The sequence below is a fragment of the Falsiroseomonas sp. E2-1-a20 genome, assembly GCF_051433195.1.
Classification (GTDB): domain Bacteria; phylum Pseudomonadota; class Alphaproteobacteria; order Acetobacterales; family Acetobacteraceae; genus Falsiroseomonas.
This window is the reverse complement of record NZ_JBHMFT010000005.1, coordinates 1-109,692: the sequence shown is the minus strand read 5'-3', so window position 1 is coordinate 109,692 and position 109,692 is coordinate 1. Positions and strand designations below refer to the sequence as shown.

The 109,692-nt window shown below is 67.3% G+C and carries 109 protein-coding genes, 1 tRNA gene and 1 pseudogene (1 of these 111 only partly in view); 61 read left to right on the top strand and 50 right to left on the bottom strand.

Annotation, left to right across the window (positions count from 1 at the left end; translation table 11 throughout):
- Nucleotides 1-337 carry the 3' portion of a DUF2889 domain-containing protein gene (locus tag ACFHPP_RS08540; protein WP_437162839.1) on the top strand. The gene continues 242 nt to the left of window position 1, outside the view, so the window shows 337 of its 579 coding nt (coding positions 243-579); its start codon lies beyond the left edge, outside the window; its stop codon occupies nucleotides 335-337.
- Between the two features lies 1 nt (nucleotide 338).
- Here ACFHPP_RS08540 and ACFHPP_RS08535 read toward each other — a convergent pair whose 3' ends face one another.
- Nucleotides 339-620, bottom strand: coding sequence for a BolA family protein (locus ACFHPP_RS08535; RefSeq protein WP_437162838.1), 282 nt, complete (start codon nucleotides 618-620; stop codon nucleotides 339-341).
- Between the two features lie 143 nt (nucleotides 621-763).
- On the opposite strand from ACFHPP_RS08535, the gene ACFHPP_RS08530 reads away from it, so the two are divergent.
- From ACFHPP_RS08530 to ACFHPP_RS08515, 4 genes are read left to right on the top strand one after another with little or no spacing between them, the layout of a single operon-like run.
- Nucleotides 764-1,342 carry a J domain-containing protein gene (locus tag ACFHPP_RS08530; RefSeq protein WP_437162837.1) on the top strand — a complete coding sequence of 193 codons (579 nt, stop codon included), beginning with the start codon at nucleotides 764-766 and terminating at the stop codon, nucleotides 1,340-1,342.
- A gap of 55 nt (nucleotides 1,343-1,397) precedes the next feature.
- The gene (cobS, locus tag ACFHPP_RS08525; protein ID WP_430669694.1) at nucleotides 1,398-2,408 is read left to right on the top strand and encodes a cobaltochelatase subunit CobS; all 1,011 of its coding nucleotides are present in this window, start codon (nucleotides 1,398-1,400) and stop codon (nucleotides 2,406-2,408) included.
- 7 nt (nucleotides 2,409-2,415) lie between these two features.
- Nucleotides 2,416-4,284: a cobaltochelatase subunit CobT gene (gene cobT, locus ACFHPP_RS08520; RefSeq protein WP_437162836.1), complete on the top strand. Its 1,869-nt coding sequence runs from the start codon at nucleotides 2,416-2,418 to the stop codon at nucleotides 4,282-4,284.
- 38 nt (nucleotides 4,285-4,322) lie between these two features.
- Nucleotides 4,323-5,225 carry an esterase-like activity of phytase family protein gene (locus tag ACFHPP_RS08515; protein WP_437162835.1) on the top strand — a complete coding sequence of 301 codons (903 nt, stop codon included), beginning with the start codon at nucleotides 4,323-4,325 and terminating at the stop codon, nucleotides 5,223-5,225.
- Here the strand turns inward: ACFHPP_RS08515 and ACFHPP_RS08510 are convergent, their stop codons facing one another.
- From ACFHPP_RS08510 to ACFHPP_RS08495, 4 genes are all read right to left on the bottom strand, one after another.
- The gene (locus ACFHPP_RS08510) at nucleotides 5,226-6,032 is read right to left on the bottom strand and encodes a sensor histidine kinase (RefSeq protein ID WP_437162834.1); all 807 of its coding nucleotides are present in this window, start codon (nucleotides 6,030-6,032) and stop codon (nucleotides 5,226-5,228) included.
- Between the two features lie 59 nt (nucleotides 6,033-6,091).
- A complete protein-coding gene (gene rpmB, locus ACFHPP_RS08505; protein ID WP_430669628.1) occupies nucleotides 6,092-6,388 on the bottom strand; it encodes a 50S ribosomal protein L28 in 297 nt (98 codons plus the stop codon).
- A gap of 136 nt (nucleotides 6,389-6,524) precedes the next feature.
- The gene (locus ACFHPP_RS08500) at nucleotides 6,525-6,794 is read right to left on the bottom strand and encodes a hypothetical protein (RefSeq protein ID WP_437162833.1); all 270 of its coding nucleotides are present in this window, start codon (nucleotides 6,792-6,794) and stop codon (nucleotides 6,525-6,527) included.
- 11 nt (nucleotides 6,795-6,805) lie between these two features.
- Nucleotides 6,806-8,683 carry an ABCB family ABC transporter ATP-binding protein/permease gene (locus ACFHPP_RS08495; protein ID WP_437162832.1) on the bottom strand — a complete coding sequence of 626 codons (1,878 nt, stop codon included), beginning with the start codon at nucleotides 8,681-8,683 and terminating at the stop codon, nucleotides 6,806-6,808.
- Nucleotides 8,684-8,820: 137 nt separating this feature from the next.
- Here ACFHPP_RS08495 and ACFHPP_RS08490 point away from each other — a divergent pair, with 137 nt between their 5' ends.
- The gene (locus ACFHPP_RS08490; protein WP_437162831.1) at nucleotides 8,821-9,699 is read left to right on the top strand and encodes a DUF4743 domain-containing protein; all 879 of its coding nucleotides are present in this window, start codon (nucleotides 8,821-8,823) and stop codon (nucleotides 9,697-9,699) included.
- Here ACFHPP_RS08490 and ACFHPP_RS08485 read toward each other — a convergent pair.
- Nucleotides 9,687-10,124 carry an Rrf2 family transcriptional regulator gene (locus ACFHPP_RS08485; protein ID WP_437162830.1) on the bottom strand — a complete coding sequence of 146 codons (438 nt, stop codon included), beginning with the start codon at nucleotides 10,122-10,124 and terminating at the stop codon, nucleotides 9,687-9,689. The two genes, ACFHPP_RS08490 and ACFHPP_RS08485, sit on opposite strands and share 13 nt — an antisense overlap.
- A gap of 86 nt (nucleotides 10,125-10,210) precedes the next feature.
- Here ACFHPP_RS08485 and ACFHPP_RS08480 point away from each other — a divergent pair, with 86 nt between their 5' ends.
- A complete protein-coding gene (locus ACFHPP_RS08480; protein ID WP_437162829.1) occupies nucleotides 10,211-10,687 on the top strand; it encodes an MmcB family DNA repair protein in 477 nt (158 codons plus the stop codon).
- A gap of 104 nt (nucleotides 10,688-10,791) precedes the next feature.
- Here the strand turns inward: ACFHPP_RS08480 and rfaE1 are convergent, their stop codons facing one another.
- Both rfaE1 and ACFHPP_RS08470 read right to left on the bottom strand, forming a co-directional pair.
- Nucleotides 10,792-12,282, bottom strand: a complete 1,491-nt coding sequence (rfaE1, locus tag ACFHPP_RS08475; RefSeq protein ID WP_437162998.1) for a D-glycero-beta-D-manno-heptose-7-phosphate kinase — start codon at nucleotides 12,280-12,282, stop codon at nucleotides 10,792-10,794.
- Nucleotides 12,283-12,375: 93 nt separating this feature from the next.
- Nucleotides 12,376-13,104 carry a metallophosphoesterase gene (locus tag ACFHPP_RS08470; protein ID WP_437162997.1) on the bottom strand — a complete coding sequence of 243 codons (729 nt, stop codon included), beginning with the start codon at nucleotides 13,102-13,104 and terminating at the stop codon, nucleotides 12,376-12,378.
- A gap of 62 nt (nucleotides 13,105-13,166) precedes the next feature.
- On the opposite strand from ACFHPP_RS08470, the gene ACFHPP_RS08465 reads away from it, so the two are divergent.
- From ACFHPP_RS08465 to ACFHPP_RS08425, 9 genes are all read left to right on the top strand, one after another.
- Nucleotides 13,167-14,318 carry a hypothetical protein gene (locus tag ACFHPP_RS08465; RefSeq protein WP_437162828.1) on the top strand — a complete coding sequence of 384 codons (1,152 nt, stop codon included), beginning with the start codon at nucleotides 13,167-13,169 and terminating at the stop codon, nucleotides 14,316-14,318.
- On the top strand, nucleotides 14,315-15,472 hold the full coding sequence (locus ACFHPP_RS08460) for a hypothetical protein (RefSeq protein ID WP_437162827.1): 1,158 nt from the start codon (nucleotides 14,315-14,317) through the stop codon (nucleotides 15,470-15,472). The genes ACFHPP_RS08465 and ACFHPP_RS08460 overlap by 4 nt, the downstream gene beginning before the upstream one ends.
- A 40-nt stretch (nucleotides 15,473-15,512) precedes the next feature.
- Nucleotides 15,513-16,838: a family 1 glycosylhydrolase gene (locus tag ACFHPP_RS08455; protein ID WP_437162826.1), complete on the top strand. Its 1,326-nt coding sequence runs from the start codon at nucleotides 15,513-15,515 to the stop codon at nucleotides 16,836-16,838.
- Nucleotides 16,839-16,847: 9 nt separating this feature from the next.
- Entirely contained in the window at nucleotides 16,848-17,483 is a 636-nt protein-coding gene (locus ACFHPP_RS08450) for a histidine phosphatase family protein (protein ID WP_437162825.1), read from the top strand.
- 94 nt (nucleotides 17,484-17,577) lie between these two features.
- The gene (locus ACFHPP_RS08445) at nucleotides 17,578-18,264 is read left to right on the top strand and encodes a lipid-binding SYLF domain-containing protein (protein ID WP_437162824.1); all 687 of its coding nucleotides are present in this window, start codon (nucleotides 17,578-17,580) and stop codon (nucleotides 18,262-18,264) included.
- Nucleotides 18,265-18,380: 116 nt separating this feature from the next.
- Nucleotides 18,381-19,337 (top strand): glycosyltransferase family 2 protein, encoded by a 957-nt coding sequence (locus tag ACFHPP_RS08440; RefSeq protein ID WP_437162823.1) that lies wholly within the window; start codon nucleotides 18,381-18,383, stop codon nucleotides 19,335-19,337.
- A gap of 71 nt (nucleotides 19,338-19,408) precedes the next feature.
- Nucleotides 19,409-19,756, top strand: a complete 348-nt coding sequence (locus tag ACFHPP_RS08435; RefSeq protein ID WP_437162822.1) for an Hpt domain-containing protein — start codon at nucleotides 19,409-19,411, stop codon at nucleotides 19,754-19,756.
- 6 nt (nucleotides 19,757-19,762) lie between these two features.
- The gene (locus ACFHPP_RS08430; protein WP_437162821.1) at nucleotides 19,763-21,259 is read left to right on the top strand and encodes a sigma 54-interacting transcriptional regulator; all 1,497 of its coding nucleotides are present in this window, start codon (nucleotides 19,763-19,765) and stop codon (nucleotides 21,257-21,259) included.
- 110 nt (nucleotides 21,260-21,369) lie between these two features.
- The gene (locus ACFHPP_RS08425; protein WP_437162820.1) at nucleotides 21,370-21,747 is read left to right on the top strand and encodes a hypothetical protein; all 378 of its coding nucleotides are present in this window, start codon (nucleotides 21,370-21,372) and stop codon (nucleotides 21,745-21,747) included.
- 9 nt (nucleotides 21,748-21,756) lie between these two features.
- Here ACFHPP_RS08425 and ACFHPP_RS08420 read toward each other — a convergent pair whose 3' ends face one another.
- The 3 genes from ACFHPP_RS08420 to ACFHPP_RS08410 all read right to left on the bottom strand — a co-directional run bounded on the left by ACFHPP_RS08420 (nucleotide 21,757) and on the right by ACFHPP_RS08410 (nucleotide 24,312).
- On the bottom strand, nucleotides 21,757-22,275 hold the full coding sequence (locus tag ACFHPP_RS08420; RefSeq protein ID WP_437162819.1) for an N-acetyltransferase family protein: 519 nt from the start codon (nucleotides 22,273-22,275) through the stop codon (nucleotides 21,757-21,759).
- A gap of 73 nt (nucleotides 22,276-22,348) precedes the next feature.
- Entirely contained in the window at nucleotides 22,349-23,545 is a 1,197-nt protein-coding gene (locus ACFHPP_RS08415; protein ID WP_437162818.1) for an amidase, read from the bottom strand.
- A gap of 71 nt (nucleotides 23,546-23,616) precedes the next feature.
- Nucleotides 23,617-24,312, bottom strand: a complete 696-nt coding sequence (locus ACFHPP_RS08410) for a GNAT family N-acetyltransferase (protein ID WP_437162817.1) — start codon at nucleotides 24,310-24,312, stop codon at nucleotides 23,617-23,619.
- 115 nt (nucleotides 24,313-24,427) lie between these two features.
- Here ACFHPP_RS08410 and ACFHPP_RS08405 point away from each other — a divergent pair, with 115 nt between their 5' ends.
- The 5 genes from ACFHPP_RS08405 to ACFHPP_RS08385 all read left to right on the top strand — a co-directional run bounded on the left by ACFHPP_RS08405 (nucleotide 24,428) and on the right by ACFHPP_RS08385 (nucleotide 29,287).
- Nucleotides 24,428-25,240: a ferredoxin--NADP reductase gene (locus ACFHPP_RS08405; protein ID WP_437162996.1), complete on the top strand. Its 813-nt coding sequence runs from the start codon at nucleotides 24,428-24,430 to the stop codon at nucleotides 25,238-25,240.
- Between the two features lie 107 nt (nucleotides 25,241-25,347).
- Complete coding sequence (locus tag ACFHPP_RS08400) at nucleotides 25,348-26,472, top strand: TRAP transporter substrate-binding protein (RefSeq protein ID WP_437162816.1); 1,125 nt, start codon at nucleotides 25,348-25,350, stop codon at nucleotides 26,470-26,472.
- Between the two features lie 84 nt (nucleotides 26,473-26,556).
- Nucleotides 26,557-27,153, top strand: coding sequence for a TRAP transporter small permease subunit (locus ACFHPP_RS08395; protein ID WP_437162815.1), 597 nt, complete (start codon nucleotides 26,557-26,559; stop codon nucleotides 27,151-27,153).
- Nucleotides 27,150-28,562, top strand: a complete 1,413-nt coding sequence (locus tag ACFHPP_RS08390) for a TRAP transporter large permease (protein ID WP_437162814.1) — start codon at nucleotides 27,150-27,152, stop codon at nucleotides 28,560-28,562. Before ACFHPP_RS08395 ends, ACFHPP_RS08390 begins: the two co-directional genes overlap by 4 nt.
- An 11-nt stretch (nucleotides 28,563-28,573) precedes the next feature.
- Nucleotides 28,574-29,287 carry a hypothetical protein gene (locus tag ACFHPP_RS08385; protein WP_437162813.1) on the top strand — a complete coding sequence of 238 codons (714 nt, stop codon included), beginning with the start codon at nucleotides 28,574-28,576 and terminating at the stop codon, nucleotides 29,285-29,287.
- 6 nt (nucleotides 29,288-29,293) lie between these two features.
- Here the strand turns inward: ACFHPP_RS08385 and ACFHPP_RS08380 are convergent, their stop codons facing one another.
- On the bottom strand, nucleotides 29,294-29,662 hold the full coding sequence (locus ACFHPP_RS08380) for a hypothetical protein (RefSeq protein WP_437162812.1): 369 nt from the start codon (nucleotides 29,660-29,662) through the stop codon (nucleotides 29,294-29,296).
- A 39-nt stretch (nucleotides 29,663-29,701) separates the two neighbouring features.
- Here ACFHPP_RS08380 and ACFHPP_RS08375 point away from each other — a divergent pair, with 39 nt between their 5' ends.
- The 5 genes from ACFHPP_RS08375 (at nucleotide 29,702) to ACFHPP_RS08355 (ending at nucleotide 36,559) form a co-directional block, all read left to right on the top strand.
- The gene (locus tag ACFHPP_RS08375) at nucleotides 29,702-30,640 is read left to right on the top strand and encodes an ArsR/SmtB family transcription factor (RefSeq protein WP_437162811.1); all 939 of its coding nucleotides are present in this window, start codon (nucleotides 29,702-29,704) and stop codon (nucleotides 30,638-30,640) included.
- 14 nt (nucleotides 30,641-30,654) lie between these two features.
- Nucleotides 30,655-34,155 carry a methionine synthase gene (gene metH, locus ACFHPP_RS08370; protein WP_437162810.1) on the top strand — a complete coding sequence of 1,167 codons (3,501 nt, stop codon included), beginning with the start codon at nucleotides 30,655-30,657 and terminating at the stop codon, nucleotides 34,153-34,155.
- 138 nt (nucleotides 34,156-34,293) lie between these two features.
- Nucleotides 34,294-35,181: a cation diffusion facilitator family transporter gene (locus ACFHPP_RS08365; protein WP_437162809.1), complete on the top strand. Its 888-nt coding sequence runs from the start codon at nucleotides 34,294-34,296 to the stop codon at nucleotides 35,179-35,181.
- 518 nt (nucleotides 35,182-35,699) lie between these two features.
- Nucleotides 35,700-36,005 (top strand): energy transducer TonB, encoded by a 306-nt coding sequence (locus tag ACFHPP_RS08360; RefSeq protein ID WP_437162808.1) that lies wholly within the window; start codon nucleotides 35,700-35,702, stop codon nucleotides 36,003-36,005.
- On the top strand, nucleotides 35,999-36,559 hold the full coding sequence (locus ACFHPP_RS08355; protein WP_437162807.1) for a cob(I)yrinic acid a,c-diamide adenosyltransferase: 561 nt from the start codon (nucleotides 35,999-36,001) through the stop codon (nucleotides 36,557-36,559). The genes ACFHPP_RS08360 and ACFHPP_RS08355 overlap by 7 nt, the downstream gene beginning before the upstream one ends.
- 7 nt (nucleotides 36,560-36,566) lie before the next feature.
- On the opposite strand, the gene ACFHPP_RS08350 is transcribed toward ACFHPP_RS08355, so the two are convergent.
- Nucleotides 36,567-37,193, bottom strand: a complete 627-nt coding sequence (locus tag ACFHPP_RS08350; protein ID WP_437162806.1) for a glutathione S-transferase family protein — start codon at nucleotides 37,191-37,193, stop codon at nucleotides 36,567-36,569.
- Nucleotides 37,194-37,287: 94 nt separating this feature from the next.
- Here ACFHPP_RS08350 and ACFHPP_RS08345 point away from each other — a divergent pair, with 94 nt between their 5' ends.
- Both ACFHPP_RS08345 and ACFHPP_RS08340 read left to right on the top strand, forming a co-directional pair.
- A complete protein-coding gene (locus tag ACFHPP_RS08345; protein ID WP_437162805.1) occupies nucleotides 37,288-37,773 on the top strand; it encodes a disulfide bond formation protein B in 486 nt (161 codons plus the stop codon).
- The gene (locus ACFHPP_RS08340; RefSeq protein WP_437162804.1) at nucleotides 37,773-38,330 is read left to right on the top strand and encodes a demethoxyubiquinone hydroxylase family protein; all 558 of its coding nucleotides are present in this window, start codon (nucleotides 37,773-37,775) and stop codon (nucleotides 38,328-38,330) included. Before ACFHPP_RS08345 ends, ACFHPP_RS08340 begins: the two co-directional genes overlap by 1 nt.
- A 7-nt stretch (nucleotides 38,331-38,337) precedes the next feature.
- Here ACFHPP_RS08340 and ACFHPP_RS08335 read toward each other — a convergent pair whose 3' ends face one another.
- Complete coding sequence (locus ACFHPP_RS08335; RefSeq protein WP_430669660.1) at nucleotides 38,338-38,913, bottom strand: HNH endonuclease; 576 nt, start codon at nucleotides 38,911-38,913, stop codon at nucleotides 38,338-38,340.
- Between the two features lie 151 nt (nucleotides 38,914-39,064).
- Nucleotides 39,065-39,727 carry an alpha/beta hydrolase gene (locus ACFHPP_RS08330; protein WP_437162803.1) on the bottom strand — a complete coding sequence of 221 codons (663 nt, stop codon included), beginning with the start codon at nucleotides 39,725-39,727 and terminating at the stop codon, nucleotides 39,065-39,067.
- 42 nt (nucleotides 39,728-39,769) lie between these two features.
- Between ACFHPP_RS08330 and gluQRS the strand changes: the two genes are divergently transcribed.
- Nucleotides 39,770-40,627 carry a tRNA glutamyl-Q(34) synthetase GluQRS gene (gene gluQRS, locus ACFHPP_RS08325; RefSeq protein ID WP_437162802.1) on the top strand — a complete coding sequence of 286 codons (858 nt, stop codon included), beginning with the start codon at nucleotides 39,770-39,772 and terminating at the stop codon, nucleotides 40,625-40,627.
- Between the two features lie 4 nt (nucleotides 40,628-40,631).
- Here gluQRS and ACFHPP_RS08320 read toward each other — a convergent pair whose 3' ends face one another.
- The 16 genes from ACFHPP_RS08320 to ACFHPP_RS08245 form a co-directional block, all read right to left on the bottom strand.
- Nucleotides 40,632-41,351, bottom strand: coding sequence for an ABC transporter ATP-binding protein (locus tag ACFHPP_RS08320; RefSeq protein ID WP_437162801.1), 720 nt, complete (start codon nucleotides 41,349-41,351; stop codon nucleotides 40,632-40,634).
- On the bottom strand, nucleotides 41,351-42,193 hold the full coding sequence (locus ACFHPP_RS08315) for an ABC transporter ATP-binding protein (RefSeq protein WP_437162800.1): 843 nt from the start codon (nucleotides 42,191-42,193) through the stop codon (nucleotides 41,351-41,353). The genes ACFHPP_RS08320 and ACFHPP_RS08315 overlap by 1 nt, the downstream gene beginning before the upstream one ends.
- Entirely contained in the window at nucleotides 42,190-43,497 is a 1,308-nt protein-coding gene (livM, locus tag ACFHPP_RS08310) for a high-affinity branched-chain amino acid ABC transporter permease LivM (RefSeq protein ID WP_437162799.1), read from the bottom strand. The genes ACFHPP_RS08315 and livM overlap by 4 nt, the downstream gene beginning before the upstream one ends.
- Complete coding sequence (locus tag ACFHPP_RS08305; RefSeq protein WP_437162798.1) at nucleotides 43,494-44,408, bottom strand: branched-chain amino acid ABC transporter permease; 915 nt, start codon at nucleotides 44,406-44,408, stop codon at nucleotides 43,494-43,496. The genes livM and ACFHPP_RS08305 overlap by 4 nt, the downstream gene beginning before the upstream one ends.
- A 117-nt stretch (nucleotides 44,409-44,525) precedes the next feature.
- Nucleotides 44,526-44,601 (bottom strand) — tRNA-Phe (locus tag ACFHPP_RS08300).
- A 78-nt stretch (nucleotides 44,602-44,679) separates the two neighbouring features.
- Complete coding sequence (locus tag ACFHPP_RS08295) at nucleotides 44,680-44,865, bottom strand: DNA gyrase inhibitor YacG (RefSeq protein ID WP_437162797.1); 186 nt, start codon at nucleotides 44,863-44,865, stop codon at nucleotides 44,680-44,682.
- A complete protein-coding gene (locus tag ACFHPP_RS08290) occupies nucleotides 44,862-46,028 on the bottom strand; it encodes a ribonuclease E/G (RefSeq protein ID WP_437162796.1) in 1,167 nt (388 codons plus the stop codon). The genes ACFHPP_RS08295 and ACFHPP_RS08290 overlap by 4 nt, the downstream gene beginning before the upstream one ends.
- On the bottom strand, nucleotides 46,025-46,603 hold the full coding sequence (locus tag ACFHPP_RS08285; protein ID WP_437162995.1) for a Maf family protein: 579 nt from the start codon (nucleotides 46,601-46,603) through the stop codon (nucleotides 46,025-46,027). The genes ACFHPP_RS08290 and ACFHPP_RS08285 overlap by 4 nt, the downstream gene beginning before the upstream one ends.
- A 35-nt stretch (nucleotides 46,604-46,638) precedes the next feature.
- On the bottom strand, nucleotides 46,639-46,857 hold the full coding sequence (infA, locus tag ACFHPP_RS08280) for a translation initiation factor IF-1 (RefSeq protein ID WP_217379027.1): 219 nt from the start codon (nucleotides 46,855-46,857) through the stop codon (nucleotides 46,639-46,641).
- Nucleotides 46,858-46,975: 118 nt separating this feature from the next.
- The gene (gene hisD / locus ACFHPP_RS08275; RefSeq protein WP_437162795.1) at nucleotides 46,976-48,283 is read right to left on the bottom strand and encodes a histidinol dehydrogenase; all 1,308 of its coding nucleotides are present in this window, start codon (nucleotides 48,281-48,283) and stop codon (nucleotides 46,976-46,978) included.
- Nucleotides 48,280-48,993: an ATP phosphoribosyltransferase gene (hisG, locus tag ACFHPP_RS08270; RefSeq protein ID WP_437162794.1), complete on the bottom strand. Its 714-nt coding sequence runs from the start codon at nucleotides 48,991-48,993 to the stop codon at nucleotides 48,280-48,282. The genes hisD and hisG overlap by 4 nt, the downstream gene beginning before the upstream one ends.
- A 132-nt stretch (nucleotides 48,994-49,125) precedes the next feature.
- Entirely contained in the window at nucleotides 49,126-49,926 is an 801-nt protein-coding gene (locus ACFHPP_RS08265; protein WP_437162793.1) for an NAD kinase, read from the bottom strand.
- 128 nt (nucleotides 49,927-50,054) lie between these two features.
- Nucleotides 50,055-50,444: a hypothetical protein gene (locus ACFHPP_RS08260; protein WP_437162792.1), complete on the bottom strand. Its 390-nt coding sequence runs from the start codon at nucleotides 50,442-50,444 to the stop codon at nucleotides 50,055-50,057.
- A complete protein-coding gene (gene moaA / locus ACFHPP_RS08255) occupies nucleotides 50,444-51,436 on the bottom strand; it encodes a GTP 3',8-cyclase MoaA (RefSeq protein ID WP_437162791.1) in 993 nt (330 codons plus the stop codon). The genes ACFHPP_RS08260 and moaA overlap by 1 nt, the downstream gene beginning before the upstream one ends.
- Before the next feature lie 103 nt (nucleotides 51,437-51,539).
- Nucleotides 51,540-52,295 (bottom strand): sulfite exporter TauE/SafE family protein, encoded by a 756-nt coding sequence (locus ACFHPP_RS08250; RefSeq protein WP_437162790.1) that lies wholly within the window; start codon nucleotides 52,293-52,295, stop codon nucleotides 51,540-51,542.
- Entirely contained in the window at nucleotides 52,292-52,471 is a 180-nt protein-coding gene (locus ACFHPP_RS08245) for a DUF3553 domain-containing protein (protein ID WP_437162789.1), read from the bottom strand. The genes ACFHPP_RS08250 and ACFHPP_RS08245 overlap by 4 nt, the downstream gene beginning before the upstream one ends.
- 158 nt (nucleotides 52,472-52,629) lie before the next feature.
- Between ACFHPP_RS08245 and ACFHPP_RS08240 the strand changes: the two genes are divergently transcribed.
- The 6 genes from ACFHPP_RS08240 (at nucleotide 52,630) to ACFHPP_RS08215 (ending at nucleotide 58,710) form a co-directional block, all read left to right on the top strand.
- On the top strand, nucleotides 52,630-53,244 hold the full coding sequence (locus tag ACFHPP_RS08240; RefSeq protein WP_437162788.1) for a histidine phosphotransferase family protein: 615 nt from the start codon (nucleotides 52,630-52,632) through the stop codon (nucleotides 53,242-53,244).
- 91 nt (nucleotides 53,245-53,335) lie between these two features.
- Nucleotides 53,336-55,933, top strand: coding sequence for a hybrid sensor histidine kinase/response regulator (locus ACFHPP_RS08235; protein ID WP_437162787.1), 2,598 nt, complete (start codon nucleotides 53,336-53,338; stop codon nucleotides 55,931-55,933).
- A 14-nt stretch (nucleotides 55,934-55,947) separates the two neighbouring features.
- A complete protein-coding gene (locus tag ACFHPP_RS08230) occupies nucleotides 55,948-56,412 on the top strand; it encodes a chemotaxis protein CheW (protein ID WP_437162786.1) in 465 nt (154 codons plus the stop codon).
- Nucleotides 56,409-56,816, top strand: a complete 408-nt coding sequence (locus tag ACFHPP_RS08225) for a response regulator (RefSeq protein ID WP_437162785.1) — start codon at nucleotides 56,409-56,411, stop codon at nucleotides 56,814-56,816. Before ACFHPP_RS08230 ends, ACFHPP_RS08225 begins: the two co-directional genes overlap by 4 nt.
- On the top strand, nucleotides 56,813-57,889 hold the full coding sequence (locus ACFHPP_RS08220) for a protein-glutamate methylesterase/protein-glutamine glutaminase (RefSeq protein ID WP_437162784.1): 1,077 nt from the start codon (nucleotides 56,813-56,815) through the stop codon (nucleotides 57,887-57,889). The genes ACFHPP_RS08225 and ACFHPP_RS08220 overlap by 4 nt, the downstream gene beginning before the upstream one ends.
- Nucleotides 57,886-58,710: a CheR family methyltransferase gene (locus ACFHPP_RS08215; protein ID WP_437162783.1), complete on the top strand. Its 825-nt coding sequence runs from the start codon at nucleotides 57,886-57,888 to the stop codon at nucleotides 58,708-58,710. The genes ACFHPP_RS08220 and ACFHPP_RS08215 overlap by 4 nt, the downstream gene beginning before the upstream one ends.
- Nucleotides 58,711-58,810: 100 nt before the next feature.
- Here ACFHPP_RS08215 and ctrA read toward each other — a convergent pair whose 3' ends face one another.
- A complete protein-coding gene (gene ctrA, locus ACFHPP_RS08210; protein WP_437162782.1) occupies nucleotides 58,811-59,545 on the bottom strand; it encodes a response regulator transcription factor CtrA in 735 nt (244 codons plus the stop codon).
- A 175-nt stretch (nucleotides 59,546-59,720) separates the two neighbouring features.
- On the opposite strand from ctrA, the gene ACFHPP_RS08205 reads away from it, so the two are divergent.
- Nucleotides 59,721-61,010: a FliI/YscN family ATPase gene (locus ACFHPP_RS08205; RefSeq protein WP_437162781.1), complete on the top strand. Its 1,290-nt coding sequence runs from the start codon at nucleotides 59,721-59,723 to the stop codon at nucleotides 61,008-61,010.
- Nucleotides 60,997-61,407 (top strand): hypothetical protein, encoded by a 411-nt coding sequence (locus ACFHPP_RS08200; protein WP_437162780.1) that lies wholly within the window; start codon nucleotides 60,997-60,999, stop codon nucleotides 61,405-61,407. The genes ACFHPP_RS08205 and ACFHPP_RS08200 overlap by 14 nt, the downstream gene beginning before the upstream one ends.
- Here the strand turns inward: ACFHPP_RS08200 and hppD are convergent.
- Nucleotides 61,388-62,494: a 4-hydroxyphenylpyruvate dioxygenase gene (hppD, locus tag ACFHPP_RS08195; RefSeq protein ID WP_437162779.1), complete on the bottom strand. Its 1,107-nt coding sequence runs from the start codon at nucleotides 62,492-62,494 to the stop codon at nucleotides 61,388-61,390. The two genes, ACFHPP_RS08200 and hppD, sit on opposite strands and share 20 nt — an antisense overlap.
- Nucleotides 62,495-62,616: 122 nt before the next feature.
- On the opposite strand from hppD, the gene ACFHPP_RS08190 reads away from it, so the two are divergent.
- The gene (locus tag ACFHPP_RS08190) at nucleotides 62,617-63,090 is read left to right on the top strand and encodes an Lrp/AsnC family transcriptional regulator (protein ID WP_437162778.1); all 474 of its coding nucleotides are present in this window, start codon (nucleotides 62,617-62,619) and stop codon (nucleotides 63,088-63,090) included.
- Here ACFHPP_RS08190 and ACFHPP_RS08185 read toward each other — a convergent pair.
- Nucleotides 63,053-64,312, bottom strand: a complete 1,260-nt coding sequence (locus ACFHPP_RS08185) for a TIGR03862 family flavoprotein (protein WP_437162777.1) — start codon at nucleotides 64,310-64,312, stop codon at nucleotides 63,053-63,055. The genes ACFHPP_RS08190 and ACFHPP_RS08185 overlap by 38 nt on opposite strands.
- Nucleotides 64,313-64,472: 160 nt before the next feature.
- Between ACFHPP_RS08185 and ACFHPP_RS08180 the strand changes: the two genes are divergently transcribed.
- Nucleotides 64,473-66,857, top strand: coding sequence for a xanthine dehydrogenase family protein molybdopterin-binding subunit (locus ACFHPP_RS08180; RefSeq protein WP_437162776.1), 2,385 nt, complete (start codon nucleotides 64,473-64,475; stop codon nucleotides 66,855-66,857).
- Nucleotides 66,858-66,861: 4 nt separating this feature from the next.
- Here the strand turns inward: ACFHPP_RS08180 and ACFHPP_RS08175 are convergent, their stop codons facing one another.
- Genes ACFHPP_RS08175 through ACFHPP_RS08165 form a run of 3 tightly spaced genes read right to left on the bottom strand, consistent with a single transcriptional unit; the run spans nucleotide 66,862 to nucleotide 73,306 of the window.
- Entirely contained in the window at nucleotides 66,862-69,831 is a 2,970-nt protein-coding gene (locus tag ACFHPP_RS08175) for an ATP-binding cassette domain-containing protein (RefSeq protein WP_437162775.1), read from the bottom strand.
- A gap of 2 nt (nucleotides 69,832-69,833) precedes the next feature.
- Nucleotides 69,834-71,963 carry an NHLP family bacteriocin export ABC transporter peptidase/permease/ATPase subunit gene (locus tag ACFHPP_RS08170; protein ID WP_437162774.1) on the bottom strand — a complete coding sequence of 710 codons (2,130 nt, stop codon included), beginning with the start codon at nucleotides 71,961-71,963 and terminating at the stop codon, nucleotides 69,834-69,836.
- A gap of 50 nt (nucleotides 71,964-72,013) precedes the next feature.
- Entirely contained in the window at nucleotides 72,014-73,306 is a 1,293-nt protein-coding gene (locus ACFHPP_RS08165) for an NHLP bacteriocin system secretion protein (protein ID WP_437162773.1), read from the bottom strand.
- 179 nt (nucleotides 73,307-73,485) lie between these two features.
- On the opposite strand from ACFHPP_RS08165, the gene ACFHPP_RS08160 reads away from it, so the two are divergent.
- Nucleotides 73,486-74,538, top strand: a complete 1,053-nt coding sequence (locus ACFHPP_RS08160; RefSeq protein WP_437162772.1) for a calcium-binding protein — start codon at nucleotides 73,486-73,488, stop codon at nucleotides 74,536-74,538.
- Nucleotides 74,539-74,553: 15 nt separating this feature from the next.
- On the opposite strand, the gene ACFHPP_RS08155 is transcribed toward ACFHPP_RS08160, so the two are convergent.
- The 4 genes from ACFHPP_RS08155 to pdxA form a co-directional block, all read right to left on the bottom strand.
- On the bottom strand, nucleotides 74,554-75,639 hold the full coding sequence (locus tag ACFHPP_RS08155; RefSeq protein WP_437162771.1) for a dipeptidase: 1,086 nt from the start codon (nucleotides 75,637-75,639) through the stop codon (nucleotides 74,554-74,556).
- Between the two features lie 17 nt (nucleotides 75,640-75,656).
- On the bottom strand, nucleotides 75,657-75,851 hold the full coding sequence (locus ACFHPP_RS08150; RefSeq protein ID WP_437162770.1) for a hypothetical protein: 195 nt from the start codon (nucleotides 75,849-75,851) through the stop codon (nucleotides 75,657-75,659).
- Nucleotides 75,852-76,081: 230 nt separating this feature from the next.
- Entirely contained in the window at nucleotides 76,082-76,819 is a 738-nt protein-coding gene (locus ACFHPP_RS08145) for a pyridoxine 5'-phosphate synthase (protein ID WP_437162769.1), read from the bottom strand.
- A complete protein-coding gene (gene pdxA / locus ACFHPP_RS08140; protein WP_437162768.1) occupies nucleotides 76,816-77,802 on the bottom strand; it encodes a 4-hydroxythreonine-4-phosphate dehydrogenase PdxA in 987 nt (328 codons plus the stop codon). Before pdxA ends, ACFHPP_RS08145 begins: the two co-directional genes overlap by 4 nt.
- Nucleotides 77,803-77,855: 53 nt before the next feature.
- On the opposite strand from pdxA, the gene ACFHPP_RS08135 reads away from it, so the two are divergent.
- On the top strand, nucleotides 77,856-78,731 hold the full coding sequence (locus ACFHPP_RS08135) for an urease accessory protein UreH domain-containing protein (protein ID WP_437162767.1): 876 nt from the start codon (nucleotides 77,856-77,858) through the stop codon (nucleotides 78,729-78,731).
- A 79-nt stretch (nucleotides 78,732-78,810) separates the two neighbouring features.
- Nucleotides 78,811-81,051: a calcium-binding protein gene (locus tag ACFHPP_RS08130; protein WP_437162766.1), complete on the top strand. Its 2,241-nt coding sequence runs from the start codon at nucleotides 78,811-78,813 to the stop codon at nucleotides 81,049-81,051.
- Here ACFHPP_RS08130 and ACFHPP_RS08125 read toward each other — a convergent pair whose 3' ends face one another.
- On the bottom strand, nucleotides 81,052-81,840 hold the full coding sequence (locus ACFHPP_RS08125) for a DUF2189 domain-containing protein (protein ID WP_437162765.1): 789 nt from the start codon (nucleotides 81,838-81,840) through the stop codon (nucleotides 81,052-81,054).
- Nucleotides 81,841-81,994: 154 nt separating this feature from the next.
- On the opposite strand from ACFHPP_RS08125, the gene ccoN reads away from it, so the two are divergent.
- The 9 genes from ccoN to ACFHPP_RS08080 are packed head-to-tail and all read left to right on the top strand — an operon-like array spanning nucleotide 81,995 to nucleotide 89,986.
- Nucleotides 81,995-83,491: a cytochrome-c oxidase, cbb3-type subunit I gene (ccoN, locus tag ACFHPP_RS08120; protein WP_437162764.1), complete on the top strand. Its 1,497-nt coding sequence runs from the start codon at nucleotides 81,995-81,997 to the stop codon at nucleotides 83,489-83,491.
- A 10-nt stretch (nucleotides 83,492-83,501) separates the two neighbouring features.
- Nucleotides 83,502-84,230 (top strand): cytochrome-c oxidase, cbb3-type subunit II, encoded by a 729-nt coding sequence (gene ccoO / locus ACFHPP_RS08115; protein WP_437162763.1) that lies wholly within the window; start codon nucleotides 83,502-83,504, stop codon nucleotides 84,228-84,230.
- A gap of 11 nt (nucleotides 84,231-84,241) precedes the next feature.
- Nucleotides 84,242-84,409, top strand: coding sequence for a cbb3-type cytochrome oxidase subunit 3 (locus ACFHPP_RS08110; RefSeq protein ID WP_437162762.1), 168 nt, complete (start codon nucleotides 84,242-84,244; stop codon nucleotides 84,407-84,409).
- Complete coding sequence (ccoP, locus tag ACFHPP_RS08105; RefSeq protein WP_437162761.1) at nucleotides 84,384-85,292, top strand: cytochrome-c oxidase, cbb3-type subunit III; 909 nt, start codon at nucleotides 84,384-84,386, stop codon at nucleotides 85,290-85,292. Before ACFHPP_RS08110 ends, ccoP begins: the two co-directional genes overlap by 26 nt.
- A 21-nt stretch (nucleotides 85,293-85,313) precedes the next feature.
- Entirely contained in the window at nucleotides 85,314-86,801 is a 1,488-nt protein-coding gene (ccoG, locus tag ACFHPP_RS08100) for a cytochrome c oxidase accessory protein CcoG (RefSeq protein WP_437162760.1), read from the top strand.
- A complete protein-coding gene (locus ACFHPP_RS08095; RefSeq protein WP_437162759.1) occupies nucleotides 86,798-87,277 on the top strand; it encodes a FixH family protein in 480 nt (159 codons plus the stop codon). Before ccoG ends, ACFHPP_RS08095 begins: the two co-directional genes overlap by 4 nt.
- Nucleotides 87,274-89,640 (top strand): heavy metal translocating P-type ATPase, encoded by a 2,367-nt coding sequence (locus tag ACFHPP_RS08090; RefSeq protein WP_437162758.1) that lies wholly within the window; start codon nucleotides 87,274-87,276, stop codon nucleotides 89,638-89,640. Before ACFHPP_RS08095 ends, ACFHPP_RS08090 begins: the two co-directional genes overlap by 4 nt.
- On the top strand, nucleotides 89,637-89,801 hold the full coding sequence (ccoS, locus tag ACFHPP_RS08085) for a cbb3-type cytochrome oxidase assembly protein CcoS (protein ID WP_437162757.1): 165 nt from the start codon (nucleotides 89,637-89,639) through the stop codon (nucleotides 89,799-89,801). Before ACFHPP_RS08090 ends, ccoS begins: the two co-directional genes overlap by 4 nt.
- Nucleotides 89,798-89,986, top strand: coding sequence for a hypothetical protein (locus tag ACFHPP_RS08080; RefSeq protein WP_437162756.1), 189 nt, complete (start codon nucleotides 89,798-89,800; stop codon nucleotides 89,984-89,986). Before ccoS ends, ACFHPP_RS08080 begins: the two co-directional genes overlap by 4 nt.
- A 28-nt stretch (nucleotides 89,987-90,014) precedes the next feature.
- On the opposite strand, the gene ACFHPP_RS08075 is transcribed toward ACFHPP_RS08080, so the two are convergent.
- A complete protein-coding gene (locus ACFHPP_RS08075; protein ID WP_430669262.1) occupies nucleotides 90,015-90,470 on the bottom strand; it encodes an Lrp/AsnC family transcriptional regulator in 456 nt (151 codons plus the stop codon).
- Between the two features lie 111 nt (nucleotides 90,471-90,581).
- On the opposite strand from ACFHPP_RS08075, the gene ACFHPP_RS08070 reads away from it, so the two are divergent.
- The 5 genes from ACFHPP_RS08070 to ACFHPP_RS08050 all read left to right on the top strand — a co-directional run bounded on the left by ACFHPP_RS08070 (nucleotide 90,582) and on the right by ACFHPP_RS08050 (nucleotide 97,603).
- Nucleotides 90,582-93,989 carry an indolepyruvate ferredoxin oxidoreductase family protein gene (locus tag ACFHPP_RS08070; RefSeq protein WP_437162755.1) on the top strand — a complete coding sequence of 1,136 codons (3,408 nt, stop codon included), beginning with the start codon at nucleotides 90,582-90,584 and terminating at the stop codon, nucleotides 93,987-93,989.
- A gap of 19 nt (nucleotides 93,990-94,008) precedes the next feature.
- Nucleotides 94,009-95,166 carry an acyl-CoA dehydrogenase family protein gene (locus ACFHPP_RS08065; protein WP_437162754.1) on the top strand — a complete coding sequence of 386 codons (1,158 nt, stop codon included), beginning with the start codon at nucleotides 94,009-94,011 and terminating at the stop codon, nucleotides 95,164-95,166.
- A 61-nt stretch (nucleotides 95,167-95,227) separates the two neighbouring features.
- Nucleotides 95,228-95,542, top strand: a complete 315-nt coding sequence (locus ACFHPP_RS08060) for a hypothetical protein (RefSeq protein ID WP_437162753.1) — start codon at nucleotides 95,228-95,230, stop codon at nucleotides 95,540-95,542.
- Between the two features lie 85 nt (nucleotides 95,543-95,627).
- Complete coding sequence (locus ACFHPP_RS08055) at nucleotides 95,628-95,909, top strand: hypothetical protein (protein ID WP_437162752.1); 282 nt, start codon at nucleotides 95,628-95,630, stop codon at nucleotides 95,907-95,909.
- A gap of 59 nt (nucleotides 95,910-95,968) precedes the next feature.
- Nucleotides 95,969-97,603 (top strand): recombinase family protein, encoded by a 1,635-nt coding sequence (locus tag ACFHPP_RS08050; RefSeq protein ID WP_437162751.1) that lies wholly within the window; start codon nucleotides 95,969-95,971, stop codon nucleotides 97,601-97,603.
- 768 nt (nucleotides 97,604-98,371) lie between these two features.
- On the opposite strand, the gene ACFHPP_RS08045 is transcribed toward ACFHPP_RS08050, so the two are convergent.
- Nucleotides 98,372-98,677 carry a hypothetical protein gene (locus tag ACFHPP_RS08045; RefSeq protein ID WP_437162750.1) on the bottom strand — a complete coding sequence of 102 codons (306 nt, stop codon included), beginning with the start codon at nucleotides 98,675-98,677 and terminating at the stop codon, nucleotides 98,372-98,374.
- 348 nt (nucleotides 98,678-99,025) lie between these two features.
- Between ACFHPP_RS08045 and ACFHPP_RS08040 the strand changes: the two are divergent.
- Nucleotides 99,026-99,136 (top strand): annotated as a pseudogene (locus ACFHPP_RS08040) (IS5/IS1182 family transposase); the annotation flags it as partial.
- A 199-nt stretch (nucleotides 99,137-99,335) separates the two neighbouring features.
- Here the strand turns inward: ACFHPP_RS08040 and ACFHPP_RS08035 are convergent.
- Nucleotides 99,336-99,893: a hypothetical protein gene (locus tag ACFHPP_RS08035; protein ID WP_437162749.1), complete on the bottom strand. Its 558-nt coding sequence runs from the start codon at nucleotides 99,891-99,893 to the stop codon at nucleotides 99,336-99,338.
- 439 nt (nucleotides 99,894-100,332) lie between these two features.
- Between ACFHPP_RS08035 and ACFHPP_RS08030 the strand changes: the two genes are divergently transcribed.
- From ACFHPP_RS08030 to ACFHPP_RS08015, 4 genes are all read left to right on the top strand, one after another.
- Nucleotides 100,333-100,632: a hypothetical protein gene (locus ACFHPP_RS08030; protein ID WP_437162748.1), complete on the top strand. Its 300-nt coding sequence runs from the start codon at nucleotides 100,333-100,335 to the stop codon at nucleotides 100,630-100,632.
- A 114-nt stretch (nucleotides 100,633-100,746) separates the two neighbouring features.
- Nucleotides 100,747-101,397: a hypothetical protein gene (locus ACFHPP_RS08025; RefSeq protein WP_437162747.1), complete on the top strand. Its 651-nt coding sequence runs from the start codon at nucleotides 100,747-100,749 to the stop codon at nucleotides 101,395-101,397.
- 2,753 nt (nucleotides 101,398-104,150) lie between these two features.
- On the top strand, nucleotides 104,151-104,411 hold the full coding sequence (locus ACFHPP_RS08020; RefSeq protein ID WP_437162746.1) for a hypothetical protein: 261 nt from the start codon (nucleotides 104,151-104,153) through the stop codon (nucleotides 104,409-104,411).
- Nucleotides 104,411-104,854 carry a pYEATS domain-containing protein gene (locus ACFHPP_RS08015; RefSeq protein ID WP_437162745.1) on the top strand — a complete coding sequence of 148 codons (444 nt, stop codon included), beginning with the start codon at nucleotides 104,411-104,413 and terminating at the stop codon, nucleotides 104,852-104,854. Before ACFHPP_RS08020 ends, ACFHPP_RS08015 begins: the two co-directional genes overlap by 1 nt.
- A gap of 108 nt (nucleotides 104,855-104,962) precedes the next feature.
- Here the strand turns inward: ACFHPP_RS08015 and ACFHPP_RS08010 are convergent, their stop codons facing one another.
- The 5 genes from ACFHPP_RS08010 to ACFHPP_RS07990 all read right to left on the bottom strand — a co-directional run.
- Complete coding sequence (locus tag ACFHPP_RS08010; RefSeq protein ID WP_437162744.1) at nucleotides 104,963-105,322, bottom strand: hypothetical protein; 360 nt, start codon at nucleotides 105,320-105,322, stop codon at nucleotides 104,963-104,965.
- Nucleotides 105,319-105,573 carry a hypothetical protein gene (locus ACFHPP_RS08005; protein ID WP_437162743.1) on the bottom strand — a complete coding sequence of 85 codons (255 nt, stop codon included), beginning with the start codon at nucleotides 105,571-105,573 and terminating at the stop codon, nucleotides 105,319-105,321. The genes ACFHPP_RS08010 and ACFHPP_RS08005 overlap by 4 nt, the downstream gene beginning before the upstream one ends.
- A gap of 785 nt (nucleotides 105,574-106,358) precedes the next feature.
- The gene (locus ACFHPP_RS08000; protein ID WP_437162742.1) at nucleotides 106,359-107,612 is read right to left on the bottom strand and encodes a hypothetical protein; all 1,254 of its coding nucleotides are present in this window, start codon (nucleotides 107,610-107,612) and stop codon (nucleotides 106,359-106,361) included.
- Nucleotides 107,613-107,972: 360 nt separating this feature from the next.
- The gene (locus ACFHPP_RS07995) at nucleotides 107,973-109,025 is read right to left on the bottom strand and encodes a hypothetical protein (RefSeq protein ID WP_437162741.1); all 1,053 of its coding nucleotides are present in this window, start codon (nucleotides 109,023-109,025) and stop codon (nucleotides 107,973-107,975) included.
- Nucleotides 109,026-109,214: 189 nt separating this feature from the next.
- The coding region (locus ACFHPP_RS07990) for a recombinase family protein (protein WP_437162740.1) at nucleotides 109,215-109,692 on the bottom strand (478 nt) is incomplete at its 5' end.

The following is a 109,692-nucleotide window of genomic DNA, read 5'->3' as shown; positions in this document are numbered from 1 at the left end:
CCACACGCCCTACGACATCTGTCCGCAGGCGGCGCCGAATTTCGCCGCGCTGGCCGGCGTGGTGATCGGGCCAGGGTTCAACCGGGCGGTGAAGGAGCGGGTCGGCGGCGTGATGGGCTGCACGCATCTGCGGGAGGTGCTGGCGCAGATGGCGACGGTCGCCCACCAGACCATCGCGCCGGTGCGCTGGCGGCGCGCGCGTCTGGCGCGCGAAGCGGCGATCGCGGCAGGAGAGCAGGTGGCACCAGCCCCGCGCAGCCTGCCGCTCGGCACCTGCCTGGCCTATGCGCCGGACAGCCCGGTGGTGCGGCGGCACATGGCTACGGGTGGCGGCTGAATCAGCCGCGCGCCGCTTCGTCCGGCGTCAGCAGGCGCAATGACAGGGCGTGCAGGCCGGTTTCGAGTTCCTCCGCCAGCGCCTCATGCACGGCCCGGTACCGGGCGACGCGCGACCGGCCGGCGAAGGCCGGGGAGACGAGGCGCACGCTGTAATGCGTCTCCCCGCCCGGCCGGGCACCGGAATGCCCGGCATGCTGGGCGCTGTCGTCGGTGACGGAGACCTCGGCCGGCGCGAAGCGCTCGGTCAGGCGGGCGGTGATGCGGGTGGCGCGGTTCGGCATGGTGTCCCCCTGGATGTGGGGGTTGTTCCAGGCTTTGCGAGGCTCCGCCAGGGCATGGCGCGCTTGCCCCGCTGCGCCTTGCGCCGCCCGGATGTGGCGACCATAACGACCGGATGGCGCGACGAGGCGACCGCATCGGATCAATGACCGCGGAGCCGGAGGCGCCGGTGCGGCCTTGCGAGCAGCCGGGATGTGCCGAACCCGGCGCCTTCCGCGCACCGCGCGATCGCAAGACCCTGAATGAATATCGCTGGTTCTGCCTGGAGCATGTCCGCGCCTACAATCGCGCCTGGGACTACTACAAGGGCATGACGCCGGGCGAGATCGAGCGCCACCTGCGCGAGGACACCGGCTGGCAGCGGCCGACCTGGCCGCTCGGCCGGCTGGGTGGCGCGAACCCCTTCGACCCGGAGGTGCTGCGCGATCCGCTCGGCGTGCTCGGCGATACACCGCTGCACCAGCAGCGTCGTGCGAAACAGCCGCGAGCGGATGAGCCGCCGGCCGAACTGCGGGCGGCGCTGGACGTTCTGGGGCTGGGCTGGCCGATTGACTCCCTGGCCTTGCGGTCCCGCTACAAGGAACTCGCCAAGCGCTTCCATCCGGATGCCAATGGCGGCGACCGCCAGGCGGAGGAACGGTTGAAGGACATCAACCGCGCCTACAGCCTGGTCCGCCGCAAGCTGCCGGGCAAGGGATCGCCCGCAGTTGCACCTGCCGGGTAGCCCTGCCCGCCGCGCCGCCCTAGGATCACAACCGATGTCACAGCCGGATCGAGAGATGAACAAGGTGGCCAGCCTCGCCGAGATCAACCCAACTTCCGCGATCGACATGCCGGATACGCAGGTCGCCGTGCGCGATGCCTTCGGCTTCGAGTCCGACATGGTGGTGCCGGCCTTCAGCCGCCGCACCGAACATGTGCCGGAGGTGGACGACACCTACCGCTTCGACCGCGACACCACGCTGGCCATCCTGGCCGGCTTCGCCTTCAACCGGCGCGTGATGGTGCAGGGCTACCACGGCACCGGCAAGTCGACGCATATCGAGCAGGTGGCGGCGCGGCTGAACTGGCCCTGCATCCGGGTGAACCTGGACAGCCACATTTCCCGCATCGACCTGATCGGGAAGGACGCCATCGTCCTGAAGGACGGCAAGCAGATCACGGAGTTCCGTGAAGGCATCCTGCCCTGGGCGCTGCAGCACCCCTGCGCGCTGGTGTTCGACGAATACGATGCCGGCCGACCTGACGTGATGTTCGTGATCCAGCGCATCCTGGAGGTCGAGGGCAAGCTGACGTTGCTCGACCAGAACAAGGTGATCCGCCCGCACCCGATGTTCCGCCTGTTCGCCACCGCGAACACCGTGGGCCTCGGCGACACCACGGGCCTGTATCATGGCACGCAGCAGATCAACCAGGGCCAGATGGACCGCTGGAACATCGTCGCGACCCTGAACTACCTGCCGCATGCGCAGGAGACGTCGATCGTCATGGCCAAGCTCGGCTGGGACGAGAAGGACGCGAAGATGAAGCGGCAGACGGAGGCGATGGTGGCGCTGGCCGACCTGACCCGCGCCGGCTTCATCGCCGGCGACATCTCCACCGTGATGTCGCCGCGCACCGTCATCACCTGGGCCGAGAATGCACGCATCTTCGGCGACATCGGCTTCGCCTTCCGCATGACCTTCCTGAACAAGTGCGATGAGGCGGAGCGCGGCACGGTGGCGGAATACTACCAGCGCTGCTTCAACGAGGAACTGTCCACCGGCAGCCTGCTGCGCAAGGCGGGGTAGAAACAGCGTGTCGAACCCGAAGGACCAGACGCGGCAGGAGGAGTTCAAGCGCGCGACGGCCGGCGCCGTGCGCGCCATCGCGCGCCAGCCGGAAGTGCAGGTGGCCTACCAGCCCGGTCCCTCGGGCCTGGCGGGCAAGCGTGCGCGGCTGCCGCTGCCGACCCGGGCCTTGCCGCCTTCCGAGATGGCGAAGCTGCGCGGCGCGGCCGATGCCATCGCGCTGAAGCTGCGCCACCACGACGAAGGCGTGCACGCCAACCGCATTCCCGCCCGGCGTGAAGCTCGTGAAGTGTTCGACGCGCTGGAGGATGTGCGGGTCGAGGTTATCGGCAGCCAGCACATGTCGGGCGTCGCCGCCAACCTGCGAGCCCGCCTGTCCGACCAGTGCGAGTCCGAGGGCTACGACCGGATGACGCGGAAGGACCAGCTGCCGCTGGCCGCCGCACTTGGCCTGCTGGCCCGCGAGAAGCTGTCCGGCGAACCGGCACCGGCGGCGGCGCAGCGCATCCTGGAGATGTGGCGCGACACGATCGGCGAATCGGCCGAACAGGCGCTGGCCGAGATGGCCGACCGCAGCGCGGACCAGGACGCCTTTGGCCGTGCGGCCCGCAAGCTGCTGGCGGCGCTGGACCTGGCCGAGGCGGAGGTCGAGACCGAGGCCGAGCAGGACGAGGAAGAAGGCGAGGGCGGCGAGACCTCCTCGCAGCAGGACCAGTCCGGCGAGGGCGAATCCCAGGCCCAGGACACCGAGAGCATGCTCGGCGCGCAGCCCGAGACCATGCAGGGCGACGCCGCCGAGGACGAGACGCAGGAAGGCGAGGAGGACGGCACCGCGGCTGAGGGCGATGACCGGCCCGGCGGGCCGCAGCAGCGGAAGGAGGTGGCGCCGACCGACGACGCCTCCGTCTACCGCGCCTTCAACCGCAGCTTCGACGAGGTGGTGGAGGCCGACGACCTCTGCGACGCCGACGAACTGGCACGGCTGCGCCAGCAACTGGACCAGCAGCTTTCGCATCTGCAGGGCGTGGTCTCCAAGCTGGCCAACCGCCTGCAACGGCGCCTGATGGCGCAGCAGCAGCGCGCCTGGGAGTTCGACCTGGAGGAAGGGCTGCTGGACGTGGCGCGGCTGGCGCGCGTCATCGTCAACCCGATGCAGTCGCTGTCCTACAAGCGGGAGCGCGAGGCGGATTTCCGCGACACCGTGGTGACCCTGCTGATCGACAATTCGGGCTCGATGCGCGGCCGGCCGATCACGGTCGCCGCCATGTGCTGCGACATCCTGGCGCGCACGCTGGAACGCTGCGCGGTGAAGACCGAGATCCTGGGCTTCACCACGCGCGCCTGGAAGGGCGGGCAATCCCGCGAGCGTTGGGTGCAGGAAGGCAAGCCGCGCAATCCGGGGCGGCTCAACGACCTGCGGCACGTGATCTACAAATCCGCCGACGCGCCCTGGCGGCGGGCGCGGAAGAACCTCGGGCTGATGCTGCGCGAGGGGCTGCTGAAGGAGAACATCGACGGGGAGGCGCTGGAGTGGGCGTACAAGCGCCTGCTGACGCGGACCGAGCATCGGCGCATCCTGATGGTGATCTCGGATGGTGCCCCGGTTGATGACAGCACGCTGAGCGTGAACCCCGGCAATTACCTGGAACGCCACCTGCGCAAGGTGATCGGCGAGATCGAGGGTCGCGAGGCGGTGGAACTGATCGCCATCGGCATCGGCCATGACGTCACCCGCTACTACCGCCGCGCCGTCACCATCGTGGATGCCGAGGAGCTGGGCGGCACCATGATGAAGAAGCTGGCCGAGCTGTTCGACGAGGATGCGGCGATGGCCTGGCAGCGGGCGGCGTCCGAGCGCGCACCGCTGGTCGCCTGATCCGCCGCCGCGTTCTGCTGGGTGCGGCGCTCGCCGCATTGCCGGCCTGCGTCGCGGCGGAGGGTCCCGGCCTGGCGCGGGCACTCGACCTGTCCGCCTTTCCGGCGAATGGGCGGATGCGGGCGCTGGGTGGGTTCGTGCTGAACACCGGCGTCCTCGGCTTCGGCGGGTTGTCCGGGCTTCACCTGGCGCCGGACCTGACGCTGACCGCCATCAGCGACCGCACCCGCTTCGCGGAGATGCGCCTGGACCTGGCCGAGGACCTGCGGCCGCTGAGGCTTTCGCTGCTGCGTACGGGCTGGCTCGGCGATGGCACGGGCCGGCCGCTGCGGCCGGGCTACACCGGGGATGCCGAGGCGCTGGCGAGGCTGCCGGACGGCACCTGGCTGGTGGGCTTCGAGCGCTGGCATCGGATCAGGGCCTACGCCGAATTGGACGGGCCGGGCCGGCATGTGCCCGCGCCGCCGGGAATCGAGCGCTCACCGGCCAATGGATCCCTGGAATCCCTGGCGGTCCTGGCGGATGGACGCTGGCTGGTGCTGTCGGAGGGGCTGGCGTTCCGCGACGGGCGCGCGGGCTGGATCGGCGGGCCGGAGGGTTGGCTGGATCTGGGCTACCAGCCGGCCCTGGGGCATGTGCCTGTGGATGCGGCTGGCCTGCCCGATGGCGGGGCCCTGGTCCTGGAACGGAGCTTCAGCGTCTTCGGTGGCTTTGCCTCCCGCGTGGTGCTGCTTTCGGCGGCGGATCTGGCGGAGCCTGCCGCAGGCCAGGTCCTGCAGGGTGAGGAGCTGCTGCGGCTGGCCGTGCCGCTGCCCGTCGATAACTTCGAGGGAATTGCCGTGCTACGCCATGCGGGCCGGCTGCTGGTCGCACTGGTTTCGGATGACAACGAAAGCCTGTGGCAATCGACCATCCTGCTGCTGTTCGAGCTGCGACCCTGATCAGTCCGGTTGCAGCATCCTTGCGCGAGGCAGGGTAAGCCAGGCACGGGCGCCGATGCCCGGGGCGCTTTCGATGCGGATGTCCCCGCCATGCGCCACCGCCAGGGAGCGGGCCAGTGTCAGCCCGACGTCGAGGCCGCGGGTGCCGTTGGCGATGCCGATGGGACGGTCCTCGGCCGGGCTGGCGGCGGCGGTGACGAAATCCTGCGCCGGCAGCCCATCCCCTTCATCCTCTACCACGATGGCCACGTTCTCGAGCCCCAGTTCCAGGCGAACCGCCACCACGTCGCCGTCCAGGCTGTGCTGCGCGGCGCGTCGCAGCAGGGCGGCCAGGGCCCCCTCCAGGGCGCGGCTATCGGCGCGGACCCGCATGGGGCGAAGGTCGGGGTCGATCTTCCAGTGTCGCAAGCCGGGGCGAAGCTGGACCGCGACCAGGGTCACGGCCGCATCGATCACCGGCCCCAGCAGCATCGGCGCCTCGTGCAGGGTCCGCCGGGACGGTTCGCTGGCGAGGTGGGCCATGTCGTCGGAAAGGCGGAGCAGATGAAGCGCCATCTGGCCGAGCGCGTTCTCGCCGGGCCGGTCGGCCGCTGCCGAGGCCTGCGCCATCAGCATCAGCGAGGGGCCGCGAAGTTCCTGTGATGCCAGGGAAAGGCTGCGCGCACGGGTGGCGGCAACCTGCTGGGTGGTCGCCAGAAGGCGACGACAGCGGCGAAGTTCGCCGCCCGCCCAGGCTGCGACGACCGTGGGCGCGGCGACGATAACGGCGAGGGCACCAAGGCTGGCTTCGGTCCACATGGGAGGCATGGTGGCATGCCGCCCGTTGCAGGCCGGTTAACGCGGCCCCGGAGGGCCGCGTCGCAGCGTCAGGCCGCGGCCTTCTTGTCCCGCGCGCGCATCAGGCGGCGCTTCAGGACCATCGCTTCCTGCGGCAGGCGCCGGTCCGGCGTGCCGAGCAGGAAGGAGTCGAGCCCGCCATTGTGCTCGACCGTGCGGATGCCGTTCACCGACAGGCGCATCCGGACCGGCGTGCCGAGGATGTCGGAGAAGAACGACGTCTCCTGCATGTTGGGCAGGAAGCGACGGCGGGTCTTGTTGTTGGCGTGGCTGACGTTGTTACCCGTCAGCACGCCCTTGCCGGTGATACCGCAGCGGCGGGCCATGACTCATCAATCCCGAAAAGCACACGCGCGGGTCCTGGGCCGAATGGTCCAGGCAGCCGCGCGCGGAGGTGGTCCGGAGCAGGCGCGTATCGCGGATCAGGCCGCGGGCGTCAAGCCCGGCTCAGGGGTTTCCGGCTCAGGGGTTTGCGGATTGTTCATCGGCTGCCGTGCGCCGCATCTCGTCCAGTTCGCCGGCTTCGACGGAGGCCAGTGCACTGCGCAGCACGCCAGCCACGCCGCGGTCGTCCATGTTGCGGGACAGCATGCCCAGAGACCCGCCGAGCAGGGCGGAGGCGATGGAGATCGGCTGGATGCCCTGCTCGAGCATGTACTCGATGGCCTTGTCCACCACGGAACCGGCGTGGCTGAGATCTTCCGGGGCCTCGCCCTGGGGGTCGAACTGCATAGGCGGCCTCCTCAATGCTGCGGGAGATAGGCAGTCGGGGCGCCCATGGGAACCCCGTCGGGGGTCTCCGCCGCCAACTCGGCGGCCGCCTGGGCGGCGGCGGCGGCTTCCGCGGCGGCCACCGCCTCGGACTGCCGGCGCCACATGGCGGCGTAGAGGCCGTCGGCCGCGATCAGGGTGGCATGCGGCCCGCGTTCGGCGACATGGCCGTCCTGCAGCACCAGGATCTCGTCCGCATCCACCACGGTGGACAGGCGATGGGCGATGACCAGGGTGGTGCGGCCGCGCGCGGCGTCGCGCAGCGCCGCCTGGATGTCCTGTTCGGTGCGGGTGTCCAGCGCGCTGGTCGCCTCGTCCAGGATGACGATGCGCGGATTCTTCAGGAGGGTGCGGGCGATGGCGACGCGCTGCTTTTCCCCGCCCGAGAGCTTCAGGCCGCGCTCGCCCACCCTGGTGTCGTAGCCATCCGGCAGGCGCAGGACGAAGTCGTGTACCTGCGCGGCGCGGGCGGCGGCCTCCACCTGCTCCTGCGTGGCGCCGGGGCGGCCATAGGCGATGTTGTAGCGGATGGTGTCGTTGAACAGCACCGTATCCTGCGGCACGACGCCGATGGCGGCGCGCACGCTGTCCTGCTGCACCGCGCGGATGTCCTGGCCATCGATCAGCACGCGGCCGCCGGTGGCGTCGTAGAAGCGGAACAGCAGGCGGCTGATGGTGGATTTGCCGGCACCGGTGGGGCCGACGATGGCAAGCGTCCGGCCGGGCGGCACGGTGAAGCTGACACCCTTCAGGATCTCGCGGTCCGGCCGATAGCCGAAGCGGACATCCTCGAAGCGGATCTCGCCCTGGGTTGCGGACAGCGGCTGCGCGCCGGGGGCGTCGGCCACCTCCCGATCCTCCCGCATCAGGGTGAACATGGCCTCCATGTCCACCAGGCCCTGCTTGATCTCGCGATACGCAAAGCCGAGGAAATTCAGCGGCTGGAACAGCTGGATCATGTAGGTGTTGACCAGCACGAAGTCGCCGACCGTCATGCCGCCAGGGGTTCCGGCACCCTGGGAGACACGGCTGGCCGCCATCATCATCACCACCGTCAGGCCGATGGCGATGACGGTCTGCTGGCCGAAGTTCAGGCCGTTGAGGCTGACCTCGGAGCGGACATAGGCGCGTTCGTAGCGTTCCAGGCTGGCGTCGTAGCGACGCGCCTCATGCGCCTCATTGCCGAAATACTTCACCGTCTCGTAGTTCAGGATGCTGTCCACCGCACGGGTGTTGGCTTCGGTGTCGGTGTCGTTCATGGCCCTGCGGAAGCGCAGCCGCCATTCGGTGAACATCAGGGTGAAGGCGATGTAGATGCCGACCGTCACCAGCACGACGAAGGTGAAGCTGAAGTCGAACATGCCCCACAGGATCAGCGAGACCAGCAGGATCTCGAAGATCGTCGGCACGATGTTGAACAGCAGGAAGTCCAGCACGAAGGTGATGCCGCGGGAGCCGCGTTCCAGAACGCGGGACAGGCCGCCGGTCTGGCGATCAAGGTGGAAGCGCAGCGACAGGGCGTGCAGGTGGTTGAAGACCTGCAGGGCCACGCGCCGGGTGGCGCGGCCCTGCACCTTCACGAAGATGGCGTCCCGCGCCTCGTTGAAGGCGCTGCTGGTCAGGCGCAGCAGGCCATAGGCCAGCACCAGCGCGATCGGGATCGCGGCGATGGTGCCCGCCGGCCCGGCCTGCGGTGCCAGCGCGTCGACGGCGCGGGCGAAGGCGATGGGCACCAGCACATTGGCGGCCTTGGCGAAGACCAGCAGGACCAGGCTTGCGACGACGCGGAAGCGCAGGCCCGGCTCGCCTTCCGGCCAAAGGTAGGGGGCGAGGGTCAGGAGCGTTCGCATGTGACTGCGCTCGCCTGGCATCTTGTTCTGCACGGGAAGCTCCGGGGTCCTGTTGACGTGAAGGTGGGGCCTTAGGTGCCCGGCGCAAACAGCGGGCAGGGCTTTCGTGCCATGCGCCCGGCGCGCTACAGGGCGGCATGGATGCGTTCAACCCACAGGATTTGAGCCGCTTCGAGCGCCATGTCGCGGCCTGCAACAACATCTCCTCCCCCGGGCATCTGATCGGCTTCCGGATCGGAGAGGAGCAGGTCGGTTGGATCGGCCTGGAGCTGGCGCGGGCCCTGGCCTTCTACCCGCGGGACTTCCATTTCGATGCGCGGGGCGTCGCCATGGCCAGCAGGCTGCGGGCGCCCGGGTCGCGCAGCGAGGCGCTGGCCGTCGCCGTGAAGGGGCTCGCCGGTCGCGGCCACATGACGCTGCGGCAGGAGGCCTTCGATGTCCGCGCCACGCCGGATGGCCCGGTGCTGGCGCAGATGGACCGGGGAGCGATGCCGGCCTTCGGCATCATCAGCCAGGGCGTGCATGTGAACGGCATCGTGCGCCGCCCGGATGGCCTGCACCTGTGGGTGGGCTGGCGGTCGCCGCACAAGGCGGTGTCGCCGGGGCAGTTGGACAACGTGGTGGGCGGCGGCATCCCGGCGGGCCTGTCACCGGGCGAGACCCTGGTCAAGGAGGCGGCGGAGGAGGCTTCCATCCCGCCGGAGATTTCAGGCCAGGCGCGGCCGGTCGGACGCGTGTCCTATGTGATGGCATCGCCAGAGGGCCTGCGCCGGGACGTGCTGCACTGCTATGACCTGGAGCTGCCGCAGGACTTCGTGCCGCGGCCGCATGACGACGAGGTCGAGCGGTTCGAGCTGTGGCCGGCGGCGCGCCTGGTGGAGGAGGTGGCGCTGCGCGACCGGGTCAAGTTCAACGTGAACCTGGTGCTGATCGACTTCTTCCTGCGGCACGGCCTGATTGATGCCCGTGGCCCGGAGGCGGAGGCGCTCCGCGCCGGGCTCGATCAGGTGGCCTGAGCTTCCGCCGGCGCGACCAGTTGTTCCCGCAGGTTGGCGAGCGTGACCTGCGCCAGGTCGGCCTCCATGGCCGCCTCCGCCGAATCGAAGGCCTGTCGCAGCAGGGCAGGGATGGGCCCGGCGGGGCCGGTCTCGGTGCGCGTGGTGCCGCGATGGACGGGCAGCAGCGGCAGGCCCTTGCGGCGCATCGCCTGCCAGATCTGGCCCAGGGTGATGTCCTCCGGCGCCTTCGCCAGCTCCGCGCCGCCAGGACCACGGCGAATGCGGATGAGGCCCGCGCGGGCCAATTGGCCGGCGAGCCGGCGGATGACGACAGGATTGGTGCCGACGCTTTCGGCGAGGCGCCCACTCGTCAGCTGCCCACCTGGCGCGGTGGCCAGGAGAAGCAGGATATGCACGGCAACGGCGAAGCGCGTGGCGACCATAAATGCCTACACGCATGGCAACGGCTTTGGTTCCTTGAATAGCAAAGCTGCTTGACCAAGAAGTGAACGCATGGTGAACATGGGGCGTGATTGCTCCAGCGCTCTCAGCCGCCGAACGTACCCTCTCCGTCTGCCGTGCCGCGGCGCGGTTCTGCGCGCAGCGCGGCTGGGCGCCGGTGCGGGAGATGCCGCTGCCGAACGGGCGGCGGGCCGATATCCTGGCGCTGCAGCCCGATGGGGCCTTCGCGGTGGTCGAGGTCAAGTCCTGCGCGCGCGACTTCCTCAGCGACGGCAAGTGGCCTGAATATCGGGACTTCTGCGACCGGCTGTATTTCGCGGTGGATCTGGATTTCCCGGTGGCACTGCTGCCGGAGGAGGTGGGGCTCCTGGTGACGGAGGGGCCGGATGCCAGCCTGGTCCGCGACGCCCCGGCACATCCGCTTGCACCGGCCCGTCGGCGTGCCCTGCTGCAACGCTATGCGGTGGTGGCCGCTGGGCGGCTGGCGGCGTTGCAGGACCCGGCGGGGCAGGCGGAAATAAGAGCCGCGTTGCGGGTCGAGTGAGCCAGAGCATTTTCAAGTCAGGCGGATACGCCTGACGGCTCGGAAAATGCGCCAAATCAACAGCTAGGGCCGTTTCCCCTGTGCATGGCGCAGGTGAAACGGCCCTAGCTGCGGATGCGGGCGACGGTGGCCGTGGTGCTTTGCCCAGGCAGCAGGGCGGCGAGGCGGACCTGGCCGTTCCATTCGGTGACGAGGTCGGCGCCCACCACCTTGTCCACCGTGTAGTCCGCGCCCTTCACCAGCACTTCCGGGCGCAGGACACGCAAAAGTTCGAGGGGGGTATCCTCCTCGAACACCGTCACCAGGTCGACGGAGGCGAGCGAGGCGAGCACCGCGGCGCGGGCGGCGTCACCCTGGATCGGCCGCGCCTCCCCCTTCAGGCGCTTGACGCTGGAATCTGTGTTGAGGCCGACCACCAGGCGGTCGCACCAGGACCGCGCCTGTTCCAGCAGGTGGACATGGCCCGGATGCAGCAGGTCGAAGCAGCCATTCGTGAAGCCGACCCGCCAGCCCCGGCGGCGCCAGCGTTCCACCTGTTCGATCGCCTGGGCACGCGAGACCACCTTCCGCAGGGCGCCACGCTCCGGCGTCAGGGCCTCCAGCAGGTCACTCTCACGCGCCACGGCGGTGCCGATCTTGCCGACGACGATGCCGGCCGCGATGTTGGACAGGCGCGCGGCAACCGGCGTGGCGAGGCCCGCGGCGATGCCGGCGGCGACCACCGCAACCACCGTGTCCCCGGCGCCGGAGACATCGTGGACTTCGGGTGCCTCCGCCGGGAAATGGCGTACCTGGTCGGCCTCGACCAGCGTCATCCCGTCCTCGCTGCGGGTCACCAGCACCGCGCCGAAATTGTGGTCGGCCCGCAGGCGCTGCGCGGCGGCCACCAGCGCTGCCTCCGTATCCACCGGCATTCCCGTGGCCAGTTTCAGTTCGGCACGATTGGGGGTGATGAGGTCCGCGCCGGCGTAGCGGGCGTAGTCGATACCCTTCGGGTCAACGATCACGCGGCGGCCGGCGTTGCGGGCGGAGGTGATCAGCCGCTGCGCGGTATCGCCGGAGAGCACGCCCTTGTTGTAGTCGGACAGCACCATGACGGTGGTGGCGGCGACAGCGTCGGCAGCGATGCGAACCAGGCGTTCGGCCAGGCGGGGATGGATCGGACCGGCCATCTCGTGGTCGGCACGCATCAGTTGCTGCCCGGCGGCGATGAAACGGGTCTTCGTGGTGGTGGCGCGGCCACCCTGGACCAGTAGCCAGGGTTCGACATTTGGCTGGCCACCGATCAGGCCGGTCAGGTCGCTGCCCGCCTGGTCGTCCCCGACGACGGAGACGAAGGCGACGGCGGCACCCAAGGCCGTCAGGTTGCGCACCACGTTGCCGGCACCGCCCGGCATGGCCACCTCCCGCTCGACCGCGAGCACGGCAACCGGCGCTTCGGGGCTGACACGCTCGACCTGTCCATACACGTAGCGGTCCAGCATCGCGTCACCAACGACGAGGATGCTGGCGCGCTTCAGCAGGCGCACCGCCTCGGTCAGTTCCCCGACCGGGATTTCTGGCGTGGGCAGGTCGGCGGGCGCTGGGCCTTGCATCGCCATGGCGTAGCGCAACAGCGGGATCAGGCGCAAGGCGCGGGCGTGACCGGACATATCGAACGTACAATCACGTGTACGAATCGGGTGGGGTCAACCGAACAGGAATCGAATCCCGGCCCCCTCCAGCACGCCGCAGGTCAGCCTGCCGCCGTACACGGCGCCGGTGTCGAGGCCGATGCGATGCCGCAGCACCTCGGGCGCCTCGGCGGGGGTGTGGCCATGCACGACCACGGCTGGAAGCGGGCGCGGCCAGGACAGGAATGGCTCACGGATCCAGAGCAGGTCCGCCTCCACCTGGTCGGCCAGGGGTCGCCCGGGCCGGATGCCGGCATGGGCGAACAGGTAGCCGCCCGCGAGGAAGCTGGTGCGGCAGTCGCGGAGCCACGCGAGGTGGGACGAGGAGACCTTCTGCCAGCTGTCCGGGTCGCTGGCGGATGCGCCGTAGCTGTCCAGCGTGGCCGATCCGCCATTGGCAAGCCATAGCGCGACGGCATCGGCCGGCGCGCCAGGCGCCAGCGCGTCCAGCATCATGCGGTCGTGGTTGCCCATCAGGTTGATGGCGGGCAGGCCGCGCAACGGCTGTCGGAGCATGTCGAGTACCGCCGCGCTGTCGGGACCACGGTCGACATGGTCGCCAAGGTGCAGGACCAGGGGCGCGGCAACGGGGTGGGCAGCAAGGTCCTCCAGGATCTGCTCGTGCAGGGCCGCCAGGCGATCGGCGCAGCCATGCGTGTCGCCGATCGCATAGATGCGGTGCCCCGGCGGCAGCGAGGCCGGCGCCGTAGCGGGAGCCGGGCTCCTTAACGATTTGGAATGCATCACGGGCGGACCTTCGGGGAATGGGTGGCGCCGACGCCATGCCATGTTGATGGTCCCACAGGATGGTTGAAGCCCCTACCGCCCGGCAACCAGCTCCGGCCGACGCGCCGCCTTCGCTGCTGTTCATCATGCGCAGCGCGCTTCGCCAGCCTGCGGGACGCGTGGTCCTGCGGGTGCCGGTGACGGTGCCGCACCGCCGGCGCGTCGCCCGCGCCCTTCTGCAGGAGGGGGCGCTGGCGGCCGGCGGTGTGGTGCTGGAGGGGCCGGACGAGGATCTGCTGCTGATCGGTGCGGAGGCGACACGGGCGGAGCGGATGCGCGGCCTGCTCGACCGGATGCTTGGAACCACCGCGACGCTGGTTCTGTCGCTGGAACGGGATGCGGAGGCGTTGCTGGCCTATGCGGGCTCGGCGCCCGGCCTGTCCCTGACCAGGGGTGCAGGTTCCGCGCCCACATTGGCGGGGCTGGATGCGTGGCTGCGGGCGCTACCCCTGGCCGGCGTCCTACGCCGGCAGATCGGCATGGGCTTCACCCCGGCTGACGGCAGGGCGCGGCCGGCCTTCCTGCGCCTGGTGGTGGATCGCGGCGCGCTGAGCGGCAGGCTGGGCCCGCTCGGGACGGATGCGGATGTGCTGGAGCATGGTTGCCGTGTCCTCGCGGGGCGCCTGTTGCAGGCGATCGGCGATCCGGCGCAGGGGCGGGCGCTGATCGGGCCGAACCTGCCGGGTCCGTTGCATCTTGCGGTGCCGCCGGCGCCCTCGGTCGGACGTGCCGCATCCGGGCCGGGCGGCGGCGGGATGCTGGTGGCGACCCTGGGGCTGGAAGCGGCGGCCCATCCCGACCGGCTGCTGGCGCTGCGGGTAGGCCTGGCCGCACAGGGCTGGTCGCTCGAGATCGAAGGGATCGGCGCTGCGGCGCTGCGACTTCTGAAACCGGAAATGCTGCCGGCCGACTGGCTCCGTCTGACGTGGTCGCCTGCCTTGGCAACGCCCCAGGCGATGGACGCCCTGGCGCGGGTCGACCCGGCCCGGCTGATCCTGGCCGGTGTCGAGGACGAGGCGGCCCTGGCCTGGGGTCTTCGCATCGGCTTGCGACTGATGGAGGGTCGCGCGGCCGAGGCGGCTTCGGTACCGCTTCGACCGCCGACGCCAATGGGTCTGGCCGGGACGGTGGCCCGGCCGCATCCAGCCCTGCTGCCGCGGCCGGCCGCGTGAGCCGGGCCGAGGGCGAGCAGGACCGGCGTCACGGCGGCATCCGCGCGGCCGCCGATCTGGCCGGGTTGGTGCGGGAGTGTGTCGCGGCCAATGCGGTGCGGGAGGTTCTGCACCTCCGCCTTTCGAAACTTGGTCCGGCCCTTCAGCGACCGCACCACCAAAGGCTGCTGCGGGATGCGCTGGATCCGGTGCTGGCGGCAGCCCGGACGCGGGTGTTCGACCTGCCGAACGGCGATGTCGTCGCCGTCTCCGCACCCCCCGGCCTGGCCCTTGAGACAGCGCGCCTGGCGCTTCTGCAGACCCTCGACAGCGCGACCGCGGACCTGGTGCAGGCCTTGCGGCTTCCCACAGGCGCGGCGCTGCTGCTGGCGGTGACAGCGGAGAGCCTGGGCATGGACCCGGCTGCCGAACCGGCGGGCGAGGCCGCCCGTCATGCGCCGCTCGGCAGCTTCGACCTGGACACCGCCGAGCGGGCCTTGGCCCAGGCGGATCTGGAGGCGATGACGCTGGCGCAGGGCGTCTGCCGCCTGGATCCGGCCGGAGAGCCGGTGGAGCCGCTGTGGGAGGATCGGCGCATCGTCTGGCCAATCCTGGCGCAGGCGATCCTGCCGGGCATCGGCCTGGAGGATGCCGCGCCGCTCCAGCGCCGCCTGGCGCGCCTGGTGGAGTTGCGGATGCTGGCGGATATCGGCAGGCCGGCCGCGGCACTTGGGTGGCGGCCCGTCGGGCTTCCGGTGGTGCCGGCGACCCTGGCGAGCCCGGGCTTCCTTCGCTTCGACGAGGCGCTGCCGGCCGGCCGACGCCGCGACATCGTCCTCGCCTTCCGCCCCGCCGATATTCTGGCCGACCCGGCGGGCTTCGCGGAGGCGCGCGATCAGGCGCGGCGGCGCGGCTACCGGCTGGCGCTGGACGATTCGCCGGTGGAGGTTCTGGCGATGCTGCCGGCGGATCGGCTGGACCTGGATTTCGTCAGGCTGCGCTGGGTGGCGGGTTTGGCCGCGGGCGATGCGGAGGGGCTGGCCGAGCTGCTCTCGCGGCCGGATCAGGTCATCCTGACAGGTGTCGATCGTCCGGCGGCGATCGCCTGGGGGTGGGAGGCGGGAATCCGCTGCTTCCAGGGACCGTTGGTCGAGCGCCGGCACCGGATCGGCTGAGGCCCGCGTAACCGGATCGCGCCTGCCGCGTTTGCCTCGCATGAACACGGCTCCCGCCTTCCTCTTCGCCACGGGGATCGAGAACAGCATCCCACGCATCAAGGGCGGCCGTGTCCGTGTGGACGAAATGGCCCGGTGCGGCCATTACGAACGGTGGCAGGAGGATTTCGGCCTGGTGCAGGAACTGGGCCTGTCCTTCCTGCGCTACGGCCCGCCACTGCACACCACGCTGATCGGTGCGGGGCGTCATGACTGGGACTTCGCCGATGCGACGTTCGGTGACCTGTACAGGCGCGACATCGTGCCGATCGTCGACCTGTGCCATTTCGGTGTGCCGGACTGGGTAGGTGACTTCCAGAACCCGGATTTTCCGAAGCTGTTCGGCGCCTATGCCGGCGCCTTCGCGCGACGCTACCCGTGGGTGCAGCTCTATACGCCGGTCAACGAGATGTACATCTGCGCGCTGTTCTCGGCGCGCTACGGCTGGTGGAACGAGGAACTGCGGACCGACCATGGTTTCGTCACCGCCCTCAAGCACATCGTGGCGGCCAATGTCCTGGCGATGCGCGAAATCCTGGCCGTGCGCAAGGACGCGATCTTCATCCAGAGCGAAAGCACCGAATACTTCCATGCCGAGACGCCCGCCGCGATCGGGCCGGCGGAACTGCGCAACCAGGAGCGGTTCCTGTCCCTCGACCTGAACTATGGGCGGCGGGTGGACAGCGGCATGTACGAGTACCTGATGGACAACGGGATGACGCGGCAGGAATACCATTTCTTCCTGTCCCACGGCCCGCTGAAGCGTCACTGCATCATGGGCAACGACTACTACTGGACCAATGAGCACCTGGTGGAGGCGGATGGCACGACCAGGGCGTCCGGCGAGGTCTTCGGCTATGCGGTCCTGACCCACCAGTACCACCAGCGCTATGCCCTGCCGGTGATGCACACCGAGACCAACATCCGGGACGATGGCGACGGTGCGGCGGAACGCTGGCTGTGGAAGCAGTGGGCGAATGTGCTGCGGGTCCGCAACGACGGCGTGCCGGTGGTGGGGTTCACCTGGTACTCTCTGACCGACCAGGTCGACTGGGATACCGCGCTGCGGGAGGAGAACGGCCGGGTGGACGCCGTCGGGCTTTATGACCTGGACCGGCGGATCCGACCGGTCGGGCGCGCCTTCAAGCGGCTGGTCGAGCAGTGGCGGGACGTGCTGCCGGCACAGTCGCTGTGCCTCCAGGTGCCGGTGGTCATGCCGAGCGCCCACAACATCGATGGGCTGCCGGAGGCGTATTGGGCGCATCAGGCAGCGCGGCGCCCGCGAGTGCGCGGCGGCACCCTTCCGGAGACCGGTCGATCCAGCTAGACCGGGCGCGTGCAGATCACCCGTTTTTTCCTCGTCCGCCACGCGCTGGTCGAGCCTTCGGCCCGAGCCGTCGTCTATGGCAGCATGGATGTCGCGCTCTGCGACCTTGCGCTGCGGCAGGAGGCGGCAAGCTATCGCTGGCTCGCGGCGCGTCTGCCCGAAGGCGCCCGGTGGGTGGTGACACCGCTTTCGCGGACCCGCGCGACGGCCGCGGCCATCTTCGCCGCGGGCCATGCGGCGGCGCCGCTGGAGGTCGAGGCGGACTTGGCGGAACAGCATCTCGGGGAATGGCAGGGCCTCTCGCATGAGCGCTTCGCCACCATGCTCCGCCATCCTCCGCACCCGTTCTGGCCTCATGCGGCGGAGGAGAAGCCGCCAGGTGGTGAAGCGTTTGCGGACGTCGTTGCGCGCGTGACAGCTACGCTTGAGAGGCTGGTCGATGAAACGCCGGGGCGCGACATCGTCATCGTGGCGCATGGCGGCTCGATCCGCGCCGCCGTTGCCCAGGCCATGGGGCTCACACCGCATCAGGCGCTGATCTTCTCGATCAGGAACCTCTCCCTCACCCGTATCGAGCGACATGGTTCGGATTGGCGGGTGGCAGCCGTCAACGAGGAGCCCTTCACCCTTCCGGTCGCCGGCTGATCGCACGATACCGTAGCGATTGCAGCTTCCACTTGGACACCCGAGTCGCAGACCTGTAGTGTGTGGCCCGTCATAGGGTTGTGGGGGCCTTTTCATGTTCCGTGCGATGATTTTCGCCGTGCTGCTGCCAGTATTTGGCCTGCTCGGCGTCCCGGCGGCCCGGGCGCAGCAGGAAGAACAGGCGCTGGTGGACCGCGCAACGCTCGCGGTGCAGGAACTGATGTCCACGGGGGAGCGCACCGAAGACGCACTCGGCTTCCTGCGGCGCGCGCGTGCCGTGATGGTCTGCCCGCGCGTCTTCAGGGCCGGCTTCATACTGGGTGGGGAGGGCGGTTCCTGCGTTCTCGTGGGGCGTGATGGCGCCGGGTCCTGGTCCTCTCCGGCCTTCTACGGCCTGGGTTCCGGTAGCGTCGGCCTGCAGATCGGCGTGCAGGATGCGATGGTGGCCATGATGATCATGACCGATCGGGGCCTGCAGGCGGTGATGGACAGCCAGTTCAAGATCGGCGCCGACGCCTCCCTCGCGCTGGCGACCATCGGTGGCGGCATCCAGGGCAGCACCACGGCGGCTGCCGGGCCTGACATCGTGGCAATTGCCAAGTCGCGTGGCCTTTTTGCCGGAATTTCGCTCTCGGGTTCGGTGCTCAGCTACCGCCCCGAATCCGCCGGCAGCTACTACGGCCGCCAGTATTCGGCGCGGCAGATCGTCGTGGCGATGGAGGCGCACAACCCCGGTTCCGATCCGCTGCGTGCGATGCTGCTGCGCTTCGGCGCCCGCTGATCCGGCAGGGCCTGGGCGGGATGAGCCGTAGGACTCGCAGAATGCAACGCCTATTGCCGGTACGCGGCATGCAGGGGCAGGCAGCCCGGAATTGACCGGCATGCCCGTTGCAGATCGTGAGGCTATCCGTGTTCGCTCCGCCCCGGCTCAGTGTCGTGATTCCTGCCAGGAATGCCCTGCGTTGGCTGCCGGGTGCCCTTGCCTCCCTCGGGGCGTCGCAGCGGCTCGAGATCCTGGTGATCGATGACGGGTCTGAAGACGGCACGGCGAGCTACCTGCGAGCGATCGCGGCGACCGATGTGCGGATCCGCCCGCTTTCGACTTCGGGCACCGGCCCGGCCGCGGCGCGAAATGCCGGCCTGGCCGCGGCGCAGGCACCCCTGATCGCCTTCCTGGATGCGGATGATCGCTGGCGGCAGGGAAAGGCGGCAGCGCAGATGGAACTCCATCGGCTCCATCCCGAACTCGGCTTCTCCTTCACCGATTACCGCCGCTTCGCCGAAGACGGCACGGAACTGGCGACCGGCTTTGGCCGCACGAGCCAGTTCGCCCCCTGGCAGGCGATCCGTCGGGAGGCCTTCGTGATGCACGGCGACGCGCAGGCGGCCATCTACGCCGAGCCGGTGGTGGCGACTTCCACCGTCATGGCGCGCACTGCATTGCTGCGTGCCGTCGGCGGATTCAATCAGCAGTTGCACCGCGCCGAGGACTGGGATCTTTGGCTGCACCTGGCGGCCTGCGCACCGGTCGGCTGTCTTCCCAAGGCGCTGACGGACCGGCTGGTGCGCGCACTGAATCCGGAGGGGCCGGAGGCCCTGGCGCGCCGGGTCGCGCGGCGGCGGGTGGCGGAAGCCTACGCGCCATCGGTGGCGCGCGTCGACGAGGAAGCCCTGCTGGCCTGCCGGACCAGCCATCTGGCGCTGGAGGCCGACGCGGCCGCGTTGGCCGGCTGCCGGACGCAGGCGGCCTGGCTGCGGCTTTCGGCCTTCGCCCAGCAGCCGAGCCGGGAACTCGCGCGGTCCGCAGCCCAGGATCTGTTCGGGATCCGCGGGGCAACCCCGCGTGAGGGTTGAGGCGGACCGATCGCATCGCTCAGGATGCCTCCGGCGTTGACCTGCGAGCAGCGCAATGCGAGAGGTGAAACGTGAGCGCAATAGATCCCGAAATCGCTGGACAGCTGGCTTCGGACCTGCCGCGAGACGATTTCGTTCGTATCGTCCGGACTTTCGAGGATGATCTGGGCCGGTTGGCCCGGCACCTGGAGGAAGCAGTCGCCGGTGGCGACGAGGATGGCTATCGGCGTGCCGCGCACAGCCTGGCCGGCGCCTCGGCAGCCGTTGGCGCCAAGCGGCTGGAACAGGTCGCGCGCATCGCGATGGATCATCGCAGCACGGCCGACCCAAGGGCGCTGGCGGTGCAGGTCCGGCATGAGGCGGCAGCGGCGCTGTCCGAGCTTGCAGCCCTGGCAGCGAATCCGCCCGGTCACGGCTAGGCACCCATGGTCACGGCGGTCGCGAGGATCCTGATCGTCGAGGACACGCCGACGCAGGCCGAGGTGGCGCGCAGCCTGTTGCGCGACCTGGGATACGACCTGCGGATTGCCGAGACAGGAACGGCAGCCCTGGAACATGCGCGGGACTGGCGGCCGGACGTCATCCTCATGGACCTTGAGCTGCCGGATTTTTCCGGCTTCGAGGTGATGCGCCGGCTGCGGGCCGAGGGGCTGGAAGCGGCGGTGGTCGTCGTCACGGCGCATGGCAGCGTGAACCATGCGGTGGAGGCGATGCGGGAAGGCGCCGTCGACTTCATCATCAAGCCCTTCGCCAAGACCCGGCTGACGGTGACCCTGCAGAACGCCTTGGAAAAGCGCGCGCTGGCGACGGAACTGCGCGAGGTGAAGGCGCAGTTGAAACGGGACCGCTTCTTCGGCTTCCTGGGCGGCTCTCCAGCGATGCAGGCCGTCTACCGGACCATCGAGAGCGTCGCCGCCAGCAAGGCCAACGTGTTTATCACCGGCGAAAGCGGCACCGGCAAGGAACTGGCTGCCGAGGCGGTGCACCGGGCCAGCCCGCGCCGCGCAGGGCCGTTCCTGGCACTGAATTGCGGCGCGATCCCGCGCGACCTCCTGGAATCCGAGCTGTTCGGGCATGTGAAGGGCGCCTTCACCGGCGCGACCGAAAACCGGATGGGCGCCGCCAGGCTGGCCGATGGCGGGACCCTTTTCCTGGACGAGATCGGCGAATTGCCGCTTGAGATGCAGGTGAAGCTGCTGCGCTTTGTGCAGACGGGGATGCTGCAGCCGGTCGGCGCTTCGCGGCCCGAGAAGGTGGATGTGCGCATCGTGTCCGCGACAAACCGCGACCCCTGGGCCGAAGTTGAGGCCGGACGGTTCCGGGAGGATCTTTACTACAGGCTGTATGTCGTGCCGCTTGAGATGCCGCCACTGCGCGAACGGGGTGAGGACGTGCTGCTGCTGGCGCGACACTTCCTGGCTGCCTTCGCGCGCGAGGAAGGCAAGCGCCTGCGGTCCTTCGCCCGGGACGCCGAGCAGGCACTGGCAGGCTATGCTTGGCCGGGAAATGTCCGGCAGTTGCAGAACGTGCTGCGCAACGTGGTGGTCCTGCATGATGGAGAGCAGGTGCAGCAGGCCATGCTGCCGCCCACGCTGCTGCGCGGTCTCGGCGAACGGGTGGCCGCCGCCGCGCATTTGGTGCCACCGCGGGCTTCCCCTGACCCAGCCCGGCCCGACCTTCCATCCGAGCCCGATGTGATGAGCTCGGCGGCGGCTTCCGTGAACCCTGCACCCGAGCCGGTGGCCGCCATCGCGCCTCCGGCGGAGACGTTTCAGCCACTGGCCGAGGTCGAGCGCCGCCACATCCTTGCTGCACTGGATCAGACGGCCCAGGACGTTCCACGTGCCGCATCGTTGCTCGGAATCAACCCCTCGACCATTTACCGCAAGCTCCAGGCTTGGCGGGCCGAGGAAACTTCCTGAGCCCGGCCATCTTCCGCCACAATGGCGGGCCGGCGGCGTCCCCCGGGAAGCCCGCCACCACGGCACGCCTTGAACACCGCGACACGCGACGACAGGAGCCCTGGATGGAGATGATGCAGACCCTGGCGGATCACTCCATCCGCCGCGCACTCAGCTTTGCAGGGTTGGGCGTTGCAACCCTGATGCTTGCGCTGTCCTACGACCCGGTGCTGTCGTTGCGGACGGGCGGGAACCTGCTCGGCCTGGTCTGCCTGATCCTGCTGCTCGCGGCCTGGCGGGCGCCGCGGCGCAACATGCGGCGCAGCGAGCTGTGGTCGCTGATGCTCGAGCACGCTGCCGCCCTGGCGCAGAGTCTATCGGCCCCCGAGGCCCAGAAAATGATGTCTGCAACGCTGCGCGCCCGCCTGGTATGGCACGCCGACGCGGTTGGGATTGCGGCACTGGTGCTGTGGGCCGTCTCGCTGGGTCTTGGGCTGGTCCTGGACTAGGCGCCAGCGTCAGGGCGGCGCCGTGCGGTCACCGTCGCCGAGCGCACGCTGCATGAACACCACATCCACCCAGCGGCCGAACTTCAGGCCTGCCGCCTTCAGCACGCCGGCCTGCCGGAAGCCGAGCGAGACATGCAGGCCGATGGAGCCGACATTTTCGGAATCCCCGATGACCGCCAGCATCTGGCGGAACTCGCAGGCCGTTGCGCGCTCCAGGAGCACCTCGACCAGCGCCTTCCCCACGCCCTGTCCGCGCACGTCGTCGCGGACATAGATCGCGTTTTCCGCGCAGTACCGGTAGGCGGAGCGATCGCGGAACTGGTTGAAATAGGCGTAGCCGAGGACGACTCCCTCGGCCTCCGCCACCAGCCAGGACCAGCCCGCATCCTGGACGCGGGCGATGCGTGCGGCCATTTCGGCGTGTTCTGGTGGCGTTTCCTCGAAGGTGCCGGTCCCGACCCGCACATGATGGGCGTAGATGGCCGTGATGGCGGCAAGATCATCGGCGGTCGCGTCACGGATCAACATCTGGCACCCGATCCCGGCAGCGGCGAAGGCGGAGCGTTAGGCTGCTGTGAGGAAACGGGCAAGCCGGGTGGCCTCAGATCGCGAGTTGTAATTCGCCCGCCACCCTCTCGGCCAGCGCGAGCAGCGCCCGGTCGCGGCCAGGTGCCGCCACCAGTGAGAGGCCGACCGGCGCGCCGTCCACCCTGGCCGCCGGCAGAGTGACCTCGCAGAGTCCGGCGAGGCCGGCGATCGCAGTTACCCCCATTGTTCGCTCCCGCACCGCCTGCTGAGTCTCGGCGCCCGCATCGAGGAGCGGTGCCGGAACCGGAGAGGTGGGGAAGATGAGCACGGCGCCGCCGGCCAGCATGGCCCGTAGCCTGTGCTGGAACATGGTACGGAATCCTCGCGCGGTGGCGGCCTGGCCAGGGTCCGTCGCCTTGGCGGCCGCGAAGCGCTCGGCCACGCCGGGCCCGAAGGCGGGGCTGGTTGCCTCCACCCAGGAGCCAAGGCTGGCCCAGGCTTCCTCTGCCTGCGCTGCGCGGAAGTGGTGGAAGACCTGTTCAAGTCCTTCGGGCGCGACCTGCATGGACAGGGCCGGCCCCAGCACCCGTTCCGCCTTGGCGAGCGCCTCGGCCAACGCCGCGGCCGTCTGCGGCACGGCGTTGACCCAGGCCTCCTGCACCTTGACCAGCGGGCCGAGGGGCCCTTCGCCACCGCCTGGCAGCAGGACTTCCCCGACCCGACGCAGCACGGAGGCGCGGGAGGCGAACCATCCCGCGGTGTCGAAGCTCGGACCCAGCGGGCAGGCGCCCGCCAGGTTCACGGCGCCCCAGGAGGGGCGGATGCCGAAAATGCCACAGTAGCTGGCGGGGATGCGGACCGAGCCGCCGGTATCGCTGCCGAGGGCAAAATCCACCAAGCCGGCTGCGACCGCAGCGGCGGAGCCGCAGGAGGATCCTCCGGGGAACCGGTCCGGCGCGGCGGGATTGACCGGCGTGCCGTACCAGACGTTCTCGCCGGTCAGGCCATAGGCAAGCTCGACGGTCTTCGTCTTGCCGCGAAGATGCGCGCCGGCCTGGAGAAGCGAGAGGATGACGGGCGCGGTGGCGGCGGCGGGCGGGTGGGTTCGCAGCCAGTCCGGATTGCCGTAGCCGGTGGTGACGCCGGCCAGGTCGAACAGGTCCTTGACGGCGAAATCAAGGCCGGTGAGGCCCCCCCCAGTCGCTCCGGCCAGTTCCGATCGGGGGCCCGGGATGAAGGCGCCGACCTGGTCGTCGAGATCACGTGGCATGGTACAGGACTCCGTCAGCGTTCCGGAAAGGCCGTCTCGTCTGGCACCAGCAGGTTTTGTGCCAGAACGACCTAGGGAGCAGGCGCCGCATCGCTCCGGGACAGGGACTTTCGCGGCCGCTGCCCGTGGTCCCAGTTCGCATCATCCAACCACTCGGCAATCCGCTCCCGCCGCGCTGGCCATTCATCCTCCAGGATCGCGTAGAAGGCGGTGTCGCGCCGGCGACCCTTGACCACCATGTGCGCCCGCAACTCGCCCTCGAAGGTGAAGCCGAGGCGGGCTGCGGCGCGGCGGGAGGGTTGGTTCAAGGCATTGCACTTCCAGACCAGGCGGCGATAGCCGAGGTCGTCCATGGCATGGCGCATCAGCAGGAACATCGCCTCGGTCGCGGCGCGCGTGCGCTGGAGGCGAGGGGAGAACCAGATGTGGCCGAGTTCGATCGCGGCGTTGCTTGGCTGGATCTCCATCAGTGTCAGCCACCCGGACACGAGGCCGCTGGAGTGTGGGCGGACCGCCCAGGCCATCGGGTCGTGCTGCGACGCGAAGCTGGCGACATGGCGCCGCATCGCCTCCGCATCGGCGAAGGGGCCGTAGCCGAGATAGGCCCAGCCCGCCGCATCCCGATCGGCCTGCGCGGCATCCCAAAGCTCCGCCGCATGACGCACCGCGAGCGGCTCAAGCGTCACCGCCTGCCCGCGATGCGGCGTGCGGGCCGGCAGCGGACGCGGCGTGGGATCTACGATCGGGCCGAGCGGGGGCTGGCTCATGGATGGCAAGACCTTCAGGTGGCGCAATACCAGCATGGCGCAGCTTCCCGCGGCGGGCGAGGGTGGGGATCTCATTCGGATTGCGGCAGGGGCGGGGATGACGCATAGGGGGCGCATGTCCTCCCCCAGCGCCCCGCCGGCCCTCGCCGCCGCCCCGCCCGGGTTTTTCCTGGAGCGGGTCTTGTCCGTCCATCATTGGACGGACCGCCTGTTTTCCTTCACCTGCACCCGAAGCCCGCAGTTCCGCTTCACGGCGGGCCACTTCGTGATGATCGGGCTGATGGTCGACGACAAGCCGCTGGTCCGTGCCTACTCCCTGGTGAGCCCGCCCTGGGAGGAGCACCTCGAGTTCCTGTCCATCAAGGTGCAGGACGGGCCGCTGACCTCCCGCCTGCAGCATGTGGTGCCTGGAGACGGCGTGTTGATTGGCCGCAAGGCGACAGGGACGCTGCTGATCGAGAATCTGGCACCTGGCGGTACGCTATGGCTGTTCGCAACCGGCACGGGCCTTGCGCCGTTCCTCAGCCTGATCCGCGATCCGGAAACCTATGACCGCTACGAGCGAGTGGTGGTGGCGCACACCGTGCGCCAGGTTGCCGAACTGGCCTATCGGGACCTGATCGCCAAGGCACTGCCCGAACATGAACTGCTTGGTGACGTGGTGCGCGAAAAGCTGCTTTACTACCCAAGCGTGACCCGCGAGCGTTTTCCCAACCAGGGGCGGGTGACGACGCTGCTCGAATCGGGGCGGATTTGCACTGATCTCGGCCTGCCGCCGATCTCCCCGGCATCGGACCGCGCCATGCTGTGCGGCAGCGAGGCGATGAACGCGGATATGCGGGCACTGCTGGAGGCGCGGGGTTTCACCGAGGGCGCCAACAACCGTCCCGGCACCTTCGTGGTCGAGAAGGCCTTTGTCAGCAAGTAGCTTCACCACCGGGGCATTGCGTATACCCGCGAGCGTGCCTAATGAAGCGGTGGAGCAATTCGCCGAATGATCCGCAAAGCGGACACTCGGCGCGTCTGGAGGGAACGATGAGCGAAACCAAGATTCCTGGGGCAGGCCGGCGCGGCCTGTTGAAGGCTGCCGCGGTCGGTGCGACGGGCACGGCGGTGCTGGCAACGCCGGGCGTAAGCCGGGCGCAGACCGTGAACCTGCGGTTCCAGTCGACCTGGCCGCAGCGCGACATCTTCCACGAATTCGCCAACGATTTCGTCACGCGCGTCAATGCGATGGCGGGCGGACGCCTGAGGCTGGAGCTGCTTCCGGCCGGCGCCGTGGTCGGCGCCTTCCAGCTGCTGGATGCGGTTTCGGCCGGAACGCTGGACGGCGGCCATGGCGTGTCCGCCTACTGGTTCGGCAAGAACAAGGCCTTCAGCCTGTTCGGCACCCCGCCCGCCTGGTTCGGCAATGCCCATGAATATCTTGGCTGGTTCCACTACGGCGGTGGCGAGGCGCTGTACAACGAGTTGGTCCGCGACATCCTGCGGGTGAACGTCGTGGGCTTCCAGTCCGGGCCGATGCCGACGCAGCCGCTCGGCTGGTTCAAGAACCCGATCACCGACGTCGCCCAGCTGCGCGGCCTGCGCTACCGCACCGTGGGTCTGGCGACCGACCTGTTCAACGCCATGGGTGCCGCGGTGACCGCGCTGCCGGGGGGCGAGATCGTGCCGGCCCTGGAGCGTGGCGTGATCGACGGCGCGGAGTTCAACAACCCGTCCTCCGACCGCGTCCTCGGCTTCCCGGACGTGGCCAAGAACTACATGATCCAGAGCTTCCATCAGAACACCGAGACCTTCGAGATCCTGTTCAACCGGACCAGGTTCGAAGGGCTGCCGGAGGAAATCCGCGCCATCATCCGGCATGCTTCGGAAGCGGCGTCCTCCGACATGTCCTGGAAGCAGCAGGACCGGTACTCGAAGGACCTGATCGAGATGACGCAGACGCAGGGCGTGCAGGTGCGCCCGACCCCGCGTCCGATCCTGGAAGCGCAGCTGCGCGCCTGGGACCAGGTCATCACCAACCTGGAGACGGACCCGTTCTTCAAGAAGGTGACGGACAGCCAGCGCACCTGGTGCCGTCGCGTCGGCAACTTCTACCTGCGCTACCAGGCGCCGGCGGCAGTGTCCTACACGCACTTCTTCGCACGCCAGAACTGAACATCGCGGATCGAGGCTGATGGACCCGCCCGGCAGAACCGGGCGGGTCTTTGTTGAGCGGACCAGGTTCGGGAAAGACTCGAGATGCAGCCCATCCTGCTGGCGATCGACCGGTTCAGCGCCTTCATGGGCAAGCTGTTCGCCTGGCTGATCCTCGCCCTGACCCTGGCCATCTGCTACGAGGTCTTTGCGCGCTACCTGTTCAGGGCCCCGACCAGCTGGGTCTTCGACGTGTCCTACATGCTGTATGGCACCCTGTTCATGATGGCGGGCGCCTACACCCTGTCCCGCGCCGGGCATGTCCGGGCGGACTTCGCGTATCGCCTCATGGCGCCGCGCCGGCAGGCGCTGATCGACCTCAGCCTCTACATCCTGTTCTTCCTGCCGGCGATGATCGGCATGATCATCTATGGCTGGGACTTCTTCCTGTTGTCCTACAACCAGAACGAACAATCCTCGGTCAGCCCGGATGGACCGCTGGTCTGGCCGTTCAAGTTCATTGTTCCCTTCGCCGCGGCGACCGTCCTGCTGCAGGGCCTGGCCGAGATCGCCCGGTGCTGGATCTGCCTGCGCGATGGCGACTGGCCGCAGAAGCTGAACGATGTGGAGGAAATGGAAGTCCTGGCGCTCGAGGAAGCTCGGCGGAAATACGAAGCCGAGCAGAAGGGGCAGCCGGCATGAGCGATCCCGTCATCGGCATGGTGATGCTGACCAGCTTCATCTTCGTGATCCTGCTGGGCTTTCCGGTTGCCTTCACCCTGATGGCGATGGGGATCGGCTTTGGCTACCTCGCCATGGAAATGCGCGTCTTCGACCTGCTGGTGCAGCGCACCTATGCTGTGATGGCGAATGATGTCCTGATCTCCGTGCCGCTGTTCATCTTCATGGGCTACGTCATCGAGCGGGCGAACATCCTCGACCGCCTGTTCCGATCGCTGCAGATGGCATCCGGTGGCCTGCCGGGTTCCCTGGCCATCGCGACGCTTGCAACCTGTGCGCTGTTCGCCACCGCAACCGGCATCGTCGGCGCGGTGGTGACGCTGATGGGGCTGCTGGCCTTCCCGGCCATGCTGCGCGCCGGATACGATGCGCGGCTGGCGGCCGGCGTGACCTGTGCGGGTGGCTGCCTCGGCATCCTTATCCCGCCATCGATCATGCTGATCCTGTATGGCGCGACCTCCGGCACCTCCGTCGCCCGGCTGTATGCGGCCGCCTTCTTCCCCGGCCTGGGCTTGGCGCTGCTGTACATGCTGTACGTGCTGGCGGTGGCGACCGTTCGACCCGCCATGGCGCCTCGCCTGCCGCCTGAGGAGCGCAATGTCCCGGTGGCAACCATACTGCTGGCGCTAGTCACTTCCTTCTTCCCACTGGCGGCGCTGATCGGGATGGTGCTTGGCGCCATCCTGTTCGGGCTGGCGACACCCTCGGAAGCGGCGGCCATGGGGGCGATGGGTTCGATCCTGCTGGCGTTGCTCTACAACGCCCTGAGCTTCCAGCGCCTGAAGGAAAGCGTGTTCCTGACGGCGCGGACCACCGCCATGGTCTGCTGGCTGTTCGTTGGCGCCTACATCTTCACATCGGTCTTCGGCTATCTCGGCGGACACCACATCATCGAGAACCTGTTCGTCGAGCAGCTCAGCCTGAACACCGTCACCTTCCTGATCCTGACGCAGTTCATCATCTTCCTGCTCGGCTGGCCGTTGGAGTGGTCCGAGATCGTGCTGATCTTCGTGCCGATCTTCCTGCCGCTGCTGGACACCTTCGGCGTCGACCCGATCTTCTTCGGCGTGCTGGTGGCCTTGAACCTTCAGACGTCCTTCATGACCCCGCCCGTTGCGATGGCCGCCTACTACCTGAAGGGCGTGGCGCCGCCACAGGTGCGTTTGACCGAGATCTTCGCCGGATGCCTGCCATTCGTCGGCATCGTCGTGGTCGGCATGGCCATGCTGTACATCTTCCCCGGCATTGCAACCTGGCTGCCATCCTACCTCTACGACCATGTCCAGAGCGGGCCGGTGCAGGATCTGATGTCGATCCCGGAAGGCGGCTTCGACATACCGCAGCTTCCCGACCTGCCTCCCCTGAACTGATGCTTCCGAGCATGGATCAGGAGAACGACAACCGCATCGCAGCGGCGAAGTGGCTTATCGAGGCACTGGAATCGGGAAGCCCGCTGGCGCCGCTGCCGGACGGCCTGGCGCCTCCGGACGTCGAGGCGGGCGCCGAGATCGCGGCGGCGGTGCTGGAGGAGACCGGGTACGTCCCGTGCGGGTTCCGCCTGCTGTTCCGGGATGCGGGCGATCCGGTCGCGGGTCCGATGCTGGAAGGCCGCCTGTTGCGCGCCGGCACGACGGTGGCGCTCCCGGCCCTGCGCCATGCGCGGGCCAGCGCCGCGATGCTTGGCGTCCTGGCCGAAGCGCTGCTGCCCGATGACGAGGGCGCACCTGTGCTGGCTCGGGTTCATCCGGCACTGGATCTCGCAGCATCCCGCTTCACCGACCTCCCGGAGGACGTCCCGACGCTGACGGCCGATCTCGGCCTGCTTGGCTATGTTGTGGTCGGCAAGGCCGCTGCCAGTCCTGCGGGTCCCATTGCGGTGTCACTCGCCGAGGCGTCGCTCCGCCGGAAGGGCCTTCCAGTCGACCTCATGGCGGCCTTTGCGACGGCAGCGGTGGCGGCACGGGCGCGCGGTGGGCTTCCGGCTGGCGCGGTCCTGGTCGTCGCCGGCCTGTCGCCTGCCCTGGTGCCGGTGGCAGGTGCGTCCCTCGCGGCCCGGTTCGCGGGACTGGGCAAGGCGGAAGCGGCCTTCGTCTGAGTCGAGTCAGCCCGCACGGTAACGGGCGGCCACCAGGCGGTCGCCGGCGAGCGCTTCCGTCAACTCCAGCCTTCCGGCCTCCGTGATCGCCACGGCAACGACCCTTTCGAACCAGCCGCACTGGCCGCGGACGCGAGCCTGGAACAACCGGTCGAGCGCGAGCGCCGCCTCGCTGCGGCCTGTGCAACAGGCGCATGCGACGCCATGGCCGGCTTGGGGCTGGAAGCGTGCCTCGGTCAGGACCGGGCCAGGTGGCTGGTCGAGACCGGCTTCGAGCAGGAGTGCCGCTGGCGGTCCTCCGCGCAGCGCGCTGGCGGCAGCAGTGGCGTCTGCCAGCAGCAGCAGTGGGATGCGGGCGTCAACAGACCAGGTCATGGACTAGACATAAGGATATCTTTATGTCATTTGCAAGCCATGGAAGACCTTCTCGCCCAACTTCGCGCGGCGGCCGAGCCAACCCGGCTACGGCTGCTTTCGCTCTGCGCGCGCGGGTCGTTCTGTGTTTCCGACCTGTGCGGCATCCTGGGGCAGTCCCAGCCCCGCCTGTCCCGCCACCTCAAGCTGCTGGTGGAGGCGGGCCTGCTGGAGCGGCTGCCGGAGGGCGCCAATGTGTTCTTCCATCTGCCCGCCGATGCCGACCTGATACGCCAGATCCTGGCGCGGTTGCCGGAGGAGGATCCGCTGCTGGCCGCAGATCGCCGGGCCGCCGCGCGGCTTGCGGCGGAACGGGCACGCGCGGCGTCCGATGCCTTTCGCCGGCATGGCGCAGAATGGGACGAGATGCGGGCCCTGGAGCTCCCAGCCGAGGGCATCGAGGCGGCGCTGCTGGCGATGCTGCCGCCGCGGCTCGAGCGCCTGCTGGATATCGGCAGTGGCACTGGCCGCCTGCTGGAGGTTCTGGCGGCGCGATGCGGCAGCGCCCTTGGCGTCGATGCAAGCCGCGAGATGCTGGCCCTGGCCCGTGCGCGTCTGGCGGAGCGTGGCTTGACGCATTGCTCCGTGCGGCAGGCCGACATGTATCGGCTGCCTCTGCCGAACGGCGGCTTCGATGCGGTCACGCTTCAGATGGTGCTGCACTACGCGGAGGATCCGGCCGCGGCATTGGCCGAAGCGGCGCGCGTGTTGCGCCCGGGTGGCCTTCTGGTGGTAGTGGACATGGCGCCTCACGCCCGCGCCGACCTGCTGGGCCGCCACGCGCATCGCTGGCCCGGGTTCGACGACGCGCAACTTGCCGGCTGGCTTGGTGCCGCGGGCTGCGCCTTGCGCGCCGCTCATACGATTGATGGACCTCTGGCGGTACGGCTGTGGCCGGCGACGCGCCAGCCGGTTTCCGTCCCCGTTTCATCGCGCTGACAGGGAACATCAGAATGTCTCGCCCGCATCTTCTCGACGCGCTCAAGGACCAGGTTCTGCTCTGCGACGGTGGCATGGGCAGCCGCGTCCAGGCGCTGACGCTCGACGTGGAGAAGGACTACTGGGGCAAGGAGAACTGCACCGAGGTGCTGAACCTGTCCCGCCCCGACCTCGTCCGCGAAATCCACCGCGGCTATTTCGAGGCCGGCGCCGACATGGTGCTGACCAACAGCTTCGGTGGCTCGCCGGTCACGCTCGGTGAGTTCGAGCTGGAGGACCGCGCCTTCGAGATCAACAAGCTGTCTGTCGAATTGGCGCGGGAGGCGGCGGAGACCTTCGCGGACGGCCGGCATCGCTGGGTGATCGGCGACATCGGGCCGGGCACCAAGCTGCCGAGCCTCGGCAACATCGGCTATGACGCGCTGGAGGCGGCGCTGGTGGTGCAGTGCCAGGGATTAATCGCCGGTGGTGCGGATGCGCTGCTGACCGAGACGAACCAGGACACGCTGTTCATCAAGGCCGCCGTCAACGCCGCGAAGATCGCGCGCAAGCAGGCGAATTCGAACATCCCGATCTTCGTGCAGGTGACGGTGGAGACCACGGGAACGCTGCTGGTCGGCCCGGATATCGGCGCGGCGACGACGGTGGTGCATTCGCTCGACGTGCCGCTGATGGGGCTGAACTGCGCCACCGGCCCGCAGGAGATGGCGGAGCATGTGCGCTGGCTGTCGCAGAACTGGCCCGGCCTGATCAGCGTGCAGCCGAATGCCGGGCTGCCGGAGCTGGTCGATGGCAAGACCCACTACCCACTCGGCCCGAACGAGTTGGCGAGCTGGATGGAGCGCTTCATCGTCGAGGACGGGCTGAACCTGATCGGCGGCTGCTGCGGTACCTCGATGCCGCACATCCAGGCGCTGGACGCACTGCTGCGGAAGCTTGGCAAGTCCGGCCACCGGCCGGCGCCGACCCGGAGAAATCCGGTCTGGGTTCCATCCGTGGCCAGCCTGTATTCCGCCACATCCCTGCGGCAGGAGAACAGCTACTTCTCCATCGGCGAACGCTGCAACGCCAACGGCTCCAAGCTGTGGCGTCAGCGGCAGGAAGCGCATGACTGGGATGGCTGCGTCGCCATCGGCCGCGAACAGGTGGCGGAGGGGTCGAACTCGCTCGACATCTGCACCGCCTTCGTCGGGCGCAACGAGACGCAGGAAATGGACGAGGTGATCCGTCGCTTCACCAGCAGCGTGAACTCGCCCCTGGTGATCGACAGCACGGAAACGCCGGTGATCGAGGCGGCGCTGAAGCTGCATGGCGGCAAGCCGATCATCAACTCGATCAATTTCGAGGATGGTGAGGATGCGGCGCATGACCGCCTCAAGCTGGCCAAGAAGTTCGGTGCCGCCGTCATCGCGCTGACCATCGACGAGGTCGGCATGGCGAAGACGGCGGAGGACAAGCTGCGGATCGCAACCCGGTTGGTGGAATTCGCCTGCGGCAAATATGGCCTGGCGCAATCCGACCTGCTGATCGACCCGCTGACCTTCACCATCGCCACCGGCAACGAGGATGACCGCAAGCTCGGTCAGTGGACGCTGGAGGGCATCCGCATGATCCGGGAAAAGTTCCCGGACATCCAGATCATCCTCGGCCTGTCGAACATCTCCTTCGGCCTGAACCCGGCGGCGCGGCATGTTCTGAACAGCGTGTTCCTGGACCATGCCGTGAAGGCGGGCATGACGGGCGCCATCGTGCATGTCTCCAAGATCAAGCCGCTGCACCAGATTCCGCCGGAGGAGGTGGAGGTGGTCGAGGATCTGATCTTCGACCGCCGCCGTGAGGGTTATGACCCGCTGCAGAAGGTGCTGGAGATCTTCTCCGGCCGGAAGGCGGCGGACAACGTCAAGAAGGTGCGCGCCGAGACGGTGGAAGGCCGGCTCAAGGACCGCATCGTCGATGGTGACCGCAAGGGGCTGGGCGAGGAATTGCAGGTGGCCCTCGACCAGGGCAACACGCCGCTGTCGATCATCAACGACGTGCTGCTCGACGGCATGAAGGTGGTGGGCGAGCTGTTCGGCGCCGGCAAGATGCAGCTGCCCTTCGTGCTGCAGAGCGCTGAGACCATGAAGGCCGCCGTCGCCTATCTTGAGCCCTTCATGGAGAAGGTGGAGGGCCAGGAGAAGGGCACCATCGTGCTCGGCACGGTGAAGGGCGACGTGCACGACATCGGCAAGAACCTGGTCGACATCATCCTGACCAACAACGGCTACAAGGTGGTGAACCTCGGCATCAAGGTGCCGCTGCTGGACATCGTCGCGGCTGCCAAGGAGCACAAGGCGCACGCGATCGGCATGTCCGGCCTGCTGGTGAAGTCCACCGTGGTGATGCGCGAGAACCTGGAGGAGATGAGTCGCCAGGGCATCGACATTCCCGTCATGCTCGGCGGCGCTGCGCTGACGCGGAACTATGTCGAGGATGACTGCGTGCAGGCCTATGCCTGCGGCCGCGTCGCCTATGCCCGGGATGCCTTCGACGGCCTGCACCTGATGGACAAGGTGATGGGCAATGGCTTCGAGGATTACCTCTCGGCCTTGCAGGCCAAGCGCGCCGGCAAGGCGAAGAACGAAAAGCGGGTGCTCGGCCAGGCGGACCCGCGGGGCTTCGCGCCGGTCGACCTCGGCTACGCCCAGGAACGGCGCCGCCGCGTCTCGGCCGAAAGCGCCGTGCCGGTGCCGCCCTTCTGGGGCGCCCGCGTGGTGGAGGCGCCGCCCAAGGCGGTGATTCCCTTCATCAACGAGCGCAGCCTGTACCAATTCCAGTGGGGCTTCCGGAAGGCGGGACGGTCGCTGGAGGATTTCCTCGGCTGGGCGAAGCAGGAACTGCGCCCGGTGCTGAAGCGGATGCTGGCGCTGGCCGAGGAGCAGAAGATTCTGCGGCCACAGGCGGTCTACGGCTACTGGAAATGCGCCGGCCAGGGCAACGACCTGGTGCTGTTTGCCGAGGACGGGGCGACCGAGGTCTGCCGCTTCAACCTGCCGCGCCAGCCGAAGCCGGATGGCGAGTGCATCGCCGACTTCGTGCGCGACATCGACGAAGGGCCGGCGTCCCGCGATGTAATCGGGCTCCAGGTGGTGACGGTCGGGCAGAAGGCGTCCGACATCGCGCGCGAATGGTTCGAGGACAACCGCTACCAGGATTACCTGTACCTGCACGGCCTTTCGGTGGAGATGGCGGAGGCGATGGCGGAATACCTGCACAAGCGCATCCGTGCCGAACTCGGCTTCGCCGGGGAGGATGATCGCGACATGGACAAGATGTTGCAGCAATCCTACCGCGGCGGCCGCTATTCCTTCGGCTACCCCGCCTGCCCGCGGCTGGAAGACCAGGAAAGCCTGTTGCGGCTGTTGCAGTCAGACCGCATCGGCGTGTCGCTGTCCGATGAGTGGCAGCTGCATCCGGAACAGTCGACCAGCGCCATCGTGCTGCACCATCCGCGGGCCAAGTACTTCTCGGTCTGACCGCGGCGCGCCACCCTTCGCCGCGCCGGACTTGCGGCGAGGCGGGGAGGCGGGGCATCAAGCGGCGGTCTTGCGGAGGCGCAGCGTGACCGGGTCTTGCATCATCCGCCGATCCATTCCGCCATCCGGCGGTGGGGCATGAAGCGCGTCCAGACCATCGCGGCGATCAGCGTCGTGGTGGCCCTGGGCGTGCTGGGCCTGAAGGCTGCCGCCTGGTGGATCACGGGCAGCGTCGCACTGTTCGCCGACGCATTGGAAAGCGTGGTGAACGTGGCGGCGGCGCTGGCGGCGCTGGCGGCCATCCGCGTCTCCGCCCGCCCGCCCGATGCCGATCATCCCTATGGCCACGCCAAGGCCGAGTATTTCTCGGCGGTGCTGGAAGGGGTCCTGATCTGCGTCGCGGCCCTGCTGATCCTGAACGAGGCCTGGTCCGCCTGGCAAACTCCGCGTGTCCTGGAAGGTGCCGCCGCAGGGCTGGCGGTCTCGGTGGTGGCGACCAGCATCAATGCCGGCTGGTCTGCGATGCTGTTTCGGCGGGGGCGTGCTGCGCGCTCGCCGGCCCTGATCGCCGATGCGCGCCACCTGCTGGCTGATGTGGTGACCTCGGTCGGTGTGGTGGCGGGGGTTGCCCTGGTCGCGGTGACGGGACTCGCCTGGATCGACCCGCTGCTGGCGGCGCTGACGGCGCTGAACATCCTGGTCTCGGGCTGGCGCCTGATGCGCGAATCCTTCGGCGGCCTGATGGACGAGGCGGTGCCGGGGGAGGAGTTGGCGCGCATCCGTGGCCTGGTCGCCGCCAATGCCGACGGGGCGATCGAAGCGCACGACATCCGCACCCGGCGCTCCGGCCCCACCACCTTCGTCGAATTCCATCTGGTGGTTCCGGGCGACATGACGGTGACGGAGGCGCATGACATCTGCGATCGGATCGAGGCGGCGCTGAAGGCCGATCTGCAGGCCGCCCTCATCACCATCCATGTCGAGCCGGAGGGCAAGGCCAAGCATCGCGGCGTGCTGGTTCTTTGAGAGGGGAAGGGCGTCTCGCCGGCCGGGCCTCGCGCGGGCGCAGCGGCGCCGCCGCCGGATGGCTCGCGGGCTCCGTCCTGGTGCATGCCGGGCTCGGACTGGCCCTGGCGAGGCTTCCGGCCAGCCTGCCGCAGGAGGTTCCGGACCGTCGGGTTGCCCTGATCTGGTCCGAACAAGGCGAAGGAGCCGGCGACGCCGCGGATTCCACGGGCATGGCGGCTGCGGCCGATCCGGTGCCGGCGGCACAGGCAAGCCGGGACGTGCCTGAAGCGGAGGCCGCGGACGCCGCGCCGCTGGCGCAACCCGCCGAGCCGGACCAGGCGGCATTGCCGGATCCGGCCGAAGGCATGGCGCCTCCGGATACGACCCTGCCTCTGCCGCCGCCGGCCGCACCGCGACCGCCAGCATCACCTGCCTCTCCGCCCCGCCAGGCCGCGGCACCTGCCCCCGCCCCAACCGCCCCCGCTGGCCCAGCCGCCGCGGCACCAGCCCCGCCTCAAGCGGCTGGAGGAACCGAGGTGTCGGGCGCGGTCCGGCCCCCTCGCCAGCTGGGGGGCAGCTTCAACGCGCCACCCGCCTATCCCAGCGCCAGCCGCATGCGGAATGAACAGGGCCGCGTGACGCTGATGGTGGAGATCAGCGCGGCAGGCCAGGTGACCGACGCGGCTGTCCAGGTCTCGGCGGGCTATCCGGCGCTGGACCGCGCCGCGCTGGAGGCGGTCCGGACCTGGCGGTTCGAGCCGGCGCTGCGCGACGGGCAGCCGGTGCAATTCGTCACCTCGCTCCATATCTCGTTCCAACTTGAAGGAGGCCTGCGATGGTGAAGCTCGACGTCATCACGACCCGCGGCGGCGATGCCGGCGAGACCTCGCTCGGCGACGGGACGCGGGTGCGGAAGGACGCGCTGCGGGTGGCGGCCTATGGCACGGTGGATGAGGCCAATGCGGTGCTCGGCCTGCTGCGCCTGCACCTGCAGGGGGATCGGGCCGGGGATGCCATGCTGGCGCGGATCCAGAACGACCTGTTCGACCTGGGCGCCGATCTTTGCGTACCCGGCACCGGCGGCGATCGGCTGCGTGTCTCCGATGCGCAGTGCCTGCGGCTGGAGGCCGAGTTGGCGGAGATGAACGCGGTCATCCCGCCGCTGCGCAGCTTCGTGCTGCCGGGCGGCAGTGCCGGCGCCGCCTATGCCCACCTGGCGCGCACCGTGGTGCGGCGGGCGGAGCGCGAGGTGGTGGCGCTGGCGGCGGAGGATGCGGTGAACCAGGCGGTGATCCGCTACCTGAACCGCCTGTCGGACCACCTGTTCGTGCTGTCGCGCCGGCTGAACGGCAATGGGGCCGAGGATGTGGTCTGGACCCCCGGCGCCGGTCGCTAGACCGCCTTCAGGTCAGTGGTCCGGCGCAGTGCCGGGTGAAGCCGGGGCGCGCCAGCAGGCGGTCATACCACCCGCGCAGCGCGGGCATCTCGGCGCGCTCGATCGGCAGGGCGAACCAGCGATGGACATAGATGCCGAGCGCGATATCGGCGATGGTCAGATGGTCGCCCGTGACGAAGGGCTTGCGGCCGATGGCCCGGTCCAGCATGGCCCATAGCGTCTCCGCCTCCGCCCGCGCCTTGTGCGTCGCGGTCCAGTCGCGCTCGGGCTCCGGGATGCGGACATAGGTGAAGAACACGGTGGTCATCGGCCGGTTGATGGCCGAGATCTGCCAGTCGAGCCAGCGGTCACAATCCGCTGCGACCCGAAGGTCTCCCGGATAGATCGGGCTCTGCGGCGCCCGGCTGCGGGCGAGGTAGCGCAGGATGGCATTGCTTTCCCACAGGACGAACCCGTCCGGCTCCTCGATCGTCGGGACCAGCGCGTTGGGGTTCTTGGCCAGGTAGTCGGGCTCCCGCGTCCGTCCGAAGGCACCGCCGGCATCGATCCGCTCGAAGGGCAGGCCCAGTTCCTCGCACAGCCACAACACCTTCATGACGTTGGACGAATTCGCCCGGCCCCAGATGCGCAGCATTTTTCCGACTTCCTTCAGGATGGTCCCGCACGGTAGGTCGGCCCCGGGCGAGGGTCCAGTTGCCGAGCGCCATCGGCTGGACGATGAAGGCGGCATGGCATTTCCGTTCCTGATCGCGGCGTTGTCCGCCGCGGCGCCGCTGCTGGCGATGGGCTTCGAGCGCTGGCCGGGCCTCGCGCCCTGCGCATTGTGCCTCTGGCAGCGCTGGCCATACTGGGTTGCCGCGGCCCTGGCCCTGGCGGCAGGGCTGTTGCCAGGCGTGGCAGGCCGCTGGCTGCTGCGCGGCGCGGCCCTTGCTGTCCTTGCTTCCGGCGGCATTGCGCTGCTGCATGTGGGGGTGGAACAGGGGTGGTGGCCATCGCCGCTGCCCGCCTGCCTCGCGCCCGGGGTGGGCACCGGCACCAGCGTGGACGACCTGCTGCGGGACCTGGCGCCGCGGCCGACGAAGCCGTGCGACGAGCCGGCCTATCTGATTCCGGGCCTGCCCCTTTCCGTCGCGACGATGAACCTGATCTATGCGCTGCTGTTGGCCGGCTGGACGTTCCGCCGCGCCGGCCGCGACACCGGAGGGATGCGCTGATGCCGAACCGCGAGACCGCCGAAGGCCGCCTGCCAGGCGACCCCACCCCGCGTGACTACGTCGCCCGCACGATCCGCGTGGACCACGCCGGCGAATACGGCGCCAAGCGCATCTATGAGGGCCATTTGGCGATATTGGGCCGCACGAAATACGGCCCGGTCATCGAGCACATGAAGGCGCAGGAGCAGGTCCACCTGGACACCTTCGCCGGCCTGATCGCCAAGCGCCGGGTGCGGCCGACGGCGCTGCTGCCGATCTGGCACGTCGCCGGCTTCGCGCTCGGCGCGGCGACGGCCCTGCTCGGCCATCGGGGCGCCATGGCCTGCACCGTCGCGGTGGAGGAGGCGATCGACGAGCATTACCAGGCCCAGGCCGCGACCCTGGGCGATGACGAGGCGCCGCTGCGCGAGAAGATCGAGCGCTTCCGGGCAGAGGAGCTTGAGCACCGCGACATCGGCCTGGAGAACGAGGCGGAGCTGGCCCCGGCCTACCGGCTGCTGAGCGCCGCCATCAAGGCCGGCTGCAAGGTCGCCATCAAGGTCAGCGAGCGGGTTTGAACCGGGCTCAGCTTTCCAACTCGCTGTCCCAGTACAGGTAGTCCCGCCAGCTTTCATGCAGGTAGTTCGGCGGGAAGGACCGGCCGTTCTCCTGCAATTCCCAGCTGGTCGGCTGGCGCGGCTCCTGGCGGGGGAACATGCGGCACTCCCGCGGCAGCTTGTTGCCCTTGCGCAGGTTGCAGGGGCCGCAGGCGGTGATGACGTTGTCCCAGGTGGTGCGCCCGCCGCGGCTGCGCGGGATGACGTGGTCGAAGGTCAACTCCGGTGTCGGCCGGCCCTGGCCGCAGTACTGGCATTCGAAGCTGTCGCGCAGGAACACGTTGAAGCGGGTGAAGGCCGGGCGCCGTGCCGCCGGGATGTAGTCCTTCAGTGCAATCACGCTGGGCAGGCGCATCGTGACGCGCGGCGAGTGCACGACCGTCTCGTATTCCGACAGCACCGAGACGCGGTCGAGGAACACCGCCTTCACCGCATCCTGCCAGGCCCAGACCGAGAGCGGGAAGTAGGACAACGGACGGAAATCCGCGTTCAGGACGAGCGCGGGGAAGGACTGACCCAACTGGAAGTGTCCGCCGTCAGGCAAGCGCCACTCCTGTGAATGGCAGCGGACCCAGCCCTGGGGCTCTAAACGTTAGGCAAGCCCCATATGCTGTGGCAGCGCCGCGTTGACCGCTTCTACATGCCAGCGCCGGTCCGCGCGCGCAACCGCCGCGACGGGACGTTTCACGTGGCGGTCATGTGGATGCCGCGAGGACGCGCTGCAGCGTCAGGGCGCCGAGGCTGATGCCGACCTCGTCGATGCCGTGTTCGAGGCAGGGGCGGTAGGCGGCCTCGACGTCGAATCCGGCTGCCGACAGCACCTGTTCGGCGCGTCGGCTGGCGGCGGCCGGAACCACCTCGTCGGCCTCGCCATGCACCAGCAGCACGGGCGGCGAGGCCTGCTTCTCGGCGGCCAGCGTCTCCGGCCCGAGCAGCGCGCCGGCGTAGGCCAGTACCGCGGCGCACCCTCCTGGTTGCCGCAGCCCCGCATGGAGTGCCGTCATCGCGCCCTGGCTGAAGCCCATCAGCACCAGATCGGCACGGGAGAGGCCGAGGCTGGCCACGGCCTGGTCCAGCCGTGGGCGCAGCCAGTCGGAGGCGGCCTGGACACCCGCCAGCATCTGCGCCGGCGAGCGATCCTGCAGGCTGAACCACTGGCGGCCGTAGGGCGCCATGTCGCAGGACTCCGGCGCGTGCGGCGCGATGAACAGGGCATCCGGCACCACCCTTCCCCAGCCTGGCGCTAGGTCGATCAGGTCGAAGCCGTCGGCGCCCACGCCATGCAGCAGCAGCACCAGGTGGCGCGGCTTGCCACCGGAGGCTGGCCCCCATTGGGGGCCATCGAAGGTGTCGTCCATCTCTTGCTCCGTCGGCCGGGGTTCGGCTACCCGGATCGGAGGATGACCGCGCCCCGGCCCCTCGTCACCCGTTTCGCCCCGAGTCCGACAGGGTTCCTGCATCTCGGGCACGCGCATTCCGCCCTCGCCGGGTGGCGGGCCGCGCGGCAGGCGGGCGGGCGCTTCCTGCTGCGGATCGAGGATATCGACGCGACCCGCTGCCAGCCGGCCTTCGCCGCGGCCATCGAGGAGGATCTGGCGTGGCTCGGGCTCGACTGGGACGGGCCGGTGCGGGTGCAGTCCCGGCACATGCAGGATTACGGATGGACGCTGGATTCGCTGAAGGCGCGCGGCCTGCTGTTCCCTTGTTTCTGCACCCGCACCGATATCGCGCGCGAAATTGCGGGCAGCGCCGCTGCGCCGCACGGCCCGGACGGTCCGCTCTATCCCGGGACCTGCCGACGCTTGCCGGTGGCGGAGCGGCAGGACCGGATAACCCAGGCCGTGCCGCATGCCTGGCGCCTGGACATGGGCCGGGCGCTGGCGGACCTGCCGGCACCTCTGTCGTTCGAAGAGGCCGGACGCGGCCGCATCACCTGCGACCCGGCGCGGTTCGGCGACGTGGTTCTGGCGCGGAAGGAGGTGCCGGCCAGCTACCACCTGTGCGTCACCCATGATGACGCGAGGGACGGCGTCACGCTGGTGACGCGGGGCGAGGACCTGCTGCCGGCCACCGACCTGCATCGCCTGTTGCAGCATCTGATGGGCTGGCCGGAGCCCGCCTATGCGCACCACAAGCTGCTGATGGGGCGGGATGGACGCAGGCTGTCCAAGCGAGATGGCGCGGTGCCGCTACGGGACCTTCGCGCGGGCGGCGTGACGCCCCGTGAGGCACGCGCCATGGCTGGCTTTCCCGGCTGACGCCTCAGTGCCCGCCGCCGAGGTAGGCGTCGCGGATCTCCGGCCGCGCCAGCAACTCGCTGCCGGTGCCGCTCATGGTGATGCGGCCGGTCACCAGGACGTAGCCGCGATGCGCCAGGCGCAGCGCCTGGTTGGCATTCTGCTCGACCAGCAGCACGGTCAGGCCCTCGCGCTCATTCAGGTCGCGGATGGCGGCGAAGATCTGCCGCGATATCAGGGGTGCCAGCCCCAGCGAAGGCTCATCCAACAGCAACAGTCGGGGGCGGGACATCAGGGCGCGACCGATGGCCAGCATCTGCTGCTCGCCGCCGGACAGCGTCCCGCCGCGCTGCGTCTGGCGTTCCTGCAACCGCGGGAACAGGGCGAAGACGCGGGGCAATTCGGGGCCCGGGTCACGGCCAACCGCCTGCGCGCCCATCACCAGGTTTTCCAGCACGGACATGCGCGGAAAGATGCGCCGACCCTCGGGCGATTGGGCCACGCCGCTGCGCATGATCTCGAAGGTCGGCCTGGCGCTGATGTCCGTGCCTTCCAGCATGATACGGCCGGCACTGGCGCGCGGGTCGCCGCAGATGCTCATCAGCAGGGTGGATTTGCCGGCTCCGTTGGCGCCGATCAGCGTGACGATTTCGCCGGGGTCGACATGCAGCGAGACGCCCTTCAGCGCCTGCACGGCGCCGTAGCTGGCCACAAGCCCGTCCACCTCCAGCATCGGCTTCGTCATCACGCCTCATCCTCGCCGAGATAGGCTGCGATGACATGGCGGTCGTTGCGGATGACCGTCGGCGTGCCCTCGGCGATCTTCTTGCCGTGGTCGAGGACCACGACGTGGTCGGAGATCCGCATCACGATGCCCATGTCATGCTCGATCAGCAGGACGGAGGTGGGGGCGCTCGTGGTCGCGGTGCCATCGCGGATCGCGACCAGCAGCCGCGCCAGGTCGTCCGACTCGCGCGGGTTGAGGCCGGCCGCGGGTTCATCGAGGCAGAGCAGTGCCGGCGTGGTGCACATGGCGCGCGCGATCTCCAGCCGGCGTTGCGCGCCGTAGGGCAGGGCCCCGGCCGGGTCGTCCGCACGGTCCACCAGGCCAATCGCCCGCAGCCAGTCCACCGCGCGATCCACCGCCTCGGCCTCCGCCGCCTTGTAGCCGGAGATGCCGAGCATGGCGCCGATGCCGAAGCCTGTCGCTTTCTGCAGCTTCAGGTGCTGCGCGATCAGCAGGTTCTCCAGAACCGTCATCCCGGCAAACAGCCGGATGTTCTGGAAGGTGCGGGCGACGCCGGCCCGCGCGATGCGGTGGTCCTTCAGCCTCTGCAGCGCGGCCACGCTGCCATCGGCGCGGCGCAAGCTGATCTGCCCCGAAGTCGGACGGTAGAAGCCCGTGATGCAATTGAAGACCGTGGTCTTGCCGGCACCGTTCGGGCCGATCAGCGCGGTGATGCTGCCGCGCTGCACCTGGAAGTCCACCGAATCGACGGCGAGGAGACCGCCGAAACGCATGCTGAGGGCGGTGACGGCCAGGATTTCCGTGCCGGCCTCCAGGCTTGTTGCAACGGCTGCGCTCATCCGCGGCCCTCGCTGACATGGTGGCCCTCGATCCGACGCGGTCCGCCGAGCAGGATGCTGGGTGCGCGGGTGCCGACGAGGCCGCGCGGACGCATGACCATGATGGCGACCATGGCGGCACCGAAGACCAGCATCCGGTATTCCTGGAGGTCGCGGAACAGCTCGAACCCGCCGATCATGACGATCGCCGCGACCGCGATGCCGATCTGACTGCCCAGCCCGCCCAGGACCACGATGGCCAGGATGATAGCGCTCTCGATGAAGGTGAAGCTTTCCGGGCTGATGAAGGCCTGCCGGGTGGCGAAGAAGGCGCCGGCGAAACCGGCGAACATGGCGCCCAGCGCAAAGGCGGTCAGCTTGGTGTTGGTGATGTTGATTCCCAGGGCGCGGCAGGCGACCTCATCCTCCCGCAGGGCTTCCCAGGCACGGCCGATGGGCTGACGGCGGATGCGGATGGCGACCCAGTTGGTCAGCAGCGCCAGGCACAGGATCAGGTAGTACAGGAAGATGACGCGGTGCGAGGGGCTGGGCTCGATCCCGAAGAAGCCCGCGAAGCTGCCCGGCTCGCCCCCCATGCTGAAGGGCAGGCCGAAGAAGGTCGGCCGGGGAATGCCCGAGATGCCGTTCGGGCCGCCGGTCAGCGAGACCCAATTGAGCAGCACGATGCGGATGATCTCGCCGAAGGCCAGGGTGACGATGGCGAGGTAGTCTCCCCGAAGTCGCAGGACCGGGAAGCCGAGCAGCACGCCCCAGAAGGCCGCCAGGATTCCGGCCAGTGGCAGGCAGAGCCAAAAGGAAAGGCCGAAGTACTGGGCCAGCAGGGCGTAGGAGTAGGCGCCGACCGCATAGAAGGCGACGTAGCCGAGGTCCAGCAGCCCCGCGAGGCCGACGACGATGTTCAGTCCCCAGCCCAGCATCACATAGGTCAGCACCAGGATCCCGAGGTCCAGCTCATAGCGGCCGATGCCGGGAATGAGCGGCAGGATCAGCGCCACCGCGAGCAGCGCCGGGCCGAAGAACACCCCGGCAGTGGACAACGTACCGGCCAGCCGCGCGGCCCCATCGGGCGAGAGTTGGGGGCGCCGCCACAGCCCCATTGCAAGCCGCAGCGCGAAAACCAGGCCGCAGAGCAAAGCCACCTCGGGCCATCGGGTACGGAGGAACAGGGCGCCGGTCGGCGCCACATCGGTCCGCACCCCAACCATCACCACGAATAGCCCGAACGCAACGAGCGTGGCCTTGAGCGCATCGATCAGCGCGGGCCGAAGGCGCCCTGCCGGGCGATGCGCCTCCTGGCCAGTCATACCTTCTCGACCTCCTGCCGCCCAAGCAGGCCGGTCGGCAGGAAGACCAGGGTCAGGATCAGGATCCCGAAGGCGGCGACATCCTTGTACTGGACGGAGAAATAGGCGGACCAGAAGGTCTCGATCAGGCCGATGAGGAGGCCGCCCAGCACGGCGCCTGGCAGGCTGCCGATGCCGCCCAGTACGGCAGCCGTGAATGCCTTCACGCCGACGATGAAGCCCATGAAGAAATCGGCGATGCCATAGCGCAGAAGGTACAGCGTGCCGGCCACAGCTGCGAGCGCGGCGCCGATGACGAAGGCGAGGCTGATGGTCCGATCCGTGTTGATGCCAAGGAGGGAGGCCATGCGGCGATCCTGCTCGCAGGCGCGCATCGCACGGCCGAGCGCTGTTTTCGTGACCAGCCATGTGAACACGGCCAGCACGGCCAGCGTCGAGGTGATGATGAGGATCTGCATGTATGAAAGCTGGACCACAAAATTGCCATCCCGCATCAGCTCAATCCCACCACGGATCTGCGGCTCCAGCGGCTTGACCCGCGCACCCTGGCTGACCTGGACGAAGTTCTGCAGCACGATGGACATGCCGATGGCGGAAATCAGCGGCGCCAGGCGGAAGCTGCCGCGAAGGGGACGGTAGGCGACGCGCTCCACCGTCCAGCCATACAGTGCCGTGAACGCCATGGAGATCGCCAGGACCAGGAGTATCGCAGCCGGGCCATCCATCAGGCCACCCGAGATCAGCATCAGGATGGCAACCAGCGCCACGAAGGCACCGACCATGAAGATGTCGCCGTGGGCGAAGTTGATCATGCCGATGATGCCGTAGACCATTGTGTAGCCCACGGCGATCAGGCCGTAGATCATCCCCAAGCTGATCCCGTTGATCAACTGCTGCAGCGCGTAGGCCAAGATCCGGTCCCTCGGAATCGGTCAATCGTAGGGACGGTCACGCAACCGCGCAGGTGACGCAAGAGGATTTCAGCGTGGGAGGGTGGTGGCTGCTGGACGGCAGTCCACAGGGAGGGATGGTGCCCAGGAGTGGAATCGAACCACCGACACTGCGATTTTCAGTCGCATGCTCTACCAACTGAGCTACCTGGGCCCCTTGAGAGGAAGCGCTTGCGCCTCCGGTAGAGGCGCGCGTGATAGCGGAAGGTGTCCAGCCTGTCCACCCATGCCTTCAGCGGCTTTCGTCCGGCGGCAGCGGGTCGTCCTCGACCGGTATTGCATAGTCTCCGCGAAGCCACCGGCCGAGATCGACCTGGGCGCAGCGCTCGGAACAGAAGCGGGAAGCCGGGTCGGTGACGGCACGTCGGCAGATGGGGCATACTCGGGGGAATGGCTTGGTGGGTCTGCTGTTTGTCATGGCGAAGGCTCCGCAACCTGCTCCTGGCCTGGGCGCAGTCTGGGGTCAGGCTCCAGAACCAGGGACCTGCCCGTCGCCTCCCGATAGGCGGCGAGGACACCCGCCTCAAGGCTGAGTGCCGCGATCACCTCCGGTGCCGCACGCAGCGCCAGGGCCGTGCCCTGCGAGGCGGCGGATTCGCGCAGCGCCTGCCGAAGCGCTGCCAGCCCACGGGTCAGCGGCGTCGGAGGAGTTCCCAAGATTTCGTGCAGTGGCGGATGGATGCGGGGGCGCACAATCTCCATCAGGCCAAGACCGGTCAGGCCCAGCAGCCGGGGCTTCAGCGGATCGACCAGCAACGCCGCCGCCATCGGCGCGACGAGGGCCTCACGTTGCCGGACCGAAAGACCGGCAAAATCCACAAGGATGGCGCCGGCCAGGTTCCGCAGCCGGATCTGGCGTGCGACCTCAAGAATGGCCAGTGCATTGACCCGCTTGTGTGCCATCGGGTCGCGGCTGCCGGCAGCGGGGCCGGTATCCACGTCGATTGCGGTCAGCGCCGAGGTTGGCTGGATGACCAGGCGCGCCCCATCCTTCAACGCGACAAACGGCGAAAGCAGATCCTCGAAGGCCGCTTCCAACTCCGCATCGAAGGCAGTTCCAAGAACGAGCGAGACACGCCCCTTGCCGATCCGGGCGCCAAGCGATGCCGCAAGTCGCGCGTTGTCCGTGACGACGGAGGCGTTCGGCCAGTCCCGCGCCAGCCGGGTCGCCGTATCATCCCCTCGCCGCAGCAGAAGCGGCGCCGAGCCGGTGGTGGTGGCGGCGAGCGCCAGTTCGGCTGCGCTCAGGCGGGCAGTCGCACGCGGGCCCTTGCCGCCCTGCGCTGCCCGGATGAGTCGCACCGGCAGCGCCTGGCCTTCCTGCAACGCCTGCGCAATTGGCCGGCGGGGGGGCGGCAGTTCGCCCTCTGGAAGAAAAGCCGTGGTTCCATCCTGCAGGGTCAGGAAGGCGCCGCTCATGGCCGCGGCGAGGGCGGACACCCGCGCCAGGTGCAGGTCACCGACCCCATCGGGACGGCCGGTCCGTTCGACGGCCGCGACCTCCAGCACTCCGCCCCGGAGCCCCGCGACCCGAACCTCGCCGGGCGTGGCGCTGACGCGGATCTCCGGCTGATCCTTCATGGCCTCAGCCAGCCAGCTCCTCGAAGCAGCTGCGCGGTTTCGAACAGCGGAAGGCCCACGACATTGGAGTGGCTGCCGGACAGGAACCGTACGAACATCTCGGCACGGTTCTGGATCTGGTAGCCACCGGCGGCGCCGCGCCATTCGCCGCTGGCCACATGATCCTCGATCTGGGCCTGCGTCAGCCTCTGGAACGCCAGGACGCTGGTGACCAGCCGGGAGATCTGCCCACCATCCGGTCGTTGCAGGCAGACAGCGGTCATCACGCGATGCCGGCGACCGGACAGCAGGGTCAGGAATTGCGTGGCCTCCGCCGCATCGGACGGCTTGCCCAACAAGCGCCGGCCGAGTGCGACAACGGTATCGGCGGCCAGGATCAGCGCATCAGGCTCGGCGCGAGCGCCAGCCGCGGCCTTCGCCGCGGCCAGGCGGATGGCCAGGAGGCGCGGCAGTTCCGCCTTGCGAGGCGCCTCGTCGATGTCAGTCGGCAGCACGCGGTCTGGCGTGATCCCGATACGCGCGAGAAGGTCCAGGCGCCGCGGGCTCGCGGAAGCCAGCACGAGCTTCGGGCGCATGGCTCCGGATTCAGGGGCACCAGCCCCGTCGCCCGTCACTTGAAGCGGAACGTGATCCGCCCCTTCGTCAGGTCGTACGGTGTCATCTCGACGTTCACGCGGTCGCCGGCCAGGACCCGGATGCGGTTCTTGCGCATCTTGCCGCTGGTGTGCGCCAGAACCATGTGCTCGTTGTCGAGTTTGACGCGGAACATCGCGTTCGGAAGCAGTTCCGCCACCGTGCCGCTGAACTCGATCATGTCCTCTTTCGACATGCGCATCCTTCATCGGGACCATCAGCGCGCGCCGGGCCGGTCCAAGGGACCCCTCAAGACAGGGACCCCGCACGGTCGCGCAAAGTGACACCGAAGATGAAGGTGACACGGTTGGCGGTCAAGAATGCACAGCTCCCGATTTCAGCCGCGCTTCGACGCTGAGGGCGTGCGCCTCCAGCCCCTCGGCCCGCGCGAGGGTGACGGCAGCGGGCCCGATCGCCGCCAGCGCCGCGGCATCCGCATCCACCCAGGTGGTCCGCTTGAGGAAGTCGAAGACGGAAAGGCCGGAGGCGAAGCGCGCGGTTCGTCCCGTCGGCAGGACGTGGTTCGGCCCAGCCACGTAGTCGCCCAGTGCCTCCGGGCAGTGCCGGCCGAGAAAGGCGGCGCCGGCATGCCGGATCTGCTGCATCAGGCGGCGTGGCGCCTCGACCATGATCTGCAGGTGCTCCGGTGCCAGGCGGTTGGTCAGCGTCACCGCCTCCGCCCAATCGGCAACCACCACGATCGCGCCGTGGGCGTGCCAGGATGCGCCGGCAATGGCCGCGCGCGGCAGCAGCGCCAGTTCGGCCTCGACGGCTGCCGCCACCCGCTGGCCGAAGCCGGCGTCATCGGTCACGAGGATGGACTGCGCGACCTCGTCATGCTCGGCCTGGGCGAGCAGGTCCAGTGCAACGTGCCGGGGGTCGTTGCTGCCATCGGCCAGGATCACCACCTCCGACGGGCCCGCGATGCTGTCGATGCCGACGCGGCCGAACACCTGGCGCTTGGCCTCCGCCACATAGGCGTTGCCGGGCCCGACGATGCGGTCGACCGAGGAGAGGGAGGCGGTTCCCCAGGCCATCGCAGCCACCGCCTGCGCTCCGCCGATGCGCCAGACCTCGCTGACGCCGGCCAGACGCGCCGCGGCAAGGACCAGCGGGTTCAGGATGCCATCCGGCGTCGGCACGCACATGGCAATTCGGCTCACGCCGGCGACCCGCGCCGGCAGCGCATTCATCAGGACTGAGGATGGATAGGCCGCCTTGCCGCCTGGCACATAGATCCCGACCGCATCGAGCGGTCCCCAGCGCAACCCTGTGGTGACGCCGGCCGTATCCGTCATTTCCAGGTCACGCGGCATCTGCGCGCCGTGAAAGGCTTCGATGCGGCCCGCGGCGAGTTGCAGGGCGGATCGCTGTTCGGCCGTGATGGCTGCCGCGGCGGCATCGATCTCGGCCATGCTGACGCGCAGGGCCGCGGCATCCCGTGGGGTCCAGCGATCGAAGCGGGTGGTCAGTTCGACCAGCGCTGCATCGCCGCGCTGCCGAACCTCCGCGATCACACCGGCGACCGTCGCATCGACACGGGCGGTGGTTTCGCGCGCATCGTCAAGCAGGAGGCGGAAGGCCTGTTCGAAATCAGGATCTGTAGTCTGGAGCCATTTCATCGTGCATCGACCTCGGCCATCGCGGCACGGAACCGCGCGATCCAGGCGCCGATCGCCTCGGGTTGCGTCTTCAAGGCGGTTCGGTTGACGATGAGGCGGGAGGTGACATGGGCAATGACCTCGGTCTCCACCAGGCCATTCGCGCGGAGGGTCGAGCCTGTCTGCACCAGGTCGACGATCAGGCGCGCCAGGCCGAGCGAAGGCGCCAGTTCCATGGCGCCGTTAAGGTGCACGATGTCGGCCTGCATGCCACGGGCCGCGAAATGGCGCTGGGCGATGGCCGGATATTTCGTCGCGACGGTCACCCGCGACCAGGCCGCGATGTCTTCCGGCACGGCACGCTCCGCCGGTTCGGCGACCGAGACGCGGCACCGGCCGATGCCGAGGTCGAGCGGCGCATAGATCTGATCGTAGTCGAACTCCATCAGAACGTCCGCACCGCAGACACCGATCTGCGCGGCACCGTGTGCGACGAAGGTCGCGACATCGAAGGGCCGGACGCGTACCACGTCGAGCGATGGGTGGTTGGTCTCGAACCGCAGGCGCCGGCTGTCCTCGTCGATGTAGTCCGCTGCCGGTGCGATGCCGGCGCGGGCCAGGAGGGGACCAAGCTCGGATAGGATGCGGCCCTTTGGCAGGGCCAGGACCAGGGGGCTGCCCGGGCCGGCCGGGGTCATCGGATCGACGGCAGGGGGGGTCAAGGTTTGCATGTCCGGCCTGATTGCGTGGCGGCGCGCCGCGTGGGGCGGTGCGACCGGAGCCCGGCCCGGGCGAGCGAGCGCGTCTGGCGGATCGCAGAAGGCGCGCCCGCCGTCAACCTCCTGCCGCATCCAGGGCTATGCTCAGACGGTGAACTGCTCGGCGATGATGCGCTCGGAAAGGCCGTGGTCAGGGTCGAACAGCATCGTCAGCGCCACCTGACGGTCCTCCCAGACCTCCACAAGACGGACGTCCCGAACCTCGGTGTAGTCCGCGACTGCCGCCACGGGGCGTTTTTCCGGCTCCAAAACCTCGAAGACCACCCGCGCCTCGGCGGGCAACAGGGCACCGCGCCATCGCCGTGGCCGGAAGGCGGAGATGGGGGTCAGCGGCAGCAGGTTGGCGCCAAGTGGTACGATGGGGCCATGCGCAGAAAGATTGTAGGCCGTGCTGCCGGCCGGGGTGGACACCAGGATGCCATCGCAGATCAACTCGGAAAGCCGCTGCTTTCCGTCCACCAGAATGCGGATCTTGGCGGCCTGCCGGGTCTCCCGCAGCAGGGACACCTCGTTGATCGCCAAGGCCTCGACCGGCTCGCCATTGCCGATGAAGGCGCGCATGCGCAACGGGTGGAGGGTCGCGGCCTGCGCCAGCGAAAGGCGTTCAGCCAGGCCGTCGTCGCTGAAGTCGTTCATGAGGAAGCCGACGCTGCCGCAATTCATGCCGTAGACCGGCAGGTTCCGGCCGAGCAGCCGGTGCTGCGTCTCCAGCATCAACCCGTCGCCACCGAGCGCCACCACGACCTGCGCGTCATCCAATGGCGCATTGCCATGGCGCGCCACCAGCGCCGCCATGGCCGTGGCAGCCTGATCGGTCGGTGCTGCGATGATGGCGATGCGGCCCGCCAGCGCAACTGCCGCCGGCAGCGGGGCCAGTCCACTCATCCCCGGCAACCGCAGGGTGGGGCGCTCAACCCGTCCGCATCGTCCACATCAGCGTACATCTGCAGTCCCATCCCACCGACCCATCAAGCCTCGCCCGCTTCGACGAAACAAGACAGGGAGCCCGCGCATTATCTGGGTGACCGTGGCCAGTCCAACCGGGGCTCGGATCGCCGCGACCTGCTGCTGTCATCCGGCCAGGCTGCCGGGGGCGGTATCGGGGGGTGCAGGCGCGGCGACTCAAGCGACGGCTTGGCCGCCTGTGGGGGCTCTGCCCAGTCGTCCTCGATCGGAGCACGCCGACGGCCGGGCTCCGGCATCCTGGCGGTCAGGCTGCGGATTTCGGTCTGGATCTCATCGAGTTGAGCCTCGATCGCCTCAAGCCGTCCCTTCAGGCCGAAGACGCTGAACGGCATCAGTAGATAGGCCAGGGCGACCAGGGCCAGGACCACGAGAACGACCAGGCCGACCCAGTCGGGCAGACCGGGGATGACCAGGGCGCCGGCCAATTGCTGCAGCATCAGCCGCCCGTGACGCTCATGTGGCGTGCAACGGCGGGTCGGTTTCGGACGCGGTCGATGACGAAGTCATGCCCCTTCGGCTTGCGCGAAATGGCCTTAAGGATCGCCTGCTGCAGCCCATCGCCGTCCAGGCCCTGGTTTCGCAACGGGCCGCGCAGGTCGGCCGAGTCTTCCTGACCGAGGCACATGTACAGGGTACCGGTGCAGGTCACGCGAACTCGGTTGCAGCTTTCGCAGAAATTATGCGTCAGTGGCGTGATGAACCCAATGCGGCCGCCGGTTTCAGCAACCGTAAAATAACGCGCCGGCCCGCCGGTCGTGTAGTCGCTTTCCTGCAGGGTCCATCGTTCCCGCAGCTTCGATCGAACGGTCGAGAGCGGCAGGTATTGATCGTTGCGATCGCCGGTGATTTCCCCGAGTGGCATGGTTTCGATCAAGCAGAGGTCGAAGCCATGTTCGCCGCACCAGGCGATCATTTTGTCAAACTCGTCCTCGTTCACACCCTTCATCGCGACCGCATTGATCTTCACCGCGAGGCCCGCGGCCTTGGCAGCGAAAATTCCATCCAGGGTCGGCTCAATCTTGCCCCATCGGGTGACGGCCGCAAACATGGCGGGATCGAGCGTATCGAGGCTGACATTGATGCGACGAACCCCGGCGGCGTGGAGATCCTCGGCCATCCGCACCAACTGGGTGCCGTTCGTGGTCAGGGTCAATTCACTCAACCCGCCGGCGCCAATACGTGCCCCCAGGCTGCGGACCAAGCTAAGAACATTCTTGCGCACCAGCGGCTCTCCGCCGGTCAGGCGGATCCGGTCCACGCCCAGCCCGATGAAGGCGCCGCACAGGCGGTCCAGCTCCTCGAGCGTCAGGATTTCGGCCTTCGGCAGGAAGGTCATGTCCTCCGCCATGCAATAAACGCAGCGGAGGTCGCAGCGGTCGGTGACGGAGACGCGGAGGTAGCTGATCCTGCGGCCAAACGGGTCGATCATCTAAAGGGTTCCCGCCTACGTCGACAAATGGGAAGCAGTCGTCCATTTGGTCCGCCCCCCCGGCAGGATGCAAGCCCTCGGCCAGCACTGCGCGCAAGCCGGGTCAGGCCAGTAGGGCCGCGAGGCCTGTTGAGACAAGGAACAGCAGGGCTGCGCGGCGGTACCAGTGCTGTGGAACGATATGAAACAGCCTTGCCCCGATCGGGACACATAGCATCAGGACCGGCAGCAGCAGTAGGGACTTCGCCAAGACCGCCCAGCTCATCAGCCCGCCCATGGCCGGCGGGATGACGGAGATCACGGAAATCGTGCCGAAGAAAAGAATGAGGTTGGCCCGATGTTGCCGCACCGCCTCGGGCCCCGCCAGCAGGTAGAGGATGACCGGCGGGCCGCTCATGCCTGTCGCACCCTTGAGAAGCCCGGCGGCTGTGCCCACGGCGATGTTCAGCGGCAGCGGGCGCGACCCCGAGTACCGCCATCCAGACATGAGGAGCAGGCCAAAGACCAGCACGAAGCCGCCAATGCAGCGCCGCAGCAGGTCTTGATCCGCACTGATCAGGATGAAGGCGCCAAGCGGAGTGGCCAAGGCTGCCGCTCCGCCAATCGGCAGGATCACCCGCCGATTCGCCTCGGACAGGGCGCGCGGAACCAGTTGCAGGGAAACGACGAGCTCCATCAGCAGCATGACCGGAACGCCGATGCGCGGCCCCCAGAGCACAGAGTAGGCGGGTGCGAGAAGTACGGCGGTGCCGAAGCCGGAATAGCCTCGCATGAGTCCGGCAACGGCCGTTGCCAACAACGCGGCGTAGATCGGCCACTCGGCAAGCAGGCCCAGCATCTCGTGTGGAAGGTCGGTCAATCTGACTCTGGGGGAAGCAGGATCAACGCGACGCGGTCGCTCCGGATCAGGACCTTGCCGGCTTCGGCGAAATTGACGGTCACCCGGTCGCCTGCCACCGATTGCACCTGCCCAACCCCCCAGTCCGGCTGGTCAGGATGGCGCACGCGCAGCCCGGGATGCAGTTCGGTCGACACGGGATGACCCTAGCCGCCCCAGCCCTGGTCCGGCCAGTCGGCCTGCAGCGTTAAAGCCGATTTGCCTCCCGAAATATGCAATCTGGCAAGATGGTTACGGTAAAGCCAGACTTGCCCGCGGCGGCCGCTGTGGCCTGCCGTGCGCTGCGGAGGATTGAATGCTGCCCGACAAACTCGCCCTGGCCCAGGCCGTGTGCACCAGACTCTGCCATGACCTCGGTGGGGCCGCCGGGGCCTTGGCTGGGGCGCTCGACCTGCTGGATGGGCCGGGCGACGACGCCATGGATGTCGCGCGCGACGCATCACGGATCATGGATCGTCGCATCCGGTTCTACCGTGCCGCCGTCGGTGCCGGCTGCGGCGATTGCCGCCTGGAAGAAATCGCGCAGATGACGGAAGGCCTGACCCTTGGTCGGAAGGCGGAGATCGACCTGACGGATCTTGAGCCCACGGCGGTGTTCCCGGCGCATCTGACCCAGGCGCTGATGCTGGGCGCCTGGGCCGCGGTGGATGCGCTGCCCCGTGGCGGGGTTGTCCGCCTGGGTGGCGACCTTCGTGATGGCTTTTCGATTTGGCCGGATGGTGCCGGCGCCGCCTGGCAGCCTGGCCTGGCCGCGGGATTGGCCGGCGGCGAGGTGCCGATCAACGCACGCAGTGTTGCGGTGCCGCTGCTTCTGGCCGTCTCCGCCAACGCAGGCATCAGGCTCGATCTGCTTCTTGGAGGCGGTGGTGGAGCCTCGCCGCTGCTGTTCACGCTGCAGACCCGCAACTGAGCATTGGCGGGTGGGATGATCCCATGGCTGTTTACGGAATATTCGGCGCGTTGGGCCATGTTCAGGGCAAGCCAAGGCGCCGGAGCCCCGAATGGACGACTTGCTCGCTGATTTCCTGACAGAGACGCATGAAGGCCTTGTGGCGCTCGATGTCGCGCTACTGAGGCTGGAGAAATCGCCCCAGGATAAGCCGACCCTGTCGGAGATCTTCAGGCTCGTCCACACGATCAAGGGAACCTGTGGATTTCTGGGACTGTCGCGGCTCGAGAGGGTCGCGCATGCCGCGGAGAATATCCTGGGGCTGTACCGCGATGGCGCCATGAACGTCACGCCGGGTGGCGTGACGCTGGTCCTTGGCGCTCTCGACCGCATCAAGGACATCGTCGGCGCTCTCGAGCGTGGCGGCACTGAGCCTGCAGGTGACGACGCGGAACTGATTTCCAAGCTGGATGACCTGGCCAATGGGCAGGCTGGCGAAGCCGCGGATGCGCTGCCGGGCGGATATCAAGCTGAGACCGACACCAAGGCCAGGTCTGTGTCGGTGCCGACCGCGCAGTCGGCACCGGCGCCGCCGAGGCCTGCGCGGCTGGAGACGAGCGCGGAGCCGGCTGCGGAGGAACTGGTGGCGGGCCACACTCCGCCGCAAAGCATCCGCGTTTCTGTCGACGTTCTGGAAGACCTCATGATGCTGGTCAGCGAGTTGGTGCTGACCCGCAATCAGCTCATGCAGTTGTCGCGGGCCCGCAGCGACGGCGCCTACAGCGTCCCGCTCCAGCGCCTTTCGCACATCACCTTCGATCTTCAGGACGGGGTGATGAAGACCCGGATGCAGCCGATCGGGAATGCCTGGGCGAAGATGCCGCGGCTGGTCCGCGACCTTTCGCTGGAGTTGGGCAAGAAGATCGACCTCGAGATGCGGGGGGCGGACACTGAGCTTGATCGACAGGTCCTTGAGCTCATCAAGGACCCGCTGACGCACATGGTGCGCAACAGTGGGGACCACGGACTTGAGGGTCCGGAGGACAGGCGGCGCGCAGGGAAGTCCGAGACGGGCCGCATCATGCTGAACGCCTTCCACGAGGGTGGACACATCCTTATCGAGATTTCCGACGATGGGCGTGGGCTGAGCACGGAACGGATCCGCCAGAAGGCAATCTCGCAAGGCCTTGCAAGCGAGGCGGAAGTCAGCGGCATGAGCGATGGCGAGGTTCATCGGTTCATTTTCCGTGCCGGCTTCTCCACGGCCGCCGCCGTCACCGCAGTCTCCGGTCGGGGTGTCGGCATGGATGTGGTGAAGACCAACGTAGAGCGCATCGGCGGCACGATCGATGTGACCTCGACCGAAGGGCGCGGCACCGGCTTCACCATCAAGATCCCGCTGACACTCGCGATCGTCTCGGCGCTTATCGTGGAGGTTGCTGGCGAACGCTTCGCGATCCCGCAGATCGGTGTTCTGGAGCTGGTCCGCGTCGGCGGTGGATCCAGCACGCGTGTCGAACGCATCAAGGACGCACCCGTACTGCGCCTGCGCGACCGTCTGCTGCCTTTGGTCTCGCTTGGCCGTGTGCTTGGCCTGGACGAGGAGGGTGCAGCCCCGATCCGCGAGGGCGTCGACGTCGGCTTCGTGGTCGTCACGCAGGTCGGCGCGAATGTCTTCGGCATCATCGTCGACCGTCTGTTCGACACGGAGGAAATTGTCGTCAAGCCGGTCGCGCCGATCCTGCGGCACATCGGCATGTTCTCGGGCAACACCATCCTTGGCGACGGCAGCGTGATCATGATCCTCGACCCCAACGGCATCGCCCGCGTCACCGGGGTCGTTGCAGATGGTGCGAGCCCACGGACCGAGGACAGCAAGGTGGCAAGCGGCGTGCGATCCGGTGAAACGACCGCGTTGCTGCTGTTCCGTGCGGGCGATGAGACGCCGAAGGCAGTTCCCCTGGGGCTTATCGCCCGTCTCGACGATATTCCCGTGGAGCAGATCGAGAACTCGGGCGGGATGCCTGTGGTGCAGTACCGTGGGCAGTTGATGCCACTGCTGTCGATGTCGGGCGGCTTCGCGCGGGGGGAGGGTGAGCGGACCCGGCAGACAGTGCTGGTTTTCAGCGAAGGTGATCGCAGCCTCGGCATCATGGTGGATGCCATCCTCGATGTGGTGGACGAAGCGCTCAGCGTACAGGCAGGCCAAGGCCGGCCTGGCTTTCTCGGGTCTGCCGTCGTGGCCGGCAAGGTCACCGAGGTCATCGACACGGCCTGGTGGCTTCGCCAAGGTGGCGGAGACTGGTTCCGGCCTGCCATCAGCGCCCCAATGGCGCGGCGCCTGCTGCTGGTGGAAGACAGCGTGTTCTTCCGGGAACTCGTGGTCCCGGCACTCGCCGCCGATGGGTATGAAGTGGTCGCGGTGGAGGGTCCGGCGCAGGCGCTGCGGTTGCGTGAGCGGGGTGAGACCTTCGACGCCATCGTGTCCGACATCGAGATGCCGGAGATCGACGGCTACGCCTTTGCCCGCGAGGTTCGCGGCGGCGGCCCTTGGCAGGATCTGCCGATGATTGCACTGACCGGCCGGGTGGAGCCGGCAGCTGTCGCGAGGGGGAGGGCGGCTGGCTTCACTGATTACATCGGCAAGTACGACCGGGAGGCCCTGCTCGCGAGCCTCTCCCAGTGTTTTGCCGTGCCCGTTACGGCCTGAAGGAGCATCCTGACGTGCGAACGCAAGCAACTCATTCGGCCATAGCTGACGCAGACCTGTTCCTCACGCTCGCGGTCGCCGGACAGGCCTGCGGCGTGCCGGTGCTTGTAGTGCGAGACGTGCTGGGGCCGCAGACCATCACCCGCATCCCGCTGGCACCGCCCGAGGTCGCAGGCAGCCTGAACCTCCGCGGGCGTATCGTCACCGCCGTAGACCTGCGGCGTCGCCTGGGATTGCCGATCCGGGAGCCGGATAGGCAGCCCATGAGCATCGTCGTGGAGATTGCTGGCGAACTCTACAGCATGCTCGCGGATTCGGTGGGCGAGGTGGTGCCGTTGCGGCAGGAAGATTCGGCCAGCAATCCGCCGACCCTCGACGCGGTGTGGCGGGATGTCTCAAGGGGGGTACATCGCCGCGACGGCCAGTTGCTGATCGTGCTGGATGTCGAGCGGGTCCTGGCCATCGGTGGCGGCCGATGAGCATGTCGGTGGATTCCTCCGAGCCGCGTCATTGCCTGGTGGTCGATGACAGCCGCGTGGTGCGGAAGGCAGCCCGACGCTTTCTTGAAGGCTTCGGGTTTACCGTGCGCGAGGCGGCGGATGGGCAGGAGGCGATGGAAGCCTGCCGTGAACTCCTGCCAGAAATCGTTCTGCTCGACTGGAACATGCCTGTCATGGACGGGCTGACCTTTCTCAAGGCCGCACGCGCCGAATTCGATGCAGACCACCCGGTGATCGTGTTGTGTACGACGGAGATCGGCCTTGATCGCATCGTGACTGCCCTTGAGGCGGGCGCGCAGGAATATGTGATGAAGCCGTTCGATGCGCAGATTCTTGGCAGCAAGCTGGAGCAACTCGGACTGATCAGGACCGAGGCAGCGTGAGTACTGCGGGCCTGGTGCGCGTGCTGCTTTGCGACGACAGTCCTGCCGCGCGAAGTGTTATTTCAAGGATGTTGTCCAGCGACCCGGAGATCCGTGTCGTTGGAAAGGCCGCCGATGGAACCGAGGCATTGGCGCAGCTGACGGCATTCGCGGAGGCGGACCGGCCCCAGGTGGTGCTGCTCGATCTGGAGATGCCGCGCATGGATGGGATGACGGCACTTCCCCTGCTGCTGAAGGCCGTACCCGGCACGGCGATCATTGTCGCCAGCGCACTGAGCCAGCGTGGTGCGGTCGCCACCATGACGGCGCTGCGCGCCGGAGCGGTCGACTACATTCCCAAGCCCTCTGCGGCTGCAGGCGGCATGAGTGGTGGCCAGTTCCAAGCCGAGCTGGTGGCGAAGGTGAAGGGCTGGGCGCGCATGCGGCGCCCTTCATCGCGGCCGGCCATGCCTCGTGCGGCGGCGGGATGGCTCGGCACGGCCATGCCAAGGCCCAGGGCCATTGCCATCGGATCCTCAACGGGTGGGCCGCAAGCACTTGCAGCCCTGGTGGCGCGGCTCGATCGGCCGCTTGGCGCGCCTGTCATCATCGTTCAGCACATGCCGGTGGGCTTCACCACCCTGCTTGCCGACCACCTGAACCGAATCGGGACCCTGCCGTGCTGCGAGGTGGGGGAGGGCCAGAGTCTTTTGCCAGGACGCCTGTATCTCGCGCCTGGCGACCGGCACCTGATCGTCCGAGAAGTGGCTGGCGGCCTGGTCGCCCATCTCGGCGATGGCGCCCCTAAGAACTTTTGCAGACCGGCGGTTGATCCGCTGCTTCGCAGTCTGGTCGCGACCTGCCAGGGACGGCTGCTGGTGGCCATACTGACCGGCATGGGGAGTGACGGACTCGCGGGGTGCCGTGCCGTGAGCAGGGCAGGCGGGGTCGTGCTGGCTCAGGACGAGGCCAGTTCCGTTGTCTGGGGTATGCCCGGAGCGGTCGCCCGAGCTGGCTTGGCCAACGCGATCCTCACCGTTGACGACATAGCGGCCCGTATCGTCGCGGCCTGCGCAGATGGAAAACGTACATGACCAACGATGACTTCGCCGCAATTGCCGGCGTTGTGCGCCGGCGGTCAGGGATCGTACTGACCAGCGATAAGGCCTACCTGCTGGAAACGCGGCTCGGCCCCGTTCTGACGAAGTTCGCCCTCGTGTCGCTTGCGGCGCTCGGTCAACGACTGCGGCATCAGACGGAGGAGGCGCTTGAGCGATCCGTGGTGGAGGCGCTGACGACCCACGAATCCTCGTTCTTCCGCGACGGCAAGCCCTTCGATCATCTTGCGCGAAACCTGCCCAGACTTCTGGCGAGCCGCACACCGGGGAAGCCGCTGCGGATTTGGTCGGCAGCCTGCTCTACGGGACAGGAACCGTACTCGATTGCAATGCTGGTCGCCGATGCGGTGGCGGGTCGGATGGACAGCCGGGTCGAGATCCTGGCAACGGACATTTCCGCGGAGATCCTGCAGAAAGCGCGCCAAGGAGTATTCACCCAGTTCGAAGTTCAGCGCGGCCTGCCCATCCGGTCTCTTGTCAAGTATTTTCGGCAGGATGGAACCAAGTGGAAGATTCTGCCGGAAATTGCCAGCCTCGTGCGGTTCGAAGAGCGGAACCTGCTTAAGGATTTTTCTGGAGTTGGTCAGTTCGAAGGCATATTCTGCCGGAACGTACTCATCTACTTCGACGCAGCGACAAAAGCTTGCGTTTTGGAGGCACTGGCGCGGCGGTTGGCTCCAAACGGGGTGCTGTATCTTGGCGGCGCGGAAACGGTATTGGGATTGACCGAAAAGCTGGTGCCGGTTCAGGGGGAACGCGGCGCCTACGCTGTCGCAGCACAGCGCGCTGCGGCCTAGATCGGCTTGATGATTGGACACCCGCTGGAAAGCGTCCGATTACGACCCGCTTTCCTGTCGGTGGTCCGATGAGTGGACTGGCAGGGCGGAGGTGCCAGGCTCAGGCGGCGGCGTTGGCTGGCCCACCCCGGCCGTCGGAACCCGGGCTGACGCGGAGGCCTCCGTTTGGTTCGCGGAGCACATAGCCCCGTCCCCATACGGTTCCAATCAACTCGGCGGCGCCAGCACTTGCGAGCTTCTTGCGGAGTTTGCAGATGAAAACGTCGATAATCTTGACCTCGGGCTCATCCATCCCGCCGTAGAGATGATTCAGAAAGGCCTCCTTGGTCAGCACGATTCCCTTGCGCAGGGTCAGGAGTTCCAGGACCGCATATTCCTTGCCCGTCAGATGTACGGCTCGCCCATCTACCAGAACCTCTCGCGACCCCAGGTTCAGCGTCAGTGGCCCAACGGACAGGGTCGGCTGGCTGAAGCCCTTGGCGCGTCGGACAATCGCTTGGATGCGCGCAACCAGTTCCTGCTGGTCGAAGGGCTTCGTGATGCAGTCATCAGCCCCCATCCCGAAGCCCCGCACCTTCGCCTGCGGCCTGGTCAAACCCGACAGGATCAGGACCGGAGTCTCCAGCCTGGCTGCGCGCAGCCGCCTGACGACTTCATACCCCTCCATATCGGGCAGCATCAGGTCGAGGACGACGATGTCGTAGTCGTAGAGGCGCGCCAGTTCGAGCGCCTCCTCACCTGTATCGGCCGTGTCGACGATCATCGTCGCCGCCTTCAGCGCAAGCGCAACGCCTCGCGCCACAATTGTATCGTCTTCAACCAAAAGGACACGCATGGGAGGCCTCCGCACACCTGATGCGTGTGACGATACCACCTGGACGCGAACTGTGAAGAGCTTATTCATTGAAAAAATGCATCCTCATCCAGAGCAATCTGTTTAAGTAGAAAATCATATTTTTCGGGACCCACGAGTGCAGGCTTGGCGCTTTGCTGCTGGCACGTTGCGAACGATGTCCCGCTTTCGGCGGCGAGGTCGCGTCAGCAGCGCGGACCTGCTGAGCGTCCAGGTCAGTGGTTTCCGGCCGCCCTGTGCCATCGGGGATCGTCTCCGTGTCGGGACGGCGCATGACGCCGGGGTCCTGGCGGAGATCGTCTCGGTCAGCCAATCCTGCGCCCGCGCCGTGATGTTCGGGGAAACTGACCGCGTTGCGGAGGGGAACGGAGCCTGGCTTGATGATCGGACCGGTCTTCTCATAGGGCCTGGCTGGCGGGGGCGTGTGCTTGATCCTCTCGGCCGCCCGATCGACGGCCTCGGTGCCATCATTGATGTCCTGGAGCCTAGGCGAAGCCGGGCAGCCGCACCCTCGGCGGCGACGCGCCAGCGCCTCGGTCCGCCGATCAGCCTCGGCGTGCGTGTCCTCGACGCTTTTTGCACCGCGCGAGAGGGGCAGCGTCTCGGCCTGTTCGCGGCATCGGGCATCGGAAAGTCCACGCTGCTTGCAACACTCGCGCGCGCTGCCGGCTTCGACACCGTTGTGCTTGGACTCGTCGGTGAACGCGGCCGCGAATTGCGTGAATTCCTCGAGGATGACCTGGGTCCGGTTGGTCTGGCCCGTAGCGTGGTGGTGTGCGCGACCTCGGACGCGCCGGCGGCCCTGCGGCGCGAAGCCGCCTATACCAGCCTTGCGGCTGCGGAGTTCTTCCGCGACCAGGGGCAGCGCGTTCTCCTGTTGCTCGATTCTGTCACCCGCTTCGCGCTGGCCTGTCGCGAGATCGGCCTCGCCGCCGGCGAGCCACCTGCAACCCGCGGCTTCCCGCCGAGCGTCTTCCGCGAATTGCCCGCGCTGCTGGAGCGCGCCGGGCCTGGCGGTCCGGGTGCCGGCAGCATCACCGCGCTGCTGACGGTGCTCGTCGAGGGTGACGACCACGATGAGCCTATTGCCGATGCGGTCCGCGGCATTCTCGACGGGCATGTCGTGCTGGACCGGCGCATCGCCGAGGGCGGTCGCTATCCCGCCGTGGATGTGCTGCGCAGCCTCTCGAGGTCGGTACCCGGCTGTCTCACCGCCGAACAGGCACAGCTTGCAGGCCAGGCGCGCAAGGCGCTGGCGCTGCGTGACGAGATGGCGGCTCTCGTACGGCTAGGCGCCTACCGGGCCGGTACCGATGCGGACACTGACCAGGCCCTGCGCCAGGCGCCCCGGGTCGAAGCCGTGATGCATCAGGCACGAGGCGAGGTCTCGACGCTCGAGCAAGCCTTCGAGCAGTTGCGGGAGGCCCTCCTCGATGCGCCGCACTAGCCCGTTCGACGTCATGCGATTGATGCTGCGGGTCGAGATGGACCAAGCGCGGGATCAACTCGGTCAGGCGCGGCGGGCCGAGTTTCAGGCGGAGGCCGCTCAAGCCGCAGCCTTGGCAGCAGTTGCGGCGGAGCGAGGGGAAGCCTCCGCCAGCGACTTCGCACGCTGGCTTCCCGCGGCGCGGCGCCAGTTTGCAGACGCGGTCAAGTCAGAAGCCGCGGCCCGCGCCCGGCTCCTGCCGGCTCTGGAGGCCGTCGCCAAAGCCGAGATCGCCGTACAGGTTCTGGCTGCGGAAGTTGCCACCCAAGACCTGCTCAGGCGCAGGGCGCACTTGGCGAAGGATCAGCGGCTCATCGAGGAACTGCGGCCTCGGGCGATCAGCGATCCGGAGTCGTGAGCACGCCGCGTCGGATCTGGTCCAACTCGATGCTCTCGAACAATGCCTTGAAGTTACCTTCGCCGAAGCCCTGGTCGCCCTGGCGCTGGATCAACTCGAAGAAAATCGGACCGATCACGTTCCCGGTGAAGATCTGGAGCAGCCTGCCACCCTCGGGAGTCGGCGCTCCATCCATGAGGATGCGGTTGCGGCGCAGTCTCTCCAGGTCCATGCCGCCACCCGGCAGGCGCTGGGGCAGCAATTCGTAGTAGGTTTCGGGCGTGTCCAGGAACGCCACGGCGCCATGCCGCATGGCCTCCACGCTGGCGTGGATGTCGCTGGTCCCAAGTGCAACGTGCTGGATTCCCTCGCCGTGATAGGCGCGCAGGAACTCCTCGATCTGGCTCCGATCATCGGAGCTTTCGTTGATCGGGATGCGGATCTGGCCGCAGGGTGACGTCAACGCGCGTGACTTCAGCCCGGTAAGCTTGCCCTCGATATCGAAGTACCGGATCTCGCGAAAGTTGAAGAGATCGGCGTAGAACTGCCACCAGACGTCCATGCGCCCCCGATGCACGTTGTGCGTCAGGTGATCGATGACCGTCAAACCGTGGCCCGCTGGCCCTGCGTCCTTGTCGCCGATCCAGGTGAAATCAACATCGTAGATGGTGCCGCGCGGTCCGTAGCGATCGACGAAGTACAGGAGCGAGCCGCCGATGCCCTCGATCGCGGGAATATTCAACTCCATGGGCCCGACCTTCCCGGTCACGGCCTTGGCGCCCAGCGAGAGGGCGCGGCGATAGGCCTGGGCCGCGTCCGCAACCCGAAAGGCCATGGCGCAGGCGCAGGGGCCGTGCACCCTGGCGAAGGCCTGCGCGAAGCTTTCCGGCTCCGCATTGATCAGGAAGTTTACGCCACCCTGCCGCCAGAGCGTGACCGCCTTGGACCGATGGCGAGCCACGGCCACGAAGCCCATGCGGCGGAACAGATCCTCGAGGTAGGGAATGTCCGGGCCAGTGAACTCGACGAACTCGAAGCCGTCCGTGCCCATCGGGTTGGCGTCGGAGATGCGGCCCGCAAGGGCCGTGCGATCTGGCGGGATATCCATTGGCGTCCTTCGCTCCCTGAGCTTCGACTTGTGAGCCTAGGGCATCGCAGGGAACGAATTTCGCCGAATTTGGCCACGAGAGCCGCCTAGGCTATGCAGTTCGACCAAATCGGGGCTTCGGCATGGCCAAATCCACCATCAGCCTGGACGAGATGGACCGGCGTATCCTTCGTGCCCTGCAGCAGGATGGCCGCATCGCCGTCACGCTCCTGGCCGAGCAGGTGGGCCTTTCGGCGACGCCCTGCCTGCGACGCATCCGGCGGATGGAGGAAGCGGGCGTCATCGCCGGCTATGCCGCCGTGGTCGACCCGGCGCGGGTCGGCCTGCCCATCCAGGCCTTCGTGCAGGTCGCCCTGTCCTCCCATTCCGAGGAGGTCGCGAGCGGCTTCCACAAGGCGCTGGCTTCGCGGCCGGAGGTCGTGGCCGCCTATGCGATGAGCGGCGGGATGGACTACATGCTGCACGTCGTCGCCGCGGATTTCGAAGCCTATGCGGACTTCGCCCTGAAGGCGCTGCTGCGCATGCCGGGGGTGAAGGAGACGCGCAGTTCCTTCGTCCTCATGGCGCTGAAGCCGCCCGGCGCAGTGCCGGTCTGACGTCGTTCTGTTCACTGATCCAGTCGAGCGCCCCGCGGGCTGCGGCGACGCCGGTGCTGAAGCAGGCCTGCAGCAGGTATCCGCCGGTCGGCGCCTCCCAGTCCAGCATCTCGCCGCAGGCAAAGACGCTGGGCCGGGCCTTCAGCATGAAGCGCGCGTCCAATTCGGACCAGTCGAGACCGCCCGCCGACGAGATGGCGCGCGCCAGTGGCGCCGGGGCCGTGACCCTGATCGGCAGGGCCTTGACCAGGTGCGGGATTGGTCCCGCTCCACGGCGAAGGGCTTCCTGGATCAGGCCAGCTGCGACCGGTGGCAGGGACAGGGCCTTGCGGAGCCCGTTGGACAGCGACTCCGCCCGCGGCCGCGCCGCCAACCGCGCCGCCACCTCGCGCTCCGGCAGATCGGGACGGAGGTCCAGCTGGATCTCGACCGGTCCGCGTGCGGCGATCGCCTCCCGGAGTTGGGCTGAAAGCGCATAGATTGCCTGGCCCTCGATGCCGCGGAGGGTCACCCGCGCTTCACCCTTCACCCGGAGACCCTCGAACTGCAGGGCGATGCGCTTCAACGGCGCGCCATCGTGCCGCGCCTGGAAGAACCCGGACCAGTCGACCTGGAACCCCATGTTGGAGGGGGCCCAGGGGGAGACTTGCACCCCCGGCAGGGCCTGCGGCCACAGCCCGTCCGAGCCGAGCCGCGGCCAAGATGCGCCGCCGAGCGCCAGGATCGTGGCAGCTGGCGCAGGCTGCGCCGGTGCGTCGGCGAAGCGCGCGCCACCATCCTCCGCCCACCCGAGCCACCGGCTTCGTGGCTGGATGGCGACGCCCAGCGTTGACAGGCGTCCCAGCCAGGCGCGCAGCATCGGAGATGCCTTCAGCGTGGCCGGGAAGATCCGGCCGCTGCTGCCCTGGAAGGTTTCGATGCCAAGCCCCTGGCACCAGGCCATCAGCGCGGCAGGCGGGAACGCCCGGACCGCATCGAGCAGCAGCGGCGCGGCTGGGCGGTACCGCGCCAGAAACATGTCCAGCGGTTCGGAATGCGTGAGGTTGAGGCCGCCGCGCCCCGCCATCAGGAACTTGCGGCCAACCGAGGGCATCTGGTCATGAACCGTGACCGGAATGCCGGCCTGGGCCAGGATTTCCGCGGCGATCAATCCCGCCGGACCGGCGCCGACAACATCGACGCCATTTGCGGTCTGGCCGGTGGAGGGATGTATGTCGCTCATGCCCCGCCTTCTGCGGCGGATCGTCCGGAATGGCCAGAGGCGCCTGATTTGCGCGTGCGGCAGCGCGGAGCGACACTGTTGTTCATGCGGGCAGTGGCGTCGCCTCTTACCAGGCTCGCGTCGCTGCCCAGGTTGATCAAGTCAAGTCGCGAGGATCTTCATGCCCGACACCAACATGCTGGATACGACCCGCCTGAAGTTCGGCATCGGCCAGCCCGTCCCGCGCGCGGAAGACCCCGTTCTGCTGACCGGGCAGGGGCGGTACACCGATGACATCGCGCTGCCCGGCCAGGTCTGGTGCGTCATGGTGCGCAGCCCCTACGCCCATGGCGTGATCCGCGGCATCGGGACCGAGGCGGCGCGCGCCATGCCGGGCGTACTTGGCGTATGGACCGGCGCAGACCTCGTGGCCGCGGGCTATGGTCCGATGAAGTGCGGCATGCCGCTGAAGAACCGGGACGGGTCGCCGCTGCGCACCACGCTCCGCCACCCGCTGGCGACCGACAAGGTGCGCTTCGTCGGTGATCCCGTAGCCTTCGTCGTGGCCGACACGCGCGCGGAGGCCAAGGATGCGGCGGAGGCGGTCGAACTCGACATCGACATGCTTCCGGCAGTCACCGAGGCTTCGGCCGCGGCGGCGGCCGACGCACCACAGCTGTATGAGGAGATTTCCGGCAACCTCGTGCTGGATTTCCACCAGGGCGACAGCGCCAAGGTCGAGGCGGCTTTCGCCAAGGCGGCCCACGTCACCAGGCTGTCCATCCGCAACAACCGCATCGTCGTCTGCGCCATGGAACCGCGCAGCGCCATCGGCAGCTTCGAGGACGGCCGGCATGTGCTGCGCCTGGGCTGCCAGGGTGTCTTCGGCCTGCGCGCCCAGATGGCCAACGAAATCCTGAAGGTGCCGACGGAGCAGGTGCGGATCCTCACCGGGAATGTCGGCGGCAGCTTCGGCATGAAGGCCAACGCCTACCCCGAATACGCCTGCCTGCTGCACGCCGCGAAGCAGCTGGGCCGGCCGGTCAAGTGGACGGATGAGCGGACCGGCAGCTTCATGTCGGACCAGCATGGTCGCGACCATGAGGTGGCGGCGGAACTCGCACTCGACGCGCAAGGCCGGTTCCTCGCGGTCAGGCTGACATCCTTCGCCAACATGGGCGCCTACCTGTCCACCGTCGCGCCGCTGATGGGCACGGGCAATTTCTGGAAGAACGTCCAGTCCAACTACGCCACGCCGCTGATCGAGGTCTCGACCCGCTGCCTCCTGACCAACACCTCCCCCGTCTCGGCCTATCGCGGCGCGGGGCGGCCGGAGGGCAACTACTTCATGGAGCGGCTGATCGAGGCGGCGGCGCGGGAGATGGGGATCGACGCGCTGGACCTGCGCCGCCGCAACCACATCCGCCCGGACCAGTTCCCCTACGCCGCGGCATCCGGCAGCACCTATGATGGCGGCGACTTCACCGCGTTGCTGGATCGAACGCTGGAGGCGGCCGATGTGGCGGGCTTCGCCGCGCGCAAGGCAGCCAGCGCCGAGCGCGGCCTGCTGCGCGGCCTTGGCATCGGCAACTTCCTGGAATGCACGGCGCCGCCGACCAAGGAACAGGGCGGAATCCGGTTTGAGAAGGACGGCACGGTGACGATCATCACCGGCACCCTGGACTACGGGCAGGGCCACTGGAGCGCCTTCGCGCAGGTGCTGCACCAGTCCATCGGCATCCCCTTCCACCAGATCAGGCTGCTCCAGGGCGATTCGGATGAGCTGGTGGCGGGTGGCGGGACCGGCGGCTCCAAGTCCCTGATGGCCTCCGGCGCCGCGATCGTCGAAGCCGCCGACCTGGTGGTGGAGAAGGGGCGCGCGGCAGCCGCCTGGGTGTTGGAAGCAGCGGCGGGCGACATCGAGTTCGAGGCGCATCCGGACTCTGGCGAAGGGCGCTTCCTGATCGCCGGCACCGACCGCGGCATCGGCATCATGGCGCTGGCCGCCAGGCTGCGGGCGGCGCCGTCGCTGCCCGAGGGCGTGCCGGCGACGCTGGATGTCACCCATGTCTTCGACCAGGCGCCGCAGGCCTATCCGAATGGATGCCACGTCGCCGAGGTCGAGATCGACCCGGAGACCGGCATCGTCCAGGTGGATCGCTACATGTCGGTGAACGATTTCGGTGTCATCGTGAACCCGCTGCTGGTCGCAGGTCAGGCGCATGGCGGTATTGCACAGGGAATCGGCCAGGCGTTGCTGGAAAGCGTCGCCTTCGGCGAGGATGGCCAGCTCCAGACCGGCAGCTACCTCGACTACGCGCTGCCACGCGCCGGCGACATGCCGCTGATCGGCTTCGTCAGCCATCCGGTTCCGGCGACGACGAACCCGCTGGGTGCGAAGGGATGCGGTGAGGCGGGTTGCGCGGGCTCCCTGCCGGCGGTGATGAATGCCGTGGTCGATGCGCTGTCGCCGCTGGGCATCCGGCACATCGACATGCCGGCGACGCCGGAGCGGGTCTGGCAGGCGATCCAGTCTTCCCCTGGCGCCGCCCGTACGGCGGCCTGACGTTTCAAGGCGGGGGCGGCTCCGCCTTCGGTTCCGATGCGACGCGGGAGGAGGCCTGCCAGCGAGCCTCCTCCGCATATTGCCGGGCAAAGAAGCCGCCGCGGCGCTGAAGCAGCTGTTCGAAGGTCCCGCTCTCGGCGATCTTGCCCTCGTTCAGCACCAGGATCCGGTCGGCGTTGCGGATGGTCGAAAGGCGATGCGCGATGACGATGCGCGTCGCCGGCAGGTTGCGGACGGCCCGCATGGTCGCGCGCTGGGTCAGATTGTCCAGCGCACTGGTGGCTTCGTCCAGGATCAGGATGGCCGGCTTCTGCACCAGGGCACGGGCCAGCAGCAGGCGCTGGACCTGGCCACCGGACAGCACGCGGCTGGCGTCCGTCAGCATCGTCTCCAGCCCCATCGGCATGGCCCGCACATCATCAGCCAGCGCGGCCTGTTCCAGCGCCTGCCAAAGCTCCGCCTCGGTCGCGGATGACAGGCCGCGCACCGCATCCCGCAGGCTGCCGGGCGGAATCCGGCCTGATTGCAGCACGGTTGCGACCTGCTGGCGCACGACCGCAAGGTCCAGGCCGCGGATGTCCTGGCCATCCATGTAGATCGCCCCGGCACTCGGCTCCTCCATCCCCAGGAGCAGGCGCACCAGGGTGGATTTGCCGGCGCCCGAGCGGCCGACGATGGCGATGTACTCGCCCGGCTCGATGTTCAGGGACAGCCCGGCGAAGACCCAGGGCTCGGCCGCGCCGTAGCGGAAGGACAGGTTCGAAAGGGACAGGCCGCCGGAGAGCCGGCCGGGATCGACCTTGCCGGTATCGACCTCCGGCAAGGCGTCCAGCAGGGGTTGGGCAAACTTGCGCGTCGGCATGAGGAACCACAGCGCGAACAGCGTCTTCGCCAACTGTGCACCCGACGCGACCATCAGCCCGTAGGCCGCGATGAAGGTCATGACGGTGGCGAGGCTGGGCGGCGGCCGCCCCGGCTCCACCCGCTGCATCATCGCGATGACCAGGAAAGCCGCCGCGGTGGACAGGATCGCGAAGCCGGCCGCGAAGGCATCATAGGCGTTGCCGATCTGGCGGGCCGCGGTCATGCGGCGACGCATCTCGGCAAAGCGGCCGGCCCAGACTGTCTGCGCGCGCCGCTCCCCGCCCGACAGCCGCAGCTTGACCAGCCCGGCGACGATCTGGAACACCATCGCATCCGCCATGCCGGACAGGGCTTCGCCGGTGGCGAAGGCGCGCGCCTGAAGCCAGCCCGCCAGGTTGGCGGCGCCGAGTTGCAGGACCAGCATTCCAAAGGCGACCGCCGCGGCGAGCGGCTGCGAGAGCAGCATCAGAATGCCCGCGGATAGGATGGTGGCGAGTGCGCTGATGATGATGAAGCTGAAGGCCCGCAACTGCGCGGCCAGCGAAATCGCGGATTGGGCACGGCCCGCGGTCTCGCCGACCGTCTGGCGGTTCAACGTCGTCATCGGCAGGCGCATGACCCGGTCCCAGATCGCGGCATGCAGCGCCGGGCCGGCCTGTGCCTCGATCCGCTGCCGGGCAATGTCGCTGCCCAGCTTCACCACCCAGGCAACGCCCGCGACCAGGACCAGGGCGGCGCCGAGTTGGGCCAGTTCGGACAGGTGGCCGCCTGGAACCAGCAGGGAGAAGGCGATGCCCGTGCCAAGTGGCACGGCCTGCCCGAGCGCCGCGCCGATGAGCATGGTCACGAAGATCGCGGTCACATCGGAACTGCTGCCGCGCATGCCGCTGCCGACCAGGTCCAGCAGGCCGAGGGCCTTGCGTGGCAGGGGGATCAGCGGAACGCGTGCATCGCGGGCGATCTGCTGCGCCAGCCCGGGATCAAGCGCCACGCCATCTGGTCGCGCGGCGGTGTGCAGGCGATAGCCCTGGCCCTTGTGCAGCAGCCCGACCGTCTCACCGCTGGCGAGCCTGCCGAACAGGGGGCCGTGATCGTCCTGCCACCAACCCTCTGGCAGATGCGCCGGCCGCAGCCGAAGGCCTGAGGCTCGCGCCAGTTCCTCCAGGGTGGGAATGGCGTCGATGTCGGCGCGGCGGACCCGGATTGGCCGTTTCGGACGGATGCCGAGATGGCTGCAGACCACCCGGAACACCGGCATCAAGGGATCGGTGTCGCTGTCTCCCTGAGACCTGGCCGGGTTGCCCAGGATGGCCGCGAAGGCGGAGCCTTGCTCGGCGTCAGCCTCATCGTCCCGCTCGGCGCGCAGCCGAAGCCGGTTGAGCTCGTCCGCGGCGTCGAGTGCCAGCGCCGAGGACAATGCGCCCAGTGCGGCGGTGTTGAAGGCTTGCAGCCCGAGCTGCCAGTCTTCCTGCGCCACCGCATCGACCGCCTGAAGCGGCTCGATGGTGCCGCCGCTGCCGGTCAGCCAGGCTTCGGGCGGCAGGGGTACTACGCCCTGAACCGGCTCCAGCCCGAACAGCAGCCAGGTTCCGGAGGGCAGGCGCAGCCAGACCGCTGCACCGCGCGCGGCGATGGTGGCGCCGGGCGTTGCGTGGACGGCGCCGGTGGTGCCGGAGACGGCGATATCGGTGCGGGGCCGGGGCGACATCGGCCGCGCAAGTCCCTCGGCCAAGGCCCGGCACCAATTGGCGGCGGCCAGTGCCAGGCGTGGAGCCGATTCGGCGGATGCCGCCAATGCGTCCTGCTCGAGCGGCTGGAGCACCGTCTCCGGCGTGCCGACCGCGATGAGGGTTGCGCCGGTGTCGTCCGTACCGAACCCGCAGAGCAGGCTGCCGGAGGTCAGCGTGCCGATGTAGCGGCGAGGGCCTTCGGTTGCTGGCGGTCGCCCGGGGCGGGTGGCGAACAGCGTCACGGATCCGGCGAGGACCAGCCAGCGCAGTCCGGGATCATCCAGCCGCAACGGTGCGTGGGACGGCAGCGCCAGGGTCGCGACGGGCGGCTCCGGCGTGCCCGGCTGTGGCAGGGCAGACGCAGGCAGGTTGTCCGGCATGGTCAGCCGCTCGCGAGCATGGTGCGGAACACGCCAGGGACCCGCGCGAGTTCTTCGGGGTGGCCCTGCTGGACGATGCGGCCACGGTCCATGACGATCACCTCGTCGCACTCCCGGACCAGGGCCAGCCGGTGGGCGATGATGATCATGGTGCAGCCGCGCCGGCGCAGGTTGCGCATCAGCGCCGCTTCGGAGCGGTTGTCGAGCGACGCCGTCGCCTCGTCCAGCACCAGGATCGAGGGGTCGGTCGCGATGGCGCGGGCGATCTCGATGCGGGCGCGCTGGCCGCCGGACCAGTTCCGGCCCTCCTCCGAAACCACGCCCGCATAGCCGCCGCGCCGCGCCAGGATCTCGTCGTGGATGATGGCGTCCTGCGCGCATTCGACAAGGCGCTCGTCCGCCAGGGTCGGGTCCCACAGCGCGATGTTGTCGCGGATCGTGCCGTCGAACAGGTAGCCCTGCTGGTCGACCACCGCGACTTCCCGCCGCAGCTCGTTCCTTGGGATGCTGTCGAGCGGCCTGCCGTCGATGCGGATTTCGCCCGACCAGGGACGATAGAGACCGGCGATCAGCAGCGCCAGCGTGGATTTCCCCGAACCCGACCCGCCGACGATCCCAAGCCGCCGGCCCGGCTCCAGCCGCAGGGAGACGCCGTCGAGCAGTGGCGCCTCCAGCCGGCTGTGCCCGAAGACCAGGCTCCGCAGTTCGACATGGCCGGCGAAGCGCGCCGCGGCGGCTTTCGCCGGAGCGGCGGCAAATTCGGCAGCAAGCGGATGGTGCATGGTGTCTTCGAGCAGGGTCAGGTTGGCCCTGGCGTCCTGCAACTGGGTGGCGACGGCGATGAGCTGCGCGACGGGCCCCATGAAGCCCATCGCCAGGGCCTGAAACGCGACGAGCTGCCCCACCGTCATCGCGCCGTTCATGATCTGCCGGCCGCCAAGGACCAGGACGGCCGATGCAGCCAGGATGGCGATGAAGGCCGGCAGGCCCTCCAGCATGGCGCGCCGCAGGGCCAGGCGCTGGGTGATGTTGGCAACGCCCGCCCGAGTCCCGGCGAGCTGTGCCAGGAGCAGGGACTCGCTGCCGGAGGACCGATAGGTCTCGATCATCTGCAGCCCCTGCTTTGCCAAGCCGTCGGAGCGGAGCGTGCGGGACAGCAGGCGCTGGTTGTCATCGCTGAGCGAGCGGCTGAGCCAGGCAAGCGCGGCGAGGTTCACGGCCGATGCCAGGACCACGATGAGGGTCAGCGTCACGTCATACAGAAGCATCGCCGCGGCATAGGCGGAGGCGGTGACCAGCCCTAGCAGACCTCTGCCGACATCGCCGGAGGCGAGGCGAGCGATGCGATCATTCAGCATGACGCGTCCGGTAACATCGCCCGGATGGCGTTGGGCGAAGAAGGCGACCGGCAACTGCGTCAGGCGCTCCAGGAACGCCGCAGACCCGGAAACCGAAAGTCGTGTCTCCAGCCGCAGCAGCAGGTCGAGCTGCAACCAGGTGATGACGGCCATTGCCGCGGCCGCGCCAGCCATGCCGTACAGCAGCGGCTGCAGCCAGCTGTCGAACCGGGCCACCAGCACGTCATCGACGAAGACCTGTGAGAAGGCGGGCACCAGCAGAGCCGGAACCATCAGCAGTACGCTGAGACCAACAAGGAAACCGAAGCTGGCCTCGTTGCCACGGAGCCGTCGCAGGATTCCAGACATCGCGCGCGGCTGCGATCCCCCCTTCTGGAAGTCGGGGCCGGGCTCAAGGGTGAGGGCGACGCCGGTAAAGCTGCGGTCGAGCTCCCGGATTGTGATGCGGCGGGGGCCGCTTGCAGGATCGTTGATGTGCGCGTGATGCGGTCCGATTCCCTCGATCACCACGAAATGGTTCATGCCCCAATGAGCGATCAGGGGCATTTTCATCTCGGCCAGGTGTTCCGGCTCCAGGCGGAAGGCCTGCACCATCATGCCGAACTGGCGCGCTGCGGCGGCGATGTGGCTGGCGCGGCTGCCGTCGCGGGAAACGCCGCAGGCCACCCGCAATTCCTCAAGCGCACACCAGCGGCCGTAGTGGCCGAGGATGATGCCAAGCGCCGCTGCACCGCATTCCACGGCCTCCATCTGGAGAAGCGTGGGCGTCCTCACTCGCTGGGTGGTGCGGGTCCGCCTCGGCGATAGCTTCAAGCCCGGCTCGTTCAAGGACTGGCGGCCTCCGCGGTGCTGGTCAGCCAGCCACGCAGCGCCGGGAAGGCCAGGCCGATGAGCCGCACGGATCGGACCGTGAACTCCGCCTCCGCGAGGGTGCCGGATTCGATGGCAAAGTCGGGCCCGCCGCCGGTGGACCAGCGCAGGCCGCTGCGTGTTGCCGCATCGCGGTCCAGGGCGACCTCGACTTCGAAGGGCGTGCCGAGGTCGGTGGTGAAGCTGCGCACCAGCTGGTCGTTCTGCAGGGTGCGCAGCAGGCCGGCGGAGGACGCCGGGACATGGGCGACGCGGATGATGCGGCCGTGGACGAAGCCGTGCTCCTCCCGCCGCGTGGAGGACGGTGAGACTTCCACGCGTAAGCCCTCCGCCAGCCGCTTGCCGTCCTGCGCGGTGACATAGAGGATGGCGACTGGCCCGCCGGGGCCGGAGGCCGGATCGCGCTCGATGGTCAGCAACGGCGTGCCGCGCTGCACCACCTGTCCCTCATTCACCTTCGCCTCCACCACGATCCCGGAATAGGGTGCGAGGACGGCGCCGAGGCGCAGCAGCCGGTCGCGGAGCGCCTGCGCCTGGCGGCCGGTTTCGTCCGCGCGGCGCTCGGCCTCCATGGTCTCACGCTCACGCTGGGTACGCTTCAGCGCCTGGTCGAGGACCAGTTGCTCACGCTCATTGCGCGCGGCGGCAATCTGCTCGCGCACCTGGAACACCTCGACGCGGGCGAACAGCGCGCGGTCGCGGTTCACCAGGTTCTGGCGCGACAGGCCCTGCAACACGTCCTCGCGCTGCATCATCATGCCGAGGCGCTCCTCGAGCAGGCGCAGGTTCTGCGTCAGCGCCGCGTCGCGGGCGATGCGGAAGGCATCCGCGGCGGCTTCCTCGCGCCGGTGGAAATCCTGCAGCTCCCGCCGATGGCGGGCGGCATCGGTCGCCTGGCCCTCGGCCAGCGCCAGTTGCAGCCGAACCTCCGATTGATCGACCCGTGCCACTGGCATGCCTGCCTCCACGCGGCTGCCGGGACGGGCGGCGAGGGCTTCGATCCGGCCATCAGTATCGGCGACGATGTCGACCACCCCGCCCGGCGGCAACAGGATGCCGCGCCCAGAAACCTTGACGGGAACGTCGACGAGCGAAGCCCAGACCAGCCCGACCAGGGCCAGTCCAAGCAGCCCGCCGCCGACACCCCAGGTCCAGGGGCGCATGACACGCAGGGCTTCGTCATACCGATCCGGTGCCGCCGCTTCGGCTACGGCCTCTCGGCGGAAGAGAGCGGGCGGCGTTGGCATGGATGGATCTCCCGGCGGCATCTCAATACTGAGCATCTCGCCCGGGGTAGATGAGGCTTCCCATTGGAATGGACTGATTCGGTGATAGGGAAAACCAAGCGTAGAACTTTCAATCCCATGTTGTCGAGCCGAACCAGCATGATTAGGTTTGCCTGAGACGCAGTCAGGAGAACAAGATAATGTCCAGCCAGGGTCCGCATGAAATCAAGAAAGAGACGCTTGATGGCGTCGTGGGTGGGTTCAGGGAGCAGTCCGGCGGCGCTGGCAATGACACCCTGGTGGGCGGCGACGGCAGCGACAAGCTGATGGGCTCGAACAACTGGGCGCCGGGTTCGGATGGCAACTGGCAGCCCGTGGGCAGCGGCAGCGACAACCTGAGTGGTGGCGGCGGGACCGACGAACTGCACGGCGGCGACGGAGACGACCTGCTGCGGGGCGGCGCCGGGCACGGCGACAAGGTGTTCGGCGGTGATGGCCACGACGTGTTGTTCTGGCGGACCGGCGACGGCAACGACGAACTTCACGGCGGCCCGGGTGCCGACACGGTGGTGGTCGAAGGCGCATCGGTGCAGCAGGTGATAAATGGCCTGCAGGTCAATGGCAGCGGCTACACGCTCGTCGAGAACCGCATCGTGTTCAATGGCCCGACCGATAATCAGTTCACCCTGAACGGCGAGACCGTCCGCTTCTTCGGCATCGAGCAACTCACCATGCCGGATGGTCATTCGGCTCAGCCGCCGCCGGCACCTCCGCCGCCGGCGCCCGCGGGCGGAGACGTCGTCACTGGCACGTCGGGTGCCGACAACCTGGCAGGCTCCAACACCTGGGGGGCCGGCAGCGACGGATCCTGGCAGCCCCAGGGCAGCGGCAATGACACGTTCCTGGCCGGTGCCGGCAATGACCAGGCGCATGGCGGTGACGGCGACGACACCTTCCGCATGGGCACGGGCGACGACAAAGCTTTCGGCGGCGACGGCAACGACACCTTCGTCTGGAGCGCGGGCGACGGCAACGACGAGTTCCACGGCGGCCCGGGCCACGACTCGGTCATCATCGAGGGAACGCCCTTCAGCAGCCTGACCTCGCACAGCATCGCCATGTACGAGGGCGGGTCCTACCGGTTCGAGGGGAACTCGATCGTCTTCAACGGACCGTCGAACGGCCAGATCACCCTGAACGGCCAGATCGTGAAGTTCTTTGGGATGGAGCGGATCAACTTTACCAACGCCTGATCCGCGCCTTGCCGGTCAGCGCGCGGCCCTGAGGGTCGCGCGCCAGACGCGGAGGAAATTGCCCGACCACAGCAGCGCCAATTCCCGGGGTCCATAGCCACGCCGAAGCAGTTCTGCACTGACGGCTCCGGTCATCGAGGCATCTTCCCATCCGGGAACCCCGCCGCCGCCATCGAAGTCGGAGGAAAGCCCCACATGGTCGATGCCGATCCGGCGAACGGCGTAGTCCACATGGTCCACATAGTCGGCGAGCGTCGCCGCCGAAGCCCCGTCGGGTTGGGGCGCGCGCAGGAAGCCGCCGACGGCGGTGATCTGGATCAAGCCGCCCACATCCCGAAGCGCGTCGAGTTGGACATCGTCCAGGTTGCGAGGATGGTCACGCAGGCTGCGGCAGCAGGCATGGGTCGCGACGATCGGCGTGCGCGACAACTCGGCCGCCTGCAGCATGGCGCTGCGAGCGACATGCGAGACATCCACGATGAGGCCGACCCGGTTCATTTCCTGGATTGCGGCGCGCCCCAATGCCGAAAGACCACCGTGCAGGATTTCCGCATCGCCGAGGTCCCGCCGCGGTCGGGCCGCATCCGACAGCGCATTGTGCCCGTCATGCGTCACCGTCAGGTAGATGGCGCCAAGGCGGCGCCAAAGAGCGAGGCGACCGAGATCCTCGCCCATGGCGTAGCCATTCTCGACCCCAAGCAGGATGGCAAGGTCACCTGCGGCGGTGCAGGATTCAAGCTGGTCGGGCGTCGTACAGACGCGCCGGCGCAGCGGAGCATCGCCTTCCGTGGCGGCGATGGCCCTCAGCATCGCCTCCGCGCGCGCGCCGGCCTTCGCATGACCCTCCGCGGTCAGCGGCCCCTGCGGCACGAAGGCAATGAAGACAACACTCTTTAATCCACCCGCCTGCATCTTTGCGAAGTCGACGCGCCGCGTCGTGGGCCCGGCCGGATCGGGTGTGTCTGGCCATGGGATGTCGACATGGGTGTCGAGCGTCAACGTCGCCGCGTGAATGGCGGCATGGCGTTCAGTCTCGCCGGTCGGGTCGGCCTGGATAACGTTCATGCCCAGGACGCTGGCCGGCCGGTGCGCCTTCGTCAACTGCCATGCCGCACCGATCAGCCGAGGAGGTGCAGCAGCGCGATGGCGCAGCCGACGATGCCGAGCGGCGAAAGAATCGCCAGAACCGCCTCGGTTGGGAAAGGTTCGCCGGCGGTCCAGGCCGACCCGGCCGTTCGCACCGGAACCGCGATGGTCGCTGGGTAGGTCAGCACGCGGCGGCGCCGCGCCCGTGCCGGGGGCATCGGAATCACGCTCGCGGAACGCCTCGGTGCCCGCCGAGTCGGGGGCGCCTCAAGCTGGCTGAGAGACCAGAGGGGGATGGTCTGGCGCGCCAATCCTGTCCTTTGCATTTGAAATCGCGTCCCCCTTCCGTAAAGCCCGCCTTGAGGGACCGGCTCCGGTGATTCTCTCAGCAAGGTCCCTCAGCAAGGTCTCTCAGCAAGGTCCATGCCTTGCCAAATGCAACAGCCGACCCGGGGCATCAGGCTTGCGGGCGTCGCGCTGCGTCGATCAGGCTTCGCATCCGGCGCACCGCGGATGGCAGGCCCTCGAAGACGCTCTGGCTGATCAGGAAATGCCCGATCGAGACCTCCGAGACCTCGGGGAGGGCGGCAACGCCAGCGATGCAGTCGAAGTCCAGGCCGTGTCCCGCATGACAGAGCATACCCGCCGCCTCGACCGCCTTCGCACCTGCCGCCAGCCGGGCGAGGTGGGCGGGGCGGTCGGCCGGCTGGGCATCGGCATAGCCCCCGGTGTGCAACTCGACGCACCGCGCCCCGATCCGGGCCGCGGCCTCGATCTGCGCCGGGTCCGCCTCGACGAAGATCGAGGTCCGGATGCCGCCGTCGTTCAGTCGCCGGACGGTACCGGCGAGGTCGTGGCCGCCTTTCACCACATCCAGCCCACCTTCCGTGGTCAACTCCTGCCGCTTCTCAGGCACCAGACAAACGGCCTCCGGAAGCACACGCAGTGCGATCGCGACCATCTCCGGTGTCGCGGCCATTTCCAGGTTCAGCTTTGCGGGGACCTCCGCCTTCATGCGCTCGACGTCGCGGTCCCGGATGTGGCGCCTATCCTCCCGCAGGTGGATCGTGATCCCCTCGGCCCCAGCGGCCAGGCAGAGATGCGCCGCGGCGACGGGGTCCGGGAAGCTGCCGCCTCTCGCATTTCGCAAGGTCGCCACGTGATCGACATTGATGGACAGCAGGATCGGTATCATGCGGATGCTCCCCTTGCGCGGGCGGTGGCGATTTCGGCGGCCATCCGGATGGCCGCCACGAGGCTGCCGGGATCCGCCTGGTCCCGGCCCGCGATGTCCAGCGCCGTCCCGTGGTCAGGGCTGGTGCGCACGATGCTGAGGCCCAGGGTCACGTTGACACCTCCATCCATGTCGAGGGTCTTCACCGGAATCAGCGCCTGGTCGTGATACATGCAGAGCGCGCAGTCATAGCCGGCGCGGGCGCGGGGGGTGAACAACGTGTCCGCGGGGAGTGGACCCCTGGCGTCGATCCCCGCGGCGCGAAGCGCGGCGACGGCGGGAGCCACGATTTCGATATCCTCCCGGCCCATGGTGCCGGCCTCCCCGGCATGCGGGTTGAGCCCGGCAACGACGATCCGCGGTGCCGCAATGCCGAAATCGCCGCCGAGGGCCTCGGCCACGGTCCGGCCATGCTCGACGATCAGCGCCGTTTTGAGCGAACGGACCGCCTCGCTCAGGGCCATGTGCACCGTCACCGGAACGACGCGAAGGCCAGGGCAGGCGAGCAGCATGACCGGTGGCCGGTCGCCGCCTGCCAGTTCGCCAAGGAATTCCGTATGACCCGGATGTCGGAAGCCGGCGGCGGTCAGGACGGATTTCTGGATCGGGTTGGTGACGATGCCGCTGGCCTGGCCCGACAACGCGAGTTGCACCGCAGTCTCGATGGAGCGGATGACGGCCTGGGCATTGGCTGGGTCTGGGTGCCCTGGGTACGAGCGCGCCGGCAGCTTGATCGGAAGAACGGGCAGTGCCTCGCGAAAATGCCGGCTCGCCTCGCTTGGCGAGGCGATGATGCTGATCGGGATATCCTGCAGGAGATCGGGGTCGCCGACGAAAAAGAAAGATGGGCCGGCTGCGCGGATGGCGCGCCAGGCCTTCGCGGCGATTTCGCCTCCGATGCCCGACGGTTCACCCATCGTCACGGCAAGAGAATCGGTTGTCATGAGCAGGGGCGTAGATCGGTTTTCGCGCCGCCGCTACCCGCAGCTCCGGCAGCTTGACCTGGCGCAAGGTCTGGGCTCCCCGGACGCGCTACAGCTCGATCATGCTTGCGAACTGCCTTCATGATCTGACGGCGCTGGGACCTGGCGGGCTCGGCCCTCTCCTGCTCACCATGCTGGTTGCCGGACTTGCCGGAGGCGCGACGCATTGTGCCGGCATGTGCGCACCCTTCGTTCTTGCCCAGGTGACCGCCAACGCCGCGCAGCATGGCGGTGGTACCCTGGCGCGCCTTTCTGGCGCGGGTCTGGTCCCCTACCACCTCGGCAGGATGCTCGGCTATTCGGCGTTGGGCGCGATCGGGGGTGGCGGGATCGGTGCGCTCAGCCAGTTGCCAGGCTTCCGGCAACTGCTCGGGGTGATGCTGCTTCTCGCCGCCTTCCTGATGGTCCGACAGGCGCTCAGCAGGCTTCCACACCCATGGCGCTTCCGCTTCCAGGCAGGTGCCCCTGCCATGACCGGCCGGGGTGGTCGTGCGGGCGGCCGTTATCTGGTCGGCCTGTGGAACCGGATCCGCCGCCCTGCCCAGCGAGCATCGCCGAAGCAGTCCGGTGTCCTGATGCAAGGTGTTTCACGGCTGCTTGCGAAGCCGACCGGCTGGAACGGAATCGGCCTGGGCCTCCTCCTGTCCGGGCTTCCCTGCGGCCTGCTGTATGCGGCGCTGGCGGCTTCTGCGGCAACCGGTAGCGCCCTGGCAGGTGCGATGAGCATGCTGGCCTTCACGGTGGGTACCGTCCCCTCGCTGTTCGGTGTCGCCCTGCTGGGTCGGTTCTTTCTTCGTGGCAGTGGCAATACCGTCCGGATCGCGGGCGCCGCGCTGTTCCTGGTGAACGGAGGAGTGCTGATGGCCATGGCCGCTCGCCTGCTCGGCTGATTCGGTCATCCCACAGCACGCGTTGACGCGATTTCAACCTGCTTGGCCTCCTGCTGTCTCGACCAGGAGGGGTTTTGGAATGTCTGTCTCGATCGGCGGCACCGTCCCCGACGTGATCCACGAGAATTCACGGCCTGGCGACTGGGTCGCCTACCTCACATTCCCTGCGGAGGTCACGTCGGCCGCACTGGCTGGGCCGGATGTCGGGCATTTCGTGTCCACATCCAGCCTCAGCCGCAGGCTGATGACGATCACGACCTTCCAGCAGTTCGACGCGGAGCAGTTCGCGCCGGGGACGATCTTCAACCTCGGCCTGAGCGTCGAGATCGCCTCGGTCTGGACGGCGCTGCCGGCCACTCATGCGGTCGCACTTCTCGATGTGGACGACACGCCACCGCAGGGCCTGCGCTTCAGTTCCGGCGGCGTGGTGCTGGCGACGGATGTCGCGGCCCCGATCGGCAATCTGGTCGCCGATGACCCGGATACGGCCGGTCCTCTCTCATACCGTGTCGCCTGGCCGGACTACGCCTTCTTCGAGATCGTCGGGTCGGAGCTTCGCCTGCGGCAGGGAGTCGACCTTGTTGGCCTTGGCGGAACCGTGCGGGAGGTGCTGATCGAAGTCTCGGATGGCCACAACACCTCCGCCTTTCTCCTCCCCGTCACCGTTCTGCAGTCCGGCCCGCTCCCGGGCTTTGCTGTGATGGACGGCACCTTCGTTGACGACCGCCTGGAAGGCACCGAGGCAGCCGACGCGATCTTCGCGCATACGGGGGATGACGAGATCCTCGGCAGGGGGGGTGGCGACAGCCTGCATGGAGGCGAAGGGGCCGATACTCTGTACGGCGGGGAAGGGGGTGACACCCTGCACGGCGACGACGGCCACGATCGGCTGGATGGAGAAGCGGGCGACGACAGGCTGTTCGGCGGTGCCGGCAACGACTGGCTGGAGGCCGGAAGTGGAATCGACGAACTGGACGGCGGTGAGGGTGCCGACACTCTCGTGGGCGGCGCAGGGTCGAACCGCCTGGTTGGCGGCCCCGGAGACGATGTCTACCTGCTCTACAGCCCTGCCGATGTCTGGGTCGAGGTGCCTGGTGGCGGCAATGACGAATTGGTGGTCGCCTGGACGATGTCGATGCCGGCGGAGATCGAGCGGCTGCGCCTTGCCCATGGTGCAGGCGACCTGGGTGCCTACGGAAGTGCCCGGGCGGACACTCTCCTCGGCAACGATGGAGCCAACCGGCTCGAGGGGCGCGAAGGCGATGATGTTCTCCACGGTTCGGGCGGCAGCGATACCTTGGAAGGGGGCGATGGATCGGATCTGGCTCTGGGCGGAGACGGCGACGATCTGCTTCTCGGCGGAGCGGGCGCCGACACGCTTCTGGGCGGGACCGGACAGGATCGGCTGCTGGGTGGCGCGGGCAACGACCGGCTGGATGGGGAGGCTGGCAACGACCTGCTTTCCGGCGCCGACGGCGATGATCACCTGGCCGGTGGAGAGGGCGCGGATCTCCTTGCCGGTGGTCTCGGCGCTGACGTGCTGGAGGGTAGCGCGGGCCCCGATTCGCTTCATGGCGGCGACGGACATGACCTGCTGATGGGCGGCGACGGCGATGATCGCCTTGAAGGTGGTTCAGGCAACGACACCCTCGATGGCGGGCCGGGTGCTGATGATCTGCAGGGTGGCGCCGGCAACGACCTGCTGCGCTCAGGCGGTGGCCTGGGGGACGTGCTGAGGGGCGGCGCTGGAGCGGATACGCTGGATGCCGCCTCGGGCGACCGTTCGGGAAGCCTGCTGATGGGGGGGGCGGGCGACGACATCTACATCATCGATTCGCGCGGGGACCAGATCATCGAGTCCGCGGGTGGGGGCGCCGACTCGGTTTGGGCCAATCTGGCAGGCGGGGGGTACCTGCTGCCGCCGCATGTCGAGAATCTCTCGCTGCAGGGCACGGCAATATTCGGCATGGGCAATGACCAGAACAACTCGATCGCCGGCAACTCGCTTGCCAACTACCTGTATGGCGGCGATGGGGCCGACAGGCTCCGGGGCGGGCGCGGCGATGATACTCTGGAGGGCGGCGAGGGGTCGGACCGCTTCGTGCTGGAGATGAACTCGGGCCTGGATACCGTGCTGGATTTCTCGCCAGGGGTCGATCGGCTCAGCGTTCCCTCCGCCGGCTATGCCACGACAGCCGCGTTGCTGGCAGCCCTCACCGCCAATAGCGCCGGGTCCTTCCTGCCGCTCGGCAGCGGCGGGGTTGTGTTCATTGGCCTGTCGCCCGCCCGGTTCCTGGCGGGGGACATCGATCTGATATGATCAACGGACCAGGTCGCGATAGGCATGCCAGGTGGCGTGCGCGATCACAGGAAGTACGAGTGCGAGCCCAAGGAAGAAGGGCACAAGCGCCATCGCGGTAAAGATGACGATGAGCCCGGCCCAGAGCGACATGGCGCGCCAATTCTTCAGCGTCGCGCGGATGGAGACGGCGACGGCCTCGAAGGCCGAGATATCCCGGTCCACCAGCATCGGGATCGAGACGGCCGTGGCAGCGAACGCGATGGTCGCCAGCACAAACCCCATCCCGGTGCCGACCACCAGGAAAGGCAAAAGGTTTGGCGACCGCAGCATGGCCACGGGCACGGCCTCGATCGCCGGCGCGAAGCCCAGGCCAAAGAACAGGGCAAACAGCAGGCCGGCCATGCGCACCCAGAAAAGGTGAAGGAACAGCAGCGCCGCGCCCATGAGCATCAACTGGGGTGCGTGCCGGCGGAACCCCCGGAGGCACAGTCGGAGGGTGACCGGCTGTCCAGCCTCCCGCAGTCGGCTCGCCTCGTACATGCCGGCGCCGAGGAAAGGCGCCATCAGGAAGAAGCCCGCGGTTGCAGGGAGCACCGCCCAGGCGATCCCGGTTCCCAGCAGCAGGCCGCTCAGCAGCCAACCGGCCGCGACCACCGCGCCACCGTAGCAGAATCCGATGTGCGGCATGGCCCTGAAATCGGCCCAGCCCGCCGCAATCCAGGCCCAGGGGCGGTCGGGCGGAACCTGGGTTTCGGCTTCGATCACCGCGGCAACCGGCGTCATCGAGTCATCCATCTGCGTGGTCATGGGCCACATCTTTCGCTGCGTTGCCCCAGATATAGAGCGGGACCACGACCGCCGGGTTGATCCGGATCAAGGACGGGTGACCTTCTGCGATGTCATCTCCACTCCGGTGCCGCACCCAAGCTCGCGGCCCGACCGGATGCGGGAGATTTTTGCCATGGCTGCAGCAGGCGACAGTGCGGGTTGGGTAGGAGGAACTGCCGGGCAGGCCGAACCCTATGTGGACGGCCCCATCCGCGCCTTTGCCATCGCGACCATGTTCTGGGGCGTCGTCGGTTTCCTGGTCGGCGTTGTCATCGCCTCCCAGCTGGCATGGCCGCTGCTCAACCTCGACCTCGAATGGACGACCTTCGGCCGGCTGCGGCCGGTGCACACCTCCGCGGTGATTTTCGCCTTCGGCGGCAATGCGCTGATCTGCACCAGCCTCTATGTCGTCCAGCGAACCTGCCGCGCGTCGCTGTTCGGCGGGGCGCCGATGGGATGGTTCCTGTTCTGGGGCTACCAGTTCTTCATCGTTGCCGCGGCGCTGGGCTACGTCTTCGGTGTGACGCAGGGCAAAGAATACGCGGAGCCCGAGTGGTTCGTCGACATCTGGCTGACCGTCGTCTGGGTGCACTACCTGGTCGCGTTCGGCGGCACGATCGTGAAGCGGGAGGAGCCGCATATCTACGTGGCGAACTGGTTCTACCTCGCCTTCATCATCACCGTCGCGATGCTGCACATCGTCAACAACCTGGCGCTGCCGATCACTCTTGGCCACGCGAAAAGCTACGGCCTGGCCGCCGGCGTGCAGGATGCGATGATCCAGTGGTGGTACGGCCACAACGCGGTCGGCTTCTTCCTGACCGCCGGCTTCCTCGGGATGATGTACTATTTCATCCCGAAACAGGCGGACCGGCCGGTCTATTCCTACCGGCTGTCGATCGTGCATTTCTGGTCGCTGATCTTCCTCTACATCTGGGCCGGCCCGCATCACCTGCACTACACGGCGCTGCCGGACTGGGCGCAGACGCTAGGCATGGTGTTCTCGGTCATGCTCTGGATGCCGTCCTGGGGCGGCATGATCAACGGCCTGATGACGCTGTCGGGCGCGTGGGACAAGCTTCGCACCGACCCTGGCCTGCGCTTCTCCGTCACCGCCGTCGGCTTCTACGGCATGTCGACCTTCGAGGGGCCGGTCATGTCCATCAAGGCCGTGAACGCCCTGTCCCACTATACCGACTGGACCATCGGGCACGTGCATTCCGGCGCCATGGGCTGGGTCGGCTTCATCACCTTCGGTGCGCTGTACTGGCTTTACCCGGTTCTGTGGGGCAAGCGTGCGCTGTACAGCCAGAAGCTGGTGTCATGGCACTTCTGGATCGCGACGCTCGGCATCGTCCTCTACATCACCGCGATGTGGGTCTCGGGGATCCTGCAGGGCCTGATGTGGCGCGCCTATGACGAGCTCGGCTTCCTGCAATACGCGTTCATCGAGAGCGTCGCCGCGATGCACCCCTACTACGTCATCCGCATGCTCGGCGGCCTGATGTACCTGAGCGGCGCGCTGATCATGGCCTACAACCTGTGGATGACCGTGACGCGGACGGAGGTGGCGGACGAAGCTCCGTCCCGCGTCCCGCAGCGTGCGGCTCTTCCCGTCCCGGCAGAGTGAGGAAAGATCGATGCGCTGGTTCAACCACGGGATCATCGAGAAGAACCTGGTCCTGATGGGCGTCCTGACGCTCATCACGGTCTCGATCGGCGGCCTGGCCCAGATCGTGCCGCTGTTCACGGTCGAAAGCACCATCGAGCGGGTGGAGGGCATCCGCCCCTACACGCCGCTGGAACTCGCCGGGCGCGACATCTACGTGCGGGAGGGATGCTACCTCTGCCACAGCCAGATGGTGCGGCCGTTCCGCGACGAGCTGGAGCGATACGGCCATTACTCGCTGGCGGCGGAGAGCATGTACGACCACCCCTTCCAGTGGGGCTCGAAGCGAACCGGGCCGGATCTTGCACGGGTCGGCGGTCGCTATTCGGATGACTGGCAGGCGGCGCATCTGCGCAGCCCGCGCGCGGTGGTGCCGGAGAGCGTGATGCCGCCCTACGCCTTCCTCGACCGCCCGCTGAACACGCGCCACATCGCCGACAACCTGCGCGCGCAGCGTGCCGTCGGTGTGCCCTACACGGACGAGATGATCGCCAACGCCCGGGCTGACCTGGAAACACAGGCGAGGCCAGATCGCGACCCAACGGCCTTCGCCAGCCGCTATGCGCGCGCGAGGCAGGGTGTGTTCGACGGCAATCCGGCGACGGTGACGGAGATGGATGCGTTGGTCGCCTACCTCCAGATGCTCGGCACGCTCGTCCGCTTCAGCGACGTGACGCCTGACCAGCTTCGGCAGCAGTGAGGACCGGCACGATGGACCTTGTCGCGCTGCAACCCCTGTTCTCCACCCTCTGGGTTGTCTGGTTCTTCGTTCTGTTCATCGGAATCCTGATCCGCGTCATGGCGCCAGGCCGCAAGCAGACGCTGGACCAGGCAGGCCTGATACCTTTCCGCGATGACCATCGCGACCGCCGGCCCTGAGGACACCGACATGCCGACCAAGATCGAGAAGGACAGCCTGACCGGCACGGAGACGACCGGCCATGAATGGGACGGCGTCCGCGAGCTGAACAACCCGCTGCCGAGATGGTGGCTCTACACCTTCTATGCCTGCATCGCCTTTGCGGCGGTCTGGGTCGTCATCTACCCCGCCTTCCCGTTCCAGGGGGCGACCGGCATGTCGGGCTGGATTGCGCGCGAAGCGGTGGTGAGGGATGTGCGGGAAGCCGATGCGCGGATGGCACCGATGATGGCGCGGCTCCGTGCCGCGACACCGCAGGAGATCGCGGCTGACCCCGAACTGCGGGGCTTTGCCGTGGCCGGTGGCCGCATCGCCTTCGCGAACAACTGTGCCGGCTGCCACGGGGCGGGCGGGCAGGGCGCTCCTGGTGGCTTTCCATCGCTGGCGGATGACGACTGGATCTGGGGCGGCACGCACGACGCCATTCGCAGCACCATTGCACATGGTGTTCGCGCTGGCGAAAGCGATGAGGAGCGCATCAGCATGATGCCGCGCTTCCTCGCCGACGGCGTCCTGACCCGCGCGCAGGTCGGCGATACGGCGGAGTTCGTGCTGTCGCTCAGCGGCCGAGCGGAAGACGCGACGGCAGCGCAGCGCGGCGCGGCGCTGTACGCCGAGAACTGCGCCGCCTGCCACGGTGACGCAGGTGCCGGGAACCGTGATGTCGGCGCGCCCAATCTGGCCGACCGCATCTGGCTTTATGGCGGCGACAAGGCCGCCATCATCCAATCCATCGCCTACAGCCGCGCCGGCGTGATGCCGTCCTGGGGCGGGCGCCTGGACCCGGCGGTCGTCAACATGCTCACCGTCTACGTGCATGCGCTCGGTGGCGGCGAGAACTAGGGCAGGTGTGAGCACAGGATCATGACAACCCTTCATCCGCCCGAACGCCTGCAGGCTGCTGCCAACACGCCGCTCTACGCGGCCAGGCAGCAGGTCTACCCGAAGGCAGTGACTGGTGCGGTGCGGTCATGGAAGTGGGTGGTGCTGACCCTGTGCCTCGCGGCCTACTACCTCGTGCCGTGGCTGCGCTGGGATCGGGGTCCGGGCGCGCCGGACCAGGCGGTGCTGGTGGACATCGGGCATGGCCGGCTGTTCTTCTTCTTCATCGAGATCTGGCCGCAGGAGGTCTATTTCCTGACGGGTCTCCTGGTGCTTGCGGCGATCGGCCTGTTCGTCGCGACCAGCCTGTTCGGGCGCGTCTGGTGCGGCTTTGCCTGCCCGCAGACGGTCTGGACCGACCTGTTCATGTGGGTCGAACGCCGCATCCAGGGGGATCGCAACGAACGGATGCGCCTCGACAAGGCGCCCTGGAGTCTTGCCAAGCTGCGCAAGAAGGGCGCCACTCATGCGGCATGGTTGCTGATCGCCGCGGCGACGGGCGGCGCCTGGATCATGTACTTCAACGATGCACCGACGGTGGTGCGCGAGGTGCTGACCGGGCAGGCTTCGGTCGAGGTCTATTTCTTCTTCGCCCTGTTCACCGGCACCACCTACCTGCTGGCCGGCTGGGCCCGCGAGCAGGTCTGCACCTACATGTGCCCGTGGCCGCGGTTCCAGGCCGCGATGCTGGACGAGAATTCCCTGGTCGTGACCTATCGCGACTGGCGCGGGGAGCCGCGCGGCAAGGCAACCAAGGACGGCGTCGGCGACTGCGTCGATTGCCGCGCCTGCGTCAACGTCTGCCCGACCGGCATCGACATCAGGGATGGGCAGCAGCTGGAATGCATCGGCTGCGGCCTCTGCATCGATGCCTGCAACGACATCATGAAGCGCCTCGATCGGCCCAAGGGCCTGGTGGCGTTCGAGACCTTGGCCAATCTGGCGGCCTCGACGGCGGCCTCGGCTTCCGTTCCGCCCGGACCTGCACGCCAGACCGCAGGCATGGCGGCACGCAGCATGCCGCGTTTCCTCCGGCCGCGGACGCTGTTGTACGCCGCGATGCTGACCCTCGTCATGGGGATCATGGCAGGTGCCTTCCTGACGCGCGAAGCCGTGACGCTATCGGTGCTGCGCGACCGCGCCCCGCTGTTCATCGCACTGGCGGATGGCTCGGTGCGCAATGCCTTCACCCTCAAGATCGCCAACAAGACACGGGATGTCCCGGAACTCGCGCTCGAGATCGAGGCTTCCGTGCCGGTGCAGATGCAGGTGCAGGAGGGCGCGCCTCGCGGGCCCAACCGCTTTGCCGTCACCACGCGTCCTGACGGGATCACCCAGTGGCGCGTGCTGGTGACGCAGCCAGCCGGCCCTTCGCAGCGCCAGACGTCCGATATCACCTTTCGACTGCGGGACGGCCAAGGCAACCTTGTCGCCTCGGAACGCAGCGTTCTGCTGGGACCCAAGCCATGAGCCACTCCGCACGCGACGCGCAGCCTCGGCGCAGCCTCTGGATTCCCTGGATCTTCGTGGGCGGCATGCTGCTGGTCGTGGTGGTGAATGGCGGCCTGGTCTACGCGGCTCTCTCCACCTTCACCGGCGTCACGGTCGGCCGGTCCTTTGACCGCGGACGTACCTACAACCGTGTGCTCGAGACGGCCGCACGGCAGGATGCCCTGGGGTGGGAGGCGGAGGTGCGCTGGGAGCACGGCGTTCTCCTTGTCGCCGCGGTCGACCGGGACGGACGGCGCGTGGCTGGCGCGTGGGAGGGTACCCTGGTGCGCCCGTTGGAAGGGTCGGAGCTCCCGCTGACGTTCCGCGCGGCCGGCAACGCAACCTACGTGGCCGATGCCAGGCCCGCGCTTTCCGGACAATGGGAGGCGCGGCTTCGCCTGCTGGGTCCGGGTGGCGACGTGTTAGAAGTTCGTCGCCGGATCATCGTCTCGTGACCGCTGAAGCCTTCGCGGGGCGGCGCTTCCTGAAGGCGCCGGCGGGTCATTCCCTGGCCGGGTGCCGGCATTGCGGTGCGGCGCTGATTCCCGGGCAGGGGGATTTCTGTTGCGATGGCTGCGCAGGCGCGCATGCGCTGGTCCAGGGGCTGGGCCTGGATGCCTTCTACCGGCGACGTGATGCCGCGGCTGCGCCTCTGCAGGCGCCGGACGCGCCGCCATCCTTCGACGCCGCCTCCCTCGCCACCGCGGCGGCGGGCGGCTTGCATAGCCTTGAACTCATGGTCAGCGGCCTCAGCTGCGGCGCCTGCGTCTGGCTGGTGGAGCAGGCGCTGGCGACCGAGCCGGATGTGTTGCGTGCGCGCGCCAATCTTTCCACGCGCCGCCTGAGCATCACCTGGCGCGGGGAAGCGGACCGGGCCCGAGATCTCGCGGCGCTGGTCGCACGGCTCGGCTTTCGCGTTGCGCCCTGGTCACCCGCCTGCCTGCGCGCCACAGAGGACGCGGAGGGCCAGGCGCTGCTGCGGGCCCTCGGCATCGCGGCCTTCGGGTCGATGAATGTCATGCTCGTCTCCGTCGCGGTCTGGGTCGGCGGCGACATGGGGGAGCAGACCCGCGCCCTGATGCATTGGCTTGCCGCGCTGATCGCGCTGCCCACGGTGCTGGTGGCAGGCATGCCCTTTTATCGTTCGGCCTGGCATGCGGCGCGGACCGGTCGGACGAACATGGACCTGGCCGTCTCGCTGGGTGTCATCGCGACCACCGCCATGAGCCTCAGCGAGGTGCTGCGGAACGGTCCCTACACCTGGTTCGATGGCGCCACGAGCCTGCTGGCGCTGCTCCTGGCGGGTCGCTTGCTCGACCGTCGGATGCGACGCAAGGCCGGACAGGCCGTGGCGGAACTGCTGGCCCTTCAGGACGGTACCGTCACCGTGCAGGATGGGGGCGGACGGGCGCGGGAGGTTCAGGCCGAGCAGGTCCGGGCCGGTGACCTGGTTCGCGTGGCGGCCGGGGAACGTCTGCGGCTCGACGGCGTGTCCGAGGTGGACGTGGTGCTCGACCTGAGCGCAACGACCGGCGAATCGGTGCCCCGGTACCTGGCCGCCGGGCAGGCGCTGCCGGCCGGCGCGATCAATATGGGATCGGCGTTCCTCATGCGGATCAGCGCCGCCTTGCGGGAAGGATCGCTGGCGGCGCTCGGGCGGCTGTTGGAACGGGCCGAGCAGGGCAGGGGGCGCTTTGTCTCCATCGCCGATCGCGCGGCGCGGATCTACGTGCCGACCGTACACGTCATTGCCGCCGCGACCTTCCTGGGTTGGTGGCTGGGCGTCGGAATCGACTGGCAGGCGGCCCTCGTGCCGGCGGTTGCCGCCCTGATCGTGACCTGCCCCTGTGGTCTGGCCATCGCGGTGCCTGCCGTACAGGTCGCGGCGGCGGGCGCACTGTTCCGGCGCGGTGTCCTTGTCGCGTCGCCGACCGCGCTGGAACGCCTGGCGACGGCGGACTACGCGGTGCTGGACAAGACCGGGACGCTGACGACGGGCCAGCCGGAACTGCTGCTGGACCACCCGCACGACCCGGCGACGCTACGCCAGGCAGCCGGCATGGCGCGGGCCAGCCGGCACCCGCTCGCGCTGGCCCTGGCACGCGCCTGTCCGGATGCGCCGGCCCTGTCCGGCGTTGCGGAAATTTCGGGCTACGGCCTCCGGCTTGGTGAAGCCCGCCTGGGCAGCGCTGCATTCTGCGGCCTGCCCGAGGCGCCTGGTGCCGAGATGACGATGTTCCTGTCGCGCCCGGGCCAGGAGCCTACGCGGTTCCGTTTCCGGGACCAGCTTCGGCCGGAGTCGAGCCAGGTGGTGGCCTCGATGCATGACCTTGGCCTGGCAACCGAGATCCTCTCCGGCGATGCGCCGGACGTGGTCCAGGCTGCAGCCGAACAGACGGGTGTCGGGCATTGGCAGGCGCGCGTGGTGCCGACTGCCAAGGCGTCGCGCGTGGAGGCGCTGCGGGCGAGCGGGCTCAGGCCGCTCATGGTTGGCGATGGCATCAATGATGCCGGTGCCTTGAGCCTCGCGCATGTCTCCGCCAGCCCTGCGAACGCGGCGGGAGTCGCCCAGGCGGCGTCCGACATCGTGCTGCTTGGCCGGGGTCTTGCGGCACTGCCCTTCGCCATCCGCGTGGCGCGCCGTGCGCAGAGCCTGGCGCGCCAGAACATCGCGTTCAGCTTGACCTACAACGTCGTGGCGGTGCCGGCCGCAGTGCTGGGCTACGTGACGCCGCTGGTCGCCGCGGTCGTCATGGCCAGCAGCTCGATCATCGTGATCCTCAATGCCCTCCGCGCCGGGAGCGACCCGCAGCCATGAACGCATTGATCCTGCTGATTCCAGCGGCGCTGGGTCTCGGCCTGCTCGGCCTCGGCCTGTTTCTCTGGATGCTGCACAGCAGGCAGTACGAGGACCTCGACGGTGCCGCGTCGCGGATTCTTTTTGACGACCACTCCAACAGGAAAGACACATCCCCATGATCTACTTCATCGCGCTGTCCGCCATCATCTCCCTGGTCGGGCTTGCCGCCGCGGCGGCGGCGCAGGAAGCGAGCCTCTCGATCTTCGGCCTCGCCCTGTTCGGCTTCGGCGTGCTGTTCGGCCTGTTCATGGTCAAGCTGCACTTCGATTCGGCCGAGGGCCACGCGCGTCCCGGCGGGCGCTGACGCGCAGCGCCCCTTCCGTCGCCTGGCGTCAGATCGGCATCGGGGACAATTCCTGCTTCAGGCACCGCAGCGCGAAACTGCTGCGGGTGTGGCGGATGCCCGGCAGGCGATACAGGCGGTCCCGCAGCAGGCGCTCGTATCCGACGGTGCCGCCGACCGCCGCCTTGATCATGAAATCGTACTCCCCCGTCACCAGGTGGCATTCCAGCACCTCCGGGATCGCCTGAACCGCCTCCTCGAACCGGCGCAGGCTTTCTTCATCGTGGCGCTCCATCATCACCTCGATGAACACGGTATCAGGCAGGCCAAGCGCCGCCTGGTCGAGCAGGGCGGCATAGCCGCGGATGGTGCCGGCCTGTTCCAGGCGCCGCACCCGGGTCCAGCAGGGGGAGGCCGAAAGCCCCACTTCCTCGGCCAATTCCGCGTTGGTCAGCCGCCCCTTGCGTGCGAGGGCGCGGAGGATCCGTTTGTCGATGGCGTCCATCCCGGCATCTTCTTCTGATTATTCGGCGGCGCACAACAGAATTCAGAAAAGCTCCCTTGTGCTAAGGGGGCATCCTTTCCAAGGTCTGGAACCTGATACGGGAGACGTCGGATGGGCATCCTGCAACGCCCGGAGGCCAGCCTGGAGGATCGCTGGGATCTGGCCGGAGAGCCGGTGGTGCTGACCGGCATCCAGGCCCTGGTCCGCCTGCCGCTGCTGCGCCGGCAACTCGATGCGGCCCAGGGCTGGAACACCGCCGGCTTCATCAGTGGCTACCGTGGCTCGCCGCTCGGCGGCTACGACCTGGAGTTGGGCCGCCAGTCGGCGCGGCTGAAGGCTGCGCAGGTCGTCTTCCAGCCGGGGCTGAACGAGGATCTTGCGGCGACGGCGGTGTGGGGCACGCAGCAGGTCGGCCTGGCGCCCGGCGCGAAGCATGATGGCGTCTTCGGCATCTGGTACGGCAAGGGGCCGGGCCTCGACCGCAGCGGGGACGTGCTGCGCCACGCCAATTCCGCCGGGACCGCTGCACGGGGCGGCGTGCTCGCGCTGTCCGGGGACGATCCCTCCGCGAAGTCCTCCACGGTCACATCGGGCTGCGAATTCAGCTTCCAGGACCTGGAAATCCCGCTGTTTGATCCGGCGGAGGTGGCGGAGGTTCTCGAATACGGGCTCAAGGCCATTGCCCTGTCGCGCTTTGCGGGCACCTGGGCCGGGCTGAAATGCGTGGCCGAGACGATGGACGCCAGCCAGACGCTGCGTGTCGATGCGGCGCGGTACGCTACGGTCGAGCCGACTGGGCTTCTGCTGCCTGCCGATGGCCTGTCGATCCGCCTGCCGGATCAGGCCCTGGCGCAGGAACGCCGGCTGCGGCTGCACAAGCTGCCGGCCGCGCAGGCCTTCGCGAGGGCCAACGGCATCGACCGCATCGAGATGGACAGCGCGACCGCCCGCCTCGGCATCGCGGTGCGTGGCAAGGCCTTCGCGACACTGCGGCAGGTGCTGGCGGAATGCGGCATCACGCCGGAACTGGCGCGACTGCATGGCCTGCGGATCTGGAAGGTGGGGCTTGCCTGGCCGCTGGATGCGGAGGGCGCGCGCGCCTTTGCCGGGGGGCTCGAGACGATCCTGGTCATCGAGGACCGGCGGGCCTTCCTTGAGCCCCAGCTGCGCGACGCGCTGTATGGGATGGCCGGCGCGCCGCGCATCCTTGGGAAGCGCGACGAATCCGGCCTGCCGCTGCTGTCCGATCTGGCGGAGCTGGATTCGGCACAGATCCTGCGGGCGCTGGCACCACGTCTGCCGGAGGCGCTTCGCAGCGATGCGATGCGGGCCAGGCTGTCGGAGCTGGAGGCGCTGGAACACCAGGCGGCGGAGCCGCTGGCGGCGCGCGATCCGTTCTTCTGCCCGGGCTGCCCGCACAACACCTCGACCCGCATTCCGGAAGGCTCCCGCGCGCTGGCCGGCATCGGATGCCATTGGCTGGTCACCAAGATGCCGGAGCGGGACAGCCTTGCCTTCACGCAGATGGGCGGCGAGGGGGTGCCCTGGCTCGGCCAGATGGCTTTCACGGAGACGCCGCACATCTTCGCCAATGTCGGCGACGGCACCTGGGCCCATTCCGGCAGCCTGGCGCTGCGCGCCGCGGTGGCGGCGAAGGCCAACATGACCTTCAAGGTGCTGGTGAACTCCGCCGTGGCGATGACCGGCGGCCAGCATGTCGAGGGCGAGTTCACGGTGCCGCGCATCGCCGCCCAGCTGCGCGCCGAGGGTGTAGAGCGGATCGAGGTGGTCGGCGATGACCCCGACCGCCATCGCGGCGACCCCATGATGCCGCCCGGCACCGGCTTCCATCACCGCAGCGAGCTGGACGCGGTCCAGCGCCGGCTGCGCGAGGTACCCGGCGTCACGGCGCTGATCTACGACCAGGAATGCGCGACAGAGCGTCGCCGCAAGCGCAAGCGGGGGACGGCCGCCAAGGCGGAGCGGCGGGCCGTCATCAATCCCCGCGTCTGCGAGGATTGCGGCGAATGCTCCCGCGTCTCCAACTGCATCGCGGTGGAACCGCTGGCAACGCCCTGGGGCCGCAAGCGGCGCATCGACCAGTCCGCCTGCAACCAGGACCTGTCCTGCGTTCAGGGATTCTGCCCCTCCTTCGTCACGCTGACGGGTGCTGAGCCTGCGCGGCCGAAGCTGCCGGCGATGCCGCACGGCGCGATGCCCGACCCGGTGCTGCCCGAGCCGGTCGATGGCGTGGCCTGGAACGTGCTGGTGGCTGGCGTGGGTGGGCAGGGTGTCACGGCGCTGGGCGCGATCCTGGCCATGGCGGCGCATGTAGATGGGCGCCCTTCGCGTTCCGTGGATACGCTGGGCTTCGCCCAGAAGGGCGGCGGCGTATTCGTGCAGCTTCGCATTGGACGGCCCGGGGCGACCGAGGCCAGCATCCCGGCGCCGCGTATTGGTGCAGGGCAGGCGGATTTGCTGATCGCGTCCGACATGGTTGTTGCCCATGGGCGCAACGCGCGGCTGATGCTCGGCCCGAGCCGCAGCGCAGCCGTGGTCAACGCGGATCTTTCGCCCACAGCGCAGTTCGTGCGGGACACCGCCACCCGCTACGAGCCGGAGGCGATGCTGGCCAACCTGTCCGAGGTCTGCCGCGACCTGGCCGCGGTCAGCGCGACGAGCGAGGTGGTGGCGGAGCTTGGCGATGCCATCTTCCTCAACATCTGGCTGCTCGGCCTGGCATTCCAGCGGGGGCTGGTGCCGGTGTCCGCGGCCGCACTGGAACAGGCGATCACGCTGAACGGGGCGCAGGTGGAGCGGAACCTGACGGCCTTCGCCCTGGGGCGCCGGGCGGCGCTTGAGGAACGGGCCGCGCCGGTGGCGGCGCCGGAGACGCTGGAGGCGATGATCGCGCGGTGCGAGGCGGATCTCACGGCGTATCAGAACGCCGCCTATGCCGGGCGCTACCTGCAGTTCGTGAACCTGGTCCAGGCGGCCGAGCAGGCGGCCGTGCCGGGTGAACAGCGCCTTGCACGGGCCGTTGCCACCCAGCTCTACCGGCTGATGGCGTTCAAGGACGAATACGAGGTCGCCCGGCTGCACAGCCTTCCGGAATGGCGCGCGCAGCTTGCCGGCAGCTTCGCCGGGGCGCCGCAAATCGAGATGAATCTGGCGCCGCCGCTGCTGTCCCGTACCGACCCGAACACTGGCCTCCCGCGCAAGCGGCGCTTCGGGCCCTGGATGCTGCGCGCCATGGGGCTGCTGCGGCACGGCAAGGCGCTGCGCTTCACGCCACTCGACCCCTTCGGCCATACCGAGGAGCGGCGGATGGAACGGGCGCTGGCCGAGGAGTACCGGGCGACGATCGACTCGCTGCTGCCGCGACTGACGCCCGACAACCACGGCGCGATCTGCGAATGGGCGGAAGCCGCTTCGGGCATCAAGGGCTTCGGGCCGATCAAGGCCCGCAACCTGGCAGCCGTGCGGGTACGCTGGCAGGAGATTGCGGCCCGCCTATAGTCGGGCGGGGAGGACCAGGATGATGCCTGAGGAGACCGGCGGCTTCGAACTGCCCGAGGCCACGCGAGAACTGCGCGAAACCGCGCTGGCCTTCGCCCGCGATCGACTGGCGCCGCATGCGCGGGACTGGGACGAGCGCCGGCACTTCCCGGTCGACGTGCTGCGGGAGGCCGCTTCGCTGGGCATGGCGGCGCTGTACGTGCGGGAGGAAAGCGGCGGCGCCGGGCTGACGCGCCTTGATGCCGCCGTCGTGTTCGAGGCATTGGCGACGGGCTGCCCCACGATTTCCGCCTTTCTCTCGATCCACAACATGGTCGCCTGGATGATCGACCGCTACGGCACGGAGGCGCAGCGCGAGGCTTGGTTGCCGCGGCTGATCCCGATGGAGGCCATTGCCAGCTACTGCCTGACAGAACCGGGTGCCGGCAGCGACGCCGCGGCCCTGAGCACCCGCGCGGTGCGGGACAATGAGGGCTACGTGCTGGACGGGGTGAAGCAGTTCATCAGCGGTGCCGGTGTGTCGGACCTCTACCTGACCATGGTGCGGACCGGCGGGCCGGGCGCCGCCGGAGTTTCCGCGCTGCTGGTGCCCAAGGGAACGCCGGGGCTGTCCTTTGGCGCGAATGAACGAAAGATGGGCTGGAACGCCCAGCCCACCCGGCAGGTGATTTTCGACGGGGCGCGCGTTGCCTCCGAGACGCTGCTGGGTACCGAGGGCGAGGGCTTCCGCATCGCGATGAGCGGGCTGGATGGCGGCCGCCTGAATATCGGCGCCTGCAGCCTGGGCGGCGCGCAGGCCGCGCTCGACGTCGCGCTGGCCCATGTGCGCGACCGACGCGCCTTCGGCAAGGCAGTGGTCGAGTTCCAGGCGACGCAGTTCCGGCTGGCCGACATGGCCACTGAGTTGGAGGCCGCGCGGACCCTGCTGTGGCGGGCCTGCGGCAAGCTGGATGCGGCTGCACCCGATGCCCCGGCGTTCTGCGCCATGGCCAAGCGCTTCGCCACGGACACCGGCTCCCGCGTTGCGGACGAGGCGTTGCAATTGCTGGGCGGCTACGGGTACCTGGCCGATTATGGCGTCGAGAAGATCGTCCGTGACCTTCGGGTGCATCGCATCCTGGAAGGCACCAACGAGATCATGCGCGTGATCATCGCGCGGCACATGATCGGGCGCTGAACAGAACTCGGGGTTTCATTTCGGCCGCGACATTCGCGTCGATCCTGTTTAGGGTCGTGCCATGCGAATTTTGGGCGCCTCCCTCGCCGTGGTTCTGGCTACGATGCCTGTTGCGGCGCTTTCGCAGCCACTGCGCAGCCTGATCGTTGGCCATCATGCGCAGGTGGTGGTGCCGCCACGGGGCGCGGCGCCACTTCCGGTCGCGCCCCCTCCGCCTGTGATGCCCGCGCCACCGGTTGCCCTGCCGGCCGAAGCGGCCGGGATCGGGCTTTCGGCGGCGCTGCCCGTGCTTCTCCCGGTCGTTGCCGCGGTGCTGCTCGGTGCCGGCTCGCCGGGCTCGGGTGGCGGCAGCAGCGCGCCCGCGAGCACCCGCTGAGCCACGACACCCCGCCGCACCGGTTGGACAGTCCCGAGGCCCTGGGCCATGGTCCGACGGACAACGTCCGGGTGGAATTCGAGGTATGGGATCGCGAGAGGGCGCCATCGCGCGCGCAGTGGACTTCTTCGATGGTGGCGGCTTCGAGCGCCTGCTGACCGATCTGGTGGCTGTGCCGTCCACGTCGCAGGAGGAAGGCTCCGGCCCCGCCCTCTCGGCCTACCTCGATTCGGCGATGCAGCCCTGGCTGGATCGGCTGGGTTTCGTCGTCACGATCTCGCCGAACCCGCTCGCCGGCTTCGGACCGATCCTGACGGCGACACGCGTGGAAGACCCGGCCCGCCCGACTATCCTGCTCTACGGCTAAAACCATGGCATTTGGGAGCGGAGAATAGTAGCAAAGCCAAGCACTTGAGAGGCTGAGCCATGACCGCCCACACCCGCGAGAGCTTGTTCGGTTGCCACTTTATCGGTTACGAGCGGTGGTCCTCCCCCCAGCAGGGCGAGGAGGGGCGGAGCAGCGAAAGCCGCCAGACCGAGGCCACCGACCGGATCGTGGTGGACTTCAAGCTGGTCCCCCATCCCCGCTACAGCAGCTTCCGGGACGCCGGGTTCTCCGCCAGCAAGGGGCACCACAGAACCAAGGGGTCTTTCGGCGACATCCTCCGCATGGCCGAGGCCGGGGACTTCCGGGGCGACCGACCGGTGGTCCTTATCGTCGAAGCCACCGACCGCCTGTTCCGCGAGGGGCTGATGGGCGGGCTTGAGCCCATGTCCATGCTGGTGAACGGCAACGTGGTGGTGGTGACCGGCGACGGGTCTATCTGGGACCGCTCCTCCCTGGATGGCGACAGCAACCATAAGTTCGTCGCCGAGATGAATGCCGCCCGGAGGTATGCCACCCGGCTGGCTGAAATGGCCGTGGGTGCCCACAACAAGCGCCGGGCCAAGCTGCTCGATCCCGCGACCGCCCTCCCCCGGCTGAACGGCAGGACGCCCGGCTGGATGGTCAAGCGGACCAGCCTCTCCCCGGAGGGCTTCTGGCATGACTTGGGGGAGAACGTGTGGGTGATCCGCCGCATCTTCCAGGAATGCCGGGACGGCGCCACGGTGAAGATGATCGCCGCCGGGCTGAACCGCGACGGCATTCCGGTGCTGGGCGACAGAGCCTCCCTCTGGCGGGCCACCAGGGTGGGCGCCATCCTGGCTGACCGACACGTCCTGGGCTTTTACACCCCGACGCGCTGGGTGCCCTCCACGGAGCCTGGGAAGCCGTCCAAGAGGACGAAGGCGGGGCCAGAGGTGCGGGCGTATCCGGCTGCCATCGCGCTGGAAGACTGGTTCGCGGCCCGCGAGGTGCTGGCAGGTAGGCAGTCCCTCCTCCGTGGCCGTTCCGGGAGCAGCATCCCCAACCTGTTCACCGGGCGGACGTACTGCGGCTCCTGTGAGGGCCGCCTGCGGGCTGCGACGGGCGGAAGGAAGGTGGATGGGCGCCGCCCGCGCGACCTCCTGTGTGCCGCCTACGTGGAGAGTGGGACCTGTCAGGATCGGACGCGATACGACATGTGGTCTTTCGAGGTCGCGCTCATGAACCACATCACCAACCTGTCCACCCTGGCACCCCGCTCCCCCACGGCTAACACCTCCAAGCTGCTGGCTGAGAAGGCGACTGCCCTGGCGGAGGTTGATCGGCAGGAACAGATCATGGCCGCACTCCGCCCTTCGCTCCCCCAGCCTTGGGCATTGGATGAGATGGGGAAGGCGGGAAAGGCCATTGATTCCGCCAAGCGTCGCGCCACCGAACTGGCCCTCCTCGCCCAGCATGCCGCCACCGCCACCGACAGGCGGAAGGAGACCATGGCCTTCATGCGGACGAACATCGGCCCGGCCGTCCAGGGAGACGTGTCCGCCCGCGACATGCTCCGGAGCCTGTTGACCAGGGTGGACTTCAAGATCGTCGGGCAAGGCGAGCGGGGCCTTGTGCTTACGGTGGGGGACGTGTCGGTTGAGGTCCCACACAGTGAGGGGGCTCCGCAGTGGCGGGAGAAGGAAGACGCCTAATGGAGATGAAAGAATCGATAGATAGGTGGTGGAAGTAGAAGGGGCCAGTAGGCAGGTCGAGCCTTGGCCTTTCGTTGAAGCTTAAAAAAATCTATATCAATTTACTTCGCAGAAATGGGTGGATAATCTACAGGCCCTCTACTTCCGATCAGTAACGGCCCTATTCACTTCCCGCATCTCATGTTCTGCTTCTAGATTGTCCACCAGCCATCTGCACGGTTGGTCGTTATTGATTCGCCGTCAGCATCAGATCGGCATCCGCGGCCCTCATGGTGAACATTTGCGGCGGTTGAGCAGGAAAAACGCACGTGATCATCGAAAGCAACTCACTCGTCAGTCTGCGGGCTCGTTCGCGGTGAACGGCAGCCGTTGAGCGGACCGGGCGGACCCGGCGAACAGCCCCCCTTGTTGGGGGAAGCGCTGCATCGGTCATGGCATCCGGCTGTATGCGAACAGCCAAAGTACAAGACCATGAAAACGCCCGGGAACTCGCCACTTTTTGGTCGTTTATAGAAAAACATCGCAATCTACATAATAATGAAAAGATAAATGAGAGCCCGACTACGTTGTTGAGGGCGGTATTTTGTGATTCGAACCCCCCACGTTACTTCTCTGGCCCAAGTACGAGTGAAAATGCACTTGAACATTCGCACCATGAACCCCAAATTCGGTGGGATCGTAAACGGGAATACTTTAGGAGGTCGTGGTGCCTAACGCAGCCATCATCACCAGTATTTGGTGCAAATGGGTCCAGGCGCGCCAAGCATCTCAGGCGCCGATCCGTGCCAATGCCGCCGCGGGCACATCTGCCGTCTCGCATTCTGTGACGAGGCCGCTGTGATGGGAGCCCAGCGGGGGCGCGGCTGGCAGGAGGTTGAGCGCGGCCGCGTGGACTTCCGGGTGCCCGCCCGCATCATGCAGGAAATGCCCATCGAGACGATCGTCGCGCAGATCACTGCCCGGGCCAATGCAGAGGTGAGCCGCAAGCTCGGCATCCCGCTGACGGTAGTCGGCGTATGCGCAGTGCGACCCGATCGAGAGAGCCAGCCGACCCAGTTCATGGTGTTCTGTCATCCACCATCACCATTCGAGTGGATGATCAAAGCCAAAGCGTTCGAAGGCTGCCGCGAGGGAACTGTGAGGGCCGACGTTCGCGCGTGGCTACGCCAGAATGCCCGCGGCAGGACGCGGACCGGTTGGCAGTGGCTTCATACGGAACGCCTAACTATCGACGACTGGAGGACGCCCGGTCGATTTACGGTCATTTGGTTTGCTGACCAGAACGACGCGGCCCTGTTTAGGCTGACGTGGTGTTAGTACAGTGACGCGTTCGAAGGGTGCAGAGGCGCGGCGGCGCATGATTTTGGATGCGACGGAGGTCCCGGCATTTCCGTACTGCCCTTCCTGCTGACGCCCACTCAGATGCGCCGCCTCTCGCCGCACTTCCCGCGCCCGCATGGTGTGCCGCGGGTGGATGACCGCCGGGTGACCAGCGGCATCATCTACGTCATCCACCACGGATTGCAGTGGCGCGCCCGGTCCTGGTGCTGCCGACCGAGGAGCAGGCCGGTGACCAGCGCGGCGCCGCCTTGATCCTGCCCCACCTGCCTCCCGCACGAGAACTCAGGGGCGACCACGGCTATGACAGCAGGCGCTTCCGCACCGCCCTGAAGACAAGGCCGTCGCCCACTCGCCGGGCGCTCTCGGGCCAGACGCGGGTGCTCACCGCAGGCTAACGGATGGGCAGAAGCGCGTTGCTCTCCTCAAAGGTGCGCATGACCTTCCCCACATCATAGGGGTGCTCCGTCAGGCTCTCGGGGTCCCACTCGCTCCGCTCCATGGCGAAGAAATCGCCCTCGTAAACATGGATGGCTCCGGTCAGACGGGCGATGGGGTTGGTCACCGAATGGATGACATCCGGCCCCAGGACAGCGCAGTCACGCTCTCGCAATGCCTTGGCACCCGCGGCTTCGACCCGGCCATTGCCGCCCTCGATCTTGCGCCAGAAGATGTTGTCCTCGCAGCCCGTGTAGATGCCGATGACGGCCGTCATACGGTGGTTGTGCGGGAACAGAGTCATCTTTGGACCCCAGATGACGTTGATGATCGTCAAATCCGGAGCATGGTAGAGCTTGTGGATAGCTCCGCGCTGGGGCTCGCCAAGGCTTCGTATGACGCTCCCGGGATCGGAAACCGCTCGTGCGACGACTTCGCGGAGCGCCCGCTGCTTGCCGCGGTCTTCTCCGATGGCGTGACGGCAGTCATGAGTGAATTGGTCGAGGTCGAACATCTCCTGACCCTCCTCTGCACACCTGAAGATTACTCCCGAGAGTTCCCAACTGCCACGAATTCTTACAGCCTGCCGCTGGTTGACTTTTCATGCTAAAATATTCGCAGCGTCGTACTTGCGCCAAAGTGACCGCACGCCTGCTCCCGCGGCGGGTTATTAAATTGATCTCAGAAATAAGGGTTGGAGGTTCGCTAGTCTATTTGAACACAGCCTGCTCCGCCGTCACTTGCTGGTCCGCTAAGAAGCGGCGCCTACTGGGGGCGTGCTTGAGCCCGGGCCAGTCCGGGTCGTTTGACAACCGGATTCGGAACGTCACCGCGGCAGATTCGCGGCTGCGACCGCTCCGGATGAGATGTTCGGATCATGTTTGACTGGCGCTCATCAGCAAGCGCAGCCTCATGGGACAGGTCCATGACGCGGACCAGCGCTGGAGCCGATCATGATCGTTGCGATCGTTCAGTTCGACCTACCCAGTGGAATGACGCTGCACGAGGCCACAGACACAATCTTCGGGCCGTCCGTCGGCAAGTACCGCACCATGCCGGGGCTTATCCGCAAGAACTACCTGTACGGACACGGTAAGGGGGGCGGTGTCTATCTGTGGGATTCGATCGAGTCTGCGGAACGCGCTTACTCGATCGAATGGCGAAGCATGATGGCCGCCCGATTTGGGTCAGAGCCGTCCGTCACATATTTCGAGAGCCCAATCGAGGTTGAGAATTCCGCACAGCCGCACTGAGCGATCTGTTTGGTCTACTCGGCTCCCGCGGACCCTGCCGGGCATTCCGAGCCCTTCTAATCGGTCTCGTTTCGAAGCAGGCTCAGGAGCGACGCACCAGAAGGAACCCCGCCGATGGCCGATCAAGTGCCCTCCCACGCAAAGCGGCAAGACGCCGAGATGGCGATCGCTTTTGTCCGAGAGGAGCTAAACCGTGCGCTCGCCTACAAGAAGCGCTACGATGCAGAGGGGCACAACCTCTGCCTCGCGATCGTCGAGTTGAAGACAGGCGGCAGTGCCGTGATTGCCGCCTATTCAAATGATTCCGCGATTCCTGAGTCGCTTCGGCTGCACCTCAGCCTCGTGCCCGACGTTTACGCATTGATGAAGCCATCGCAGCGCTTTGGCTGTGATGGCATGGCGCAGTTCCACACGGAGCCGAAGCTGCTAAATTTCTTGACGGCAACGCCCAGCATCCGTGAGCAGCCATTTTCTTCCGCAACCCCCGATAGGCCGCCGCGGGTTGGTGGCCAAGCCCTCTACAGAGCGGTGCTCGGAGTTCAGCGGCGACAGGCTACAACAGCGGCAAAACTTCTCCCTCCGCCGGAGATGATGACGACCGTCACTTTGGTCTCGGAAATCGCCTGTTGCCCGACCTGCGTCGCCTACTCCATCAACCGTTTTCGCGGGCGATTTTCTGGAAAGCGACTGGAGACAATCGAACTTGGAAAGCAGGCGGGGCAACCCACGGCCTATAGCGGTATAACAGTGACGAGGCGTTCTTGAACGAATGACTCAAGGGTTGTTTGTGCGCTCGGATATCCGACACGCGCTAGGGTGCGGGCACGAACGTGATTGGTTCATGCGGGAAGTGAGACATGCCGAGGGCGAGCAGCAACCCTCGGTTTAGCTGCGTTACCACCATCAGACGGGAGTACGGTCATGCGCGCCACTGCCGCTTTGATTGCTCTCATGCTCTCCACCACCCCCCTGCACTCCGCGGAGGGTTGGCCGCGCATAGTCGGTCAGTGGCAGGTCGAGCGCGAGGATGGAGGAAACGTCTGTCACGTTCGCAGCCTCGTCCCTGGCCCAAGCTTAGTGCTGACCATGACGACCAAGGTTCCCCTCTCTGTTTCGATCCTCAATCCCCCAGTTCCCAACAATACACTGATTGGCGAGGTATGGCCCATCAGGGTAGGCAGCCGCGGTTTTATGATGCGGGGTCTTTTCGCAACCCATCATCGGGGCGTTGTAGCAATTACTGGGCGAGTTGGGGTCCAGGCTCCAGATGGGGATCGGCCGGTACCTACCCGCGAGTCCCTGGATTTTCTGCACGCACTGCGGGCCTCTGACATCTTAAACGTGCGCCTGCCCGGCGGACAGAATTTTACCATCACAGCAGAGGGAGCAGGAGACGCCATTCGGGTATTTCTGCGTCAGTGCGTGCGGCGCACCATAGCAACCTGAGGGATCATCTAATGAAAGAAGAAAAGCTAGTCGGTGGACCGATACTTTGGGGGTGGATTCTGCGGAGCAGCAGGGTGCCCATAGCGACGTGGATCATGGCCTAGGACACTTCGAGGCGTCGCTTGTAGTCGCGGACGAGGCGCCCCCAGCGGATCATACAGCCGAAGGTGCGCTCCATGACCCGTAAGTTCATAGAGACTCCCGCACGATGCCCCGTTGGCAGCAACTCGTCGCCTATTCAAAAAGGTCAGTTCACCGCGGCACGCGCTCACAGATGGTCAGAGCAATGTATGGAGGTATGACTTCGATTGGTCTGCCTTCCCCTGATGCCTCTGTGCGTCGCGGATGTCGCTCATAATCGCCTCGCGTTGACGCGGCATCTACCGCCCCGACGCTTCGAACTCGCTGATCAGAGCCTACAGTTGGTATGCGGTGATCGTGAGAAGGTAAATGCCTAGCCTCAATACGAATTCTCGTTTGTCCTCCCTGTTCACCTGGGCGCATTCCATCCTCGTTCGTAGATCCGATTAGATACCGGCCCGCAGCCGATGACATTTTCCTCCATCCTGGTGATGGGCAGATGCGATCGTTTACAGCGATAACCGCCCTGCTTGGCAGATCACCCAATCTATCCTGGACAAGAGGAATAAACCTGGAGTCCTCCAATAGGCTGTCTGCGACAACCGCGGGAGCGACTTGGCCAGCAGCAGTTCTGGCGACTCCTTCGGCGTGCTCCTTTGCAAATGCATTGAGGCCCCAGGCGCCTAAAACGCCTAGAATAACCATTGACACGGAAAACCCGCTTCCGACGCCAAGAGCAACAATTTTCCAGACTTGGAGTTTCTGGTAATCGGAAAGGCCCGGCTCCGTTGCTCCTGCCATATTATGCCTCCTTCACGGTGATCAGGTGAGTGCCGATAAGTACAGTCACAATGAACCAGAAAATATCGGTAGGCAACTGAGAAACTCGAAGTATTCACTGCCCGGTTCTTATGGCATGATCGGCGATTAAGGGTCAGTGGAAATCAAGCGGCAGTCGCCCAGCCGGTAGATGTCTTTTGGCGGGCCAGCACTAGGTCAACTCCGTTTTTCGAAAACGAATACTTACGCACTTTTTTTTGGCGGAACGTGAACGGCCGATCGCCCCGCCGCTATCGTCGATTGGCAGCCCGGCATAATGGCACGGCACGTACTCCCTGAACCGTCTTCACGGACCGGAGCCCCCTTGAAAAATAGGAGCCTGCGTTTCTACGAAATAGGATGCTGTTCAGGGTGATGACGATCACAGTCTCGGACATGTCGAACCGTTCCTCGTAATCGTACACGAGGCGCCGCCAGTGGATCGCCCAGCCAAGGGTTCGCTCCACGACCCAACGGAGCGGAATGACATCGAAGCCCGCGGCACCAGCACATTTTCCCACGCTGCATGATGTTGAACGCCCACCGAGTGGCCTCCTCTGATCCGCCGGAAGCCGAGGGTGCTGCGGACAACCTTAATGCAATAGCAGCATCTAAGATTGAGCCTCCAGAACCTTCCCGAATGCGTTGTTGTATCGAATGTGGGCGCAGCATCGAAGTCAGGAAGACGACAATGAATTTCCCTTAGGCCACCTAAACTTTCGGGTTGCAGTCCGCAAGCACTAGCTATTAAGAATCACATAGCTTTATCGTAGTCCCGGTACACATCCGCTAGTGGGGTTGACCAGATGGCAACCGAACCGGCTCCCGTAGGGCGCCCTGGCAAGGCCACCGCCTCGCCGCCACAAGTGCACCCATTGTTGTACTCGCTCATGGCGTTCGGCGTGGGTTTCTTCCTTTTAGGGTCTGCCGTCGTAATTTCTGTCTGGCAGATAAATCTACCCACAACTAGGTTGCTAACCTATTCCGGTGTTGCTGCGCTATTCGCAGCGATAGGGTCAACGGCTGCTGTACAGCTTAAGCTTCCAGCAGGTGGTCAAGTTGGAAGCGCAAGTGGGGCAGCTGCCATCGCGATTTTGTTGTGCAGCTTTGTTGGCGTAGATCCACCTGTACGACTAACGACAAGTTATTATGTTACGTTTAGGAATCTGAACTTGACTGACATTCCGGAAGATCTGGCTGCAACAGTCCGATTGCTGTCGGGTGACGACCAGACATTAGCCGAGCGGAACGTGGTTATCGCTCGCGCCCCCGGTGGGGATGCGCTGAAACTGATCATACGGAATGTTTCAGCAGATAATCGGATCATCATTCGGATGCGTAGCGCGGAGGTGGATAGGATCTGGGAGAGCGCTGCCATGCACCCAAACGAGGGCTTTATGCCGCTCAATGCTCTACAGAGCGGGGGGCAATAATGATGCACCTGAACAACAATCGCGGTGGATACAGCTATCTGGCACCAAGACTAATTTCCAATCTTGCGCTAGCTCCTTGCCTTATGATGTTTCTATTTCCACCGACCTCACTCGTGCGCGCGCAGAACAACGGCATCGCGCCTCTACGCATAGAAAATGTCGCTGTTCCACTAGGGGAATTCCGGTGGAACTGGAAAGCTTATGTTGCTGGACCACCCCAAGAGATAGCGCAAATTGAATGTGTTATTTATACCCTGCACCCAACTTTTGTCGAGCCGGTTCGAAAGATATGCGACAACTCTGATGCTAACTTCCCGTATGCTTTAGATGCGGTCGGTTGGGGTACCTTCAGCTTACGGGCACGGATTGAGTTTAAGAACGGGTCGTCCCGGGAATATGTTCATGCACTAAGTTTTTCACGGCGTCCTTCTAAAAGCCAGTGATGCCCAGGCTACACCGACTGGCTCCTTTTTCTGTCGCAGGCCGCTGTTTCCATCAGTGCCCCTATCAAGTCACCTTTCAGAGGCGGGACGTGTCCGCCGCACCAGCCGCTAGCCCCACGTCCGCCGGAACATGGCGGCCTCCGCCTGATCCGCGAAGCTGAACCGGCGCCCAGTATCGCGGCCCAGGGCGGTGTCTCGGATTGGCGCCACGCTGAACTCGTTCTGGCAGTTCCTCCTGCACCAGAGCCGCCGTCCTTGGAACTCCTCAGCGAACGCCTGATCGAGATCATGGACCGTCAAGCCGTGGCACTCGACGATGTGCGGCATAGCGACCTGCTGCTCAGCGGTTGGATTGTCGATCTCTGGCCAGATGTGCGCCGCGTTGGCGGCGCGTACGGCATCCATGATCTGGCGCATCGAAATCTTGTCTGCGCTTCGGCCCGCGTCAGTGATCTCGTTGTACCTCATGCCTGCGTTGCCGAGCCGCAATCGCCCGCCTCCACGCCGAGTAGCTGTTGGCCCACGATGGCCTGAAGGTCAGCCTGCCCGACCTCGCCAAGCCTGCGGTGCAGGTTTAGCAATGCCGCGGGGCTGCATCGGTCGAACCCGGTGTCGGCCGCATAGTTGGAAGCCATACCGAGAAATTCGGTGGAGAACTGGCGCCCGGACCGCACCAGCCCTCGCTCTCGTGCTGCCTCATATATTCTGCGTGTTGTCATCCCGCGCTCCTGTGTGATTCGTTCATCCCTATTTATCTCAGCAGTCGTTTTGACGACCACTGGCGGATGCTGCGGCCGGTAGACCAGGGTGTTCCATACGTGCTCCGCAGCAGGTTTTAGTCAGCTTTGCCAACTCATCCTGTGGAGATGGTCTTCTTGAAACTGACACCAGACCAGCAGCAAGCCGCCTGCGCGTGCGGCATAACTTTCGTTCCCACAACAGTCATCCAGGTGCAGCGGCTCGCAATGCAGCGGAGCGTCTTCCTCATCGACGAGCCCTTTCTGGCCACGCGCAGCGCTGGCCTCTGGGAGACCTACGGGACGCTGATGCGGGTTACAGAGGAGTATGAGCAGGGCCGCCAGCGGCGTCCTGAGCGGGTTTCAGGGCTCACCGGCAAAGCTGCACCCGCGGCGCCGCGCGAACCTGCGCTGCAAGTCCCTGTCGAGGAGGTGGTCGGTCCTATCACAGTGGTCCCTGCTCAGCAGCAGGAGGCCATCCAAGACACGCCCAGACGCAGGGGCGGTGCTCGCGGTGGAACCAAGCCCGCACCGGAAGCCAGCCGCACCGTTGTCAGCAGAGAGGCGCCTTTACCGACTGTCGCTGCGATCGCAAAGAACCCACTCCCAATCTCCCAGATCGACCTCGTGGCGGCCGCTGCGGTAGTAGGCGTCGAGTCAGACCGCGCCACTCGTCGCCCGCGTATCAGGCAGACACAGCCGCCGCGGTGGACCACGGCCGGAAAGGCGCGGCGCGGCAGGCTTAAGCAGCGGGATTATCACGCTGATCAGAGAGGATCGACGTAGAAAGCCACACCTTCGTATTTGAACGATGCTGAGTTAGCCAATATATAATCTCGTTCGGCTTCAGAAGCCGTAAAAAAATGACTCTGCTTCTGCGCGTCATAGAATCGGTGAAGCTCAACTTTCGATCCATCATTGACGGTGTGTGCCTGGAAACTGACGCCTACTAATTCATATTGCGGAAGCACTTTCTGTATGTAATCCCGCTCAGCTTCCGATGCTGTGTAGAAATGCGAGCTAACTTGGGCATTGTAGAAGTGGAAGATGTCGCTTGATGGGGTTCCGGCGCCTGCTACTCGGAATGCAAAGCCCTCGTGATTGAACGCGGGAAGTTGATCGCGGATGTAATTAGCTTCCGCATTTGACGCAGTGAGAAAGTGGGTGCCGTTGAGTGTGTTGTAAAAGCGGTGGACGATACCGGTAACGCCTGCCGCTTCTTCAATCCAGACGCCGCCGTCAGCGAACAGCAAATGCTCGACCGAAGAAAGCGTGTCTTGCCCCTCGGGTCCTATAACCTCATATCTTTGACCAAAGAAATTATCAAAGGTGACGCTGTATTCGGACCGAGGGTGCAAGTAAACCGCTGCATCTACTCCACCTCCACCAATCAATGCGTCGTTTCCTCCCAAGCCCCAGAACATGTTCGGATCATTGTTGCCGAGAAAAGTATCGCGTAATTGGGTACCTGCGATCCCCTCGATCTCTAATATCCTGATTGCGTCTCCCCAGTAGTCAATAACCTCGTTGCTCTGTATGTAGAGGTAGCGGCTGGCCGCGATGGTCGAGTCAGTTAGATTTGCTATTATACCGCGGTCGAAGCTGCTTTGGGGCTGAATGTACGTGAAATCGGCTACATCAAAACCTGCCCCACCCACGAGCGTGTCCCAGCCACCATTGCCCCGAATCCAGTTGTCACCGTCGTCACCAACAATGACATCGCTAAAAGCGGTGCCGTGAACCTGCTCGATAGTGCTGTGGCCCGGACCAGCCAAAGCGATTGTGTCAGTCCAAGCCCCATCTTTGCGACCTATGCCATCTCGAAGATTTATCCGAACTGGCTCACCCAGTCCGCTGTAGCTCAGGATGTCATAGCCACCACCGCCGTCGATATGATCATTTCCGAGGCTGCCGATGATGCGGTCATCGTCGCCAGTAGAATCGGGCAGCATACTAGACGAGCCGCCCAATTCGGCTGGACGAACCGTGTCATCGCTGGCGGTGGTGATGATCTCGACCATTTCGTCCTCCCACGGAGGTAGCGAGCCGCAACAGTCTGCGCCGCTCTTACCTTTTATTCAAGCAAAAGCCGAGGAAGGGCGCCGATGGATGTTGCAGCGATATTCCGGCGCTATGTCTGTGGCAGTAGCGGTTCTGGACGCAGCCGATGCTTGGTCAGGTAACTCGGCGACTGGAGCCCCTCACTGGCACGCCTCTCCGGGCAGTCGCGGTCGGACCGGCTTGTTCGACGACACGAGGGGCATTTTGCCAACATGAACTCTCGCGACTGCAACTTGCCAGCGGCCAAGAGCCGCGGGACGTGCGCACGACATCCGAGTTTCGAGGTTGGGGTTCTTCCCCCGCGCGCCGACGAATTGGCATTATGCTGCCATGCCATCGAGACCATCATCTTCGTCACCGGCAACCTCATCGCCGTCGCTGCGGTTGCGCCGATGCGCCTCTTGTTCGAGCCGCCCCCATGCCGTCTGCGGGTCAACAGTGACGACCCTCAGACCTTGGGCTTCCAGACTCGCCACAAGCGCCATCTCCACAGGTTTTGGGATGGGCGCATTTGCCGGTCCGACGATCTGTTCGAGGTGCAGAACGCCCGCCGCCACGCGGTTGAGTGCGGCCAGCAGAGGAGGATTATCTGCTGTGACGAAGGTGGTGGTGCCGTCAAGCAGACCGAGATGGTACTGGGTTGCGCTCCACTGCGGCAACGCGACGCAGTTCTTGAAGGCCGTCGCCACGCGCTGCAACTCGCCTGTGTTAGTGAGGAGGCGGAACGGCAGCGGCACGGTGAAGCCAGGACCGGGAGCTTCAATCCGTTCAAGCGCGGCGCGAATGCGCCGGGCGACCGCTCGTAGTCCCGCTCCGTGAGGGAGCGTGAGGTCGCCGTCGCGCAGCGCTCCGTGAGAGCGTAGAAGCGAGACGAGGCAATCGATCCCAGCGCAAAGATACCGATCCTCACGCAGCCCGACTTGGAGTGCTGCGACGGCCGGGTCCATCTGCGACAGCGCCTCGAAGAAACCGAGGCGTGCCTCATTGATTGGACCGCCTGCGAGCAGTGCGGCTGCATGGGTACCGGAAGCGGTTACCGAGAGCCGCTGATAGAACTCCTTGCCATGCAGTCGGTCGCCTGCGCGGTCCAGGGCTCGGTAAAGCTGAGCGGGACAACCGGGCATCGCCAGCCGGAGTAAATCACGCGGATCGGTCTCGTCGATCAGAACCGCAACAGCACTGTCCGATCCTGCGGCGTCCGACGCGAGATGCAGAAAGGCACCGCAGGCGTGGATGGCCCGAGGCGGTGCGAAGATAAGCTTGCTTGTCAGTGAAGGCCGGGTGCGCAGCAACCTCCCGACCCGCGAGGCGAGGTTACCGAAGACTGACAAGACTGGCGCGCGCTCATCAGGAGGGGTGCTGCTGTTGTCCATCCTATCGGCATACCCGAAAACTGGTATTTGCCAAGGAAACTAGACCGCAAGCGAGCGCCGTTGCTCGACGTGAACCGCCTGTGGATGCTCCGGCCATGCCTAACCTGACGGCCTATGATTTTTCCGCGGATCGGTGCCACTCGGCGCCATCGAGACAAGGACGGCCATGCGGTCGGCCTTCCTGAGCGGTCAGGCCGCCGCGACAGGCCCAGCCGTTGACGCCATCTCTCGCCGCACTGCTGAGACCTTTGCGGCGCTGACTTTCAGCGCGCGGGCGGTCTCACGCACGCCGCGGCCATCAGCGATCGCTTGGCGGATGCGTTCGATTCTGATCGGCGGCATAGGGGGGCGGCCGAGACGCTTGTTCGCTGAGCGAGCCCGATCCAGCCCGGCCATCACCCTGTCGCGAATCATCGACCGCTCGAACTCCGCGAACACGCCGAGCATGCCAAACAGCATCCGGCCCGCGGGTGTACCGGTATCGATCGCCTGCTGGTGGAGGTATAGGTCCACGCCCGGGGTCTGTAGCTCGCCCAGCACTCCGAGGAGATCAGGCAGTGACCGGCCAAGGCGGCAGACCGACCATGATGCTACGGTATCGTACTGACCGCGGGTCACGCCCTTGAGAAGCGCATCGAGGCCGGGCCGCTTGTCGCGCCCCCGGGCT

Excerpts from the sequence above, each read along its gene's own strand:
- ACFHPP_RS08535 (WP_437162838.1), bottom strand. The coding sequence starts at position 620 with ATGCCGAACCGCGCCACCCGCATCACCGCCCGCCTGACCGAGCGCTTC.
- ACFHPP_RS08530 (WP_437162837.1), top strand. The coding sequence starts at position 764 with ATGACCGCGGAGCCGGAGGCGCCGGTGCGGCCTTGCGAGCAGCCGGGA.
- cobS (WP_430669694.1), top strand. The coding sequence starts at position 1,398 with ATGAACAAGGTGGCCAGCCTCGCCGAGATCAACCCAACTTCCGCGATC.
- ACFHPP_RS08510 (WP_437162834.1), bottom strand. The coding sequence starts at position 6,032 with ATGCCTCCCATGTGGACCGAAGCCAGCCTTGGTGCCCTCGCCGTTATC.
- rpmB (WP_430669628.1), bottom strand. The coding sequence starts at position 6,388 with ATGGCCCGCCGCTGCGGTATCACCGGCAAGGGCGTGCTGACGGGTAAC.
- ACFHPP_RS08500 (WP_437162833.1), bottom strand. The coding sequence starts at position 6,794 with ATGCAGTTCGACCCCCAGGGCGAGGCCCCGGAAGATCTCAGCCACGCC.
- ACFHPP_RS08495 (WP_437162832.1), bottom strand. The coding sequence starts at position 8,683 with ATGCGAACGCTCCTGACCCTCGCCCCCTACCTTTGGCCGGAAGGCGAG.
- ACFHPP_RS08490 (WP_437162831.1), top strand. The coding sequence starts at position 8,821 with ATGGATGCGTTCAACCCACAGGATTTGAGCCGCTTCGAGCGCCATGTC.
- ACFHPP_RS08485 (WP_437162830.1), bottom strand. The coding sequence starts at position 10,124 with ATGGTCGCCACGCGCTTCGCCGTTGCCGTGCATATCCTGCTTCTCCTG.
- rfaE1 (WP_437162998.1), bottom strand. The coding sequence starts at position 12,282 with ATGCAAGGCCCAGCGCCCGCCGACCTGCCCACGCCAGAAATCCCGGTC.
- ACFHPP_RS08470 (WP_437162997.1), bottom strand. The coding sequence starts at position 13,104 with ATGCATTCCAAATCGTTAAGGAGCCCGGCTCCCGCTACGGCGCCGGCC.
- ACFHPP_RS08465 (WP_437162828.1), top strand. The coding sequence starts at position 13,167 with ATGGTTGAAGCCCCTACCGCCCGGCAACCAGCTCCGGCCGACGCGCCG.
- ACFHPP_RS08455 (WP_437162826.1), top strand. The coding sequence starts at position 15,513 with ATGAACACGGCTCCCGCCTTCCTCTTCGCCACGGGGATCGAGAACAGC.
- ACFHPP_RS08445 (WP_437162824.1), top strand. The coding sequence starts at position 17,578 with ATGTTCCGTGCGATGATTTTCGCCGTGCTGCTGCCAGTATTTGGCCTG.
- ACFHPP_RS08430 (WP_437162821.1), top strand. The coding sequence starts at position 19,763 with ATGGTCACGGCGGTCGCGAGGATCCTGATCGTCGAGGACACGCCGACG.
- ACFHPP_RS08425 (WP_437162820.1), top strand. The coding sequence starts at position 21,370 with ATGATGCAGACCCTGGCGGATCACTCCATCCGCCGCGCACTCAGCTTT.
- ACFHPP_RS08420 (WP_437162819.1), bottom strand. The coding sequence starts at position 22,275 with ATGTTGATCCGTGACGCGACCGCCGATGATCTTGCCGCCATCACGGCC.
- ACFHPP_RS08415 (WP_437162818.1), bottom strand. The coding sequence starts at position 23,545 with ATGCCACGTGATCTCGACGACCAGGTCGGCGCCTTCATCCCGGGCCCC.
- ACFHPP_RS08410 (WP_437162817.1), bottom strand. The coding sequence starts at position 24,312 with ATGAGCCAGCCCCCGCTCGGCCCGATCGTAGATCCCACGCCGCGTCCG.
- ACFHPP_RS08405 (WP_437162996.1), top strand. The coding sequence starts at position 24,428 with ATGTCCTCCCCCAGCGCCCCGCCGGCCCTCGCCGCCGCCCCGCCCGGG.
- ACFHPP_RS08400 (WP_437162816.1), top strand. The coding sequence starts at position 25,348 with ATGAGCGAAACCAAGATTCCTGGGGCAGGCCGGCGCGGCCTGTTGAAG.
- ACFHPP_RS08395 (WP_437162815.1), top strand. The coding sequence starts at position 26,557 with ATGCAGCCCATCCTGCTGGCGATCGACCGGTTCAGCGCCTTCATGGGC.
- ACFHPP_RS08390 (WP_437162814.1), top strand. The coding sequence starts at position 27,150 with ATGAGCGATCCCGTCATCGGCATGGTGATGCTGACCAGCTTCATCTTC.
- ACFHPP_RS08385 (WP_437162813.1), top strand. The coding sequence starts at position 28,574 with ATGGATCAGGAGAACGACAACCGCATCGCAGCGGCGAAGTGGCTTATC.
- ACFHPP_RS08380 (WP_437162812.1), bottom strand. The coding sequence starts at position 29,662 with ATGACCTGGTCTGTTGACGCCCGCATCCCACTGCTGCTGCTGGCAGAC.
- ACFHPP_RS08375 (WP_437162811.1), top strand. The coding sequence starts at position 29,702 with ATGGAAGACCTTCTCGCCCAACTTCGCGCGGCGGCCGAGCCAACCCGG.
- metH (WP_437162810.1), top strand. The coding sequence starts at position 30,655 with ATGTCTCGCCCGCATCTTCTCGACGCGCTCAAGGACCAGGTTCTGCTC.
- ACFHPP_RS08365 (WP_437162809.1), top strand. The coding sequence starts at position 34,294 with ATGAAGCGCGTCCAGACCATCGCGGCGATCAGCGTCGTGGTGGCCCTG.
- ACFHPP_RS08355 (WP_437162807.1), top strand. The coding sequence starts at position 35,999 with ATGGTGAAGCTCGACGTCATCACGACCCGCGGCGGCGATGCCGGCGAG.
- ACFHPP_RS08350 (WP_437162806.1), bottom strand. The coding sequence starts at position 37,193 with ATGCTGCGCATCTGGGGCCGGGCGAATTCGTCCAACGTCATGAAGGTG.
- ACFHPP_RS08345 (WP_437162805.1), top strand. The coding sequence starts at position 37,288 with ATGGCATTTCCGTTCCTGATCGCGGCGTTGTCCGCCGCGGCGCCGCTG.
- ACFHPP_RS08340 (WP_437162804.1), top strand. The coding sequence starts at position 37,773 with ATGCCGAACCGCGAGACCGCCGAAGGCCGCCTGCCAGGCGACCCCACC.
- ACFHPP_RS08330 (WP_437162803.1), bottom strand. The coding sequence starts at position 39,727 with ATGGACGACACCTTCGATGGCCCCCAATGGGGGCCAGCCTCCGGTGGC.
- gluQRS (WP_437162802.1), top strand. The coding sequence starts at position 39,770 with ATGACCGCGCCCCGGCCCCTCGTCACCCGTTTCGCCCCGAGTCCGACA.
- ACFHPP_RS08320 (WP_437162801.1), bottom strand. The coding sequence starts at position 41,351 with ATGACGAAGCCGATGCTGGAGGTGGACGGGCTTGTGGCCAGCTACGGC.
- ACFHPP_RS08315 (WP_437162800.1), bottom strand. The coding sequence starts at position 42,193 with ATGAGCGCAGCCGTTGCAACAAGCCTGGAGGCCGGCACGGAAATCCTG.
- livM (WP_437162799.1), bottom strand. The coding sequence starts at position 43,497 with ATGACTGGCCAGGAGGCGCATCGCCCGGCAGGGCGCCTTCGGCCCGCG.
- ACFHPP_RS08295 (WP_437162797.1), bottom strand. The coding sequence starts at position 44,865 with ATGACAAACAGCAGACCCACCAAGCCATTCCCCCGAGTATGCCCCATC.
- ACFHPP_RS08290 (WP_437162796.1), bottom strand. The coding sequence starts at position 46,028 with ATGAAGGATCAGCCGGAGATCCGCGTCAGCGCCACGCCCGGCGAGGTT.
- ACFHPP_RS08285 (WP_437162995.1), bottom strand. The coding sequence starts at position 46,603 with ATGCGCCCGAAGCTCGTGCTGGCTTCCGCGAGCCCGCGGCGCCTGGAC.
- infA (WP_217379027.1), bottom strand. The coding sequence starts at position 46,857 with ATGTCGAAAGAGGACATGATCGAGTTCAGCGGCACGGTGGCGGAACTG.
- hisD (WP_437162795.1), bottom strand. The coding sequence starts at position 48,283 with ATGAAATGGCTCCAGACTACAGATCCTGATTTCGAACAGGCCTTCCGC.
- hisG (WP_437162794.1), bottom strand. The coding sequence starts at position 48,993 with ATGCAAACCTTGACCCCCCCTGCCGTCGATCCGATGACCCCGGCCGGC.
- ACFHPP_RS08265 (WP_437162793.1), bottom strand. The coding sequence starts at position 49,926 with ATGAGTGGACTGGCCCCGCTGCCGGCGGCAGTTGCGCTGGCGGGCCGC.
- ACFHPP_RS08260 (WP_437162792.1), bottom strand. The coding sequence starts at position 50,444 with ATGCTGCAGCAATTGGCCGGCGCCCTGGTCATCCCCGGTCTGCCCGAC.
- moaA (WP_437162791.1), bottom strand. The coding sequence starts at position 51,436 with ATGATCGACCCGTTTGGCCGCAGGATCAGCTACCTCCGCGTCTCCGTC.
- ACFHPP_RS08240 (WP_437162788.1), top strand. The coding sequence starts at position 52,630 with ATGCTGCCCGACAAACTCGCCCTGGCCCAGGCCGTGTGCACCAGACTC.
- ACFHPP_RS08235 (WP_437162787.1), top strand. The coding sequence starts at position 53,336 with ATGGACGACTTGCTCGCTGATTTCCTGACAGAGACGCATGAAGGCCTT.
- ACFHPP_RS08225 (WP_437162785.1), top strand. The coding sequence starts at position 56,409 with ATGAGCATGTCGGTGGATTCCTCCGAGCCGCGTCATTGCCTGGTGGTC.
- ACFHPP_RS08215 (WP_437162783.1), top strand. The coding sequence starts at position 57,886 with ATGACCAACGATGACTTCGCCGCAATTGCCGGCGTTGTGCGCCGGCGG.
- ctrA (WP_437162782.1), bottom strand. The coding sequence starts at position 59,545 with ATGCGTGTCCTTTTGGTTGAAGACGATACAATTGTGGCGCGAGGCGTT.
- ACFHPP_RS08205 (WP_437162781.1), top strand. The coding sequence starts at position 59,721 with ATGTCCCGCTTTCGGCGGCGAGGTCGCGTCAGCAGCGCGGACCTGCTG.
- ACFHPP_RS08200 (WP_437162780.1), top strand. The coding sequence starts at position 60,997 with ATGCGCCGCACTAGCCCGTTCGACGTCATGCGATTGATGCTGCGGGTC.
- hppD (WP_437162779.1), bottom strand. The coding sequence starts at position 62,494 with ATGGATATCCCGCCAGATCGCACGGCCCTTGCGGGCCGCATCTCCGAC.
- ACFHPP_RS08190 (WP_437162778.1), top strand. The coding sequence starts at position 62,617 with ATGGCCAAATCCACCATCAGCCTGGACGAGATGGACCGGCGTATCCTT.
- ACFHPP_RS08185 (WP_437162777.1), bottom strand. The coding sequence starts at position 64,312 with ATGAGCGACATACATCCCTCCACCGGCCAGACCGCAAATGGCGTCGAT.
- ACFHPP_RS08180 (WP_437162776.1), top strand. The coding sequence starts at position 64,473 with ATGCCCGACACCAACATGCTGGATACGACCCGCCTGAAGTTCGGCATC.
- ACFHPP_RS08175 (WP_437162775.1), bottom strand. The coding sequence starts at position 69,831 with ATGCCGGACAACCTGCCTGCGTCTGCCCTGCCACAGCCGGGCACGCCG.
- ACFHPP_RS08165 (WP_437162773.1), bottom strand. The coding sequence starts at position 73,306 with ATGCCAACGCCGCCCGCTCTCTTCCGCCGAGAGGCCGTAGCCGAAGCG.
- ACFHPP_RS08160 (WP_437162772.1), top strand. The coding sequence starts at position 73,486 with ATGTCCAGCCAGGGTCCGCATGAAATCAAGAAAGAGACGCTTGATGGC.
- ACFHPP_RS08145 (WP_437162769.1), bottom strand. The coding sequence starts at position 76,819 with ATGATACCGATCCTGCTGTCCATCAATGTCGATCACGTGGCGACCTTG.
- pdxA (WP_437162768.1), bottom strand. The coding sequence starts at position 77,802 with ATGACAACCGATTCTCTTGCCGTGACGATGGGTGAACCGTCGGGCATC.
- ACFHPP_RS08130 (WP_437162766.1), top strand. The coding sequence starts at position 78,811 with ATGTCTGTCTCGATCGGCGGCACCGTCCCCGACGTGATCCACGAGAAT.
- ACFHPP_RS08125 (WP_437162765.1), bottom strand. The coding sequence starts at position 81,840 with ATGACCACGCAGATGGATGACTCGATGACGCCGGTTGCCGCGGTGATC.
- ccoN (WP_437162764.1), top strand. The coding sequence starts at position 81,995 with ATGGCTGCAGCAGGCGACAGTGCGGGTTGGGTAGGAGGAACTGCCGGG.
- ccoO (WP_437162763.1), top strand. The coding sequence starts at position 83,502 with ATGCGCTGGTTCAACCACGGGATCATCGAGAAGAACCTGGTCCTGATG.
- ACFHPP_RS08110 (WP_437162762.1), top strand. The coding sequence starts at position 84,242 with ATGGACCTTGTCGCGCTGCAACCCCTGTTCTCCACCCTCTGGGTTGTC.
- ccoP (WP_437162761.1), top strand. The coding sequence starts at position 84,384 with ATGACCATCGCGACCGCCGGCCCTGAGGACACCGACATGCCGACCAAG.
- ccoG (WP_437162760.1), top strand. The coding sequence starts at position 85,314 with ATGACAACCCTTCATCCGCCCGAACGCCTGCAGGCTGCTGCCAACACG.
- ACFHPP_RS08095 (WP_437162759.1), top strand. The coding sequence starts at position 86,798 with ATGAGCCACTCCGCACGCGACGCGCAGCCTCGGCGCAGCCTCTGGATT.
- ccoS (WP_437162757.1), top strand. The coding sequence starts at position 89,637 with ATGAACGCATTGATCCTGCTGATTCCAGCGGCGCTGGGTCTCGGCCTG.
- ACFHPP_RS08080 (WP_437162756.1), top strand. The coding sequence starts at position 89,798 with ATGATCTACTTCATCGCGCTGTCCGCCATCATCTCCCTGGTCGGGCTT.
- ACFHPP_RS08075 (WP_430669262.1), bottom strand. The coding sequence starts at position 90,470 with ATGGACGCCATCGACAAACGGATCCTCCGCGCCCTCGCACGCAAGGGG.
- ACFHPP_RS08070 (WP_437162755.1), top strand. The coding sequence starts at position 90,582 with ATGGGCATCCTGCAACGCCCGGAGGCCAGCCTGGAGGATCGCTGGGAT.
- ACFHPP_RS08065 (WP_437162754.1), top strand. The coding sequence starts at position 94,009 with ATGATGCCTGAGGAGACCGGCGGCTTCGAACTGCCCGAGGCCACGCGA.
- ACFHPP_RS08060 (WP_437162753.1), top strand. The coding sequence starts at position 95,228 with ATGCGAATTTTGGGCGCCTCCCTCGCCGTGGTTCTGGCTACGATGCCT.
- ACFHPP_RS08055 (WP_437162752.1), top strand. The coding sequence starts at position 95,628 with ATGGGATCGCGAGAGGGCGCCATCGCGCGCGCAGTGGACTTCTTCGAT.
- ACFHPP_RS08050 (WP_437162751.1), top strand. The coding sequence starts at position 95,969 with ATGACCGCCCACACCCGCGAGAGCTTGTTCGGTTGCCACTTTATCGGT.
- ACFHPP_RS08045 (WP_437162750.1), bottom strand. The coding sequence starts at position 98,677 with ATGACAGAACACCATGAACTGGGTCGGCTGGCTCTCTCGATCGGGTCG.
- ACFHPP_RS08035 (WP_437162749.1), bottom strand. The coding sequence starts at position 99,893 with ATGTTCGACCTCGACCAATTCACTCATGACTGCCGTCACGCCATCGGA.
- ACFHPP_RS08030 (WP_437162748.1), top strand. The coding sequence starts at position 100,333 with ATGATCGTTGCGATCGTTCAGTTCGACCTACCCAGTGGAATGACGCTG.
- ACFHPP_RS08025 (WP_437162747.1), top strand. The coding sequence starts at position 100,747 with ATGGCCGATCAAGTGCCCTCCCACGCAAAGCGGCAAGACGCCGAGATG.
- ACFHPP_RS08015 (WP_437162745.1), top strand. The coding sequence starts at position 104,411 with ATGATGCACCTGAACAACAATCGCGGTGGATACAGCTATCTGGCACCA.
- ACFHPP_RS08010 (WP_437162744.1), bottom strand. The coding sequence starts at position 105,322 with ATGAGGTACAACGAGATCACTGACGCGGGCCGAAGCGCAGACAAGATT.
- ACFHPP_RS08005 (WP_437162743.1), bottom strand. The coding sequence starts at position 105,573 with ATGACAACACGCAGAATATATGAGGCAGCACGAGAGCGAGGGCTGGTG.
- ACFHPP_RS08000 (WP_437162742.1), bottom strand. The coding sequence starts at position 107,612 with ATGGTCGAGATCATCACCACCGCCAGCGATGACACGGTTCGTCCAGCC.
- ACFHPP_RS07995 (WP_437162741.1), bottom strand. The coding sequence starts at position 109,025 with ATGGACAACAGCAGCACCCCTCCTGATGAGCGCGCGCCAGTCTTGTCA.